This is a genomic window from Psychrobacter sp. 1Y11 (genome assembly GCF_052259045.1).
In the GTDB taxonomy this organism is placed as follows: Bacteria; Pseudomonadota; Gammaproteobacteria; order Pseudomonadales; family Moraxellaceae; genus Psychrobacter.
In genome coordinates this window covers 173014-254996 of record NZ_JBQQER010000004.1, presented here as the reverse complement: position 1 = coordinate 254996, position 81983 = coordinate 173014, and the positions used below count along the sequence as shown (strand labels likewise).

The window sequence follows — 81983 nt, the reverse complement described above, 5'->3', positions numbered from 1 at the left end:
GTTAATACTTCATTCCATAGGTAATCGGTGGCATAGCGGCTGCTATCGGCTGGCACGTCATTACCCGCACCGCCCTCACTGGTACCTTTGTTGAACGGCAAGAAGTAAGTGTTGTCACCCGCCAGCTTGGTGGTCATATAGACCTCATACTGACTAACGGCAAAGTGTACCAATGCGCCGCGCTTAAAGGTCAGCAGCGGCTCAGGCTTTTTGGTAGCAGGGTCTTTCGGTAGGCGGGTCTTCTTATACTGAGTAATGGCATTTTGTACTGCTTGCTTAAATTCTGACTTTAACTCCATCGTTGTCACGGGCAAGCCATTGACGAATAGCACGATGTCGATACGGTTACGCTTAGCGACCTTGCCATTAGCGTCAGCGCCGTTTTTAACACTGGTATGAGGGCTATACACTACCTCAGGGACGACACGGCAGATATTGGCCTCATAGCGTGCCATGGTCTCAGGGTTCAGGCTATGCTCAGGCTTGAACTGGCATAAGCTAAAACGCGCGTTACGAATCTTTAGACCATGACGTAGTACGCCAAGCATGCCATAAGTACGTGAGGCTCTATCGGTGGCTTGCGCGTCCGCCTTGTTGAGCTGCTTCACCAAGGCGGCAATAAAGTGGCGCTCAGAGTCGATAGGAAAAGTGCGACAAAACTTCTCCCACTCTTGCGGCTGAGTGGTCTGTACAAAATCCAGCACGTCTTGTTCATATAGCGCGGTCTCAGCCGTATAGTCGCTAGGACTACCTAATTGCCAGCCGTGCGCTTGCATTTGGTTGACGATATCGGCTTGGAAGATGGTTTCGTAGGTGACATTTTGCGCATTAATAGCAGTATTGGTATGTGTCATAGTTTGACGCTTATTATTAAGTTATGAGTTGGGCTTATGAGATCAGCCACACTTTATCAATTTCAACGATTTGTTGTTCTTGACCTTCAATGATTTCTTTTCTTAAAAGCTTAATAGGGTCAATGTATTGCAACATCTCTAAATCTCCTTCATCGGCCATGTCATAATGCACAAGCCTTCGATAAAGCTTCCATTCAAAACAATCTAAGTATTCAGCCGTGTTTGAATTATAGTGGATAGAACTTCGAATACCATTTTTTGGCTGTTTATCTATCGCTTCAAAGGTATCATCGTAGAAATCTTTCATCTCATCGATAGCACACACGATTTGTGAACGGCTGACGTAGTTTTCACGTAGCCATGTTTGCAAGTAATAAGGGGTTTGCAACGCTTCTAACGAGTCTTGCCATGATTGGTAGATTTTTTGCAGGTTTTTGATCAGTAGATACTCACAGTCACCTGTTGGCTCAGGATAGATACTATTAATCAAAGACAAGCGTGACCATGGCTGTACCAAGAATTCAACGTAATCTCGCTTGTCTTGGTTTAACAGATCGACATCAAGAATTTTATTAGCTTCGCCCCATCGTTCAATAGCACGCTTACGGCGGTTGATGCCTCTTATTTTGCGGTATCTTATTTTCTGCTTTTCCATACGTTTATACCTCTCTATCAAAATCTGTAGAGACTACAATAATATTTCTTGCCATATCTCCAGACTTTTTAATTAAGTCAAAACTGGTCAAGCTTTCAAAGTGATGAATCGCAATCATTTCAGCGAATAGCATGTACATATAAAATAGAGCAGATATGATAGAAAATAGAGAGTAATTAAATATCGCCCAACCAACTGCTATAACACTAAGTATGAAGTTTCCAGCAATCATGCAAGCACGAATGCTAAAAAATTTATTCTTCAAGATATACATTTTAGTAGGTATGATAATTTTGTCATTACGAATGACGACCAGCTTATCTTTATTTAGAAATCTTAATTCTGAAATGGTTAGTAAGCGCAAATCTTTCCTCAAAAGTACTTCAACCTGCTCCCACGTAAAGCCTTTTAGATACGTTATATTATTTATCTCCAAATCTTGCAGATACTTCTTACTGTTCTTAATATGCTCCTGTCTATCAAGAATACTCTTTGTCTTCTCTAAATCGCCTTTTTTTTCAGAAATTCTATCAGTTATTATCTTATAGCTAATACCAATAAATGCACAGAGTGCCATTATTATCTGAGTCCAAATACTAGCATCCATAGGTATATCTCCACACTAAAACCTCACTCGCCTTCAAAGGCGCGTCGTTCTTGCATGATTTAGATTAATTATTCATAGCAACCAAATACTAGCGTCGCTACCTGATAGTCGCTAGGACTGCCTAATTGCCAACCTTGCGCCTGCATTTGATTGACAATATCGGATTGGAAGACAGATTCGTAGGTGACGTTGTGCGCGTTAGTCATGTTAAGTCCGTTTCAATAATAATTGTGGCTTTAAGGTCTACTTTTAGATACAAGATTACTTTTTTTCTTTATGTGCCTTGATACACTCTGTCGTTAGAGGTAGCATTATTTTATAATCATAAAACACAACTTTAGCACGGAAATTCAATGCGTAACTTTAGTATTAATCATCATGACTGCAGAATCATATTTTTAGATCTAGAATTTTATGTTCCAGAGTCTAGCAGAAGAACTAAGGGGTTAAGCTATAACCCTTGGGACCCAGACTGCAAGTTACTAGGGGGTTCTTTCTTTGTCGCTAATCCCACAAAAGACTTTGAAAGCCCCTTAGATACTGATTCAGACCAAATTCAATCATTCTGGCTGTGGGATTATGACTCGGAAAAAGCGCTATTGATCGATATTTTCAATCTATTAAAACAAGTCAATCAAGACGCTAAAGAAGGTAATGATGGTAGAGTCTCTCCAACCTTATGCGGCATCGGCATCATATCTTCTGACATTCCTGTGATATTTGACCTATTAAAAAGGTACGAAATATTATCAAATGCAGAAGCTTTTTATTTTCAAACAGAGTTTCGTGTTATAGATGTCTCAAACTTAGCCATACCCACCTTCAATCATAGTTCGATGTTTGCATACCCAAAAACAAAAAAGGATCTCTTAACAAAGTACATATCAGGCAAAAAATTTGAGAGTGGCACAGCGGTTTGGAATCTATATGAAAAAGAGCAATATAACGAAATAGAATACCGAACTAATGACGAAATCAGCTGTACGCACAAGATATATGCAGAAATTCTAAATAACTATAAGCTTTTCAAACGTTTGGAAAAAGAAGATAAGCGCAATAGATATAAAGAGAATAACTAACTACTCAGGCGCAACCCAACCCCTCACATCAATCTTGCCCGTAACAGCAGCGGAAATTAAAGCGGTACGGCGTTCTTGCATAAGTTGAATGGCTTTTTTAGCATTTAGCTCGATATTATCAAAGCTTAATTTTAACTGTTCTATATGCTTATGGATTTGTATGATTTCCTCTAATGGAGGTACTAAGACAGGAATATTTTGAACCTGCTCAACTCTCAAATGAGTTACTGTACTTCCATGTGAGACGCTATTAATGTACCTATCAAGACAATCTGAAATTAAATAATCGAAAAGGTAGTTTGTATAGCTTTCATTGTGAGCAATGAAGTTCATCATTCTCTGACCCATACAAAACTTCAAATTTTCTGGCACCAGACAAACTTCACCTGTAGGCGCTTCACGAGTAAAAAGAATAGAACCAGCTGGAGGTACTCCTCTTTGTGTCCATATATCAAAATTCTTTTTATCCGTGTATAAAGCACCATTAAAGTTTAATTTTTGATGCCTTACGTTTGTTGTTCTAACTACAAAGTACTCGCCATTTTCAAAATATTCGGGAGTTTTATTACGACAGTCGATAATGTCACTTACAAACTTGAGCTTTGAAACCTCCCAACTCTCAGGCACGTCCCCCAACCATTCAACACCCGAATTCTTCATCGGTGCGTCAGGATTTAAGCCCTTAGTCACAGCATGACTGATCACCGCTTGGCGCTTTTCTTTTAACAGTTGAATCAGGATTTGCTGCTTTTCGATTAAGGTGTCGATTTGGGCAGTTTCGTAGTCGAGGAAGTTGGCGATTTGGGTTTGTTCTTCATAAGTAGGCAAAGCAAAAAGTAGATTACTAACTTGTTCTGCCGAAACTGCTTCAAACGTACTTCCGGTAGATATAGCGTCTAGTTGATATTTATAAGAAGGTAATACCCACCATAAAAACGATTGAGTCATTTGACTATTGCTAACCAAGCTACAAAGACCTCTACCAATCCCGTAAACTTTATCTGCAACATTCAAAGCGCCAACTGGTGCTCTTACTGAAAATAAAAGGTCATCTTCATTAGCCAACTTCCTAGGTATAGGACAATACTGTTTTGCTGTTGGTGATATCGTCCCAAACTCTGCATTTCCCTGTAGAAACGGATAGCCATTCCCATCCATATTACAATCTTCTGAATTTGGGGACTGACCCATATTAAGAGTTGTAGAGTATTTTATACGTGATATCTTCCAATCTTTAGGAATATCCCCCAACCACTCAACCCCAGAGTCCTTATACTCTTCATACTGCTGATACTTCGTTACCAATTCAGCCATTACGAATGCACCTCACCCAATAACTGCATAATCTCACGACTGACCGCATCCAAATCCGCATCAATCTCTTGGAGCGGACGCGGCGGCTCATACACGTAAAAATGACGGTTAAACGGTATCTCAAAGCCGACAATGCCGATCTCTTCATCGATGGCATCTACCTTATCAGGATTGATCCACGCATCAGGCACATGCGGCTGCACTTCACGCGCAAAGTAACTTTCTATCAGCTCAGTAGTTGTCAATTCAGGATTAAGCGGTACGTTTTCATAATCACGCAAATCGCTGTCCGTTTGGAACTCGACTATTTTGGCTGGCTTATCTGAATTAGTAGGCTTATAGCTAAATGCACCATACAGCGGATTTTCAACCTTGAGCACTTTCTTAATGACTGGCTCAGCGTCAGGATTTTTCCAAGTGATGGCATCCATCAGCTGCTTTTTCTCTTTCACATCAAGACTTATATCAGTGTCTTTTAACGCTTGTTTAAACACTTTTTCAAACTCGTTATAGTCATCAAATTGACTGCTACCAATAGCCGCTTGCAGGGCTTTGGCTTTATTCATAATCTCAAGCTGATCTTGCCATACTTTGCTAGCCAGCACGTCTTTGATCTGCTTTTCTTTTAGCTCAGAGAAGTCGGCTTTAATCATGGCACGCGCTTCTAAGGTGACCGCTGATAAGTCGCCATAGCTGTCAGTCGTCCACTTACTACCAAATGCCTCATACAGCGCTGGCATGACCATATCGAATGGTTTGGGCGTATAACGTAGGGTCTCTAACGCGCTATCTGTCAGCTGGGCAGACAGACGGAGCGGCCGCTCAATGGTGATACGGCGATAGCCAAACTCATGGGTGGCGAATATCTTACTGGCAAAGGTTTTGGCAGTCTCAGTCTTAGGATTAGCAGACTGGCGGCCACGGTTAGACTTCACCTCGTCAGGTTTATCAAGCACGCGCGCGTCCACTACCTCAAAGTCACCAAAGCTACGGATAATGGTCTTGATATCGTCATCGCTCATCTCGTTACGCTTTGAGCCAAGCGATTTACGCATTTTGCTATATAGGTTACTACCGTCGATCAGTTGCACTTGCCCTTTACGCGCGTCGGCTTTCTTATTGCTTAATACCCATACATAGGTAGCGATACCCGTGTTATAGAACATATCGGTAGGCAGAGCGATGATAGCTTCTAGTAAATCGGCTTCAAGGATATAACGGCGGATCTCACTCTCACCGCTCCCTGCGCCGCCTGTAAACAACGGCGAACCATTTAAAATGATACCGATACGGCTGCCCTGATTGCTATTTTGACCATTACTATCATCTTGCTCATTAGTAGTGATCGGACGCATCTTGCTAAGTAAGTGCATTAGGAATAATAGCGAGCCATCAGACACGCGCGGTAAGCCAGCCCCAAAGCGTCCGTCAAAGCCTTTTTGTTCGTGCTCGTCTTTGATCTCACCTGATATCTTTTTCCAGTCCACCCCAAACGGCGGATTAGACAGCATATAGTCAAACTGCTCACCTGCCAGCTGATCACTAGATAAGGTATTACCTAGCTTAATGTTATTGACCTCTTGCCCTTTGATCAGCATGTCAGCTTTACAGATGGCATAAGACTCAGGGTTTAGCTCTTGGCCATAAGTACGCATGACCGCGTCAGGGTTGAGCTCTAACACGTATTCCATACCCGAGGATAGGAAGCCGCCCGTCCCCGCTGTTGGGTCATATATGGTGCGAATAATGCCGTCTTTGGTCAGGGCGTCATCATCTTCCATAAATACCAGTGACGTGGTCAGACGGACGATATCACGCGGGGTAAAATGCTCCCCTGCGGTCTCGTTCGAGCTTTCAGCAAAGCGGCGGATCAGCTCTTCAAAGACAAAGCCCATTTCATGGTTAGATATCTTCTCAGGACTTAGATCAGTAGTGGCGAACATCCGAACCACTTTATACAGCAAGTTAGCATCAGCCAGCTGCCCGACAAACTCTTCAAATTTAAAGTGCTCGAATATCTCCCGCGCGTCTTTTGAGAAGGACTGCACGTAGGTATTAAGGTTATCCTTGATGTCGCTTTGACCCATCTTGCTAAGATCCATGGGCGAGGTATTGTAAAAAGGTCGCTTGCTGGCACGTATCAAGAACTTCTCTTGCGCCTCTTCTGGCAAACCCATTTCAGCGATACGCTGGTTTTCTGCGACAACAGCGGCTTTGGTCTCTTCTAATACACACTCTAGGCGGCGAAGTAGCGTGAATGGCAAGATGATGCGGCCGTATTGAGATTGCTTAAAGTCGCCGCGTAATAGATCAGCGACAGACCAGATGAAAGCCGCTGTTTGAGAGAAGTTTTTGGTCATGAGAGTATCTTTTGGTTGTTGGGCAGGGATATAAGGTGTAAATCGTATGTCAGCGATGAGGTGATACTCATCTTAAATAAAATGTGACCATCATAAGGGTATTCGACATTACTCGGCAAGTCTGAATGTGAGATTTGTTAGAAAAGCAGTGAGTTTCTTTGTACAAACAATCGATGTAAATCAATGGTATTGCTGATAAATCTCAAAGGCGGTATTTGATATTCTATTAATTACTAGGTAACTATCCTGCTCTTTTTCAGGGTGTCGCATTATCAGTGTTCATAGAATAGAGTGATATGCACCTAGTGCGATTTGGCACAAAAAAACCCTGCTAGGCTATAATAGTAAACGCTCAGCAGGTTTCGTCAGTTTTACGAAATTCTTAGGTGGCATGAGTGATATCGGGGTTTGCTTTCTCAAAAACCTGATGGCTATCATAAAGATAATGATGATACCGTTTCAAAAAATTTATTTACTAAATGCTCTTAGCCAATCATCCAATCCCTCGATATCAAATGCTTGTGCGCCGTAACCCATATCAAGCAATTCATCAGGTAGATATTCATCAAACTTTTCGATCATTTTGTTAGGAACAGTTGTGGCAAGCTCAGTGGCAGTCGGTAGCGGGCGCTGAGCGATTTTTTGTAAAAACGGATAGACTTGAGCAGAACTGGTTTTGAGTACGCAAATAACCCCAGCGTAACTCTCAACCGTAAATCCATGTTGTAACAGTAGCGCTACCAACGTATTAACCACGCTATCGCCGCGCCACATAAATATATAGCAACTACCGTCTTTATTGACGAGTGATTGATGGCTTAAATCATACCTTTCAAACGTTTTGATACTGTCTAAAAACAACTGCTTTGCGACTGTATCGGTAAAATCTATGTACTCGCTACCAACCTGAATTCGGTAGTCTTTTTTGTTCAATATACCAATCATCTCCTGGCGAACTTTGTCATGTATGGACATACTGCTATCACCAAATGTTGGTGGCTTGCCCCCGCCTTTGACTTTGATGACATCAACGATTTTTTTCTCAACATCAATGTCTTTGACCTGCCAGCGTATGCCACCAAAAATAATATATTGATCGGGCAATATCATGGTATCAATGGGCAATGTTCCCAGCGTCTTATTGCCAGCCACGATACGGTATTCTTCTGGGGTCTTAAACACGGCATAAAAAGTATAATGACTGACGATACGCTCTCCCATCACGCCTAGTACGAGTTGATTGTTGCCCAATTGGATAAGCAATTGCGCTGCTCCCATTTGAATGAGCAGCAACTTAAAGTGTGCAGGCTGTACCTTTTGAAAAGGACCTTGGTTACACAATAGCACGTATATTTGGTCAGCACGAATGCCGCCCCACTGTCCCACTAGGGCAAGCACTTGATGCAATAATGTTGAAAAATGATATAAAGACGTGTTGGCAGGCTCAAACCACTTGTCAGTAATGAGTAGCCTTATCATGGCAAGAGACTGAATCAACTCAAGCCGCAAGTCATCGATTAGGCTGCTATTCTTATTAATCTCATGCTCGGTGATCAGCATTCTAAGTACCGCTGAGCCGCCGCGTCTGCCTGAGCGTCCAAGCCGCTGGCGAAGGCTTGCAACTGAATGTGGGGCGGTGACTTGAATGACGGTGTCAACCTTACCAATATCAATACCAAGCTCTAAAGTCATGGTGCAAACGGCAGTGGTTGGCAGTGCCTCTTTTTGTAGGCGTGTCTCTAAGCTTTCTCTTAGCTCTTTTGAGAGCGAGCCATGATGCGGAAAGAACTCATTAGGCACGGTGTTGTACTCACACAGATCACTCAGTCCTGCGGCAATCAGCTCGGTACGCGCGCGACTGTTAGCAAATACCAGATGATTGCCACCGCGGCACAATCGATATAGATCAGCGCAGACTTTTGTCTCAGCAGTGTCAAGAACATCGATACCTTCAAAGACGTGATATTCAGAATCCGCCTGTTCTTGATTCGTGTTAAGTGTTAATTGGCTGGGCTGAACATAGCCCTTTACCTGAACTTTGGCACTAGCACGGGCATTACTGTCTTCTATGATGGTGCAAGGCAGCGACTGGTTGGGTCTGAGTGACCGCGGTACGCTTTGCAGCTCTCCTAAGGTGGCACTCAATGCCACTCGCGGGATGGGCGAGGTGATACGATCGGTCACATGTTCAAGCCTTGTCAATAACGACAATAAGTGCTGACCGCGCGCGCCTCCCAAAAAAGCATGAAACTCATCAATCACAATGTATTGTAAGTTGCTAAATGCTTGTTTGACCCAGCCCATATCACGCACAAGCAGCGACTCAAGTGATTCAGGCGTGATCAAAATAATGCCGGATGGTGATTTTTTTTGCTGTCTTTTTTGACCTAAAGGACTGTCACCATGCCAAGGCGTCACTTGCAAATCAAGCAGCTCAGCCAAGCTTTCAAGCCTGCGATACTGATCGTTAATCAATGCTTTGAGCGGGCTGATATATAAGATACCAACGCCATTATCACGTTTATCTGAGCGCATAAGCGCACTACAGGCAGGCAAGAAAAACGCTTCCGTTTTGCCCGCTGCCGTCGCTGCACTGATCAATACATCCGTATCACCTGATAAAATGGGCGCTATCGCTTGGGCTTGAACGTCACGCAACCCTTGCCAGCCCTGATTAAATATCCAGCGCTGTACCTGATAATCAAGCTGAAAATGCGCGTCTCTCAAAAGTTATTTCTCTTATTTTTATGAGTATTATCGAAAGCCTATAGTTTAAAATCAGCCAATTCATCCTCTGCATCCATCCCGCTCATATCGATATCCATATCAGACGGATGTTCTGGATCAATGGCGACCGCGCTTATGAGCTGATCCCAAGAGACGTCTGGATTTTGATCAATGACGGCAAGCATGTCCAAAAACGCCTTAATCGTATTGCGAGGTGTTCTGAAATAAGCGTCACCAATGGTTTGGCTACAATGCTGCAAAAAAGCTTGCAAGGACTCATCTGGTACTAAGTATTTGGTTTCATCGCCACCTGCATAAACGTGACGCAGATTTTTGAGTAAAATATATAACTCTTCTGGCGTAAGGCTCGCTAAATGCAGCGCAGGGGACGTGTAATCAATCACTCCTGCCCGCTTGGCAAAGCTATTGTCTGCAAGCCGTGTTTGTAGCGCATCATAGCTGTAGAGTCCTTTACGCGGATCAAGTAAAAATTCCGGCGTACCGCCTAACAAAAACCCCAAATGGGCGGCTGACCCTTGCAAGCAGTCGTTTAAAATACGTAGGATTTGCTCGTAATTGGCTTGACGAGCTTGGGTGCTATTGAGCTTATATAAATTGACCATCTCATCTAGATTGACCAATAAGCCTTGATAACCCGCTTGACGTACAAACAGACTCATAATCTTTAGCGCGTCATAAAATGAGGCGTCAGAGATGATCGTACGCACGCCCAGATCGCGTCTGGCATCGGTTTTGGTTGAGTACTCTGCCCGTAACCAACGAATGGCATTGGCTTTTAGCGCATCATCGCCTGATTCGTGACCTTGCCAATACGCTTCAATCACTTTAGCAAAATCATAACCGCCCACCAGTTCTGTCAGCTCAGCCAACTTATCTTGAATTACCTCACCAATGGTTTCATCCGTGCTATCAGCGCGTTTGCGAGCTTCGGTAATAAAGCGCTCGACAACGCTTGCAAGCGCATTGCCGTCTGATTTATTACGCGTCGATAGGTTACGCATGAGCTCAGAATATAAGTGTCTTGCTTGCCCGCTTGATGCTTGAATGCGTCTGTCAGGTGATAAGTCAGCGTTTACTGTGACAAGCTTACGCTCAAGCGCAATCGCTCTTACCACACTCAAAAAAAAGGTTTTGCCTGACCCATACTCACCAATAATCAACCGAAAGGCAGAACCACCATCCGCCACGCGATCAATATCATCGATCAGCGCTTTGAGCTCATGAATACGCCCCACTTGAATATGCTGAATACCGACCTTTGGGGTCACCCCAGCCTTCAGCGATTGAATGATGGCATCGCGCTCTTTGGTTCTGATTTTTTTGCTTGTCATGGCTTATCCTTACGCTGTCATTACATTGTTATTATCGTTATCGTCAGAATTATCGTGACTGTCTGTCAGACCAGTGTTTTTAATTCATCGACGATTTCAAAATCAATTACAAGGTTATCATCATCGTCTAACACAGGCGCATCAACATTATCAAAAGCCCAGTCATTAATAGTCTCAATAGCCCCATTAACCATAAGGTTTAGTGACTCACACAAGACTTCAGCCTCTTCACGCTGCCAAACCTCTTTGCTAATAAGCTGCTGATAAAGCTGACTGTGCGTGGTATCTAACCCTTTTACTAAAGTATTATGAGCGATGTCGTCATGAGTATCGTCATGGTCAGCTACGAGCGAATCTGACAATACATCACTGTCTTCATCTGCTATGTCCTCATCTGCAAATATGCTTGCCAGCATGGCTTTGGCATCCCCAGTATCGCTCTCATAAGCGGCTAATAATTCTTTATCAAAAACAAACGGCTGATGTGAGCTGTCTTTATCAGTTGTACTTATAGCGTCACCCATAATATCTGTTTTTTGATCTGACACAGTTGTGGTTTTTGATAGCTTTTTGGTGCTGGTGATGTGATGAATATCACTAATGACGGTTTGCTTATCAATACCTAACACCTGATATAGCTTTTCAATTTGCTTAACTTGGTTTGGTTTTACCTGACCATCTGCTAAGGCAACGCTAATAATAAAATGGCTGATAAAGCTGACGTAATCCTCACTTAAAGCGCTAAGTTTTGATTTTAATCCTGCCATATTGGATGGCGTGTTTAATCGCCACAGTAGATATGCCTTTAATGATGACTTTTCAATGCTTGACAGTGACTGGTCCTGCTCGGTAATTGTCAATAGCGTATCTACTTCTTGCTTATCAACATGACCATCTATAGTGGCAACCATTGCTCCTAATCTGAGCGCTAAGCTGATTTGATAAAAAGCGGCGCTTGGCTCAAAGTCATGACCGTGACCGCCGCGAAATATAACGACATACCCATCCGACTTTAGCTTAGCCTGATAATAACGCGGATCAGGTACGACACCAAAGCCTACCCGCTCGGCTAAATTAATAATACGCTCATGATGTTTTTTGGTTAATGACCGAGGCAACGCATGGGATGATGCAGGCGCGTTGGATGACCGCTCATGAATACAACGCCACAATGCATCAACTGTCGTCAGTCCTTCATTGTTTAAAACAATAGACACCGCCCATAGCTTAAAGTCTTTTATGGCAGGGTATTTGTTTTGATAATCTGGTCGCTCAGTCAATACCTCTGGCAATAGCAATATGGCATCTATGTCCATTTTGTCGTTATTATCATGACCCAAATAGCGACTATAAGCATCTAACGCCTCATTGCATTGCTCAGCAATAGCCGTCAATTTTTTAACCGGTGCTTTTAAAACACTGGCATCTTGCAAGTCATCAAGCGTTAGATCAACATAACCAATGGCACGACTGGCAGCATTATAGTTTAATTTTAATTTGGTTTTATTAGGGGCAACCATAAAGCCCTTGGGATAGGCTTTTTGATATAAAATATCAAACAAGTCTTTGAACTCTGATGCGCAGCGCCTTGCAGGCGTTTTAAAATGATACTCATTAGAAAAAACCAGCCACTCCCACGCCAATGTCGTAGGAATAGGCTGCCTTAAAGTTACGATTTTTGCCAATTGCATTTTAAAGATGAGATTATGGCTGTTGGCAGGTGGCGGTGACACTTGGTTGGCTTGTAATCGGTCTTCGAATAGTGGTGAGCGCACCAGCGTCATAAACTCTAAAAGACGGGCGGAATAATTATAAAAAGAGGACTTCTCGCCATAAATCGTATGCAAACGATACACTTCATTATAGAGGCTAATGAACTCATCGTCAGAAACATTATCTTCACTGATACTTTCAATCACGCGGCGCTCAAGCCCGTTAAAGTAAATAAACACGTAACCGATGGGTATATTAGGATGGGTACGATCTGACGCCAACCAGTCTAAATAAGTGCCGCGGCATGCGGGTGAAAGCTGCACATAAGCTGGCCAGTATCCAAGCGACTCATCACTATAAATGGTGGTCATGCTATGTATGAATTTCGGCGGACTGACTGATAAGCGCTCATCTATTAATGAGGGCTCAATACCATAGCCGACCAATGTATCAAGCTGCGCACCCACATAAATAAATCCCCGTTCAATTGTGCGACCATGAATCGTTATGGACTCGTACTGAGTGACCCAGCGTCCTTTTTTGAGGTTTTGATTTGAGGGTATAATTTGGTCATTTTGACGGCTTGTTAAGTCGTCTGATGAGAGGACAAACGTCGCTAGGTTATCGATATCATCTGAGTCACTGTTATCGTATTGGCTCGTACGACTTGACTGTTTTATATCAGGCGGCAAATCGATAAAAGTGGTCTTTGTATCATTGTCCTTGGCATCGTATTTTTCTTTAAACCGTGCCATGACGTTATCAATGAAGTTTTTCATTATCTATGAAGCCCATTATAAAAAACAAAGAATCAACTATAGTTTTAGTATTTTAAGAAACTCATGCTCTGTAATAATACTGATATCACTACCTTCTGCTATCAGCGCCTCAGACTTGCGCTGTTTACTGCTTTTGTCATGTCCATTTAGTACGGCTAAGTCGGGCGTTCCCACAACCAAGTAATCAAGCTTTTTGGACACACCTGCCTTAACATGAAATCCTTGCTTTGCAGCAATCTCAGTAATTTCAGCCCGCTTTATGGACAGCTCACCTGTAAAACAAATATTTAGTCCAAAAAACCGCCCCTCTTTATTGCCTGCTATCGCTCGATTTTGAGGGAATCGCGGCGGCGTGCGTTTGGTGTTTGCTTGAGATGAGGCGTCTTGTAACCACTCTGTAATGCAGGCGCTATTTTCTCTAAGAATCGTAGTTGTCACAAAACCGCATGCCTTAGCGTCTTCTAAGGCGTCATGATGGTTAAAATCATATCGCCACTCGCGGCACACATTGGCAAGGTTATATCCTGAATCCTTAAAGCGCTGACAAGTATCACGTACCATGCGTGAGGCGTCCACCCATTGCCAAGAAGGTAGCGGTAAATTATGATCATCTAAGCATTTGGTTATCGCTCTTTGATCAAAATCGGTGTAACTGACCACCATATTGTTCCCAACAAACTGAATGATATTGCCATAAATATCAAACATAGACGGCGCGTCTTTAACTTGTATGGTATCGATACCGTGAATGCCTGTATTTACTCGACTAAAGCTAGACGCTGGTCTGATAAAATGACAGTAAGTATCTACCAGCTTACCCTTGATATATTTCGCCATTCCTATTTGGCAAATAGAGCCGACATCTGAGTTAGCAGTTTCCACATCAATAGTCACGAAATTCATCATCTATCCTTGCACAAATGGTATGTAATATATCTGAATCGCTAATAACAGTAAACTAAAATTGACATCCCAACCTATCTGATTGATAAATATGAATAGAGCTCTATTGAAACTCTGACGATAGCCTTGCGACATCTTCTTGCTTCACAAGCGCTATACTTTAAAGGGTTAAAACTATATTTTAATATTTTCCGCATGATTCATGACACTAAAGATGAGTGCTAGAGCAATATAATTTGCTGTCAACTTATTACTTATATACACCATCATTCATATTTGAGTCTTTAAATGCTATAATAGCACTTAAACATCCAATTATGAGCGATTAACATAATATGCGATTTGATTTTTATACGCCAAGTGAGATAGCTGTCATTTTGGGTGAGCGCCTAAAAACGCAGCGATTGGTACTCAATCTAACCCAAGCTACTCTAGCAGAAAAAGCAGGTGTTGGTGTCAGTACAGTGGCTCGCATTGAGTCGGGACAAGGTGGCACGCTAGATAATGTAATCCGGCTTGCCATTGCACTTGGTATGATTAATCATTTTGCCGAATTGTTTGACATCAAACCTAGCAGTATTGAAGACATTATCGCTAAACAAAACCCACGCCTGCGAGCATCAAATAAAGCTAGCGAGTAACGCTATGTACCAACCAATATCTGTTATTAATGTCTATTATAAAGGCTTTGGATCTAAGCGTCTTATCGGTCAGCTCACAATGGACGGACGCCGCCCTGTATTTGGCTATGATGCGGCGTGGATTGCTGATGGTTTAGAGATATCGCCTATCGAGATGCCACTACGCAGTGCGCCTTATTATGGCAGTCATGCGTCCAGTCATTATCTTTGCGGTCTGTTGTCAGATAGCTTGCCTGATGGTTGGGGCATGCTGCTGATGGATAGGTTTTTTCGGAAGGTTATGGACAAACCTATACAGCAAATTAATGTTTTAGATCGCTTGGCTTATATTGGCGATTCAGCCATGGGCGCCCTGAGCTTTGAACCTGAGCATGACTTATCTGATGCTATTGATATGCCGGAGCTGACTTTAGCGAAGCTTGCGGCTGCCAATCAAACCATTCTATCGGGTCAAGACAGTGACATATTGGCTGAGCTTATCGTTATTGGCGGCTCCCCTCAGGGCGCTAGACCAAAAGCGTTGGTTTTATATGATGAGGCAAGTGATTTTATCACTACTGATTTAACCCGCGCAAACCCACCGGCAACACCTTGGCTTATCAAGTTCCCTGCTCAGTCTGAGCACAAAAGCGTCTGTCTATTAGAAGCGCTTTACGCTGATATGGCAAAACAAGCAGGTCTTAACATGCCAGCGCATCACTATTTTGATATTAATAACGACTATGCCGCGTTTGGGGTTGAGCGTTTTGACCGAATAGGCGATCAGCGCGTGCATACTCATACGCTGGCAGGCTTATTAGACATTGATTTTCGCATCCCATCGCTAGATTATCTGCAGTATTTGCGCTGTGTGCGTATGTTAACTGGGTCACAAGCCGCGGTAGAAGACGGTTTTAGGCATGCGGTATTTAATGTGATTTTTAATAATAAAGACGACCATAGCAAAAACTTCTCTTTTATGATGGACAAAGCTGGCAGGTGGTCATTAGCGCCCGTTTATGATCTTGCTTATAACTCAGGAATGAATGGTTATCATCAAATGGATGTGACAGGTGAAGCGAAGCACCCTACTCGATCTGACTTACTGAAACTGGCTAAAGCAGCTGATATTAAGAAAAATAAAGCTCAAGCAATGATTGATCAAGTAGCATCAGTCGCTGAAGCGTTTTTAACTATCATTGACAACTATGATATTGAAAAAGAGTTATCAAATAAGGTCGCTTGTGATATAAAAGATAACATTGAGCGGATGGCAAGTTGATGGCGTTATATAAGTTGTTAAATTTGTTGTTAAAAATAATACAAAAGCCTATAAAACCCTTATTTTAAAAGACTTTAATTGATATAGTCGTTGCGTGGTGGGCGCACCAACCATTGTATTTAGACATAACCTCGCATTACTTTAGACCCTTGAAAACCTTATCATACCTAAGCTTTAGTCTTTATTAAACACTTGTCATAAGCTATTTGATTCGGTCATCAATTAACATATCTAATCCTTTATCGGCTTTAAAAAGGTGATATTTTGTCAACTAGCGTCAATAATCGCGTTTAACAGCAGAGGCTATATAGATAAACGATTTATAAGCTCAGCACATTTTTCTCTTAAGGTATCCCGAAGCAATCTTACTGCAGGTGTTATCGACTGCCTGCTTGGGCAAATTAGCCAAAGCTCATTTTGCTTTGCTTGATAGTCAGTCATGATAGGAATCAGTCTACCTGCTAATATATCGTTAGATAGATCCAAACAAGACTTTACCGCAAGCCCTTTGCCTTCAATACACCAATGCTTAACCAGATCGCCATCATTAGACGCTCGGTTGCCATTCATTTTTACTTTATGTATTTGTTTATCTTTGGTGAACTCCCAAACATCATGAGTCTTATCGTACAGCTGATAAAACAGGGCATTGTGCGCTGGTAGCTCATGCGGGTGTTGAGGTATGCCATGCTCTTCTAAATACTCGGGCGATGCGCAAAGCAGGCCTTGCGTATCACATATCTTAAAGCCATAAAATCCAGCATCTTTGGGTGAGCCATAGCGTAATGCCATATCTACAGAGTCGCGATAAAAGTCGATCTGACTATCACTCAAGTTCACTCTCAAGCTTAAATTTGGATGCTTGTCTAATAACTCATCAAGCCATGGAGTGACAACGTTACGTCCTAGATCAGAAGGTAGGGTGATTCGCAGCTCACCATCAACGACGTCGAGGTCTTCTTTTATATTTTGCCGCGCTTGTTCAAGCAGTAACAGAGCTTTTTCACATTCCGGTATATAGCGCTCTCCTGCACTCGATAGCCGTAACTGCCGCGTCGTTCGGATAAATATTTCAGCACCTAACGCTTTTTCGACCCGTTTGAGTGCCGCACTAGCAGTGGCCGCGCGCATGTCCAGATGCGTTGCCGCAGCTGTGATACTGCGGTGTTCGGCGATTTTTAAAATAACTTCAAGATCGGATAACAACATATTTTCAATTCTTATTTGATAATGTATCAAATATTACCCTGTTTATTATGCAATAAGCCAGCGTTATGATAGTAGCTACTTAACTAATTGGTGTCATATTATGAAAGCATTTGTCGTCAAAAAAAGCGAAGATAAAAAATTCTCAAGCAGCATACAAGAGGTTCCTGTACCTCAATGCGGCGAAAATGAAGTGGTCATAAAGGCCACTTATTCTTCCCTAAATTATAAGGATGCCTTAAGTTCTATAGGTAATCCTGGCGTGACCAGAAAATTCCCACATATCACAGGTATCGATGTGGCAGGCGTGGTACATGAAACCACTTCTGATGCCTTTGCTATCGGCGAAAAAGTGCTAGTGACGGGTTATGATTTGGGCATGGATACCGATGGCGGTCATGCAGAGTTTGTCAAAGTTCCAGCCTCATGGGTTGCAAGAGTACCGATAGAAATGACTGACAAAGACATCATGACTTTTGGCACGGCAGGACTGACTGCAGCTTTGAGCGTTAATGAGCTGATAAATAATGGTGTCAAGCCTGAAGATGGCGAGGTTTTAGTAACTGGGGCGACAGGCGGCGTCGGTTCTATAGCGGTTTCAATACTGAGTAAAATAGGCTTTAATGTCGTTGCAGTGTCAGGAAAACAGACGCAAATAGAGTACTTAAAGCAAATTGGTGCCACAGAAGTTATTCTCAGACAAGCCTTTAATGAGGACGCCAAAAAGCCAATGATGGCTGAGAGATATGCTGGAGTAGTTGATACGGTTGGCGGTGATATCTTAGCCAATGCTTTAAAATATATAAAATATGATGGTGTCGCGACCTGTTGTGGTTTGACCGCTTCCCATGAATTAAATACTAACGTATTTCCATTTATTTTACGAGGTGTCAGATTAATCGGTATTGACTCTGTCGAGTGCAATCTGGACAAGAAGCAAGCGGCTTGGGATAAACTCGCTGATGAATGGAAGGTGGAGGCACTAGCGAGTATCACCAATGAGATTGCGCTTGAAGATATCAAAGCAACTTATCAGTTGATGCTAGAGGGACAGTCCGTTGGTCGCTATGTGGTCAAGATTTTATAAGCGTTTGTGATTATCAATATAGAGAATGAGTCGATCCAGTATAGTCAGGAGAGACTCACCTTTTAGGAACGGCTCTTTTAAGACGCTATTCTTCAACATTTTAATAAAATAACTTATAACGTTGATCTCATAATAATAGTGCGTTCACTAAGACTCAGAATAGGTAGTTGCTGTATATCAAATGCTAGTAATTCAGATTTATATTGTTTATCTGTATTACTGGCAACATCTAAATAACTGTCTTCACCACTCAAGTCATTATAGCTATTCCATTGCTTCTCATCATCAGAATTCACAGTAATTGAGCTAGGTTCAAATACTTGTGACATCATAGGTAATATGGCAAAAGTTGAGGTTACTGGTGCTATGAATAATGCTGAGCCTAAACAAAATAATCGTACTTTAGTGCTAAACATACTAAAATAATTTCTCATGATAATACTCCTTGTTGTAATATTCATAGTAGGTGCTGATTTGAATATTTAGTTTTAAAACTAAGAGCTATAACTCCCAGACCCTAATCTGCGACCCTCACCTGTTTTGAGCATTCGATTCATCTCAACTTTTTTCTTGACACTCTCGTATTTTGATCGATGATATTTCTGTTGATCACTATTTTTAGAATGGCTACTCTTATGCGTATCAGATGCCTCGTTACTTAGATTTATTGATTCAGATTCTTTGGTAGTTACTTGATGAGCCGCTACTGATGTAGGGTAATGTGTCATATCATTAGCAGCAGCATTTGCAGGGTTAATTATCGTAAAAATTGTAGATACCGCTAACATCACACCAAGAGCAAAATTTTTTAGAGTTGGCAATATTAAAACAACTGCAATATTCTCTACTAGCGATATAAAAAAGCTTACTGCTATACTCTTCATGATAACTCCTTTTACATTTAGAGCTGCTGTGAACAGTTATAACCTAACTGCCTGAATCGATAGGTGAAATATTGAAGCGATCCCATACCCCATCAAGAAAGTATATTCACTTTCTACGTTACGGAGATTTATGAAACTTTAAGAAAGGTAACGATTGCTGCTATATTCTATATTATTAGCTTTTATAAACATAAAAAACCAACCTAATAAGGCTGGTTCGTTATACAAAGTGTTTATCACTCATTCCTCTATGTTTTATAACGTCTATCTTTGATCGACTTTTTTCTGAGCAGTAAAGTGTTTAGGAGAGCCATTCTTAGCCTTGACATGTACGTTCTTATGCTGAGCGGAAGTAGATTTTTTGACAGGCTCAGGCTTTGAGTGCTGCTTAGTTATTTTATGCTTTGAGGCAGCGACTTGCTTAGCTTTTACTTGCTTAGCATTAGCTTTCTCTTTTTGATTCTGAACTTGAGAGGAGTGCGTTTCTGTTTTATGACTAGCTGCACTAGCCGGACTGAGCATCGCAAAACAGCTAGAAGTCGCTATAACTAAACTGATCATTAATTTTTTCATCATTATTTCTTTTTGGCTTTATATTCAATAATTCGACCTTGTCGTAGGTAACAATGTCGTAGTTACCAATGCTTTGATTACAAAGGAGAGTATAAATAATAATGGGGTTGCGTATATTTATGAAACTTTAAGAAAGGTGACATTTGTTACTTTACCAGTATTTAAAAAAAACTCTTCTTATAGCACTATTCCTCTAAATATAGGTCTGCACAATTTACTCTAACAAAGTCAAAAGTTTTACCTATCATTTTGCCACCATTGACCTTGTTTAAAGGTCAGACTTAAATGATGATTGTTTTTATCATTAAGCACATACTTAGAGCTTGACAGCTGATCAGATAAAAAGACAACGGTCATCTTATTGCCATGTAAATCTTTAAAAAACGTATTGCTCAGCTCAATAGATTCAATTGTTTTAGGAACTCCCTGAGCTTTGGCCATAAACTGGGTGCCATGACCCAATTGCACAATCGGATTGGTTATGGCAATGTGCTGATCATTGACAACAAGCGTCAGCGAATCCACAAAATGCTTGCGCGCTAAGTCTTCAAACTGCTCAGCTGTCTGATACGCCTCTTTTGAGTAAGTCTGATTAATTTGCGCCTCAACCCCTGTCAAGGCGCCGTTCAGCTGCACTAGGTACTCGCCGCTAGCCGATTTAGATAGGATAAGCGTCGCTGTGTTCGGATCATGGGCTGAGGAATTAAGACTCGTTAAACTAAGACCTAACGCTACTAGGTATGTAATAGCCTTTGGTGAAATTTTAATCTGCGGTAGGCTAGTTTTTAGTCTATTCGTTGGTAACCTAATGATTAATAGCATAGACACCCCGTAGTCCATTGATAAAGTTATTATTACCCGCTTTATCGACATGATAGTGATAGCCGCGCACGCTATCTTCGTGTCCACGCGCCGCATCAAGGTCAGTATATTCATTGCTTTCAGCACCAGCATTGGTATCTGTATTGGCATATAAACCATACCCATCAAGGGCGTAGCCGATCATTGGCGCGTGTCCATCATCCTGAGCAATAGCAGTAGTCATGCCTGTCGCGGCATGATAATGGTAACCTGCATTAGGGTTGATATGACCACCTGCATCATCAAAGGGAGCTATAGTATAGGCTGCTAATATATTACTCACAGGCGCTGGCGCGTCAAAGCGTACGCCATTAAAGGCTATTCCCCGTACTGATGGACCAGTTGCGTGCGGGCCTGGCCCGCCAAATTTAGTGATAGTAGCAGCGGGTTTTGGAGTGACTGGAATATAAAAAGTTTCGCTTAAGTCTGTGACATATTCAGGCAAACACTCAACGCAGTAGTTACGATATTCTGCGCCGACATTAGGATTGGCAGTAGCCACACATTCCTCAAGCGTTGAGGTTTTTATGATCTCACCTGTAGTTTTGTTATACATATTCCAGTTGCTATCACCATAAAATTCAGCCAAGTTTTGAATAAATTTGCCATCGACATCATAGACCTCTCCATTCTCTAACCAAATGCCGCCCTTTGAGGCATCATCGGCGATATTGCTCGGGCACCAAGGCCCCATGCCGACATCGCTTGGCGTATTCTTGGTGACGATTTTGTAGCAGTCACCCGTACTGCCATCTGATAATGAGCAAGATACCGTACTGATTGGCTCAACTAATCCTTTTTCTAAAAAGTAAGCGGGTTGCACGGATTGTGCTATGGCGTTTAGATCTATAATCGGAACACTAGTATTTGTATTGGTATTAGTCACCTCACTACTACAAGCTGATAAACCAATCGAGGCGATAGCTAGTGTTAAACAAGTTAAGCTGAGTGTAACGGCATGACGTTGCATTACCATATCCTTATGATGATAATTTATAGCATTGTTTAATTGGCGTTTGACTCACTCTCACCTGGGGTAAACCCACCAAAAGCATTGCGTAGCTTATGTGTAATCGTTGCAAGTTGAATCGCGTTTTCAGTTCCAATGGCAGCCTCTATCTCCTGATCCATCTGCCTCCATACCTGATAAATCTGCTTCAACAAACTGCTTCCATGTTCAGAGAGCTTAAGCACATTACTACGTAGCTCTTGCGCATCGACGCGCTTTTCTATCAGGCCTGCTGCCAACAGTCGAGTGGTCATGGTGCTCATACTGGCGGCAGATAAGCCAAATTCGTCAGCCAATTGTACTTGCGACGCTTGTCCCATCCTGCCCAGTGCATCTAATACTCGTGCCTGACGCGGCGTGATCTCTAAAGGCGCAAGCTTGATGCGCAAGCGCTCTTCAATAAGATGGCCACAGTGCAAAAAGAAATGGAACGGATAAGGTTGGTTTGGCATATGACTCATAATACAGTTAGTATATTAATTATTAGCATGCTAATAATTAATAGCTATTGTAAAGTAAATATTTAAAAGTTTTACTGTCAGATAATCATTGAAAAGCCCTACTATCGATATGATAGTAGGGTTATGTCAGACTTATAGATTTAACTTATCAAAAATGCATTTGTAAATAAACAATATTAAGCACCACTGCGGCTATGGCCTCTGTCGCCTCTACCTCTATTCTCACCTTGCTCACCGCGCTCTGCTCGCATCTGCTGCAATTGTGCGCGCTGATCCGCAGTCAATACTTTAGCGATCGCTTGTTGGCTTTGAACCCTATCGATAAAACGCTGCTTGGCCTGCTGGGCATGTTGATCTGCTAAGCGATTTAAGGCGACCGTATCGAGCGTATTGGCATTTGATAAGGCTTGTACTTGCTCGCGCATCTGCTCTCGCTGAGCTTGGTTTTGCGCGCGGTTGTTATCACGCTCCGCCTTTTTATTTTCTCTGATAGCTTCAATTTGAGCTTGCTGCGTAGCTGTCAGATTGAGCTGTGCTAATGGCCCTCTAGTTGCAGACATACTGCCTTTGTGATGTTGCATCTGGGATGCGCGCGGCGTTTGATTGTCTGGTGCGGCACTGGCAATGCCAGCCATTCCTAATAAAGTTGACGCTGATAATAGGGTGGCGATGGTTAAATTTTTCATTATGATTTCCTTTTGGAATGAATGTTAAAGTTATGAGGGCTTGCTCAATTTACAGTCTTGCGAATCATTGTCAGCTCCGTGATAAAACAAGGTTCTATCGACAAGACAAATCATAATACAAAGGCATGTTGCGTAGATTTATGAAACTTTAAGAAAGGTTACGATTGTCACTACTGATATCTTTAGTTAAGCGCCAAAAACTTCACCCAGTCCACCGAGCTACATTGGTTTTATTTACTTCCACTACTGCTGATATTACTTAGCATCACGAACTAATAGAACATAGTTCTTAGTCATGACCAAATCAGTAGCATTTTCAGAAGCCATATCATAATCAGCAGGATGACCAGATTTTGGATCACTACGCTGTGCGCCTGCGCCATGCCAGTCGTAATACGTTGTCGCACTTGAGTTCTTTTTGCTAAAGGCTTTACCAAAAGAGATATAATCCGCCGTGTACTTAAAGTCGCCTTGGGTCGTATTAGTCCATACCCACGTTGGGTCAGCCACAGTATTGTCAGCACTTAGCGTAAAAAACTGCGTATCAATAGCAGGAAACTCACCTACTTCTCCCCCATAGTCCACAATACTTTGCAGCTCTTTAGTATTTGGCAGCCGCCAGTCATCATAACCTGCCAGCTTGGCATTTTTGGCGACGATCAGAGCGTCTTGCCATGAGTATCTCATCTCATCATCTGCTTGCTGCCACATCAGTCCAGTGGCATTGTCAGTTACCGTGCCATCGTTATTGGTCACAAAATCGTTGACGCCATAGACGTTTTCTGGGGCCCGTACGCAGCGTACAAAGTTGCCTGGCGCTTGCACTGTTTTGTTGTCTGTACCAAAGACATAACCTGTCTCATACGCTTTGATATGACCATCCGCAAAGTTAAAGCCAAACGCGGCATCGACGTTTTCGCTATTATGCAGCGGCCCGCGCGTGTATTTGGTACTTGACCAGTACTGCCCGATATAAGCCATGCGTTGATCGTATTTAAAGTCAAAATAGTCGGTATCAATATAAGGGGTGTTCTTGCTATTGTCGCTTGGGTCAACCAGCTCACCGCGAAAATCAGCGAGCGAATACAGCTCTTTGATAGTAGGCAGTCGCCAGTCATCATAACCGCCTACCGCTAGATTGGCACAGTAGTTGACAGCATCATCGTGCTGATAGTGTTGATAATCGGGTGTTTTTTGCCACATCAAGTGCGTTACGTTATCTGTCACCGTGCCATCTTGATTATTAGTATAAGACGCTTTGACACCCTCAAATTGAGCATCTTGCCCATACAGTGCATCACTCAAATCAGGGCAAGTAATCGCCGTGCCTTCGTTATCAAAGCAAAGCTGCTGCTGAGTGTCGATAATTGGATAGCTAAAGTCTGTCTCGATTAAGGATTGCGAATTGGTATTCGCCTGATTACTATTGTCACTTAATGGCTGAGAGCTATGACTACACGCACTCAATAGCCCGATGACGCTAATGCTTAACAGTGTACCTACCCATTTTCTAGACTGTTGGAAGTTATGACACTTATCGTTTAAATTTTGGCTTATCATAGGTAGCTGTCCTTGTTAGCGTTTTATAGTTGCTTCTAAATAAAATTGTCATGTATTTTATTAACCAGCAAGGCCGACAAAAATTTTCTGGCGTGCTGTGCCTACGCAGTTTCGATGCTGCAAAAATTTCTATCAGCCTTGCTATAACATTTTTATAGTGAACCGACTATACTTTATTTAGGTTTTATAAAAAGTAAATGATTGAAGGATAAATGCCAAATAGTTATTCCTTTGGCGGCTTCATCGGATAAAGCATGCGTTTGAGTACAATGTCTTTACGAATAAAGTGATGATACAGCGCCGCGCCCGCGTGAACCGCGATTAATACCCATACAAAATAAGCACCGCCTTGTTTATGGATAAAATCCATAGGCGCTTCAAACTGCTCCCATGTCAGATTCATCCAACCTTGCACAACCGTTTGAAATATTTGCGTATCAGCAAATTTAGGGATTTCAAATAAAAAGAACAGCTGCGAGGGACCGCCTGTGCCAAGATAGCCCGTAAGCGGGATAACAATCATTACGATATATAATAATATATGAGCGCCATGTGCTGCTAAGTGCTCCATCTTAGTGCCTGGCACGTCTTTGGGCTGCTGGTTCATGAATTTCCAAATGATTCGCAGCACAACAAACACTAAGACAGAAACCCCAATCGCGGTATGAAACGAAAATAATGATTTTGCCAGGTCGGTTTTGGGCGTTACAAACCAGTGTTGATAATAAATGATGACATAATTACCAATAAAAGCGAGCGCGACAATCCAGTGGAATATGATGGCTATCAAACCATAGCTGTATTTTGTATTTTTTAAAGCAATAGTAGACATAACTTATACTCAGTTTGGTAGCGATGACGCTGCTAGTTTTGGAAATACTAAAAAAACTTGTTGTCTTTTCTGTTAATGTCTCGAATGATTAATTAAGTGCCATGTTCGATTTATAATTTTGCAGTTTATTGCTAATCTTTTGATAAATGTATCTCTATCGACAAAACAAATGATACTGCAAAGGCATGTTGCGTAGATTTATGAAACTTTAAGAAAGGTTACGATTGACGCCATTAGGCTCTTATCTCTTGTAAACTGACTTTATGCACTGAATGTGTGGAATGCTCTGATGGCTTTGTTGGATGTGGTTTCGTTGGATGTGATTTTATTAAATTTAGCTTCGTTGAATTTAGTAGTATGAGCGACGCACAAAAACAGTATGCTAATAAGCGATCTTTTATCAAAAACTTAGGACTAGCTGATGACCCATATTTTGCTTGGCGACGATGACGAAGAGCTGACTCAATTACTGCAAGAGTACTTGTCTAATTATGAGGTCAGCTGTGATTGTGTCTATGATGGCGAGCAAGTGCTAGAGCGCTTGCAAGATACCGCTTATGAGTATGATCTGCTCGTACTCGATATTATGATGCCCAAAATAGATGGGCTTAGCGTATTGCGTCAGCTGCCAGCCACTCGTCAAATCCCTGTGATTATGTTGACGGCAAAAGGCGATGAGATTGATCGTATTATTGGTCTTGAGCTTGGCGCTGATGATTATATTGCCAAACCTTTTAACCCTAGAGAATTGCTGGCACGTATCAACGCCGTTATTAAGCGCACCACCATGCCAACCATAAATGCCCCTACTCTCACTCATGAGCGCTTAACTCTAGATCAAGATCATCGTATCTGCACCATCGATGGTACTCCTCTACAAGTGACCGGTACTGAGTTTGATTTATTAGTGGCACTGCTACAGCACCAAGGTGAGGTTGTCAGCAAAGAGTGGCTATCGCAAACCGTACTACAGCGTGAGCTACAGCCCTTTGATCGTAGCCTTGATGTGCATGTCTCGCGCCTGCGCAAAAAACTTCAGCCCTTTCATGATGAGCCTATTAAGGCTATTCGTGGTAGAGGCTATCAGTTGGTGTTGTGATAAATAATTATGATAAATAATTTGGATCAAAAATCAGATAAAAAGCGCAAAGTTATTCCTTCACTACCCCTATTTTGGCGACTTTTTTTAAGTCTATTATTGCTGTTGCTATTAACGTCAGTGATATCGGTCGCCATAGAGAGAGGGATAAACGCGCAAGCACTAGAATCACGGATGGCGATGCAAGTGGCGCACCTAGTCACTGTGCGTCAAGAGGTAATACAGACACTCAAGGCAGGTGACTATGACGGGGTACGACAAATCTATCGCAATGAGCGTGGTCTTCGTGATCAGATTATTATCGTTGATGAACACGGCGCGCCCTTATACTCACGCTTTATACCGTCAATAAGGCGAAATAACAGGCCAACCGAGGCAGACAATAACCGCACCTTGCTACCCAACCCAATGATTCAAGAGGTGGTGCCAAGTACGGACAATTATCCTGAGCTGCAGGATATATCTGTCACCACACCTGATAGCTATACTTATACTGTGCAACTACAACCGCGCCTGCCGCTGCCCGATCTTATCGCCTTACAAAGAACTCATTTTCCGGTGCGCTTTGGTATTATTTTACTGTTTAGTCTATTGGCTTGTTACTGGTTTAGCCGTGCTTTATCTAAACGTATTCGTCAGGTTCAGTTTAGGGTGCATCGTATGAGCGCAGGTGATTATTTGGCGGGTGATGATTTATCTAATCTTGGGGATGATGAATTGGGTGCTTTGGCAAAAGATGTTGCAGACTTGTCTAATAGACTGGCTGATAGCGAGATGTCCCGTAAGCAAATGCTTAGCGACATCTCTCATGAGCTGCGCTCGCCACTAGCACGCCTTGAGGTGGCAACTGAGCTGACTCGTGATTATGCACCCAATGCGACGCATTATCTGGATCGTATCCAAAAAGAGTCCACTCGAATGAATGAGCTTATTGGGCAGATTATTCATATTCAGTCCCTACAAATGCAGCGTTATGTGGCACGCCCTGAGGACTGCGAGTCCATAGATATAGCGATGCTCCTTGATGGGATTGGTCAGGACGTGAGCTTTGAGTTTTATGATAAACACATTGAATGGCGATGCTTGAATAATAGTGTTGAGGCAAGTGATGATAAGCTTTCATACACTATCGTTGGTAATCGAGAACAATTACATAGCGCTTTTGAAAATGTGATTCGTAATGCTTTTATCTATTCAAACTCGCACTCTATCGTCGCAGCCAATATTGAAACTATTAAACTTACGAATCAAACGTCTGCACTGAAAATAAGTATTGTAGATCAAGGATCGGGCATAGATAACGATAATCTAGAGCGTATCTTTCAGCCCTTTGTACGCTTAGATGCGTCCAGACAACGCCCAACAAGTTCTGCTCTTAATAAAACCAGCAAACAAGAAGGTGGTTACGGTCTTGGACTGGCTATTGCTCAGGCGATTATTGCCGCGCACCAAGGACAGATTAGTGCTCGCAATCGTGAAGATGGTATTCAGGGACTTATCGTTGAAATAGTATTACCAGTATCTATCTGACAATATGCCTATAGTAGATCAGATCCTGTCTAATAGGGTAAAACTACAGCCATCTCTTTACCTCATCAATCACAGTCTGCATTCTATTAGGTAGTACATGGTCATGCTTGGTTGCTAAATAGAGCGTCTCACTAACTGGCGTTGGCAGATAATGGCTTTTGATAAGCTGAGGTTTTTGATAAGCGGCAACCGCATGGGCAGGTAACACCGTAAATCCAAGCCCTCGACCTACAGGCTCCAAAATTAGCGCTATCTGATTGGAAAAACCCTTTTGCTCAAAGTCATTACTGTGCTGAAAGTTTGGATAATTGGCGCTGAGCAACATGCTGGCATGATGTGCGCCGTCAGGATGATCAATAAATCCAAGTTGTATGAGAGTCTCCCAACTTGGCGTCTCAACACTAGCCGGCGTCACTAACATCAAAGCTTCTGTGGCAATAACTTGACAACTTATCGTCTCTGACGCTGAAATAGTTGTCATAAAACCTATGTCAATCTCATGATTAACAAGTGCCTGTTCGATATCTGGATTTGGAGCAAAACGATAATCAATGATGAGCTTAGGGTGCTGCTGTTGTAATGACAATAGTTTGGGATAGAGCTTCAGCCCAACACTACCAGGTGACATTAAGCGCGCCTTACCTTCAAATGCTGAGTCATGACTAAGCTGCTGCTCTAAATTAGATAGCTTTAACAAGATACCCGAAGCCTCTTTATAAAGCGTCTTGCCAGCATGAGTTAGCGAGAACTGCTTCCCTTGGCGTATGAGTAGTGCGATATCTAACTGTGATTCAAGTTTACTGATATGTTGGCTAACCCCAGATTGCGTCATGTGTAAGCGCTCAGCCGTACGAGTGAAATGGCCAACTTCTACCAAAGTACAAAAAGTACGTAACCAGGTGGTATTTATCATTACAAACCATACTTATATTTATAATAAATGATAATTTTACGTAATAAATATAACTTTGTATAGTAGCTCCAGGTTAAATAATAAACCTATCAAACAGGAGCAACAGTAATGAGTAATATTTATCCTAGAAGTTTTTCACACATCGGCCTATCCGTCCCAGACTTAGCAGCAGCGGTGAAGTTTTATACTGAAGTTATGGGCTGGTATACCATTATGGAGCCGACTGAAATCGTTGAAGATGACAGTGCAATTGGTGAGATGTGTACCGAAGTGTTTGGTGCTGGCTGGGGTAGCTTTCGTATTGCCCATTTATCGACGGGTGATCGCATCGGTGTTGAAATATTTGAGTTCAAAAATCAAGAAGATCCTGAAAATAACTTTGAATACTGGAAGACAGGTATCTTTCATTTCTGTGTTCAAGATCCAAATGTAGAGGGACTTGCTGAACGTATTGTTGCCGCTGGTGGTAAGCAGCGTATGGAAAAACCGCGTTACTACTATCCTGGCGAGAAGCCTTACCGTATGATTTATATGGAAGACCCGTTCGGCAACATTGTTGAGATATATAGCCACAGCTATGAGCTTATTTATAGCAAGGGCGCCTACTAAGTTATAACTATAGCAATAGGTTTTTCAAAGCGGTCTTTATAATACGTAAAGGTCGCTTTTGGCGTATCGCAACTCGGCTAAAAAGCGGTAATGTTAACAAGGGTTACAAATATTTGAGCAATCATTCAATTTATATTTGAGTGATTGCTCAAAATAATTTATAGTGCTATCAGTGAGCGCATTGAGTCAGATAACCAGACGTTACTTGCATTATCTGACTTAGTTTCTAGCTATCCATCAAACCCATCTTAATTTCACTAAAATATTTTGCTAAGGATTTTATATGACCGATTTTACATTACACAATATAGAGACTGCCCCAAAAGACAGCCATGCTTTACTAGATAACTCGCTTAGCGCCTTTGGTATGATTCCAAACTTACACGCCGTTATGGCTGAAGCGCCTGGTTTGCTTGAAGGGTATCAGCGCCTTCATCAACTGTTCTTAGACAGCAGCTTTGACGATGAAGAAACCACCGTTGTTTGGCAGGCTATTAACGTCGAGCATGAATGTCATTACTGTGTGCCTGCCCATACTGGTATTGCAAAAAGCATGAAAGTGGATGATGCGATAACCGAAGCATTACGTAATGAGACGCCACTACCGACGTCTAAGTTAGAAGCATTACGCGACTTCACGCTCTCTGTCGTCCGCAATCGTGGTAATGTCGATGATGAGGCAGTACAAGCATTTTTGGACGCAGGTTTTACTAAGCGCCAAGTATTAGAGGTGGTATTAGGGGCAGCGCAAAAAGTAATGAGTAATTACACCAATCATCTTGCCAATACCCCAGTAGATAAACCGTTTGAAAAATTTGAGTGGCACAAAGCGGACTAATATTGTAACTAATCTGAGAAATCGATAACTCTGATTTAACTATCAGAACCCAACTAAAAAAGAGCAACTTGAAATATCAAGTCGCTCTTTTTTTTATTAATTTATCACCAGCGCCGTAAAACCACATCCTTCTAGAGCGTGGATATCAGGCGTCAACCGTTGTCACCTAAGATTAAAAGCACCTTGATACCCAAACCCATTGAGATCATAATTATTCCATGAAAACGCTCAAACTACGCATCAAAGACAAACACGCCAAGCAGCTCAATATCTTAGCTGGTGCGGTCAACTTTGTCTGGAATTACGTCAATGAGCTTAGTTTTAAACATCTTAAGCGCACAGGCAAATTCTTTTCAGCCTATGACTTGGCCACTTACACCAAAGGCGCAGGTGAATACCTAAATCTGCACAGTCAGACCTTACAAGCTATTAGTGAGGTTCACGCTAAATCCCGTAAGCAATTTAAAAAAGCCAAACTCAACTGGCGCACCAATCACCCAAAGGCCAAACGTAGATCATTGGGCTGGATTCCTTTTAAAAAGACCGCCATTAAGCACTTAGCAACCCGTCAATCAGGCAAGAAAAGCCTTAAGTCCACTATCCAACTAAGCCTCGCTAAGGGTAAAAAGCTCACAATAGACCTATGGGACAGCTATAACCTAGCTCTGTACCGCATCAATACTCTGGAGCTAGTGCAAGACAATCGCGGCCACTGGTATGCCTGTATCACCGTTAAGGACTTTCCTAAGGTTAAAGGTGGTGATGGTAAGGTTGGTGTTGATTTAGGGTGTAAGGATGCTGCTACCAGCAGCCAAGGCGACAAGCTAACCATTAAGCAAACCCAGAAATGGGCTAAAAAACTTACCATTGCCCAAAGAGCAAACCATAAAAAGCGCGTAAAAGCCATTCACGCTAAGATAAAAAACACTCGTCAAGACTTAATTCACAAGTTTACCACCAGTCTGATTGAGGACAACGCCTTGATAGTGGTCGGTAAACTTCAATCAAGCTCATTTACTTCAAGCAAACTAGCTAAGTCTGTCTATGACGCAGGATGGTTTGAGATGAAGCGACAACTGGACTATAAATGCAAGTATGCAGGTTGTCACTATATCGAAGTTAATGAAAGTTACACCACCCAGACTTGTTCGTGTTGCGGCTCACGCCAAAACAGTCCGAAAGGTAGAGCAGATCTTGGAATCAGAGAATGGATATGCGAGTGCGGTGTCACTCATGACCGCGATATTAACGCGGCCAAAAACATTCTTGCGGTCGGGCTTGACCGTCTTGTAGAAGGAATCCCCTCCGTTTAGGGAGGGGAGGAAGTCAAAATAATTAAGGGCTAATAAAGCAGTTTAATTAGCAAGCGCATCATGTCGCAAGTTTTCTATGGAGGTCGCCATATCTTCTGCCAAGGCATGCACCGCTATACTATCTACATCACGCTGAGCAAAAGCACGCAAGCCCATCACCTCAGCCTGTACTCGGCGCCCAAGTCGATTTGCGTCAAGATCACTATCGAACTCCCCTATGCGCTGCGCTTCTACAAAACATTCTGTGAAGCGCGCCTCCATGCTAGCGAGTAGTTTTTCCACCTTCTCTAGCGCCACTTGTTCACGTGCCCCAAGCTCAAGCAAGCTTTTGACGAGCATACACGCGCGACTGGGCAGATCTTTATCACGAATACCGCCAAGCTGACGCATAAAAGCGGCCAGTCCCAACAGCGGCGACTGATGATTGGCTAGTATACGTTCAAGCTCAGTGAGTGAAGATTGCGCATAGTAATCCAGTGCTTCTTGGAACAGGCCATCTTTGTTACCAAAAGCGGCATAAATACTGCCCGGGCGCATGTCGAGAGCGTGTTCAATATCTTTTAAGGAAGTAGCGTGAAAGCCCTTTTGCCAAAACAGCGCGATAGCACGTTCTAACGCTTCATGGCGATTATATAAAGTAGTTCGCGACATAATATAGTCCAATCTAAAGAGCGGTGACCTCAAATGATGAGATAAGCACGGCAGCACAATTTGAATGATTACTCAATTTTATCTTGAATGATTGCTCAAGTCCAGTTAAAGTAAGATCAGCTATCGACCTCATATGTCTATGGTAGTTGTCGCTATTATTAGTATAGTCTTTGATTACCATATCTGCCATGACTGAAAACGGAGTTTCTATGTCCTCTATTCCATCGCCCTCGATTATCGTGTTCGACGTTAATGAAACCCTACTCGATATCGAGACGCTGACCCCGTTATTTACTCGCCTATTCGATGATGACAATATGTTAAGAGAATGGTTTGCCCAATTGGTGCTTTATTCACAAACCATGACCTTATCGAGACTTTATGCGCCCTTTGGTGAGCTTGGCGTTGGTGCCTTACAGATGACCGCCGATATTCATAAAGTCTCGCTAACAGATGATGATATCGACGAGCTAAAACAGCGCATGAGTGAGATGCCTGCTCACGCTGATGCCGTGCCTGCATTAACTAAACTATGTGATGCCGGATTCAGGCTAGTGACGTTGACCAATTCAGCGAGTAGCGCCTCCCCGACGCCGCTTGAGAAGGCGGGTTTGAGTACATTTTTTGAGCGCTCTTTTAGCGTTGAGAGCATCGAGAAATTTAAACCTGCACCTGAAACGTATCAGATGGTTGCAAGCGAGCTATCTGTTGAGATGTCAGAGCTGTGCCTTGTCGCTTGTCATCTTTGGGACACAATCGGCGCGCAAGCAGCGGGCGGCCACGGCGCGTTTCTGACTCGGCCTTATAACGCGGTTCTGCCTGCTGCGAGTGTACCAACGCCAGACTTTATGGCTTCAGATCTAGTCACGCTGAGCGATCAGATTATCGACTATCAACAGTAGGAGAGTTTCATACTGATCCCATATTAGCCAAGGCTTATACTCACCTCAATTATGATTAATGAACAATGAACAATGAACAAGCACATATAACAAACTAGTCGATTGAGACTGGTGATATTAAACACTTAAACGGATAAGGATAAACCATGCAATCAGATAACACGAAAAAACTTCGCGCCGGTAGTCAGTTTCCTGACATACAAGTACAAATGCTTGATGGCGAGATGACTTCATTAGGCACACCAAAGAATGGTCACGATTGGAAGTTAGTGGTGGTTTATCGCGGTAAACATTGCCCGATTTGTACCAAATACCTCAATCAATTAGAAAAAATTAAATCCTCATTTGCTGATGCAGGTGTGGATATCCTTGCTATATCAGGCGATAGTAAACCGCAGTTACAGGAGCATTTAGAAGAGCTAGTAGATATCAGTTTCCCGATAGCTTATGGCTTGACCGTTGAGCAGATGAATGAGCTTGGGCTGTACATCTCAGATCCACGCTCAGAAAAAGAGACCGATCATCCCTTTGCCGAGCCTGGCGTATTCGTTATTAATGCTAAAGGCAAGATTCAAATCATTGACCTCTCGAACGCTCCGTTTGCAAGACCTGAGCTTGAAGCGCTTGCTGAAGGTTTATCTTTTATTCGAGAAAATGACTACCCTATCCGCGGTACACACGGTTGAATGTCATTATCCATAAGGGCTAATCGTGTTTGCTAATCCTAAGTCGAGAACACCGCTGATTTGGGATTACCACATCACCATCTTTGCGGCGCCGATTTCCAGCTGCTGTGACACGCTTGACTTTGCCTTTTGTCGGTAGGCGACCCTGTGTGCTACAGAGGTGGACTATAGCCAATTTCATATAGTGGTATGCTTCTACTTATCGCAGATTAATTTTGATTCCCTACAATAACTTATACTAAGTGGCGAGTGACGTATCTAGTTATTAGCCTTAAACACTTGTTACTATCTATTAAAAATCCCCATAAGTATCAGCTTACGGGGATTATTTTGCACTTTATAATTAATGCTGTTCTGCTATGTCGCTGTCTTTTTATACCACTGCTTAGCTAGCGGCTTGTGCTTGCTGGTACTTACGTACATTACTGCCATCTTTACGGGTAATCGTAAATCCAGTAAAGCCAAACATTATCGTCAGCAGCAGCGATAAATAACAGAAGAATGCATAGGGCAGATAATCAAGCACTGGTACTTCGAGCGCTTGGCTGATAAACACCCCGCATACACTCCACGGCACCAATGGATTGATGACCGTACCCGCATCCTCAATGGTACGCGATAGGTTTTTGGGATGTAAGTTCAAGCGCTCAAACGTCGGACGAAAGGCAGTGCCTGATAACAGGATACTGAGGTACTGCTCACCGATGAGCACGTTGATGCTAAGAGCTGCCATAGCGGCGGCAAAAATGGCGCGACCTGAACTGGTCAGCATATCTCTAATACCCAATAATAACGCAGGCAAGATACCCAAAGCGCGCAGCAAACCGCCTAAACTCAATGCCAATATCACAATGGTTTGAGTAAAGAACATACTCTGCATACCGCCACGTGAAATCATACCGCCTACTTCGCCAAGCTCCAAGTTTTCGGCAGGCGCATAGCCACCGAACATATAGCCGCCTAATTGCCCAATGCTCGGCATACTATGTAAATAGGTAATAATTAAAGCGCTAGCAATGGTGTAGATGATAGTATAAATGGCGTTCACTCGGCAAAGCGCCAAAACGACTAATACGATAAATGGTATAACAGAATAACCATGGACTAAGCCGCTATCGACCAGCTGCGACTGCAATAGCGTCACTTGGTCTAAATTACCACTGCCGGCTTGCCCAGAGAAAAACCAAAACAATCCTGCGGTAATAAGCCACGCCGGCACTGTGGTATACATCATATTGCGTATGTGCTCGAATAAATCGATACCCACTACAGAAGATGCTAGTGTGCAAGTATCAGATAACGGCGACATCTTATCGGCAAAGAACGCACCTGAGACGATAGCCCCCGCAGCGATAGCGACATTGGCATCAAAGGCATTACTCATGCCAATAAATGCCACACCGATAGTAGCAGCGGTAGTCAAACTACTGCCCAAGGCAATGCCAATAATCGAGGTTAAGACGAAAGCGGAGATATAATAATACTGCGGCGAGATGAGCTCAAAACCATAATACATAATGGTGGGAATGGCCCCTGACATCATCAGCGCGGCGACTAGTAAACCAATAAAAAATAATAAATAGATCGCGCCGATACCACTGACGACGCCCGATGACATTTGCTCTTGCATTTTCTCAAAGCTTAACCCTTTAAACATACCTAGGGCGAGCAAAACCGCGATAGCAAGCATTAATGACAGGTGCGGCACCCAGCCAAAGCCGATCATGGTGACACCCATAATCGCGATGACGGCGCTGGCAATGATAAAGGCTAATTTAGGGGATAGCTGGGTAAGTACTTGTGGCGGCATAACACATCCTTATGTTGCCTGTTTTTGTTAAAGCTCTAAAATAGAGGCTTAAATGATTAAAAACAAACGGCTAAAAGTCTAATAGTAAATAACAAGGATTAAAGAACAGTAAATATTTTCAAAAAAAAGCGTTTCCAAAAAAATCACTACTAAAACAAAACTAGCGCCTTACTCATCCAGCAAAGCATCAGTCTTTGCCGCCATCACAAAATCGTTCTTGTGCAAACCCTTGATACTATGCGACCACCACGTGACCGTCACCTTGCCCCATTCAACAAGCATACCTGGGTGATGGCCTTCAGTTTCAGCAACCTCAGCCAATTGATTGGCAAACGCCATCGCCTGTGCAAAGTTTTTAAGTTTATATTGACGCTCTAATTGCTGAATACCATCGACATCAATCAATGACCACTCAGGAATTTGCTGTAGCAGCTCTTGAGCTTCTGACTCGCTAACTTTTGGCGCGCCGACACGGCAGACTTCACAGCTGGCTTGGGATAATGCGGACATAATAGTCTCCTTTTTTTAATTTTTCTCTATTGATAATTTTTTTGAGGGTTAATTGTTTTTAAGCCTACTTTATTTAATAGCTATTGATCTTTAGGATTAAAGCCTATAGCTGAATAATCAGCTAGCTACTGCTCAGCATAAGCGGGTGCAAACAGACCCATACTCATGGCTTTTTTTACCGCGCCCATAATATCGCTATTTACGATATCAAATAACGTATCCAAATCATCAATGACATAATAAATAGGCTGGATTTGGTCAATACGGTAAGGGGTACGCAGCACATCGATCAAATCAAACGCTCGGCATTCGGGTTCATCGCTCAATGCGTAGATAGTCTCAGACGGTGAGCTTAAAATGCCGCCCCCATAGATTCTGCGGCTCTCTTTGGTGGCACCCATCAGACCAAACTCTATAGTGAACCAATAAAGACGCGCCAAAAACCAGCGCTCCTCCTTACTGGCATCAAGCCCTAGCTTGCCATAAGTCTCATTAAAGGCGGCAAACGCAGGATGGGTCAGCAATGGGCAATGTCCGACAATTTCGTGGAATATGTCAGGCTCTTCGATATAATCCATGTCCTCGAAGCGGCGGATAAAAGTAGCTACGGGAAAGGACTTATTGGCCAAGAGTTTAAAAAACTTGCCAAAATTAATCAGCGCTGGTACTGCTGCGGTCTGCCAGCCAGTAGTAGCTTGTAGCACTTCATCGATAGCAGAGAGTTGAGGGATATGAGTAGTAGATAGTTGCAGCTTTTCTAAACCATCTAGATAAGCTGAACAAGCACGATTGGGAATTTGTGCGGCTTGCCGTTCAAGTAGCGTGTGCCACATCATATTTTCATCAGCACTATAATGAATATGCCCATGCTCATCTGGATGACGCCATACGTAAGGCTGCTTTGTATCCGCTTGCTGTTTGTGAGTAGAGACATTATGAGTAGAATCATGGCGAGTAGACGCTCTAGCAGTAGGCGCACTATTGGCGCTACCGGTTTGCTGCATCGTACTAGATAATCGGCGTTCCATGCCCATGCTCCTTTTATACTTATCACAAAAAATATTTTTTTAATCACTGTCATTGAACTTTAATCAGTTAGATAACAGCTTAATAAGGACAGAACAGACTCCTTTTGCCCTGCCCGTTTAGCGCCTTTATTATGGTGTTTCAGTTTCTGACTGACCAACCGCACCACGGCGAACTTGATCGCGCTCAATGGATTCAAACAAGGCTTTAAAGTTCCCTTCGCCAAAACCTTCTTCGTAGTCGCCCTTACGCTGGATAAACTCGAAGAACACAGGACTGCCTAAGATAGTTTCAGAGAAAATCTGTAACAGTAGACGCGGCGAGCCACTCTCCGTCGTACCATCCAATAAGATACCCCGCGTTTGTAGCTCAGAAACATTTTCACCATGACCCGGTAAACGCTCATCTAGCATCTTATAATAGGTATCATTAGGGGCAGTCATAAGCGGGATACCAGCGTCTTTTAGCTTATCGATACTGGCAAGCAGATCATCACAGGCTAAAGCAATGTGCTGTATGCCCTCACCATTGAAATGCATCAAATACTCTTCGATTTGACCGCCGCCCTGCTTTGACTCTTCATTTAGTGGAATACGGATTTTGCCGTCCGGTGCGGTCATTGCTTTACTGGTCAGACCTGTGTATTCGCCTTTGATATCGAAATAACGGATTTCGCGGAAGTTAAAGATACGCTCATAAAAGTTTGCCCAATAAGCCATACGGCCACGGTAAACGTTATGGGTTAAATGGTCGATAACTTTAAAACCATGACCGATAGGATTTCTATCGACATCAGCAAAGAACTCAAAATCGACATCATAGATAGACTCGCCATCTTTATAGCGGTCGATAAGATAAATCAATGAACCGCCGATGCCTTTGATAGCAGGCAATCTAAGCTCCATGACGCCAGTTGGGACGTCAACTGGCTGTGCGCCCATTTCGATTGCACGCTCATAAGCTTGTTTGGCATCTTTTACGCGAAAGCCCATGCTGCAAGCACCAGCGCCATGCTCTTCAACGAAATAGCTGGCTTGACTCTTTGGCTCGCGGTTTAAGATGAGATTGATATCACCTTGGCGATAAAGGGCCACGTCTTTTGAGCGGTGGTTGGCAATATGCGTAAAGCCTAGCTGTTTGAACAAGGCTTCAACGGCATCAGGCTGCGGTGAGGCGAATTCAACAAAATCAAATCCGTTTAAGCCCATTGGGTTGTCAAATAAATCTGCCATTGCAATCATCCTTAATTTCAATCGGTGGTTATAAAGCTAAAATTAGCAAAAATAATATAAAAAGATAGTTTCATCAGTACTGCTTATTGACGATGTATTTATAGTAGAGTAGCTTTATTTATAAGACTAATTGTTTTTTATGATTTATTTATCAGGTTTACTTATGAATATTAGCATTCGCCAACTAAACGCCTTTATCAAAGTCGCTGATAACGGCAGCTTTACCCGTGCCAGCGACCAGATGTATTTGACTCAATCTGCGGTCAGTGGCTTGATCAAAGAATTAGAATTGAGTCTCGGTGTGGTATTATTCGATCGCACCACGCGCCAGCTGTCTCTGTCAGTCGTGGGCCATCACTTGCTGCCACAAGCGCGACGTATCTTGAATGAGATGCAACTGTTTGAGAACGAGGCCAGCAGCTTGACAAGCTTGGCGCAAGGCAATGTACGCCTAGCAGTGTCGCAGTTTGCCGCCTCCTCTATGCCAGCGGTGATAGCGCAATTTTCCAAACACTATCCTGACATTAGCGTGTCGCTATTGGATTGCTCAGCTGAAAACCTACTCAAACATATTCAAGGTATTGAAGTGGACTTAGGAGTAGGTACTGAGCTTAAATTTATAGACAATGAGGACGACATCAAAGCCGATTTGTTATATCAGCTACCATTTTGTGTGGTCATGCCAGACGATCATCCCTTAGCAAAAAAAGCGGACATCACTTGGCAGGATCTATTACTTAGTCCGCTTATTACCCTACAAGGGCCTTTTTTGGAGCAAGTTACCGCTGAGCTCGCTGACGATGTAGCAAGCCATGTGCAGCAGGCACGCTATAAAGTCAACTTTATGTCCACCGCACTTGAGATGACCCGTCAAGGCTTTGGCATTACCTTATGTCTGCCCTACATGCCTGAGGTCATTAATTGGGTCAGCGCTAATGGTTTACAAATGCGGCCATTGGCAAAGCCGAGCAAGATGCGACAATTCTTTATTTATCAGCGCTCGTCACGTGCCTTATCGCCTGCAACTATCGCTTTTAAGGAGTTTTTGCAGCGCTATTTTTCTGATCACTTTGACGACTTGCAGCACAGTTCGTAGTGATTGATTTAATGATATACCATGCTCAGCCGTACTAAAAACAGAATAAACAAAGATAGTTTTAGCCAAGCGTCTCGTTAATTTTTTAAGGTAATGAAATCTCATATTGAGTTCATGGTCAATTTGCTCTATGATTTTTGCCGGCTCGATTTATATTTTGCTGTATAAAGAACACAAGGAAGCAACATGTTTGAACGTATCGATTATTATGCTGGCGACCCAATCTTAGGGTTGGTAGAAAAGTTTTTGGCAGATGAAAATCCTAATAAAGTTAATTTAGGTATTGGCATCTATTATGATGAAAATGGCGTCATGCCAGTGCTTGATTGCGTAAAAACGGCAGAAAAGCGTATCGCTGACTCGATTTCTGCGCGTCCGTACTTACCTATGGCAGGCTTGCCGGGGCATCGCAAAGGCTGTCAAGATCTGCTGTTCGGTAAAGATGCCCAAGTTCTGAAAGATGGCTTGGTTGCCACTATTGCCACTATCGGCGGCTCAGGCGCGCTAAAAGTTGGGGCCGAGTTTATCAATCAGTGGTTCCCGCAATCTAAATGCTACGTGAGTGACCCGACGTGGGGCAACCATATTGCTATCTTTGAAGGCTCTGATGTAGAAGTCGGTAAATATCCGTACTACGATACCGCAACTGGTGGCATCAGATTCGATGAGATGATTGCATTTTTTGAAACGTTAAATAAAGACGATGTGATCTTGCTTCATCCGTGCTGCCACAACCCAACGGGGCTAGATTTGACCCGTGAGCAATGGGATACGGTCTTAAATGTCGTTCAAGCACGTGAGCTGATTCCATTTATGGATATCGCTTATCAAGGCTTTGGCGAAGATATGGACAGCGATGCTTATGCTATTCGTAAAGCTGTGGATATGGGTTTGCCGTTATTTGTCAGTAACTCATTCTCCAAAAACTTATCGCTATATGGCGAGCGTGTCGGTGGCCTATCCGTAGTTTGCCCAACAGCAGATGAAGCTGAGCGTGTCTTCGGTCAGCTAAACTCTATGGTACGCCGTATCTACTCAAGCCCACCGTCACATGGTGGTCATGTGGTCGATATCGTTATGAACGATGCAGCGCTGCACGAGCAATGGATCGGTGAAGTCTATGCGATGCGTGACCGTATCAAAGCCATGCGCCTCAAGCTCAAATCAGTGTTAGAAGCCAAAATTCCGCAGCGCAACTTTGACTACATCACCCGTCAAAACGGTATGTTCAGCTTTACTGGTCTGACCCCTGAACAAGTCGAGCGCCTAAAGAGCGAGTATAGTATTTATATGATAGCTAACTCGCGTATGTGTGTCGCTGGTCTTAACACTAGTAATATCGATTACGTCGCCAATGCTATGGCGGACGTGTTAAAGGACTAAGCAAAGTACTAAACAACAACTAAGCCAATAACCATAAGCTTTAGCAAAATATAGATAAATTAAAAAGGTTGAGCCAGTCTCAGCCTTTTTTTGTGCCCTCTTTTTATAGCTGCTTTTGAAGCTGTTTTATGTATAGCATTTATAAAAAGGCTTGCAATCTGCAATTTGATAAATTACATTATACGTAAGTAATTACCTATATCGTAATTTAAAATATATTCAATTCATATCTAGCAAGGAGCACTTTATGTCAACGATTGACAAAAACCTCACCTCTTTTATCGATGTCGCTAAAGATTCTGATTTTTCAATCCATAATTTACCTTATGGTATTTTTAGTGAAACAGCTAATGAGCAACGCCGCGCAGGCGTAGCGATTGGCGAGCAGGTACTAGACTTGTCCATCCTTGAGTCAGAGGGCTTACTCAGCTTAGAGGGTGGTCCGTATTTTGACCAGCCAACGCTCAATGCCTTTATCGACTCTGGTCGTGATAATTGGACGACAGCACGCAAGACCATCCAAACGCTACTGTCTACTGATAACAAAGATTTGAGTGACAACCAAGACTTAATAGACAAGGCTTTGTTTAAGCAAGCAGACGTCACTATGCATCTGCCGGTACAAGTGCCGGGCTTTACCGATTTTTATTCTTCTAAAGAGCATGCTACCAACGTCGGTACTATGTTCCGTGACCCAAGCAACGCCCTACTACCGAACTGGACAGAAATGCCGGTCGGTTATAACGGCCGCGCCAGCACTGTCATTGTCAGTGGTGACGATGTCGTACGTCCATCAGGTCAGCTAAAGCCTAACGCTGATGAGCGCCCTATCTTCTCACCTTGTAAGCGCTTGGATTTTGAGCTTGAGACCGCTTTTGTGGTCGGTCGTGGCAATAATATCGGTCAGCCGATTGCGGTCGATGATGCTATCGAGCATATCTTTGGCATGGTGCTGCTAAATGATTGGTCAGCCCGTGATATTCAAAAATGGGAATACGTACCGCTTGGACCATTCAACGCCAAAACTTTTGCCTCTGAGGTGTCACCTTGGATTGTGACCATGGATGCTCTAGCTCCTTTTAAGACGCCATGCCCTACCCAAGAGCCAAAGCCGCTAGCGTATCTCAACGAAAAAGAGACCAATAACAGCTATGACATCAATCTATCAGTAGAGCTAATGCCTGAAAATAGCGATGAGACAACGGTTGTTTGTGAGACCAACTTTAAATACATGTACTGGTCGATGGCGCAGCAGTTGACTCATCACACCATCACAGGCTGTAAAGTAGAAGTCGGCGATATGATGGGTTCAGGGACGATTTCGGGGCCTACGCCTGACTCTTATGGCTCAATGCTTGAGATTGCATGGAATGCGACCAAACCTGTCAGCCTAAAAGGCGGTGAGACACGTAGCTTTATCGAAGATGGTGACACCGTCATTATGAAAGGCTATAGCGAAAAAGACGGCATTCGCGTGGGCTTTGGTGAAGTACGCGGCAAAGTGTTGCCTGCGCTGAATTTTAATTTTGATAAATAATGCTTATCTGTCGAGCTTTATACAAGCAACGCTTACCTATAAAAAGGTGTGCAAACAATACAATTAAGCTATCAATAGCCATTGATTTATATTCATAACTATTGATAGCTCATTGATAGGTATACATTGCATCACCTTATCAAAAGGAGTTTGATATGAGTTTTCAAATTGAAAAGATCCATCACGTGGCCTATCGCTGCAAAGATGCTAAAGAAACCGTCGAATGGTACCAAAAGCACTTAAACATGAATTTTATTTTAGCCTTTGCCGAAGATCATGTGCCCTCAACAAAAGCCTTTGACCCTTACATGCATGTATTTTTAGATGCAGGTAATGGCAACGTACTAGCATTTTTTGAAGTGCCTAATCAGCCTGAGATGGGCTTTGATCCTAATACCCCGAACTGGGTTCAACATTTGGCGCTGAAAGTGAAAGACCGCGATACTTTGATAGCGGCCAAGAAGCAATTAGAAGATGGCGGAGTTGATGTTATAGGGGTGACCAACCACGGCATTTTCCATTCTATTTATTTCTTCGATCCCAATGGTCATCGTCTAGAGCTGACTTATGATGACCCGACCTCAGAAGACAAAGTGTCTATGATTACCGAAGATATTAAACAAGACATGCTTGATGAGTGGTCACGTACCAAGCGTGCTCCCGCCCATACACAGTTCTTACACGCTGAGGAATTGGCAGAAGCAAGAGAGGTCGCGCCTGCCGGTGAATAAGGCTGCACTGATACTCACTTAGATAAGTCAGTAGCTGTTTATAAAGATTCATTGTTCATAAGATAAAGCAGTCGCTACGCAATTTGATAGCGCTGTGCGATGGCCATGATCTGCTCAACCACGTTATGCTTGGCGCTCATCGGTAGCTGCTCTGTAGTGCCAATAACGGTAATCGCATACTCTAACGGGGGATGTTCAGTAAACGAGCGACTATTGGTAGATTTATCGGTACTGTCCATATTATTCGTACGATCAGGCGCTGGTAAGAGTACAGGAATGGTAATAGCATTGATACCCATCAGCATATCACCTGTTACTGTTGCATACCCTTGCTGGCGAATTTGAGCTTGTAATTGCGTAAAATGCTGCCATTTTTTTGCTATTAGCGCGGCATCACTCGTTTGCCATTCGGCGATGACCAGCGATTTGATGATAGCGTCAGGCTGATAGCTGGCAAACAGCTGACCTGTAGCCGATGTTGTCAGCGGCATACGTGAGCCAATACGCGTGATGATACTGATGGGACTATCAGGTTCGACAGACTGAATGATAATAGGGCCTTCATTGAACCATTTAGCGATTTGTACCGCGCAATTTGTCATTTTTTGAATATCATTGGCAATATAAGTGAGCCGCTCTAAGATATTGTTAGAATTAAGCCCTGTATGTCCCATTGCGCTTAGAGCTGCCAATGAACTGACTCTATCGCCAAGACCATAGCGGCCATCATCGAGCTTACGCGCGTAGTCTGTGCGGATCAGGCTGACCAAATAACGATGGCACTTAGCAGGATGCATCTGTATCGCTTGCGCGATGTCCTTTAGCATCATAGGCTCGTTATAATCGATAAGCACATCTAATATCGATAGCCCCACTTCTAGTGATTGGACGCCGTTTTGGGTTTTATTTGCGCTCATAGGCTTATCTACAGGGTTTTTAGCTGCTGGCATGTTTGGCTCGATTGCATTTTTAAAAGTTTGAAAGTAGCGGTGGTAGAGGTGATTATAACCATATCACCTGCCTTATATACAACATAACATAATAAAAGGATTTTATAATGATGACACTTTATGGCTATTTTCGTAGTAGTACCGCGTATCGCACGCGTATAGCGCTAAACTTAAAAGGCTTAGATTATGATAATGTGTCGGTCAATCTAGCGAAGGATAAGCAGTTGGAGGCTGATTTTAAAGCGCTGAATCCACAAGGGTTAGTGCCTGTGCTGCAAACCGACGATTTACTCTTGTATCAAAGCCCTGCTATCTTGGAGTGGTTAGAAGAAGTCTATCCTACGCCTGCGTTGCTGCCTAAAGACGCCGCTGGGCGCATGCAGGTACGCGCTATCAGTGCTATGATCGGCTGTGATATGCACCCGATCAATAATCGGCGCATACTGCAATATCTACGTAATGAGCTATCAGTGGAAGAAGAGGACGTTATGGCGTGGTGTAATCGCTGGATGAGCGATGGTTTTGCCGCACTAGAGAAGCGCTTAGCCGCGGATGAGGCGCGTGGGGATTTCTGCCATGGCGATAGTCCTACTTTGGCAGACTGTTACCTGATTCCGCAGGTTTCTTCGGCTCGTCGTTTCAAAGTCGATCTAAATGCTTATCCTAATATTGTTGCTGTTGACACGCATTGTCGTACGCTAAAAGCCTTTGGTAACGCTGATCCTATGATGCAGCCTGATGCCCCTCAGTAACCATATAGGCTGCGTGACAATATAGAGACTATATAGTCATAGACAAAATATAGACGGCGTGACAAAAACATATTGGCGCTTGTATCGGCTGTATTATTATTCGTTACTAGCAGCCACCCGTACATGCGCCGCTGGGAAGATAGCACTAAAGGTTGAGCCCTGCCCTTCTACCGACTCAATTTGCAAAGTAGTATCATATTGATAAAGCACATGCTTTACAATCGCTAGTCCCAATCCAGTCCCACCTGTGGCTCGACTACGACCGCTATCGACTCGATAAAAGCGCTCGGTCAAACGGGCCACATGGTTTGGGGCAATACCAATCCCATTATCAGCAACCGCAAACCGGCAACCTCCTGACGTCTTGCACCAACTGATGACGATATCACCTTGTTTTGGTGTATATTTAATGGCATTGATAACTAAATTAGACAAAGCACTGTTTAAATACATCTCTGAACCATAGAGGCCATCGTAGGTGTCTATCTGCAAGTGCAGCGTATGGTCATACTCCTGATTATACGCCTGCGCATCATCATAAACCTGAGTGAGCAGCTTAGTCATATCGATATAATGCAGCTCATGGGTCTCTTCGATCTCAATCCGAGACAATAACAACAAATCGTTGACCACTCTATTCATGCGCGCAGTCTGCTGCGTCATCAGCTCAAAACCGCGTCGCCACTGCGCTGGTATATCAGGCTGATCAGAAAAATTCTCCAAATATCCCATCAGCACGGTTAACGGCGTTCGTAGCTCATGAGAAACATTGGCCACAAAGTCGCGGCGCATTTGCTCTAGGTGTTGTAAGCGGGTCACATCATAAATAATCAGCAACTTCTCATCGCCAAAAGGCGTGAGTTCACATTTGAGATAACGGTTAGGGTCACGCCACGATGCTATATTCACCCCATCATCAGATGTCTCTGTACTCTGATAATACTGGCGAAACTCAGGAACATCGATAAAATCAAAGATACTTTTGCCATGATCCGCTGACTGTAATAATAATAAATCTTCGGCGACCTGATTCCACCACTCCAAACCATCATCGTCATTTAACAAGATGACCGCATCTCGCAGGGCACGTAAGGCACTTCTGATTTTTTTAAGCTGATCGGTGGAATTTTGCAGGGCGAGCTGATTTTGGTTTTCTTGCTGTTCGTTATTCTTTGGTGCGTTATCCTGTGATGCGTTTTCTCTAAGCATTATGATACATACTCCTTATCTTTATTGAGCCAAACTAGAAAAACGATAACCGGTACCGCGAACCGTTTGAATCAAGGTACTACAATCATGAGGCTGGAGTAATTTGCGTAAACGCCGAATGTGCACATCAATCGTGCGATCCTCGATATAGACATTGCCGCCCCACACCTGATCGAGCAGTTGGGTGCGCGTATAAGCACGCTCCGGATGACTCATAAAAAATGCCAGCAGTCGATACTCTGTTGGACCAAGCTCGATAAGTGTATCGTTTGCACTCACCCGTTGGCTTTTAGGATCGAGACTCAGCTTGCCGATTTCAATTGGCTTATCGCCACTAAGCGCACGACTACGACGTAACACGGCTTTGATTCTTGAGATTAATTCACGCGTAGAGAAAGGTTTGGTCATATAGTCATCAGCGCCCGCATCAAGTCCATGCACCTTACTATCCTCTTCACTTTTGGCGGTCAGCATAATCACGGGTATCTCAGCCAACAGCTCATTGCTTTTGAGCATGCGGCAAAAATCAATACCGCTCTTATCACCCGGTAACATCCAATCTAGCAAAATAAGCGCCGGTCTGTGATCCACAACTTGTTGATGCGCCTCTGCAACATCAGTCGCTTCTAAACTCTCAAAGCCCGCCATCTCTAGCGTCATCACCACCATCTCACGAATTGCAGGTTCATCTTCGACAATCAAAATCTGCTCATTGCGCATGCCATCGCCTCATTATTGAAAGACAAAGTTAAAAAACGTAGAAATAATTAAAACAATAACTATCTGGCCATTAAACCGCCTAATTATGACAGTTTGATGACATTTACCCTCAAACCGTTGCTGACAAAAAACTCATCTCACATCATAACGACTTTTACTCTAGATATCAGCCGCTATTAGCCGTAGCTCTGCCCTTTATCACACCTCTATTTTAATTAAATGACTTTTCCAAAAAAATATCTTATTTCATCAAACTGTCATATTTGCTCGGCACAATGGGTTCATCGACCACCAAGCGTCTTTGTAGCAAAATATTTTTAGTAAAGCAGTATAAATAAAGCACCATTTATAAAAAACCGAAATCAATCTTATTATTTGTAAACGCCCAATACTTAAATCTGATTACCTTTTAGGAGAAATAATGCGTTATTCATTCATAGCTTTAGCAGTCGCAAGTACCTTGACCTTAGCTGCTTGTAACCAAACTCCCGATAACAATGAAAGCAATGAGCCAACTCCTTCGGCGCAATCAACCACCACTGCTACCGACAATTCTAATACTAAATCAGCTGAAAACGTGTCGATGAATATCACCGGTGCGGGTGCTTCTTTTCCGCAGCCTATCTATGCTAAATGGTCAGATGCCTATCATAAAGCAACAGGCGGTCAAGTGAACTATCAATCGATTGGTTCATCAGGTGGTATCAAACAAATCATCGCAAAAACCGTTGATTTTGGCGCATCCGATGCGCCGATGACGCCAAGCGAGTTAAACGAAGCGGGTCTGATTCAATTTCCGACCGTTATCGGCGGCGTGGTTCCTGTCGTCAATATCGATGGCATTGAGCCAGGTGAGTTAAAACTCGATGGAAAAATGCTCGCTGACATCTATCTTGGCAAAATCAACAACTGGAATGACCCTGCCATTGCAGCCATGAATCCCGATTTAAGCCTTCCTGACGCAGCTATTACGACAGTGTTCCGTTCAGACGGTTCGGGTACGACATTTAACTTTACAGATTATCTAGCCAAAGTTTCAAACGACTGGAAGGATAGCGTTGGCGTTGATAAAACGGTGAAATGGCCTACCTCAGCCACTGGTGCAGGCGGTAAAGGCAACGAGGGCGTCTCAAGCTATGTAACGCGTATGAATAACTCCATCGGCTACGTTGAATACGCCTATGCGAAGCAAAATGGCATGTCACACGTTGCCCTAAAAAATGCCGCTGGCAACGTTGTACAGCCTTCTGCGCAGACATTCGCCGCCGCTGGCGACATCGATTGGTCAAAGCAAGAAGGCTTTTATAAAGTCATCACCAACTCTGAGACCGAACAAGCATGGCCTATCGCTGCTGCTACCTTTATCTTAGTTCACAAACAGCCGCAAGATGCCAAACAAGTGGCAGGTGTTCTTAACTTTTTCGATTGGGCTTATGCTCAGGGCGATGATGATGCAATGAGCATTGATTACGTACCTTTTTCAGATACGGCCGTGGCTTTATTTAAAGCGAAATGGAACGAGGTGGTAGACGGCGAAGGTAAGCCTGTTTATACCGCAACTCAAAGCAATTAATACTACCCCTCATCAAGCAAGCTTATTAGATTATTGAGGCTTTTATGGCAGATCTAAAATCGCAACTGACAAAACAAAAACGCTTTGACGCAGTATTTGTCAACGCCACCAAAGCATTTGCAATTTTGGTGCTGTTGTCGCTTGGCGGCATCCTGCTGTCATTGATAATCGGTGCGTGGCCAAGTATCACTGAGTTTGGCTTGGGATTTTATACCAGCAACAATTGGGATACGGTTAACGATCAATACGGTGCGCTTGCCCCCATTTACGGAACGGTAGTCACTTCGCTCATCGCTCTCTGTATTGCCGTGCCAGTCAGCTTTGGGATTGCCATCTTTTTAACGGAACTTTGCCCCAATTTTTTGAAAAAGCCATTGGGTATTGCCATCGAGCTGCTGGCAGGTATCCCTTCCATCATCTACGGTATGTGGGGGTTGTTTGTTTTTGCGCCGTTTTTTGGTGATCACGTTCAGCCTTGGTTTATTGAAAATATTGGCCCCCTACCTATTATTGGTCAGGTTTTTACCGGAGCGCCGATGGGACTGGGACTATTTACCGCCTCGTTAATACTGGCAATTATGATTATTCCCTTTATCGCCGCTACTATGCGCGATGTTTTTTCTGTGGTGCCAGACCTGCTAAAAGAATCGGCGTACGGCATGGGTGCCACCACTTGGGAGGTAATGTTCAAAATTATCTTGCCTTATACCAAAACAGGTGTGGTTGGTGGCGTGATTTTGGGACTTGGTCGGGCGCTTGGCGAGACGATGGCTGTTACTTTCTTGATTGGTAATGCTTTTAATATCAGCCCCAGTCTATTCACCTCTGGAGTGACCATTACTTCAGCGCTAGCCAATGAGTTTGCTGAAGCGTCCAGTGAGTTGCACTTAGCGTCACTACTGCATTTAGGATTAATACTGTTTGTGATTACCTTTATCGTTTTATCAATATCTAAGCTCATGCTGATGCGTATTGACCAAAAAGCAGGCAATTGATACCGCTAATAATTTCAATATAACAAAGATACAGCAGCAATTATTTGACCTAAGAAGGACAAACACTTCATGACTTTCGCACCAGTCACCACGCAAACTACGCAGCCAAGCCAGCCTTCTGTACGCTTTGAAGATCGCTATAACAAGCGTCTTTATAACAAGCGCCGTTTTATCAATAGATTGGGGCTTGGTTTTGCCTTATCAGCGCTTATATTTGGCCTATTTTGGCTAGTTTGGATTTTATTTACGCTGTTTGTGGAAGGCTTGCAAGGGTTAATAGAGATGCCTGTCTTTAGCGCAGATACCCCGCCTCCAATGGCCGAAGGTGGTCTACGCAACGCCATTATTGGCTCAGCGCTATTGGCGGTGTCAGGATTAGCGATTGGCGCACCAGTGGGCATGATGGCTGGCATTTATTTAGCAGAGTTTTCAAATGGCAGTATGCTCGGTAAGGTTACTCGATTCTTAAATGATATTTTATTGTCCGCGCCATCTATCGTGATTGGTCTGTTTGTTTATGCGCTGATGGTTAAAGGACAGAGCTTTTCAGGTTGGGCCGGTGCGTTGGCACTAGCGCTAATTGTCATTCCTATTGTCGTGCGTACGACGGAAAACATGCTAAACCTAGTGCCCAATACTTTGCGCGAAGCGGCTTATGCACTGGGCACACCAAAATGGAAGCTGGTCAGTACCGTGACGCTTAAAGCCGCCAAAGCAGGTCTGACCACCGGTGTGCTGCTCGCTTTCGCGCGTATTACTGGTGAGACCGCGCCCTTGCTATTTACCGCGCTGAACAACCAATACTTCAGTACCGATATGAGTGGGCCAATGGCCAATTTACCCAATACGATTTATCAATTTGCCATGAGCCCTTATGACAATTGGCATGCATTAGCTTGGGCGGCGGCGCTGCTCATTACTGCGACGGTCTTGCTATTAAATATTGCCGCGCGCTTTATCGGCGGGCAAGACCATAGCAGATAGCTTAAGGCTAACCAGCTACAAGGCTAAGAGTAGAAACCATACCTGCATTTAATAAGCTTTCAAATTAATAAAGTTTTAAAAGAAGAGGATACTATTATGACTGATGTATTAGAAAGAAGAGCAACTAAACCGTTAACACATACAAGCCGCAAACGTTGTTTACTAGATGACGCTATGTTTGATAATAATCAGGATATTCAACCAGACATCGCCCATCTTATCAAACAAACTATGACAGATATGCCTGACAACATGCCGCCTGCCAAGATGACTATTAGCGATTTGGATTTTTATTATGGCGATTTTCAAGCGTTAAAAAATATCAATATTGATATTGCAGAAAAAAAGGTCACCGCTTTTATCGGCCCATCAGGCTGCGGAAAGTCAACGCTGCTACGTACCTTTAACCGTATGTACGACTTGTATCCGAGTATGCATGCTGAAGGTCAAATCACCCTCGATGGTCAAAACATTTTGGCAAAAGATACCGATGTTAATTTGCTGCGGGCACAAGTCGGCATGGTCTTTCAAAAGCCTACACCCTTCCCGATGTCCATTTATGACAACGTCGCATTTGGCGTTCGCCTCTATGAAAAGCTCAGCAAAGCAGAGCTAAATGAGCGTGTCGAGTGGGCGCTTAAAAAAGCGGCGTTATGGCCTGAGGTGAAGGACAAGCTTAAAGCATCAGGCTTGTCATTATCTGGCGGACAGCAGCAGCGACTTTGTATCGCCCGCGCAGTAGCAACGAAGCCTGAGGTTTTGCTATTAGATGAGCCAACATCAGCGCTTGACCCGCTCTCTACTGGTGCGATTGAAGATTTGATTAGCGATTTAAAAAACGACTATACCATTGCTATCGTAACGCACAATATGCAGCAGGCCGCGCGCGTCTCCGACTACACTGCTTATATGTATTTAGGCGACATGATAGAGATGGGTGATACCCATCAAATGTTTACCAATCCAGCACAAAAAGCGACTGAAGATTATATTACCGGTCGTTATGGCTAAGTGGCTGTTGCTTTAAACCCGGTTTAGCTGGTTGAGGCATTATCCGCCAAATCTGGCCGAGGACTCAAGGTATCGGGTTTAAGTAGTTGACTGTTGAACTCTTCAATTGAATCGGCACTATAGCCGTCTGCAATCTTGGCGTCGGCCTTGTCATCACGCTTGATATGAAAATCGGACTCGATGATTTGCGTAAGACGACGGGTAAGTTCATCAAGCGGCCATGGCCATAAGATGGGGCGACCATCCTCATGCAGATACCAGCTATTACAACCGCTCGTCCACACTGTCGTCCCGAGCGCCTCGTTCACTTCTTCATAAAAGGCGTCGGTGGCCTCTACAGTCGGCTCAATCTCGCTAATACCTTCACGGCGCATGCGATCCATCCAGTTTATGACATACTGGGCTTGCGCTTCGGCGATAGGCACCAATGAGGAGTTACCAATAGGACTGTTAGGTCCCATCAGTGTGAATAAATTAGGGAATCCTGGGATCATCGTAGTGTTATGGGCAATGGGTCCCTCGTTCCAAGCGGCATCTAAGGCGATACTATCACGCCCTGTCACTTGCATTGGACGCATATAAGACTGCGCATGAAAGCCCGTAGCGAAGACTAAAATATCAAACTCATGTAGTTGACCGTCTTTGGTCATCACGCCCTTTGGATCGATACGTTCGATATGGGTGGTGCAAACCTCAACATTGGGCTGCTGTACTGCTTTATAGAAGGTCGGGGAAGAAATCATGCGCTTACACATCGGTGCATAATCTGGCGTCAAGCGCGCGCGCAAACCATCGTTAGCCACTCGGGATAGACTGCCCTTAGCACCCTTACTAAAGAAAGACCGCTGCCACCCAGGTGTCAATGGCGCTTGAAATAAATTGGTAAATAGCTTACCTGAAGCATTATAAGCCAAGCGCTGAATGGCAGGTACTTTTGCCGCTAGCGTGCGTAGCGGTTTAGGAATCTCTGGGTTCGGCGCGCTAATGACCCACTGCGCGCTGCGCTGAAACAAAGTCACTTGCGCGCACTGCTCGGATAATGCACTGAGTATTTGCACGCCAGTTGAGCCATTACCGATGATACCAACACGCTTACCCTCTAAATCAACGCTATGATCCCAACGCGCGCTATGAAAGCTTGCGCCTGCAAAGGTTTCTATACCTTTGATATCTGGCATATTAGGATGATGCAGTACTCCTGTGGCACAAACTAGCACGTCAGCTTCGTCAGTCTCGCCAGCTTTAGTGCTGATCTGCCAGCGACCGTCTTCAAATTTGGCTGCGTCAATTTCAGTATTGAATTTAATGTGTTCGGTCAAGCCGCGTTTTTCGGTGACGTATTCAAAGTAATCGCGCAGCTCTTTACCGGGCGCAAATACATGGCTCCACTTTGGCGATAGCTCATCTTTATAACAATAAAAATGCGCAGGAACATCACAAGCAAGGCCCGGATAAGTATTATCCCGCCAAGTACCGCCCACAGCGTCCGCTTTTTCATACATCACAAAATTGGAGGTTCCGGCTTCTTTTAGCGCTTTGGCCATCGCAATACCTGACATGCCAGCGCCAATAATAGCGACTTTGGGTAGCGGCTCTTTTGGTTGATATCTTGGAAACTCAAGCGATTTATATTTAAGTGCCGACTTGGTAAATAGACGATCGATCACGCCCATCACCAAAATACCCGGATGCCAGACGCGTATCGGCTCATAGGCGACGGCATACAAAATCATGTCCGCGCCGGCTTCAACTGATAGCTTAGGATAAGCGTTCCAAGTATTTTGCGCAGGCGCGATCATCTCCGTTTGCGTGAGTGGCAGATGCACCGTCGTCCAGTTGATACCATCATTATAAGTCTCGGCAGATACGCTCTCAGCAAAGCCATCTAGCGCGTTCTTTGAGGCGATATAAGCGCCAAATCTTGGCGTCCCTGAGAGCTGCGTGCCCATCGTTGAGATATTGATGACATGGCCGCCAGTACCGCTGATGCGCATGCGATCGACTAAAGGAATGGTGAGGTTAATCGCGCCGAAGTAATTAATTTTCATGACGCGCTCATAGTCATGTAAGCGCTCGGCAGCGTCATAAATCGTGCGGCGGATAGAGCGACCGGCATTATTGATGATGGTATCGACACCGCCATGCTCTTTAATCACCTGCGCAATGAGGTTTTCACGGTCATTATCCTCACTGAGATCACAAGTATAGATAAAGGCCTTGCCATCAAAGCCAGCCGCGGCGTCAGCGACTTCTTGCAGTTTATCGCTACGGCGCGCGACGAGTAACACGTGTGCACCAGCTTCAAGCAAAGATAAAGCCGCACTACGACCCACTCCTGAAGACGCGCCAGTGACTAAGATACGCTTGCCTTGCACTTTTCGGCGCAGCTCGTCCGCGAAAGAGCGACCAGCAAGCAAACGTTTGATTCGACGGAATTGACGGGTAGGCTCAGCTTCTAATAACAGATCGGCAATACGATCGGCAGGCGTACGTTTGGGTTTTGCAGTCCGTTTAATATCCATATCAATCCCTCTCCATGATGAGCCAAAGCCTGAAGCTCTCTTAAGCATCCTGAGCCTACTAATAAAACAGCCCTCATTAATAAAGTTAATTTAACTATAGATAACAAAAAATGATAAATGAGGTAATCTTTTAGATTATTTATTATCTTACAATTATCTACTAATCGTAAGTTTTATAATGACTTACAAGTGTACACTAAGCCAAAAACCTCCTAATGCTTTAAGGCATGGTACTGATAATCCTCGCCTAAGATAAGGATATCTTATGAGCGCGTACAACTCTGGTCTCATCACCTTTTCAAAGGTGCTCGGTAGGCTTCCTAATCTTGCCTTTAATCCTGCTAAAACCAATGACGCGCTTTGGGTATATCTGTCTAATGATGACAATCTCACCCGAGTCGATGACAAAGAATACCAGCATAACTAATCTTTCTAAAGTAGAATAATATGTATTTACAGAATTCATAGTAATTAAGGTTACTATTAATTTCTTACCGACATCACATATAAATCAAAATAACTTATCTCTATTTAATAAAATTAATACTGATTCCGCAAGTATTTATTATATAGTGGTAATTATAATTATCGTTATAAACACCTCTAAAATTAAATAATTCAAAAGACAGTGTATAAAGGAAAATGAGCTATGAAAAATACTCGCTCAAAACCGCAGTCCAGTACTAGGCATAAAGCTAGCACTAAGACAGACGCAGCTAGTAAAAACAGTAAAATCAATAGTGAAAGCTCTAAAGTAGACGGTGAAACCAAACCTGTAGCGCTAGCGCCATTATCCGATATGCGCCCGGCTACTTTAGATAAAATAGAGAAAGCCGTGCGCCAGCTTTTTGCGGGTAGTGATGCTAGCGATATTACGATGATACAAATTGCCAAGGCTGCAAACGTATCGCTACAGACGCTCTATAAGTATTTTGGCGATAAGCAAACGGTGCTTTATACCATTATGGATTTAGTGTTAGGCAGGCTCGCGACAAGGATGATGGATCACTTGCAAGGCATTGATAGCGTAGAAGATCGTCTACGTAAAACGCTATGGGTTTGCTTGGATTTTGTCGATACTCATCCCGACGCAGTGATGGTGTTATCCAAAGTATCAATAGCGCGTTTTCATAACATCGCTATTTACAATAACAAAGAGCTTATTAATGCTTTTTTGAGTGTGCTTGAGGATGGTCAAAAGCGCGGAGTATTGGTTGATACGGTTCCATTGCACATTTTATTCGATGTGTTTATGGGGTTTATCAGTCGCCTTGGTATTATGCAAACTATTCGTCAAGCCAAAGAGCCATTGAACGCAAATTTTGATGCTTTATTTAGTATATTGTGGCGCTCTATGTCTAAGCCTGAGCTATCGGCACTATGAACAGATCATTAAACAAATCCACACAGTAAAAAGCTGAGTTTTTTAGCTCAGCTTATGTATACCTTATGACTGAAAACTATATTTCAGCGGTATTGGCTGATTTCCTAAGCTCATGACGTAGTATTTTACCGACAGTAGATTTGGGTAGCTCGGTTATAAACTCAATATGACGCGGACATTTGTAGCCGGCTAGATTTTCTTTACACAGCGCTTTTATATCTTCTTCATTCAAACTAGGATCGCCCTTTACGATATAAGCTTTAACCGATTGACCTTGGCGCTTATCAGCCATACCAACCACGGAGCACTCCGCCACCTTGGGATGGGTCTCGATGATATTTTCGACTTCATTGGGATACACATTAAAGCCGCTGACGATAATCATATCTTTTTTGCGATCATATATTTTGATAGCGCCTTGCTCATTCATAGAAGCGATGTCACCGGTTTTTAGGTAGCCGTCAGCAGTAAAAAACTTAGCATTGTCGATATTATGATAAGTTGTGATGACGTTATCGCCTTTGATGCACATCTCGCCCACCTCACCTAACTCTAAAATCTCTCCTTCATCATTTCGGATACTAATATCGACTCCAGGTAGCGGTAAGCCAACATTGCCACTGTACTCAGTACCGTCAAACGGATTGGCGGTTCCTACCCCTAAGGTCTCTGACATTCCCCAACCTTCGAGGATAGGTAATCCTGTGACTTCAAGCCAACGCTTAGCGGTTTCAGGAGTCGCTGCCATACCGCCAACCACCGTCAATTTGCATTCTGAGAAGTCTAGTTTCTTAAAGTTAGGATTATTGACAAAGGCTTGAAATAAAGTGTTCACCCCCGGCAGAAGATGAAAAGGGCGCTTACTTAATATTTTAATAAAGCTATCAATATCACGAGGGTTAGTGACTAACGTGAGATGCTGACCTACCGTCAAACCGACTATCGAGCAGATAAAAGCATAAATATGATAAAGCGGCAGGGCAATAATGGTGTTCATCTGAACGCCATCAGCAATGTCAGCATAAACCGGTTTGAACCATTCAACGTACTGATAAGTCGCCGTGACCACATTTTTATTATTGATCAAGATACCCTTGGCAACACCTGTCGTGCCGCCCGTATATTGCAACATTAATAAGTCATTTTGGCTAATATCTGGACGCGTATAAGGCAGATATTTCGCTTGTTTTAGCAGGCCTTTATAGCTAATGACACTATAGCTGGCATTGGATGCAAGCTGATAATTAGGGATGGCTTTTTTTAGATATTTTGCAGCGATATCTACAAGCCCGCCTTTTGCCGCTCCTAGCATATCGCCAATTTTACTAATAACGACGGTCTTGACTAAGGTTTCATCAACTATTTTCTCGAGCGTATTACAAAAGGGTTCTAAGATAAAAATTGCTGAGGCGTTGGAGTCAATCAGCTGATGTTTTAACTCGCGAGGGCTATACAATGGGTTGATTAAGGTGGTCACCATACCTGCACGTATAACGCCGATGACAATAGGTAAGTACTGATGGACGTTAGGCATCATAATCCCTATGACTGAGCCTTTGGCAAGTCTCAAACCTTGAATCCAAGCGGCAATCTTCAATGACATTTTATCAATTTGCGCATAAGAGTAGCTCACGCCCATATTACTAGTAAACTCAAGAGCAGCAAATTCTTGCAATTTATCATCGAATATATCTAGCACGGTACTATGTGGTCGATCTATATGTGCATTGACCCCCGCTGGATAACTCTGTGTCCAAAATTTATCCATAACTTACCTTCCTTGGTAATTGGTTTAAGAGAATTCATACTTCTCAAGCATTATCTGTGCGTGATTCCTTAATCATCTGCCACCCTAAGGTGCTGTGATGACTATCTTGATGGGCAAATAACGCATGTGCTTTGGCTTCTTCTAAACTAAGTACAGGCGTCACACAAACATCGGCTGACGCGAATACTTGCTGCCAATGACTTAAAGGCTGACTGGCAAACTTTTCAGCGACCGCTTTTGTCGCTTTTTGACTCTCAGGTAGGTTGGGCATAACCCCACGTTGCCAATGAGCGTCTTTGAGCTCAGGTAGCTCTAACACCTCGCATAACCCTTGCCAGAATTTTAGCTCGAGTGAGCCTACTGCCATATGACGGCCGTCTGCGGTTTTGTACAACCGATAGCAAGGCAACAGACCACCTAAGAAATCATGTTGCGGCTTTGGATTTTTGCCAGAAAAGCTCGCAACCAGTTTTCCAGTCGCTTTTGGCATGACCATATGGTTATATAAACTATGGGTCATACTGACAGCGACATGGCGTCCTTTGCCCGTACGCTGGGCGGCAAAGACTGCTGCTAGCAGGGCAATGACAGCGGTATCACTACCGCCCGCCAAATCGGCAAACTGGATGTTAGGCATAGCCTGCTCGCCATTTGCCGTCTTTAACTGATCGAGTACCCCGCTCATCGCCATAAAGTTGATATCGTGTCCTGCTTTATCCGCCCAGTCATGAGCTATTTGAGAATCGTCACTGCCATCAGATATTCCATCAGCTACGCCATAGCCCGTAATAGATACCATGACCAGCTTTGGATTAATGGCATGCAAGGTCTTAGCATCTAGCCCCATGCCCTCAAGCACCTCAGGGCGAAAGCTGTCGAGCATCACGTCGCTTTCTTTAAGATGCGTTTTGATGACTTCAATACCTGCTGGATCACGGAAATCAATTTTTTGGGTCTCTTTACCATGGTTCAATGCGCTAAACAGCTCACCAAAAGCGCGGGCTGGATCGCCGCCCTTTGGCTCAATTTTTATAATCTCAGCACCCAAATCTGCAAGCAGCCTAGTCGCAAAAGGCCCGGGCAGGTTGCGCGTCAAATCAACGACGCGCAGCCCTTGTAAGCAGTCTTTCATAGCATCCGCTTGATTAGCCATCTACAAACTCCTCGCCACTCGTAGCCATATCCACTAATATCTGCGCAGGCTCAAAACGTGCGCCATACTTCTGTGCCAGCTCACGACTACGCGCGACAAACTTATCGACGCCTACTGAGTTGATGAACTGCAACGTACCCCCTTGGTTTGGCGCAAAACCCCAACCGAAGATAGAGCCGATGTTGGCATCAGCCACTGTACGGACGACGTTTTCCTCAAAGCACTTTGCAGTCTCATTGGCTTGGACGTAAAGTAGGCGGTCTATCAAGTCTTGCTGAGACGGCTGCTCATCTTTTGTTAGATACAGTTCGGTGAGCTTGGGCCATAAGTGCTTGTCGCCTTTTTCAGGATACTCATAAAAGCCTTTGGCGACTTTTTTACCTTCGCGTCCTAGCTCGTTGACCATTTTTTCAACCACTGGCATGGCAGGATGCGGCGTAAAGGTTTTACCTTCCGCTTGCATGGCCTTTTTAGTCTGCCCCATCACGTGTAGTGACAGGCTTAACGAGACTTCATCTTGTAGCGCCAGCGGCGGCATCGGCATACCAGACTTCATACCTGCTACTTCGATGCTGCGAGGATGGATACCCTCACCTAACATCGCAATACCTTCTGACACATAAGTTCCAAAAACGCGCGAGGTGTAGAAGCCGCGACTATCATTGACCACGATTGGCGTCTTACCGATTTGACCGACATAGTCAAAGGCTTTTGCTAAGGTTGCATCATCGGTTTGTTCACCGACGATAATCTCAACCAAGGGCATCTTATCGACTGGCGAGAAGAAATGCAGACCGATGAACTGATCTGGACGCTTGCTGGCTTTAGCAAGCTCAGTGATAGGCAAGGTTGAGGTGTTAGAGGCATAAACGGCAGTGTCTGGAATAACGGCTTCCGATTTGCGCGTACATTCTGCTTTAATGTCCACATCTTCAAAGACCGCTTCAATAATTAAATCACAGCCTTCTAAATCTTCATAAGATACGGTGGTTTTGATCTTATCAAGCAACGCTTGTTTTTTGTCCTCTGTTGAGCGCCCGCGGCTGATAGCCTTGTCTAGCAGCTTAGTAGAATAGCTTTTGCCCTTTTCAGCGCCTTCGATAGCCGTATCGAGCAATACCACTTCCATACCTGCCTTAGCGGACACGTAAGCGATACCAGCCCCCATCATGCCAGCGCCCAAAATGCCCACTTTTTTGGTTTTATAACGCTCATATCCTTCTGGGCGTGACTGACCTTTTTTAATGCTATTAAGCTGCGTCCAGAGGGTATTGATCATATTTCTGGATTCGCTTGACAGCACGCAAGCAGCAAAATAGCGCGATTCGAGCTCAAGACCAGTATCGATATCTACTAGGCAGCCTTCAAAGACAGAGGACATGATATGGGTAATCGCTGGATAGTTACCATGCGACTTTTGATTGGCCATGGCAGGCGCGATAGAGAATACTTGCACCACTTTTGGATGCTTGCTATCACCGCCCGGGATTTTGAAGCCTTTTTTGTCCCACGGTTGCTGCGCATTTGGATTGGCTTTTATCCACGCTTTTGCTTGCGCTAACATATCATCCTTATCCGTCGCGGTGGCGTCGATAAGACCGATCTCTTTGGCAGCGGACGGACGCAACTCTACCCCTTGAGTCATCAGCTCAAGCGCTTTTTGGATACCAACCAGTCTTGGTAGACGCTGAGTACCACCGCCGCCCGGTAGCAAGCCAAGCTTGACTTCAGGCAGGCCCAGCTTGGTTTTTGGCGAGTCGATCGCAATGCGGTAGTGACAGGCTAAAGCAAGCTCCAAGCCGCCGCCCAATGCTGTGCCAGTCATGGCAGCGACCACAGGTTTACCCGAGGTTTCAAGTTTACGTAGGCTGCCTTTTAAGTCTTCAACCAGATCAAAGGCTTGCTCTGCGGTTTCTATGTTAGACAGCTGATCGATATCTGCACCGACGACAAAGCTATCTTTTGCTGAGGTCAAAATCAAACCTTTGGCAGACTCATCATTGATAAAGCTGTCCGTCATAACAGCGAAAGCTTCGGTAAAACCGTCGCCGATGACATTCATTTTGCGCGCGCTTTGATCGATACTGACCGTAACGATGTCATCATCACGTTGCGCTGAAAAATTAGCTAGATTGTTAATAGTATCAATGCTATCTGTATTTGTAGTCATTTTTTATCCTTTAAATGATCTCTTAGTTATCACTATCTATGTGATGATTAAATGTTTAAACGCGCTCGATGATAGTCGCAATACCCATACCACCACCAACGCACAACGTCAGCATGGCGGTTTTTAGGTCACGGCGTTCTAGCTCATCTAATACAGTGGTCATCAGCATTGCACCCGTCGCCCCTAGCGGATGACCCATGGCAATAGCACCACCATTGACGTTGACGATATCCAGCGAGATACCTAAGTCATGAGCGGTGTTCATAGGAACAGCGGCAAAGGCTTCGTTGATCTCCCAAAGATCGATATCGGAGGCTTGCATGCCCGCTTTGTCTAGCGCTTTTTGGCAGGCAGGCGTCGGACCGGTCAGCATGATGGCAGGCTCGGAGCCGATGACTGAGGCCATAGTAATCTTGGCGCGCGGCTTGAGACCCGCTTTTTTGCCAGCCGCAGCGCTACCGACTAGGCATATCGCTGCACCATCGACGATGCCAGATGAATTACCTGCGTGATGCACATGATTGACAGTTTCGATCGTGGTGTATTTGTCCAAGATGACGCTATCAAAGCCCATCTTGCCAGGCATAATAAAAGAAGGATTCAGCCCTGCTAATGTCTCAACCGTCGTGTTGGGACGGATGGTTTCGTCTTTAGCTAATAACAACATACCGTTAAGGTCTGTGACGGGTACCACCGACTTATCAAAATAACCCTGCTCCCAAGCATTGGCGGCTCTTTGATGTGACTGAGTGGCAAACTCGTCGACATCAGTACGACTAAAGCCTTTGAGCGTCGCTATGGTATCAGCACCAACGCCTTGTGGGACAAAGCTTGTGGCATCGTTAACACGCGGATCCATATACCATGAACCGCCGTCTGATCCCATCGGCACGCGGCTCATAGACTCAACACCGCCTGCGACGACTAAATCCTCCATACCAGACATGACTTTGGCCGCAGCAAGGTTGATAGACTCAAGGCCTGAGGCGCAAAATCTAGATAATGTCAATCCTGCAGCGCTCTGCGCCCAGCCCGCATCAAGAACCGCGGTACGCGCAATATCAGAGCCTTGTTCACCCACAGGGGTTACGCAGCCGAGCACCACGTCGTCAACCAAGCTCGTATCCAAGTGATGACGCTGCTCCATTTCTTTTAATAAGCCGCGAACGAGCCAAGTAGGTGAGGCTTGATATAAAGACCCGTCTTTTTTGCCTTTACCGCGTGGGGTACGAATACTGTCATAGATGTAAGCGGTCTCAGTCATAAAAATCCCTTTAGTATTTTTGATAAGTGATAAATAATAAGATAGTAAGAAGGACGTATCCTTCTCAATTAATGTTTAATATTACAAGTCTATAGCTCTGTCTCGATTATAGAAATTACATAAAGCGTGACGCCAGCTCTTTCATGATCTCATTGGTACCGCCGTAGATTTTTTGTACGCGAGCATCAGCATACATACGAGCGATTGGATATTCGGACATATAACCGTAACCACCAAATAACTGTAAGCATTCATCCATCGTTTTGCACTGTTTTTCAGTCACCCAGTACTTAATGAGCGAGGCTTGTGCAGCATCAAGTGTTCCCGCTATTTGCGCTTCCACTGCCGAATCGCATAAGGTTTTTACTGCTAAATAATCCGCTTGCACCTCAGCGAGCTTAAAACGCGTGTTTTGAAACTTCCAAATCGGCTTGCCAAAGGCTTCACGCTGTTTTACATAATCGAGTGTCAGCTCTAAAGCTAGCTTCATAGCGCCGCAGCCACTCAGGGCAATAATCAGGCGCTCTTGTGGCAGCTCTTGCATCATGTGCATAAAGCCTAGACCTTCCATACCGCCTAGTACGTTTTTTTGTGGCACACGAACATTATCAAAGAAGAGCTCTGAGGTATCTTGTCCAGCAAGGCCCGTCTTTTTGAGGTTACGGCCGCGCGAAAAACCTTGTAAACCATCCGTCTCAACCAGAATAAGAGAGACGCCTTGCGCGCCTTTATCGCGGTCTGTTTTACAGGCCAATAGTACAATATTGGCATGTTGACCGTTAGTGATAAAAGTTTTGGAACCATTAATGATATAGTCGTCGCCGTCCTTTGTCGCATAAGTCTTAATGGCTTGCAAATCAGAACCCGTACCCGGTTCCGTCATCGCAATAGCGCCGATGTACTCGCCCGTTGCCATCTTAGGCAACAAGGATTTTTTTTGCTCTTCGGTGCCAAGCTTATAGATATAGGGCGCTACAATACCTGAATGCACCATACCGCCATAACCTGCTTGGTTCGCTTGCGCTTGCGCCAATAGAATAGCGGCTTCATGACCAAAGTCGCCGCCGCCACCGCCGTATTCTTCTGGTATTGACGCACATAAAAAGCCCATCTCGCCAGCCTCTTCCCAAGCATCGCGGTCGATCATACCCTTATCACGCCATCCTTCGTCTCTATCTTCCCAGCTTTGGAACATTTTTAAGGCACTGTCGTATACCATTTCGTGCTCTTCAGTCATCCATTTTGCTGAAAATGTTCGAATACTCATATCATCTTTCCTTGACAGGTTTCTTAGTAATAATTAAATCAATAATGATAGTCTGAAAACGTTAATGATCAATTAATTATAAATAGTAATATTAATTACCATTGCAAAATATCAATTGTCATTTTTAAGTAGTAGACTATGCAATTTATACTAAAATAGTAAGTATTAGGTTGCAACCCATATTTTATTAATGGTAATTTTTATTACCTTTATATATATGATTGGATGATGTAGGTTGGTAACGCGATTGCTCATAGCCATTATGGAAAAATTGAAAAGCTTACGTTATCTTTAGATAAATACCAACGTAGGCTGTCTTGTACGGCCGCATAGATGGCTGCATCGATAGATAAAATGAGATAGAAGTTTAAGAATTCTAAATTAAAAGGTTTAGATAAAGAAACATAGAAGGGCCGTATCATCATTAAAATATCAAAGAATAGATAAGTAAAACAAGGTGCGAAAACAGGCCCTTTTGAATGAGAGATGGTTTATAGGTTTAGACGCGCTCTATCACCATAGCCAGTCCTTGCCCAATGCCAATACATAAACTAACTACCGCATATCGCCCACCTGTGCGCTGTAGCTCCCGTGCCGTACTCAACGCCAGCCTTGCGCCTGATGCGCCAAGCGGATGTCCGACGGCAATTGCCCCCCCATTAGGGTTAACTCGCTTATCCTCAAAATCAATATCCAAACCTTTTAGACAGCCCAGTACCTGCGCGGCAAAGGCCTCATTAATCTCAATGATAGACATATCATCAAGGGTTAAGTCAGCACGTTTTAACGCTAGCTTTATCGCCTCAACAGGGCCTACGCCCATGATATTTGGCTCAATGCCCATCGCGCCCGATGAGAGAATTTTAGCAATAGGCTTAAAGCCTAACTTTTCCTCTGCTTGCTTTGAGCCAATAATGAGCGCCGCTGCCCCATCATTGATACCTGAGGCATTGCCTGCTGTGACCACCCCATTGTCATTTAAAGGCTTAAGTTTTTGTAGCGCCTCCACAGTAGAGCTGGCACGCGGATGCTCATCTTCTACTATCGCTTTATCAGGTAGCTTTTTACCTTGTGATACCATGATGGGCGTGATCTCTTCATCAAAGAAGCCGGATTGTTTGGCCGTTTGATATTTCGCTTGCGAGGCCGCCGCGAACTTATCTGCCTCTTCTCGGCTGATGTCGTATTTGCGCGCAACATTATCACCCGTTTGCGGCATGCTATCGCTGCCAAACGCTTTGATCAAAATAGGATTGGGAAAGCGGCTACCAATTGTCGTATCAAATACTTTACATTCACGACTAAAAGGCGTTTCAGTCTTAGCAAAGACAAAAGGCGCGCGGGTCATTGACTCCACGCCACCTGCTAAAAATATCTCACCCTCGTTACAGGTAATACTACGGGCGGCATCGATGACAGTGGACAGCCCTGAGGCGCATAAGCGATTGACGGTTTGACCGGGCGTTGTGACATCTAATCCTGCTAGTAGAGCAGCATTACGGGCGATATTGCGTGAGTCTTCACCGGCTTGATTGGTGTTGCCGATCAGTACTTCATCGAAGACATCGCTAGGTAATTGGTGCTTTCCGACCAAGGCCTTTATCACTGCCGCAATCATATCATCAGGACGCACGGTGGCTAATGCGCCTCCATAGCGACCAAAAGGGCTTCTTAATCCATCATAAATATAGGCATCTAACATTACTGTTCCTTGTTATGTTTTAAGCGTTTGTATAAGTAAAATATAGCGTTTATAGAATTGAGCCACCGCTTAGCATCAGTATTGGTATTAGTAATTGCTCTGCTGAGTAAATAATGAAATGCCCAGTTTGGCGCGGCGCTGTAGCCAAGGGCTTGGGCGATAACGTGGGTCGCCTGTGAGCGCGTAAATACGCTGTAAGATAAGTAAAACCCGCGAAGCACCAAGCTCATCACCCCATGAGATAGGACCGTATGGATATCCCAGTCCAAGCTTGATCGCATTGTCGATATCCTTTGACGTGGCAATACCTTGCATCGCCATATCACAGCCTAAATTAATCACCATAGCAACGACTCGCTGTGCGACAAAGCCAGTACTTTCGGTAATGAGCGTAGCATCGACCGCAGTATCAGCGCCATCGGAGCTCTTACCAAACTTATTATTTCTACCAAACAAGGCATAAGCTTGCGCCACAAATTTATCTTTAGTAACGATACTTGGCATCAATGTACGATGCTTGGATAAGTCAGTCAGCATATCGATGGCGACCGCTTGCTCGGGATTAACCTGATAGCGCATAGCCGCATTGGTAGTATCTTCGCCGTAGATGGCCAGCAATATCAAACTGTCAGGATTTGGCTTATCGTTGTCGTCGATAGCGATGTCTTTAGTATTTAGATAATCGACCAGCTTTTGTTTATCTGCTGCTAAATCTGCGCCAATCCAAACTGATATGTTTGAGGTATCACAATCTGTCTTATAAGGTGATTGTTGATTCGTATTTGCTGTCGCTTTTTGAGCGTCTTGTTTTTTATTTTCTGTGTAATGATAAAAGCCCTCACCAACTTTACGACCCAACTTTTTTCCTATTAGCATTTGACGGGTCAAGGGATGCGGGCGATAGCGAGGCTCAAAATAATATTGGTTATAAATTGATTCCATAACTGGATGCGACACATCGATGCCAGTGAGATCCATGAGCTCAAACGGCCCCATGCGAAAGCCTGCGCCATCACGTAAAATACGATCGATATCCTCAAAACTAGCGATCCCCTCGCCTAGTATTTTTAGCGCTTCTGTACCAAAAGCTCTGCCGCCATGATTGACAATAAATCCTGGAGTGTCTTTTGCGAAGACGCCTAGATGCCCCATGCGTTTGGCTAAATCTGTCAGCGTTTCTACAATACGATGGTCAGTAGAGAGTCCCGGAATCACTTCCACTATTTTCATGAGTGGCACGGGGTTAAAAAAGTGAAATCCTGCCACCCGCTCTGGATGCTGGCAGACGGAGGCAATCGCGGTCACCGCTAGCGATGAGGTATTGGTGGCCAAAATGGTGTCTTTAGGAACAAGACCCTCTAACTGTTTAAATAACTGCTGTTTGATCTCTAAATTTTCGATAATCGCTTCAATAACGACATCTACCTCGGCAATTTTGGCTATATCTTCAATCACGGTTAGGTTTGATAAGGTCGCTTGCAGCTGCTTATCGGTAAACTTACCTTTAGCCGCCAGTTTTTCAAGGGTAGCTTTGAGCGATTGACGTCCTTCTTCAGCGGCGCCTGCTTTAGCGTCGAACAAGAGTACGTCAATGCCCGCTTGCGCGGCGATTTGGGCAATACCCATACCCATAACGCCAGTGCCAATAATGGCCAATGATTTAACAGTCATAATAATCCCTTATACAGTCTTGTTCTTATAGTCATTTCAATATATATAAAAGCAGGCTAGAGTAACTGGGATAAATTTTTCGACGCCTCTGCCAGCAACGCTGCAGCAAGCAAGGAAAATTTGTACCAGTTGCGCACTATAGCGCTAATTAGCCACACTTAAACAAACTACTGCCCTTTATATTCAGCAGTGCGTTTTTCCAAGAAAGCTTTTGCCCCTTCTTTTTGGTCTTCGGTATCGAACAAAATCTGGAAGGCTTTACGCTCTAAAGCTAACGCCGCTTGCAATGGCATATCGGCGCCTAGATTGGCAACTTCTTTGATTTGGCTTAAGGCAATGGGCGAGTAACCTGCCAGCTGTTCAGCGAACTCGATAGCACGATCAATAGTCGCCTCATCGTCAACCACTTCGGACACTAACCCCATCTGATCTGCTTCCTGAGCGCTTATCATATCGCCCGTCAATATCAGCTTCATAGCTTTGTGTTTGCCAAGCACGCGAAATAGCCGCTGCGTGCCCCCTGCTCCCGGCATCAAGCCTACTTTAATCTCAGGTTGCCCAAACTTAGCCGACTTGCCCGCGACAATAATGTCAGCGTGCATGGCAAGCTCACAGCCGCCACCCAGAGCATAGCCATTAACAGCGGCAATAATAGGCTTGCGACAATTGGTGATAGCATCCCAATATTGTTCGCTATGACGTAGATAGATATCGACTGTTTTTGCGGTTAAGAAGTCGTTGATATCGGCACCAGCAGCGAACACTTTATTACCGCCAGTAAGTACGATAGCTTTGGTCTTTGGATCATCGTTTAATTTGACGAAAATCTCTGCCATTTGCTCGCGCAATTCAGCATTCAAAGCATTGCGAACTTTGGGACGATTAAGGGTTATCACACTCACGCCACTATCTAGTGTCTCACAAGTAATAATTGATTCTTCCATGAAGCTATCCTTAATAGGTACTTATCGATATTAAAAAATACCGCACTGCGGTTTTCATAACCGAAATTGTTGTAATCTAAGTTAGTATAGATTATGCTATTTAGCTCATACAAGCTCTTTATGTAAAACAGTCATTGCACAATCAGATATTAGCGCCAAACTCATCGGCACTATTTTTAACATTCAGCTTTTAACATTCAGCCACATCAGACAAGGAAGTCCCATGATTAGAGATCAAGAAGTCCTCGACCATATCGTTAACACCGTTCGCCAGTTTGTCAATAATCAGTTGATACCTATGGAGGATTGGGTCGCAGAGAATGACCGATTGCCAGACGAGATTATCAATCAAATGCGCGAGCTGGGTCTGTTTGGGCTGACCATTCCAGAAGAATATGGTGGACTGGGCCTAACAATGGAAGAAGAAGTGATTGTCGCTTTTGAGATGGGGCGCACCTCCCCTGCTTTTCGCTCGCTTATTGGCACGAATAACGGCATTGGCTCCTCAGGACTCGTCATCGATGGCACCGAGGAGCAAAAACAAAAATATCTGCCCAAACTTGCTAGCGGTGAGATTATCGGCTCTTTTTGTCTGACTGAACCTGAAGCAGGCTCAGATGCCGCCTCCTTGCGCACCACAGCTATCAAAGACGGCGACACTTATGTCATCAATGGCACTAAGCGCTATATCACCAACGCTCCAGAAGCTGGTGTCTTTACCGTCATGGCGCGTACTGACCCTGAGAACAAACGCGCAGGCGGCATCTCTGCCTTTATCGTTGAGAGCGACACCCCTGGTATTACCTTAGGTAAATGGGATAAAAAAATGGGGCAAAAAGGCGCGCATACTTGCGATGTGATCTTTGATAATTGTGTCGTGCCAGCGAGTGCTTTGATAGGAGGCGTCGAAGGTATCGGTTTTAAAACAGCGATGAAAGTGTTGGATAAAGGTCGCCTGCATATCGCTGCTGCCAGTACCGCTGCCGCCTCTCGTATGTTAGATGACGCACTGCGTTACGCTGTCGATCGCAAACAGTTTGGTCAACCGATTGCCAGCTTTCAGCTCATTCAAGCGATGCTAGCGGACTCCAAGGCGGAGATTTATGCGGCCAAATCTATGGTACTTGACGCCTCGCGCCTACGTGATGACGGCAAAGATGTGGTGACCGAGTCCTCATGCGCCAAGATGTTCGCCACTGAGATGTGTGGCCGCGTGGCGGATCGTGCAGTGCAGATCCATGGCGGCGCAGGCTATATCGCTGATTATGGTATCGAGCGGTTTTATCGTGACGTGCGCTTATACCGTCTCTATGAAGGGACCACGCAGATTCAGCAGATCATTATCGCTCGCAATATGATTAAAGAAGTCAGCGAGTAAGTTTTATAATTTAATTGAGATCAAGATATTTTATGACTACCCCTATCTTTGATGACACTCATAGTGACGCTCATTTAGAGCTCTTAGAGCCTATCGCTGAGATGAGAGATAAAAATGATCGGCAGTTTGTCACCGCATTAGCACGCGGGCTCGAACTGCTGCGTTGTTTTAACCCGCAGCAGCCATTGCTAGGCAATCAAGAACTCAGCCAACTCACAGGCCTTCCTAAAGGCACTGTTACCCGTCTCACTTATACCTTAGTCAAACTTGGCTATCTGAAGCAAGCGACAAACAATGGCAAGTATCAGCTAGCGGCTGGCGTATTGGGCTTTGGCTATACCATGATAGCGAATATGGCTATCAATAATTTGGTCACTCCCTATATGGAGGAGCTGGCAGATTATGCCAATAGCGCCGTCGCTATGGCAACCCGCGATCGGCTAATGATGGTGTATCTCAATGTGGTGCAAGGTGCTGGAACGACAACGATGCGGCGTAACGTTGGCTCGTATTTACCTATTCACTTAAGTGCGATGGGGCGCGCTTGTTTAGCTAGTATGCCGCCAGCTGAGCAAGATTTCATTATACAGGCGATTCATACAAAATATCGTGAGGACTGGCCAGCCATTAAGCTTAGCCTAGAACAAGCCTTTAAAGATTATGATGACTTTGGCTATTGTTTTTCATTTGGCGATTGGCAAAATCAGGTCAATGCGGTGGCCACTGCTATCATGCACCCTACCGAGGGCTTGCTAACCTTTAACTGCGGCGCGCCTAGTTTTGTACTGAGCCGTACTAAGCTTGAAGAGGACATTGCCCCGCGTTTGCTGCATATGAAGCACAATATTAAAAGCAGCCTTTAGCTCAATTAAGGAGCATGTACGCTCAACTTAAAGCCAATTACTGCAAATAGCCGCCCTTAGACATAAGCTCAGGCGGTAGATCTGTCTCGCCCAAAGCTTCTAGCAGGTTAATCTCGATAGTACGCGAGATAGCAGTAAGAGCCAGGTTGTTAGCATCGACACCAAATGGATTGGTGATTTCCTCATTGAGTGCATCTAAGCCAAAAAAGGTATAAGCAATGACGCCGCAAATTAGAGGGGTAACCCAGCCAAGAGACGTCGCCAAGCCAAACGGTAGCATAAAGCAGTAAAGGTAAGTCGTACGGTGCACTAGTAAGGTATAAGCAAAGGGCAATGGCGTATTATGAATGCGCTCGCAAGCCGCCAAGACTATCGTCATAGAGGTGACCCGTTCATCCATATTTTGGATCATAAGATCGGATGTCAGCTGCTCACGTCGACTACGGCTCAGCTCTTTGCCTATCAATCGCAATAAATACTCAGGGAGGTTGCCGGCCTTACGCATACTGGCATGATGCTCTGGCGCTACAAAACGCTCAACATCTTCCCAAGGAGAAGTGCTGCGAAGCCTATGCCTGAGTGCATGAGTAAAAGCAATCGTTAGCTGCACCATAGCGCGCTGCGCGCGCTGTCCATTAACAGTCTCGTCATCTATAAAGGAGAGTACCTGCCGAGTAAAGCTGCGAGCATCGTATACCAACTGACCCCATAAGCAGCGGCCCTCCCACCAGCGCTGGTAGCTGGCATTATTGCGAAAGCCAAGAAACAAAGATAAGGCAATGCCAAGTAAGGTAAAAGGCGCAGCACCATAAGAGGGAAAAGAGCCGGGAATCCAGTGCTGAACGGCTGAAATGACTGCGCTAAGTAAAGTAATCAGTAAAACTTGTAGATAGATATGAGGAATTACAGAGCCGCGTAAGGTAAAAAGTATTCTAAAGGCATTCGGTTTTTGCCAAACGATCATGACAGCTTCCTATAAATCTAATATGAAGGTACGCGGGGTCAAATATTTGGGCGGATGCCTGAGTTGATAAGTCTATCCGGCTCATCCCAAATAAAAAAGTACGACTCTTGAGGCTACAAAAACTTATCCCAGCAGCAGGGTATTTTTTATATTAAATCGGCTAAACAACCAATCGCTAGCTATTGGGGCAATAATGACTGGCGATTTTAGCACGAAATTTTTTTATGCGGTGGCAGTGCTTAGGTAATAACTTGCATACCGTTATTAATAATTAGAATATTTGACTATTTATGACAAGAGTCATCAGCAAGCGCATGTAGTATCCCGCATGCTTCAGCGGGCGCCTGTGTGGTACACTTTTGTCGCAGCTCTAGTAGATGCCGCTTTAATTGCCTCAATTCTTGCATACGTGCCTCTACGGTCTCGATGTGCTCATCTAACAACTCATTGACCTCGCCGCAGTTTTTGTCCGGAGTATCCCAGTACTGTAGTAACACACGCACTTCATCCAAGCTCATATCGAGCGTACGGCAGTGCAAGATAAACTGCATGCGTTCAATGTGCTCTTCTCGGTATAACCGATAGTTGCCTTGGCTGCGAAAAGGCTTCGGCAGTAACTGCTCCTTTTCATAATAACGAATGGTCTCCACTGTCGCCCCTGTACGCTTGGCAAGCTCACCGATTTTGATCGGTGCTTTAAGTACTGCTTTGACTGCCATTACTATCTCCTTTTATCACTCTAAACCATAAAGTAGCTGCAAGGTTTGATTGTAAAAAATCAAACGAATTGCGGGCAATATCTTGACCCTAAAGCCACTTCAGAGTTCATAATACCTTTAATAAGAGGATAAATCACTATGCAATATCATATTGAAGGTATGGACTGCGCCAGCTGCGTGGGCAAGATTGAAACAGCGCTAACCCGTATGCCAGGCGTCTCTGACGTTCAGCTAAACTTTGCGACGCAAAAGTTAGCGCTAACCCTAGCGCCCGATGCCACGACTGAGTTCAAAGATATCGAAAAAACCATCAAGCGCCTTGGGTTCGGTATGTCAGAAATAACCGAACATCAAGATGACATCATTGGTCATGAGGCCATTGTAGACGATCAGCACTGGTGGCAAACGATGAAAGGCAAGCAGGTCATCGGCGTTGGCTTGCTGATGAGCGCAGCCTATGTGCTATCTTTAATTTTTCCTGCATACGGCGCTTGGGCTTTCATTATCGCTGTGGTTATTGGCGTACTCCCTTTTGCTCGCAAAGCCTTGGCACTGGCCACAACAGGCTCGCCTTTTTCGATTGAGATGCTGATGTCGGTCGCAGCGCTTGGCGCCCTTATTATTGGTGAGGCTGAAGAAGCGGCTGCGGTAGTTTTTTTATTCTCCGTGGGTGAACTATTAGAGAGTGTCGCCGCTGATCGGGCGCGCGCGGGTATTAGAGCTTTGTCCTCACTGGTGCCCAAGAGAGCCGTGTTAATCGATGAGCAAGGCGGCGCGGCGCGTGAGGTTTCTGCCGCATCACTACAAGTAGATGATCGAGTGCTCGTCCGTCCTGGTGACAAGGTTTCTGCTGACGGCATTATTATCCAAGGTTCCTCCAGCTTAGATGATTCGCCGGTGACAGGAGAGTCGATACCGGTTGTCAAAACCATCGGCGATGAAGTATTTGCAGGTTCCATCAACGTCGATGGCGCGCTACACGTACGCGTGCAAAAAACAGCGGCTGATAACACTATTGCGCGTATCATTGAGCTGGTAGAGCAAGCCCAAGCCTCCAAAGCCCCCACTGCTCGTTTTATTGAAAAATTTAGTCGTTACTACACCCCGATAGTAATGGCTGTTGCCGCCTTAGTGATCATCGTGCCGCCAATAGCGCTAGGAGGAGAATGGGGAACCTGGCTCTATCGTGGTTTGGCACTGTTACTGATTGCTTGTCCATGCGCTTTGGTACTATCTACCCCGGCTGCCGTCGCTTCAGGCTTAGCGGTTGGCGCGCGCCGCGGCTTATTGATCAAAGGCGGTAGCGCCTTGGAAATCATTGGCCGAGTCAATACCGTGGCCTTTGACAAAACCGGCACCTTAACCGAGGGCAAGCCACGCGTTACTGATGTTGTTGCCTTTACAGAGGCACGCCCTGATTTGCACAGGACAAATGAAGTATTGGCGCTGTTCGCTAGTGTTGAGTCCAGCTCTAACCATCCGCTTGCCAATGCTATCGTGGATCATGCTAAAGCAGCTGAGGTTGCCATTCCTAACGCTACCAATGCCTTTGCGACCGCTGGTAAAGCGGTACATGCTACTGTCAATGAGCGATCTTTAGTCATAGGCTCCCCAGTTTATGCCGCTGATGAGAGCTTACTACTACCCGAGCAGCAAGTACAAATTGAGTCGCTGCAAAATGAAGGCAAAACGGTTTCAGTGCTGTTCGATGAACACAGCGCTGAAGTGATTGGCTTAGTCGCACTACGAGATGAGTTACGAGACGATGCGCGGCAAGGTGTGGCTCAGCTCAATGCCATGAACGTGCGCTCTATTATGCTGACAGGCGATAACCATCTCACCGCGCAGGCGCTTGCCAGTCATTTAGACATAGAATGGAGAGCTGAGCTGTTACCCGAAGACAAGCTACGTTTACTCAGCGAGATGAAGAAGAATAACAAAATAGCGATGGTAGGAGACGGTATTAATGATGCGCCAGCCCTAGCTAGCGCAGATGTCGGCATCGCGATGGGCGGTGGTACCGATGTAGCCATCGAAACCGCTGACATTGCCCTATTAAAAAGCCGCGTCACCGACGTCGCTCATGTCATTGCTCTGTCACGCGCGACCTTAGCTAATATCCATCAGAACGTCATTTTTGCGCTCGGTCTCAAAGGTATCTTTCTTATGACTACCATACTCGGCATCACGGGGTTATGGATCGCCGTACTCGCCGATACTGGCGCGACGGTGCTCGTGACGCTGAACGCCTTGCGCTTGCTGCGCTTTAAAAAAACCCTATAAGTTATCTTGAACTTATAGGGTCTCTACAAAGCTATATTTATTAAGAATTAACGCTCTAAGTGTAAATACTGCAAGTGGCATTCGTACTGATGCAAGATATCGACGAGCACTTGCTCTTTGGTATAACCTACCAAATCATACTCTTGCGAGCCATCACTCAAGAACACCTCAGCACGGTAGTAGAACTCGGCATGCTTGGTTGAGGTATTCAGGGTGAAATTAGGACGTTCAGCTTTAATGAGATTGACTTCATAAACAAAGTCATCCTCATCGCCATGACCAACGCGCAGTTTGACACCATCTATATGATCGGTATTATGATCCATACTAGCATTGATAGTGTCACTAATATTTTCCACATTATGACTCTCTAAAACAGTATTAAGACCGCCTGCTTGCATCTCTTTTTCAAACTCGCTCATGGCTGGCATGACTACAGTTTGCAAGAATCTCTCCACCTGTGCATGACCTGGGAAGCTGACGATACGTTGCAGACGTGCTTTCCAGCTCTTACCGTTATCGAGGACGTTTGCGGTGCCAACGGTACTGGCTTTGCGCTTATTACCCTCTTCTTTGAGCGACTTCCACATCGACATCATGTAGAGCACCAAGATAAGCGAGAACGGCAAACCAGCAATCACAGATACCGATTGCAAGGAAGCAAACCCGCCTGCGAACAGTAAACCTAAAGTGATAAGACCGGTCGCTGCTGCCCAAAACAAACGCAGCCAAACCGGTGCGTCGGTGTCATTGGTCATACCTCTTGAGCTTAGGTTCGCCAGTACTAAGGCGCCGGAGTCCGCTGAGGTTACAAAGAACACTAAACCGATGACCACGCCTGCGAATGACAAAATATCACTGTAAGGAAAGTACTCAAACAAGGCAAACATGCCCATCGCCGCATCATTGACAGCGATTTCACCAAGCTCTGTCGCACCATTGGCCACTAGGTCTATCGCTGAATTACCAAAGATAGAGAACCAAGCAAAGATAAAGCCAAGCGGGATAAACATCACCCCAAATACAAACTCACGCAACGTGCGGCCACGGCTAATACGCGCGATAAATAAGCCGACAAACGGTGCCCAAGCGACCCACCACGCCCAGAAAAATATCGTCCAGCCTGATTTCCAGTCGGCACCAGCGCTGCCATCATAAGCATAAACATCAAAAGTCTTGTAAACGATGGTCTGGAAGTACTGACCGATACTTTGGGTAAAGGTATTGAGCAAGTATATCGTATTGCCCATCACCAGTATCGCAATCAATAGTAATATCGACGATAGCATGTTGAATTCAGATAAACGACGTACCCCTCGCTCTACACCAGTCATGGCAGAGATAGCCGCAGCAGCGACCACACCTAAGATAATAAGGCTCTGCACCATTTTGCTCGACTCGATACCAAAAACGTGGGTTAAGCCTGCATTGGCCTGCAACACACCGATGCCCAAGCTGGTCGCAATACCCATCAAGGTACAGACGACACCAAAGGTATCAATACCATCGCCGAGCCAGCCTTTGATTAAACGTTCGCCAAAGACCGGAGTCAATGGTGAGCGTAGCGCAAGCGGCATGTTTTTACGATAGGCAAAATAAGCCAAGGCCATACCGATGAGTGCATAAATCCCCCAGCCGTGCAGACCCCAATGTAAAAAGGTTTGCGACAGTGCTTCACGCATCGCCTCGGCACTGGCAGGCTCAAGCCCTGTGTGCGGCGTCAGATAATGCATCAACGGCTCAGAGGCACCAAAGAATAATAAATCGATACCGATACCGGCTGAAAACAGCATCGCTGCCCACGCCAAAAAGGGAAACTGAGCTTTTTCGTGATCTTGTCCCAGCTTGATATCGCCGTATTTAGAAAAGCCCACAAACAACGCAAAAATACTATAAGCAGCAACCACCAGCATGTAGTACCAGCCAAAGCTCTCTGATACCCATGCCATGCCATTACTTAATAATGTCTCGCTATAATCTGGAAACGCTATCGTCCAAATAATCAGTAAAATAGAAATAATAGCTGAACCTAAAAAAACAGTCTTATTTAGACTCAGGGGTTTCGTCGCATCTTCTGATGGCGAACTGTACATAAAAGACCTCAATAGGTAAATGAAACACAGTCTGATATTGCTTTGTCCGTCATAACATAATGAAAAATCACCACGTCATATATACATGAACACATGACGCACAAAGCAGTACCAATCAATAATAATTTGCTAAGCAATGAAATCCACCCTTAGCAAAACCTCAAAAACTAACAATACGAACTGAAATAACTGTCACGCTATAACCCGGTAAAGATAGAAAAGATATAGCGTGAACAGATTAGCGCTGATAAAAAAGACCTTTACTTTGAAAGGCCTTCTTATTGAAATTGTCTTATATTATTCATTGTCCAATAGTTTAAACAACAGAACCATAAGCGCGCATCGGCTCAGCTCGAAGCGGCGCGCCATTGGCGACATAATAGTCCGCTGTCGAGCGTGGTAATTGCTTGCCGCGCATCTTATCGACGATTTTTTCGGCCAGCATAATAGTGGTGGCGTTTAGGTTGCCGCTGATGATGTTCGGCATAATTGACGCATCAACGACGCGCAGACCATCGATACCGTGCACTAGCCCTTCACCATTGACCACCGAATCATTGCCCTCACCCATTGGACAAGTACATGACGGATGATAAGCGGTCTCACTGTGATTACGGACGTACTCATCCAACTGCGCATCAGTCACTAAATCATCGGTTGGGGCGATAGCACGGCCACGATAAGGATCAAGCGCTGGCTGATGCATAATCTCACGGGTGATACGCATCGCCGCGCGGAACTCTTGCCAGTCCTGCTCATGCGACATATAGTTAAATAAGATACTTGGATGCGCGCTTGGGTCTTTTGAGGTGAGCTTGACACGGCCACGACTTGGCGAGCGCAATGAACCGACGTGTGCTTGGAAGCTATGAGAGTTGACTGCACTGCGACCATCGTAACGCACAGCTAATGGCAAGAAATGATATTGGATATTAGGATGGGTAAATTTCTCATCGGTACGGATAAAGCCGCCACCCTCAAACTGATTGGACGCACCAAGACCAGTACCCATAAACAACCACTCAGCACCAATCGCAGGCTTATTCCACCATTTATTGGCAGGGGCAATCGACACCGGCAGTTTGCATTCATACTGCATATACAGCTCTAAATGGTCTTGTAGATTATTACCGACACCTGGCAACTCTAAAATTTCGTTAACGCCTACGTCTTTGAGCCACTGACCAGGGCCAATACCAGAGCGCTGTAGCAACTGCGGTGAAGCAATAGCGCCCGACGAGATAACTACTTCACGAGCGGCATAGAAGTTCTTGGTCTGACCTTGATGCTCGACTTTGACACCGACAGCACGCTTGCCATCGAATAAAATTACATCGGTCAAAGCACCGGTCAAAATGGTGATATTGCTACGCGGTTTGGCACGGTCAAGATACCCGCGAGCCGTTGATGCGCGGCGACCATTGGGTGTGACGAAGCGATCCATTGGCCCAAAGCCTTCTTGCTGATAGCCGTTTAGATCGTCGGTACGCGGATAGCCAGCTTGCACGCCTGCTTCTATCATCGCTTGAAATAGCGGATTGACTCCTGGCTTTGAGGTCGTCATCTCAACTGGACCACCGACGCCATGATAGTCGTTTTCGCCTGCATCACAGTTTTCTGACTTTTTAAAATACGGCAAGCAGTCGAGATACGTCCAATCTGCTAGGCCTTTTATTTTTGCCCAGTCATCAAAATCGAGCGCATTGCCACGGATATAGCACATACCGTTAATCAGTGATGAGCCGCCAAGCCCTTTACCGCGGCCACAGTCCATGACGCGGTTATTCATATAAGGCTCAGGATCGGTTTTATAACCCCAGTTATACGTGGTGCCTTGCAGCGGCATGGCGAGCGCCGCTGGCATCTGCGTGCGAAAGTCTAGACGGTGATCGGGACGACCCGCTTCTAACAGCAACACCTTAATGTTGGCATCTTCGGTCAAACGTGTGGCCAGCACATTGCCTGCTGAGCCTGCACCGACAATGATGTAGTCATATTCAGGTGTGGTTGATGTCATAAAACGCTCCATAATAGTAAGAAATAAATCATTTGATATCAGTAAGGTTGAGTAAAAAGGACAAATTAGCCCTCAGAATACTTGCTTACTTATTAAAGGTTCCATAAGTTCAAATGATTAAAATACCGACTCAAACTTGCCAAGCTCTACTTGGATAGATTTGGTCTGTGTATAGTGCTCAAGGGCTTCGATGCCGTTTTCGCGGCCGATACCTGAATGCTTATAACCGCCAACTGGCATTTGCGCAGGCGATTCACCCCACGTATTTAACCAGCAGATACCGGCTTCAATCTGCCTAATGACTCGATGCGCGCGAGTCAAATCAGCGGTCACCACCCCTGCGGCCAAGCCATACTCGGTATCGTTGGCACGGCGAATGACTTCTTCCTCGGTCTCGTACGTCAATATCGACATCACTGGGCCAAAGATTTCCTCACGCACAATGGTCATATCATCGCTGCAACCGGTAAACACCGTTGGCGCGACAAACGCACCATCAGCAAGCTCGCTGGTTGTCACTCGCTCACCGCCCGCCAATAAACGCGCGCCGCCCGCTTTACCTTGCTCGATATAACCCAGCACCCGCTCCATATGCGGGAAGCTCACCAGTGGCCCCATATTGATGTTTTCATCCATTGGATTGCCCAATTTGATACGTTCGACGCGCGTTAAGATGGCCTCTTCAAACTTGGCTTGTAGCGATTTAGGGATAAAGACGCGCGTGCCATTGGTACAGACCTGACCACTGCTATAGAAGTTCGCCATCATCGCAATGTCAGCAGCGGTATCGATATCGGCATCGTCAAAGATAATCAATGGCGACTTACCACCAAGCTCTAAGGTCACGTCTTTAAGCGACGATGATGCCGCGCTCGTCATGACTTTTTTGCCAGTTGGCACACCGCCCGTGAACGAAACTTTAGCGATATCAGGATGCTGAGTTAAGGCTTCGCCTACTTTATAATCACCTTGCACGACGTTAAAGACGCCATCTGGTAGCCCAGCTTCGGTAAAAATTTCTCCTAGCTTTAATGCGGTTAATGGCGTAACTTCTGATGGTTTAAAAATCATCGCGTTACCTGCAGCCAATGCGGGTGCTGCTTTCCACATGGCGATTTGAATCGGATAATTCCACGCGCCGATACCGGCGACCACGCCGAGTGGCTCACGGCGCGTATAGACAAAGCTGCTATCACGTAGTGGAATCTGACGACCCTCAATCATTGGCGCAAGACCGGCATAATATTCAACGACATCAGCACCAGTGACGATATCGACATACTTGGTCTCAGAGTAAGCTTTACCCGTGTCTTTGGTTTCGAGCAACGCCAGAACATCATTACGCTCGCGCAATATCTCAACGGCCTTTGATAAAATACGGCCACGCTCAACTGCGGTCATCAAAGCCCACACCTTTTGGCCTTGTTGCGCCGCTTTCACCGCTTCATCGATCTGCTCAGTCGTCGTTTGCTGAATGGTCGCCAGCACTTCACCTGTCGCTGGGTTGATATCGTCAAAGGTAGTTAGGGAATCATCGACCGCCAGATAGCGACCGTTGATATAAGCGGTCTGTGTTTGTGTTAAGTCGATGATGTCGTTTAAGTTATTTATGTTTGTCTTAGTAGTTGTCATAAGTTTTCCTTAAGTAAATCATGCCGTTATAGGTTAAGAGTAAAAATAAACGCTGTTTGTATGCACTTTTAAGCGTCAAAGTCGCGCTGCGTCATATTTATCAAGCGCGTACGTAGTGAAGATTTATCCGAGATGTCGATACCCGAAAAGTCCGAGAGCCAAATCCCATCGGCGACCAGACGCACCATACATAGCGTTTCGGTATTGTCGGTGTTGGCGTGTTTTTTTAGCTGCTCGTTTGACCACTCAGCCCAGCGTTCACGCAGCATCCGATCTCCTAGCATCAACACATACAAGGTCGCTTGGCTATTAAACTCTGCCTGCCCTTTTTCGCCCAAGCTGATGGTGGCATCGATATAAGCGCGGGTAAACGAGCCATAGCTAACAGGGTCCTTTGCCATGGCTTGATTAACTTCTGCCTCAAACTTGGCCATCGCATCATAAAACACCTCTAAGATTAGCGCATCTTTGGTAGCAAAATGATGCATCACACCGCCTTTGGTCACGCCGACGGCATCCGCCACCGCTTGAAAGGTCACTTTAGACAAGCCTTGCTCTAGCGTGATACGTGCCGCTTCATCGAGCAGCGCCCGCCGTACAAGCTCTGGTTGTTTCTTACGTTTATGCGCGTTTTGTATTTCCATTTTTATTTCCATGCTCATTTTCACCTAACTGGCTAGTGCACCACAGAATTAGACAATAAGTTCATCACCACCACACCGCCGACGATCATCGCAATGCCGACCATGGCAGCTGTATCGAGGCTTTGCTTAAAAAAGAACACACCGACCAGCGAAGTCAGCACGATACCCAGACCGCCCCACAGCGCATAAGCGATGCCAAGAGGTATGGTCTTGATAGTCTGAGTCAATAAATAAAACGAGATGGCATACAGCACGCCCATAATCAGGGTCGGTACCAAACGTGTGAACTGCTCTGACTTGACCAAAAACGTCGTGCCAACCACTTCACAAATGATAGCAATCGCAAGATAACTGTAAGCAATAGTGGTAGGACTCATAGTTAAATTACCTATTTTAAATCAAGCATACTCTCTCGATTAAGCGTAAAAGGATCAACAATAAATAGTATGAATATATACCAAAGAAACCACACGGTCGGTATTTTATAGAAATAAACTAGCAATGTGAAGGGCTAGTATGTCACTTTGTTGACCTAGCCAGTATTCGTTAATGTCTATTCCTGTCTATTTAGACAATTCTTAGCGACTAATTTTAGCACCATAAAAAAACCGATCTACTTATAGATCGGCTGTTGGCCCCGTAGATAAAACTATTTATTGGTATTATTTTGAACTCTGCCGTAGTACTTCACAGGGGACCAGCTTGGAATGACCGGAGACAGTTTAAGTTCGTACTTTTAATACTCCTTGGCCCCATAAACAGGTTTGCCATAGACAACGGTTAGCACAGATTCGATCCCTTTTATTTTTTCTTCGGGAACGGTAAAGTCACCATCAGACAACAGTACAAAATTTGCATACTTACCAGATTCTAGCGTCCCTTTAACTGTTTGTATATTTGAGAATCAAGTACTTTCTAATTAGGTTTATTTAACAAGTCTTTATAGAATTCATAAAAAATTTTGCTACAAAAAAACGCACTGAATAAACTCAGTGCGTGTTAATAAATAGGGCGTTTTGATAAAGAGTATCGATTTTATTTCGAACTGGCTATAGCTTGCGGCTGCCATTTTTTGTTGTCTTGTTTAAAGCACCAAGTCATGGTTATAGGCGCAAGAATGCTTAGCCAAATGCCATAAGTAATAGGTAAGCCTTGGGTGACTGCCAGATAGCTTAAGCCAATAATAATAGCGGCGAAGACAATCGCGATGAGATTGTGACTTGATTTTCGGCACATCAAAGATCGAAGTAAGGTTAGTGTCAGCAAAAATGCCAAGAGCATAATCATTAATAGCCCCATAGCGTAAGGCTGGGTAATGGTACGATCCATCGTATCCGCCCGGGCATTCGTCACTAAGTTAAGGGCGCTGCCAAGTGCGGCAAGGGTCGCAAAAACAAAAAAATGCCCATAACCAAATAAAAACAAGTCATAACGCCGGCGCACATTATCTAAGATAGTGCCAAAGGGAATAGTAAAGTACAGCCACCATAAGGCAAACACCAGTGCTACTAGGCTTGACCCTAATAAAATAATAACACTAGCTGCTGAGTCGGAATTGACTAAAAAGTACTGAATACTGTTACTGACGCCGAGCACGCCTTCGCCTAAAACAATAATGGTCAGCAGACCGTAGCGCTCAGCGATATGATGCGGGTGCCAGTTGAGGTTCTGCGCCGCCCGCGCCCATAATGGCATCACTAACTCAGCCACTATAAAGATAAATAGCGCAGGCATTTGCATTGTAGCTGGTAAAAACAACCAGAGTATCCAAAGGCTTTGTAGAGTGAGTAATCCTACAATACTACGACTGGCTACCCGCTGATGACCCTCTACTTGTCGGTAGACGCGCCACCACTGACTACAGCTGGCAAGGCGCATGATCGCATAGCCCGTCACCCCTATCCACGTCAGACCTTGCTCAAAAAACTGGTTGATATTAGCCGCGATCATCAGCGAGCCAAACATCTGTAGCATCACTGACAGCCGGTAGTACCAGTCATCAGGGTCATAGCCTGAGGCAAACCAAGTAAAGCTTGTCCAAGCATTCCATAAGATAAAAAAGGCGATAACAAAGGTTAAAA

Annotated in this window: 72 protein-coding genes (1 of these 72 running past the window's edge); 25 read left to right on the top strand and 47 right to left on the bottom strand. The window is 44.5% G+C overall.

Translation table 11 applies throughout. The features are described 5' to 3' along the window. The 4 genes from ACTXGJ_RS05590 to ACTXGJ_RS05575 form a co-directional block, all read right to left on the bottom strand. A partial coding sequence (locus ACTXGJ_RS05590) for a type I restriction endonuclease (RefSeq protein WP_443565308.1) occupies positions 1-854 on the bottom strand: 854 nt, incomplete at its 3' end. A gap of 34 nt (positions 855-888) precedes the next feature. Beyond that, on the bottom strand, positions 889-1509 hold the full coding sequence (locus ACTXGJ_RS05585) for a hypothetical protein (RefSeq protein ID WP_439244735.1): 621 nt from the start codon (positions 1507-1509) through the stop codon (positions 889-891). 4 nt (positions 1510-1513) lie between these two features. Further along, positions 1514-2116 (bottom strand): hypothetical protein, encoded by a 603-nt coding sequence (locus ACTXGJ_RS05580; RefSeq protein ID WP_439244736.1) that lies wholly within the window; start codon positions 2114-2116, stop codon positions 1514-1516. Between the two features lie 68 nt (positions 2117-2184). After that, complete coding sequence (locus ACTXGJ_RS05575) at positions 2185-2322, bottom strand: hypothetical protein (protein WP_439244738.1); 138 nt, start codon at positions 2320-2322, stop codon at positions 2185-2187. Positions 2323-2469: 147 nt separating this feature from the next. Between ACTXGJ_RS05575 and ACTXGJ_RS05570 the strand changes: the two genes are divergently transcribed. Further along, positions 2470-3195, top strand: a complete 726-nt coding sequence (locus ACTXGJ_RS05570; protein WP_439244739.1) for a hypothetical protein — start codon at positions 2470-2472, stop codon at positions 3193-3195. Here ACTXGJ_RS05570 and ACTXGJ_RS05565 read toward each other — a convergent pair whose 3' ends face one another. The 6 genes from ACTXGJ_RS05565 to ACTXGJ_RS05540 all read right to left on the bottom strand — a co-directional run bounded on the left by ACTXGJ_RS05565 (position 3196) and on the right by ACTXGJ_RS05540 (position 14346). Next, complete coding sequence (locus tag ACTXGJ_RS05565) at positions 3196-4509, bottom strand: restriction endonuclease subunit S (protein WP_439244741.1); 1314 nt, start codon at positions 4507-4509, stop codon at positions 3196-3198. After that, positions 4509-6869 (bottom strand): type I restriction-modification system subunit M, encoded by a 2361-nt coding sequence (locus tag ACTXGJ_RS05560; RefSeq protein WP_443565307.1) that lies wholly within the window; start codon positions 6867-6869, stop codon positions 4509-4511. Before ACTXGJ_RS05560 ends, ACTXGJ_RS05565 begins: the two co-directional genes overlap by 1 nt. Before the next feature lie 468 nt (positions 6870-7337). Beyond that, positions 7338-9596 carry a DEAD/DEAH box helicase gene (locus tag ACTXGJ_RS05555; protein ID WP_439244661.1) on the bottom strand — a complete coding sequence of 753 codons (2259 nt, stop codon included), beginning with the start codon at positions 9594-9596 and terminating at the stop codon, positions 7338-7340. Between the two features lie 38 nt (positions 9597-9634). Beyond that, complete coding sequence (locus tag ACTXGJ_RS05550; RefSeq protein ID WP_439244663.1) at positions 9635-10948, bottom strand: ATP-binding protein; 1314 nt, start codon at positions 10946-10948, stop codon at positions 9635-9637. Between the two features lie 65 nt (positions 10949-11013). Continuing rightward, entirely contained in the window at positions 11014-13440 is a 2427-nt protein-coding gene (locus ACTXGJ_RS05545) for a tellurite resistance TerB family protein (protein ID WP_439244665.1), read from the bottom strand. A 36-nt stretch (positions 13441-13476) separates the two neighbouring features. After that, positions 13477-14346, bottom strand: coding sequence for an exonuclease domain-containing protein (locus tag ACTXGJ_RS05540; protein WP_439257497.1), 870 nt, complete (start codon positions 14344-14346; stop codon positions 13477-13479). A gap of 332 nt (positions 14347-14678) precedes the next feature. Here ACTXGJ_RS05540 and ACTXGJ_RS05535 point away from each other — a divergent pair, with 332 nt between their 5' ends. Beyond that, on the top strand, positions 14679-14984 hold the full coding sequence (locus ACTXGJ_RS05535) for a helix-turn-helix domain-containing protein (RefSeq protein WP_192520902.1): 306 nt from the start codon (positions 14679-14681) through the stop codon (positions 14982-14984). Positions 14985-14988: 4 nt separating this feature from the next. Then, positions 14989-16245, top strand: a complete 1257-nt coding sequence (locus tag ACTXGJ_RS05530) for a type II toxin-antitoxin system HipA family toxin (RefSeq protein WP_198337077.1) — start codon at positions 14989-14991, stop codon at positions 16243-16245. Positions 16246-16548: 303 nt separating this feature from the next. On the opposite strand, the gene ACTXGJ_RS05525 is transcribed toward ACTXGJ_RS05530, so the two are convergent. After that, positions 16549-17454 carry a LysR family transcriptional regulator gene (locus tag ACTXGJ_RS05525; RefSeq protein ID WP_439244670.1) on the bottom strand — a complete coding sequence of 302 codons (906 nt, stop codon included), beginning with the start codon at positions 17452-17454 and terminating at the stop codon, positions 16549-16551. Positions 17455-17554: 100 nt separating this feature from the next. On the opposite strand from ACTXGJ_RS05525, the gene ACTXGJ_RS05520 reads away from it, so the two are divergent. After that, entirely contained in the window at positions 17555-18538 is a 984-nt protein-coding gene (locus ACTXGJ_RS05520) for a YhdH/YhfP family quinone oxidoreductase (RefSeq protein WP_439244672.1), read from the top strand. A gap of 113 nt (positions 18539-18651) precedes the next feature. On the opposite strand, the gene ACTXGJ_RS05515 is transcribed toward ACTXGJ_RS05520, so the two are convergent. The 9 genes from ACTXGJ_RS05515 to ACTXGJ_RS05475 all read right to left on the bottom strand — a co-directional run bounded on the left by ACTXGJ_RS05515 (position 18652) and on the right by ACTXGJ_RS05475 (position 25404). Further along, on the bottom strand, positions 18652-18972 hold the full coding sequence (locus ACTXGJ_RS05515; protein ID WP_439244674.1) for a hypothetical protein: 321 nt from the start codon (positions 18970-18972) through the stop codon (positions 18652-18654). A 60-nt stretch (positions 18973-19032) separates the two neighbouring features. Then, the gene (locus ACTXGJ_RS05510; RefSeq protein WP_439244676.1) at positions 19033-19422 is read right to left on the bottom strand and encodes a hypothetical protein; all 390 of its coding nucleotides are present in this window, start codon (positions 19420-19422) and stop codon (positions 19033-19035) included. Positions 19423-19686: 264 nt separating this feature from the next. Further along, a complete protein-coding gene (locus ACTXGJ_RS05505; protein ID WP_439257495.1) occupies positions 19687-19998 on the bottom strand; it encodes a hypothetical protein in 312 nt (103 codons plus the stop codon). A gap of 234 nt (positions 19999-20232) precedes the next feature. Further along, the gene (locus ACTXGJ_RS05500; RefSeq protein ID WP_439244680.1) at positions 20233-20823 is read right to left on the bottom strand and encodes a hypothetical protein; all 591 of its coding nucleotides are present in this window, start codon (positions 20821-20823) and stop codon (positions 20233-20235) included. Then, positions 20801-21826 (bottom strand): YHYH protein, encoded by a 1026-nt coding sequence (locus ACTXGJ_RS05495; protein WP_439244682.1) that lies wholly within the window; start codon positions 21824-21826, stop codon positions 20801-20803. The genes ACTXGJ_RS05500 and ACTXGJ_RS05495 overlap by 23 nt, the downstream gene beginning before the upstream one ends. A gap of 35 nt (positions 21827-21861) precedes the next feature. Beyond that, positions 21862-22317 carry a MarR family winged helix-turn-helix transcriptional regulator gene (locus ACTXGJ_RS05490; RefSeq protein WP_439244684.1) on the bottom strand — a complete coding sequence of 152 codons (456 nt, stop codon included), beginning with the start codon at positions 22315-22317 and terminating at the stop codon, positions 21862-21864. 185 nt (positions 22318-22502) lie between these two features. Further along, the gene (locus ACTXGJ_RS05485) at positions 22503-23012 is read right to left on the bottom strand and encodes a Spy/CpxP family protein refolding chaperone (protein ID WP_439244687.1); all 510 of its coding nucleotides are present in this window, start codon (positions 23010-23012) and stop codon (positions 22503-22505) included. Between the two features lie 255 nt (positions 23013-23267). Then, on the bottom strand, positions 23268-24572 hold the full coding sequence (locus ACTXGJ_RS05480; protein WP_439244690.1) for an Lcl C-terminal domain-containing protein: 1305 nt from the start codon (positions 24570-24572) through the stop codon (positions 23268-23270). 223 nt (positions 24573-24795) lie between these two features. After that, positions 24796-25404, bottom strand: a complete 609-nt coding sequence (locus tag ACTXGJ_RS05475) for a cytochrome b (protein ID WP_439244691.1) — start codon at positions 25402-25404, stop codon at positions 24796-24798. A 421-nt stretch (positions 25405-25825) separates the two neighbouring features. Here ACTXGJ_RS05475 and ACTXGJ_RS05470 point away from each other — a divergent pair, with 421 nt between their 5' ends. Both ACTXGJ_RS05470 and ACTXGJ_RS05465 read left to right on the top strand, forming a co-directional pair. After that, positions 25826-26503, top strand: a complete 678-nt coding sequence (locus ACTXGJ_RS05470; RefSeq protein ID WP_439244692.1) for a response regulator — start codon at positions 25826-25828, stop codon at positions 26501-26503. Positions 26504-26512: 9 nt separating this feature from the next. Beyond that, positions 26513-28033 carry a sensor histidine kinase gene (locus ACTXGJ_RS05465; protein ID WP_443565306.1) on the top strand — a complete coding sequence of 507 codons (1521 nt, stop codon included), beginning with the start codon at positions 26513-26515 and terminating at the stop codon, positions 28031-28033. 43 nt (positions 28034-28076) lie between these two features. Here the strand turns inward: ACTXGJ_RS05465 and ACTXGJ_RS05460 are convergent, their stop codons facing one another. Then, on the bottom strand, positions 28077-28946 hold the full coding sequence (locus ACTXGJ_RS05460) for a LysR family transcriptional regulator (protein WP_443565304.1): 870 nt from the start codon (positions 28944-28946) through the stop codon (positions 28077-28079). A 108-nt stretch (positions 28947-29054) separates the two neighbouring features. Between ACTXGJ_RS05460 and ACTXGJ_RS05455 the strand changes: the two genes are divergently transcribed. The 3 genes from ACTXGJ_RS05455 to ACTXGJ_RS05445 all read left to right on the top strand — a co-directional run bounded on the left by ACTXGJ_RS05455 (position 29055) and on the right by ACTXGJ_RS05445 (position 31706). Further along, on the top strand, positions 29055-29555 hold the full coding sequence (locus tag ACTXGJ_RS05455) for a lactoylglutathione lyase family protein (protein WP_439244289.1): 501 nt from the start codon (positions 29055-29057) through the stop codon (positions 29553-29555). Positions 29556-29838: 283 nt separating this feature from the next. After that, positions 29839-30393, top strand: coding sequence for a carboxymuconolactone decarboxylase family protein (locus tag ACTXGJ_RS05450; RefSeq protein ID WP_443565303.1), 555 nt, complete (start codon positions 29839-29841; stop codon positions 30391-30393). A gap of 218 nt (positions 30394-30611) precedes the next feature. Continuing rightward, positions 30612-31706 (top strand): RNA-guided endonuclease InsQ/TnpB family protein, encoded by a 1095-nt coding sequence (locus ACTXGJ_RS05445; protein WP_439244293.1) that lies wholly within the window; start codon positions 30612-30614, stop codon positions 31704-31706. A gap of 42 nt (positions 31707-31748) precedes the next feature. Here the strand turns inward: ACTXGJ_RS05445 and ACTXGJ_RS05440 are convergent, their stop codons facing one another. Further along, a complete protein-coding gene (locus tag ACTXGJ_RS05440) occupies positions 31749-32357 on the bottom strand; it encodes a TetR/AcrR family transcriptional regulator (RefSeq protein ID WP_439244295.1) in 609 nt (202 codons plus the stop codon). Positions 32358-32566: 209 nt separating this feature from the next. Between ACTXGJ_RS05440 and ACTXGJ_RS05435 the strand changes: the two genes are divergently transcribed. Together ACTXGJ_RS05435 and ACTXGJ_RS05430 are read left to right on the top strand one after the other, a co-directional pair. Beyond that, on the top strand, positions 32567-33259 hold the full coding sequence (locus tag ACTXGJ_RS05435) for a haloacid dehalogenase type II (protein WP_439244297.1): 693 nt from the start codon (positions 32567-32569) through the stop codon (positions 33257-33259). A gap of 146 nt (positions 33260-33405) precedes the next feature. Further along, positions 33406-33945, top strand: a complete 540-nt coding sequence (locus ACTXGJ_RS05430) for a peroxiredoxin-like family protein (RefSeq protein WP_439244300.1) — start codon at positions 33406-33408, stop codon at positions 33943-33945. Between the two features lie 385 nt (positions 33946-34330). Here ACTXGJ_RS05430 and ACTXGJ_RS05425 read toward each other — a convergent pair whose 3' ends face one another. The 4 genes from ACTXGJ_RS05425 to hppD all read right to left on the bottom strand — a co-directional run bounded on the left by ACTXGJ_RS05425 (position 34331) and on the right by hppD (position 38523). Then, positions 34331-35755 carry a Na+/H+ antiporter NhaC family protein gene (locus ACTXGJ_RS05425; protein ID WP_439244302.1) on the bottom strand — a complete coding sequence of 475 codons (1425 nt, stop codon included), beginning with the start codon at positions 35753-35755 and terminating at the stop codon, positions 34331-34333. A gap of 168 nt (positions 35756-35923) precedes the next feature. Further along, positions 35924-36265 carry a 4a-hydroxytetrahydrobiopterin dehydratase gene (locus ACTXGJ_RS05420; RefSeq protein WP_439244304.1) on the bottom strand — a complete coding sequence of 114 codons (342 nt, stop codon included), beginning with the start codon at positions 36263-36265 and terminating at the stop codon, positions 35924-35926. Positions 36266-36390: 125 nt separating this feature from the next. After that, entirely contained in the window at positions 36391-37293 is a 903-nt protein-coding gene (gene phhA, locus ACTXGJ_RS05415; RefSeq protein WP_439244306.1) for a phenylalanine 4-monooxygenase, read from the bottom strand. 129 nt (positions 37294-37422) lie between these two features. Next, positions 37423-38523: a 4-hydroxyphenylpyruvate dioxygenase gene (gene hppD, locus ACTXGJ_RS05410; protein WP_439244308.1), complete on the bottom strand. Its 1101-nt coding sequence runs from the start codon at positions 38521-38523 to the stop codon at positions 37423-37425. A 163-nt stretch (positions 38524-38686) separates the two neighbouring features. On the opposite strand from hppD, the gene ACTXGJ_RS05405 reads away from it, so the two are divergent. The 4 genes from ACTXGJ_RS05405 to ACTXGJ_RS05390 all read left to right on the top strand — a co-directional run bounded on the left by ACTXGJ_RS05405 (position 38687) and on the right by ACTXGJ_RS05390 (position 43270). Continuing rightward, complete coding sequence (locus ACTXGJ_RS05405) at positions 38687-39619, top strand: LysR family transcriptional regulator (RefSeq protein WP_439244310.1); 933 nt, start codon at positions 38687-38689, stop codon at positions 39617-39619. 186 nt (positions 39620-39805) lie between these two features. Then, positions 39806-41002 carry an amino acid aminotransferase gene (locus ACTXGJ_RS05400; RefSeq protein ID WP_439244312.1) on the top strand — a complete coding sequence of 399 codons (1197 nt, stop codon included), beginning with the start codon at positions 39806-39808 and terminating at the stop codon, positions 41000-41002. A 247-nt stretch (positions 41003-41249) separates the two neighbouring features. Continuing rightward, positions 41250-42539 carry a fumarylacetoacetase gene (fahA, locus tag ACTXGJ_RS05395; protein ID WP_439244314.1) on the top strand — a complete coding sequence of 430 codons (1290 nt, stop codon included), beginning with the start codon at positions 41250-41252 and terminating at the stop codon, positions 42537-42539. Between the two features lie 155 nt (positions 42540-42694). After that, complete coding sequence (locus ACTXGJ_RS05390; RefSeq protein WP_439244316.1) at positions 42695-43270, top strand: VOC family protein; 576 nt, start codon at positions 42695-42697, stop codon at positions 43268-43270. A 74-nt stretch (positions 43271-43344) separates the two neighbouring features. On the opposite strand, the gene ACTXGJ_RS05385 is transcribed toward ACTXGJ_RS05390, so the two are convergent. After that, complete coding sequence (locus tag ACTXGJ_RS05385) at positions 43345-44220, bottom strand: IclR family transcriptional regulator (RefSeq protein ID WP_439244319.1); 876 nt, start codon at positions 44218-44220, stop codon at positions 43345-43347. A gap of 110 nt (positions 44221-44330) precedes the next feature. Here ACTXGJ_RS05385 and maiA point away from each other — a divergent pair, with 110 nt between their 5' ends. After that, a complete protein-coding gene (gene maiA, locus ACTXGJ_RS05380) occupies positions 44331-44972 on the top strand; it encodes a maleylacetoacetate isomerase (RefSeq protein WP_439244376.1) in 642 nt (213 codons plus the stop codon). Positions 44973-45068: 96 nt separating this feature from the next. Here maiA and phoR read toward each other — a convergent pair whose 3' ends face one another. Both phoR and phoB read right to left on the bottom strand, forming a co-directional pair. Beyond that, a complete protein-coding gene (gene phoR / locus ACTXGJ_RS05375; RefSeq protein ID WP_439244321.1) occupies positions 45069-46181 on the bottom strand; it encodes a phosphate regulon sensor histidine kinase PhoR in 1113 nt (370 codons plus the stop codon). Between the two features lie 21 nt (positions 46182-46202). Next, positions 46203-46901: a phosphate regulon transcriptional regulator PhoB gene (gene phoB / locus ACTXGJ_RS05370; RefSeq protein WP_439244323.1), complete on the bottom strand. Its 699-nt coding sequence runs from the start codon at positions 46899-46901 to the stop codon at positions 46203-46205. A 421-nt stretch (positions 46902-47322) separates the two neighbouring features. Between phoB and pstS the strand changes: the two genes are divergently transcribed. The 4 genes from pstS (at position 47323) to pstB (ending at position 51464) form a co-directional block, all read left to right on the top strand. Further along, a complete protein-coding gene (pstS, locus tag ACTXGJ_RS05365; RefSeq protein ID WP_443565302.1) occupies positions 47323-48474 on the top strand; it encodes a phosphate ABC transporter substrate-binding protein PstS in 1152 nt (383 codons plus the stop codon). A gap of 44 nt (positions 48475-48518) precedes the next feature. Further along, a complete protein-coding gene (gene pstC, locus ACTXGJ_RS05360) occupies positions 48519-49469 on the top strand; it encodes a phosphate ABC transporter permease subunit PstC (RefSeq protein ID WP_439244327.1) in 951 nt (316 codons plus the stop codon). A gap of 69 nt (positions 49470-49538) precedes the next feature. Continuing rightward, positions 49539-50453 carry a phosphate ABC transporter permease PstA gene (gene pstA / locus ACTXGJ_RS05355; protein ID WP_439244329.1) on the top strand — a complete coding sequence of 305 codons (915 nt, stop codon included), beginning with the start codon at positions 49539-49541 and terminating at the stop codon, positions 50451-50453. Between the two features lie 231 nt (positions 50454-50684). Further along, on the top strand, positions 50685-51464 hold the full coding sequence (gene pstB / locus ACTXGJ_RS05350; protein ID WP_439244377.1) for a phosphate ABC transporter ATP-binding protein PstB: 780 nt from the start codon (positions 50685-50687) through the stop codon (positions 51462-51464). A gap of 23 nt (positions 51465-51487) precedes the next feature. On the opposite strand, the gene ACTXGJ_RS05345 is transcribed toward pstB, so the two are convergent. Continuing rightward, entirely contained in the window at positions 51488-53986 is a 2499-nt protein-coding gene (locus ACTXGJ_RS05345) for an SDR family NAD(P)-dependent oxidoreductase (protein WP_439244330.1), read from the bottom strand. A 265-nt stretch (positions 53987-54251) separates the two neighbouring features. Between ACTXGJ_RS05345 and ACTXGJ_RS05340 the strand changes: the two genes are divergently transcribed. Further along, positions 54252-54413, top strand: a complete 162-nt coding sequence (locus ACTXGJ_RS05340) for a hypothetical protein (RefSeq protein ID WP_439244331.1) — start codon at positions 54252-54254, stop codon at positions 54411-54413. Between the two features lie 222 nt (positions 54414-54635). Then, positions 54636-55370 (top strand): TetR/AcrR family transcriptional regulator, encoded by a 735-nt coding sequence (locus tag ACTXGJ_RS05335; protein ID WP_439244334.1) that lies wholly within the window; start codon positions 54636-54638, stop codon positions 55368-55370. 76 nt (positions 55371-55446) lie between these two features. On the opposite strand, the gene ACTXGJ_RS05330 is transcribed toward ACTXGJ_RS05335, so the two are convergent. From ACTXGJ_RS05330 to ACTXGJ_RS05295, 8 genes are all read right to left on the bottom strand, one after another. Beyond that, on the bottom strand, positions 55447-57138 hold the full coding sequence (locus ACTXGJ_RS05330; protein ID WP_439244336.1) for an AMP-binding protein: 1692 nt from the start codon (positions 57136-57138) through the stop codon (positions 55447-55449). A 43-nt stretch (positions 57139-57181) separates the two neighbouring features. Further along, positions 57182-58291 carry a CaiB/BaiF CoA transferase family protein gene (locus tag ACTXGJ_RS05325; protein ID WP_439244337.1) on the bottom strand — a complete coding sequence of 370 codons (1110 nt, stop codon included), beginning with the start codon at positions 58289-58291 and terminating at the stop codon, positions 57182-57184. Then, entirely contained in the window at positions 58284-60461 is a 2178-nt protein-coding gene (locus ACTXGJ_RS05320) for a 3-hydroxyacyl-CoA dehydrogenase NAD-binding domain-containing protein (RefSeq protein WP_443565301.1), read from the bottom strand. Before ACTXGJ_RS05320 ends, ACTXGJ_RS05325 begins: the two co-directional genes overlap by 8 nt. 55 nt (positions 60462-60516) lie before the next feature. Next, positions 60517-61725, bottom strand: coding sequence for an acetyl-CoA C-acetyltransferase (locus ACTXGJ_RS05315; RefSeq protein ID WP_439244339.1), 1209 nt, complete (start codon positions 61723-61725; stop codon positions 60517-60519). A 115-nt stretch (positions 61726-61840) separates the two neighbouring features. After that, the gene (locus ACTXGJ_RS05310; RefSeq protein WP_439244340.1) at positions 61841-62992 is read right to left on the bottom strand and encodes an acyl-CoA dehydrogenase family protein; all 1152 of its coding nucleotides are present in this window, start codon (positions 62990-62992) and stop codon (positions 61841-61843) included. A 499-nt stretch (positions 62993-63491) separates the two neighbouring features. After that, entirely contained in the window at positions 63492-64694 is a 1203-nt protein-coding gene (locus ACTXGJ_RS05305) for a 3-oxoadipyl-CoA thiolase (protein ID WP_439244342.1), read from the bottom strand. 87 nt (positions 64695-64781) lie between these two features. Then, complete coding sequence (locus ACTXGJ_RS05300; protein ID WP_439244378.1) at positions 64782-66371, bottom strand: 3-hydroxyacyl-CoA dehydrogenase; 1590 nt, start codon at positions 66369-66371, stop codon at positions 64782-64784. A 161-nt stretch (positions 66372-66532) separates the two neighbouring features. Continuing rightward, a complete protein-coding gene (locus tag ACTXGJ_RS05295) occupies positions 66533-67309 on the bottom strand; it encodes an enoyl-CoA hydratase (protein ID WP_439244345.1) in 777 nt (258 codons plus the stop codon). A 223-nt stretch (positions 67310-67532) separates the two neighbouring features. On the opposite strand from ACTXGJ_RS05295, the gene ACTXGJ_RS05290 reads away from it, so the two are divergent. Beyond that, entirely contained in the window at positions 67533-68687 is a 1155-nt protein-coding gene (locus tag ACTXGJ_RS05290; protein ID WP_439244347.1) for an acyl-CoA dehydrogenase family protein, read from the top strand. A 32-nt stretch (positions 68688-68719) separates the two neighbouring features. After that, positions 68720-69550 (top strand): IclR family transcriptional regulator, encoded by an 831-nt coding sequence (locus ACTXGJ_RS05285; RefSeq protein WP_439244348.1) that lies wholly within the window; start codon positions 68720-68722, stop codon positions 69548-69550. Positions 69551-69587: 37 nt separating this feature from the next. On the opposite strand, the gene ACTXGJ_RS05280 is transcribed toward ACTXGJ_RS05285, so the two are convergent. Together ACTXGJ_RS05280 and cadR are read right to left on the bottom strand one after the other, a co-directional pair. Further along, entirely contained in the window at positions 69588-70514 is a 927-nt protein-coding gene (locus ACTXGJ_RS05280) for a bestrophin family protein (RefSeq protein ID WP_439244351.1), read from the bottom strand. A gap of 284 nt (positions 70515-70798) precedes the next feature. Beyond that, a complete protein-coding gene (gene cadR / locus ACTXGJ_RS05275) occupies positions 70799-71233 on the bottom strand; it encodes a Cd(II)/Pb(II)-responsive transcriptional regulator (protein ID WP_439244352.1) in 435 nt (144 codons plus the stop codon). A 138-nt stretch (positions 71234-71371) separates the two neighbouring features. Here cadR and ACTXGJ_RS05270 point away from each other — a divergent pair, with 138 nt between their 5' ends. Further along, complete coding sequence (locus ACTXGJ_RS05270) at positions 71372-73516, top strand: heavy metal translocating P-type ATPase (protein WP_439244354.1); 2145 nt, start codon at positions 71372-71374, stop codon at positions 73514-73516. Positions 73517-73563: 47 nt separating this feature from the next. Here ACTXGJ_RS05270 and betT read toward each other — a convergent pair whose 3' ends face one another. From betT to ACTXGJ_RS05235, 7 genes are all read right to left on the bottom strand, one after another. Next, positions 73564-75609, bottom strand: coding sequence for a choline BCCT transporter BetT (gene betT / locus ACTXGJ_RS05265; RefSeq protein ID WP_439244355.1), 2046 nt, complete (start codon positions 75607-75609; stop codon positions 73564-73566). Between the two features lie 316 nt (positions 75610-75925). Next, the gene (gene betA / locus ACTXGJ_RS05260) at positions 75926-77626 is read right to left on the bottom strand and encodes a choline dehydrogenase (protein WP_439244357.1); all 1701 of its coding nucleotides are present in this window, start codon (positions 77624-77626) and stop codon (positions 75926-75928) included. Between the two features lie 117 nt (positions 77627-77743). Beyond that, positions 77744-79258 carry a betaine-aldehyde dehydrogenase gene (gene betB / locus ACTXGJ_RS05255; protein ID WP_439244359.1) on the bottom strand — a complete coding sequence of 505 codons (1515 nt, stop codon included), beginning with the start codon at positions 79256-79258 and terminating at the stop codon, positions 77744-77746. 68 nt (positions 79259-79326) lie between these two features. Continuing rightward, entirely contained in the window at positions 79327-79902 is a 576-nt protein-coding gene (locus ACTXGJ_RS05250; protein WP_439244361.1) for a TetR/AcrR family transcriptional regulator, read from the bottom strand. A gap of 32 nt (positions 79903-79934) precedes the next feature. After that, positions 79935-80279 (bottom strand): DMT family transporter, encoded by a 345-nt coding sequence (locus ACTXGJ_RS05245; RefSeq protein WP_439244362.1) that lies wholly within the window; start codon positions 80277-80279, stop codon positions 79935-79937. A gap of 359 nt (positions 80280-80638) precedes the next feature. After that, positions 80639-80797: an amidohydrolase family protein gene (locus ACTXGJ_RS05240; RefSeq protein ID WP_439244380.1), complete on the bottom strand. Its 159-nt coding sequence runs from the start codon at positions 80795-80797 to the stop codon at positions 80639-80641. Between the two features lie 140 nt (positions 80798-80937). Further along, on the bottom strand, positions 80938-81983 hold the 3' portion of the coding sequence (locus tag ACTXGJ_RS05235) for a low temperature requirement protein A (protein ID WP_439244363.1). 166 nt of this gene lie beyond the right edge of the window; 1046 of the gene's 1212 nt are visible here — the last part of the coding sequence; its start codon lies off the right edge, out of view; the stop codon is at positions 80938-80940.

Bases quoted from the DNA above. Each gene is read 5' to 3' on its own strand.
- ACTXGJ_RS05585 (WP_439244735.1), bottom strand. From the start codon at position 1,509: ATGGAAAAGCAGAAAATAAGATACCGCAAAATAAGAGGCATCAACCGC.
- ACTXGJ_RS05580 (WP_439244736.1), bottom strand. From the start codon at position 2,116: ATGGATGCTAGTATTTGGACTCAGATAATAATGGCACTCTGTGCATTT.
- ACTXGJ_RS05575 (WP_439244738.1), bottom strand. From the start codon at position 2,322: ATGACTAACGCGCACAACGTCACCTACGAATCTGTCTTCCAATCCGAT.
- ACTXGJ_RS05570 (WP_439244739.1), top strand. From the start codon at position 2,470: ATGCGTAACTTTAGTATTAATCATCATGACTGCAGAATCATATTTTTA.
- ACTXGJ_RS05565 (WP_439244741.1), bottom strand. From the start codon at position 4,509: ATGGCTGAATTGGTAACGAAGTATCAGCAGTATGAAGAGTATAAGGAC.
- ACTXGJ_RS05560 (WP_443565307.1), bottom strand. From the start codon at position 6,869: ATGACCAAAAACTTCTCTCAAACAGCGGCTTTCATCTGGTCTGTCGCT.
- ACTXGJ_RS05550 (WP_439244663.1), bottom strand. From the start codon at position 10,948: ATGACAAGCAAAAAAATCAGAACCAAAGAGCGCGATGCCATCATTCAA.
- ACTXGJ_RS05545 (WP_439244665.1), bottom strand. From the start codon at position 13,440: ATGAAAAACTTCATTGATAACGTCATGGCACGGTTTAAAGAAAAATAC.
- ACTXGJ_RS05540 (WP_439257497.1), bottom strand. From the start codon at position 14,346: ATGATGAATTTCGTGACTATTGATGTGGAAACTGCTAACTCAGATGTC.
- ACTXGJ_RS05535 (WP_192520902.1), top strand. From the start codon at position 14,679: ATGCGATTTGATTTTTATACGCCAAGTGAGATAGCTGTCATTTTGGGT.
- ACTXGJ_RS05530 (WP_198337077.1), top strand. From the start codon at position 14,989: ATGTACCAACCAATATCTGTTATTAATGTCTATTATAAAGGCTTTGGA.
- ACTXGJ_RS05525 (WP_439244670.1), bottom strand. From the start codon at position 17,454: ATGTTGTTATCCGATCTTGAAGTTATTTTAAAAATCGCCGAACACCGC.
- ACTXGJ_RS05520 (WP_439244672.1), top strand. From the start codon at position 17,555: ATGAAAGCATTTGTCGTCAAAAAAAGCGAAGATAAAAAATTCTCAAGC.
- ACTXGJ_RS05515 (WP_439244674.1), bottom strand. From the start codon at position 18,972: ATGAGAAATTATTTTAGTATGTTTAGCACTAAAGTACGATTATTTTGT.
- ACTXGJ_RS05510 (WP_439244676.1), bottom strand. From the start codon at position 19,422: ATGAAGAGTATAGCAGTAAGCTTTTTTATATCGCTAGTAGAGAATATT.
- ACTXGJ_RS05505 (WP_439257495.1), bottom strand. From the start codon at position 19,998: ATGATGAAAAAATTAATGATCAGTTTAGTTATAGCGACTTCTAGCTGT.
- ACTXGJ_RS05495 (WP_439244682.1), bottom strand. From the start codon at position 21,826: ATGCAACGTCATGCCGTTACACTCAGCTTAACTTGTTTAACACTAGCT.
- ACTXGJ_RS05490 (WP_439244684.1), bottom strand. From the start codon at position 22,317: ATGCCAAACCAACCTTATCCGTTCCATTTCTTTTTGCACTGTGGCCAT.
- ACTXGJ_RS05485 (WP_439244687.1), bottom strand. From the start codon at position 23,012: ATGAAAAATTTAACCATCGCCACCCTATTATCAGCGTCAACTTTATTA.
- ACTXGJ_RS05480 (WP_439244690.1), bottom strand. From the start codon at position 24,572: ATGATAAGCCAAAATTTAAACGATAAGTGTCATAACTTCCAACAGTCT.
- ACTXGJ_RS05475 (WP_439244691.1), bottom strand. From the start codon at position 25,404: ATGTCTACTATTGCTTTAAAAAATACAAAATACAGCTATGGTTTGATA.
- ACTXGJ_RS05470 (WP_439244692.1), top strand. From the start codon at position 25,826: ATGACCCATATTTTGCTTGGCGACGATGACGAAGAGCTGACTCAATTA.
- ACTXGJ_RS05465 (WP_443565306.1), top strand. From the start codon at position 26,513: ATGATAAATAATTTGGATCAAAAATCAGATAAAAAGCGCAAAGTTATT.
- ACTXGJ_RS05460 (WP_443565304.1), bottom strand. From the start codon at position 28,946: ATGATAAATACCACCTGGTTACGTACTTTTTGTACTTTGGTAGAAGTT.
- ACTXGJ_RS05455 (WP_439244289.1), top strand. From the start codon at position 29,055: ATGAGTAATATTTATCCTAGAAGTTTTTCACACATCGGCCTATCCGTC.
- ACTXGJ_RS05450 (WP_443565303.1), top strand. From the start codon at position 29,839: ATGACCGATTTTACATTACACAATATAGAGACTGCCCCAAAAGACAGC.
- ACTXGJ_RS05445 (WP_439244293.1), top strand. From the start codon at position 30,612: ATGAAAACGCTCAAACTACGCATCAAAGACAAACACGCCAAGCAGCTC.
- ACTXGJ_RS05440 (WP_439244295.1), bottom strand. From the start codon at position 32,357: ATGTCGCGAACTACTTTATATAATCGCCATGAAGCGTTAGAACGTGCT.
- ACTXGJ_RS05435 (WP_439244297.1), top strand. From the start codon at position 32,567: ATGTCCTCTATTCCATCGCCCTCGATTATCGTGTTCGACGTTAATGAA.
- ACTXGJ_RS05430 (WP_439244300.1), top strand. From the start codon at position 33,406: ATGCAATCAGATAACACGAAAAAACTTCGCGCCGGTAGTCAGTTTCCT.
- ACTXGJ_RS05425 (WP_439244302.1), bottom strand. From the start codon at position 35,755: ATGCCGCCACAAGTACTTACCCAGCTATCCCCTAAATTAGCCTTTATC.
- ACTXGJ_RS05420 (WP_439244304.1), bottom strand. From the start codon at position 36,265: ATGTCCGCATTATCCCAAGCCAGCTGTGAAGTCTGCCGTGTCGGCGCG.
- phhA (WP_439244306.1), bottom strand. From the start codon at position 37,293: ATGGAACGCCGATTATCTAGTACGATGCAGCAAACCGGTAGCGCCAAT.
- hppD (WP_439244308.1), bottom strand. From the start codon at position 38,523: ATGGCAGATTTATTTGACAACCCAATGGGCTTAAACGGATTTGATTTT.
- ACTXGJ_RS05405 (WP_439244310.1), top strand. From the start codon at position 38,687: ATGAATATTAGCATTCGCCAACTAAACGCCTTTATCAAAGTCGCTGAT.
- ACTXGJ_RS05400 (WP_439244312.1), top strand. From the start codon at position 39,806: ATGTTTGAACGTATCGATTATTATGCTGGCGACCCAATCTTAGGGTTG.
- fahA (WP_439244314.1), top strand. From the start codon at position 41,250: ATGTCAACGATTGACAAAAACCTCACCTCTTTTATCGATGTCGCTAAA.
- ACTXGJ_RS05390 (WP_439244316.1), top strand. From the start codon at position 42,695: ATGAGTTTTCAAATTGAAAAGATCCATCACGTGGCCTATCGCTGCAAA.
- ACTXGJ_RS05385 (WP_439244319.1), bottom strand. From the start codon at position 44,220: ATGCCAGCAGCTAAAAACCCTGTAGATAAGCCTATGAGCGCAAATAAA.
- maiA (WP_439244376.1), top strand. From the start codon at position 44,331: ATGACACTTTATGGCTATTTTCGTAGTAGTACCGCGTATCGCACGCGT.
- phoR (WP_439244321.1), bottom strand. From the start codon at position 46,181: ATGCTTAGAGAAAACGCATCACAGGATAACGCACCAAAGAATAACGAA.
- phoB (WP_439244323.1), bottom strand. From the start codon at position 46,901: ATGCGCAATGAGCAGATTTTGATTGTCGAAGATGAACCTGCAATTCGT.
- pstS (WP_443565302.1), top strand. From the start codon at position 47,323: ATGCGTTATTCATTCATAGCTTTAGCAGTCGCAAGTACCTTGACCTTA.
- pstC (WP_439244327.1), top strand. From the start codon at position 48,519: ATGGCAGATCTAAAATCGCAACTGACAAAACAAAAACGCTTTGACGCA.
- pstA (WP_439244329.1), top strand. From the start codon at position 49,539: ATGACTTTCGCACCAGTCACCACGCAAACTACGCAGCCAAGCCAGCCT.
- pstB (WP_439244377.1), top strand. From the start codon at position 50,685: ATGACAGATATGCCTGACAACATGCCGCCTGCCAAGATGACTATTAGC.
- ACTXGJ_RS05345 (WP_439244330.1), bottom strand. From the start codon at position 53,986: ATGGATATTAAACGGACTGCAAAACCCAAACGTACGCCTGCCGATCGT.
- ACTXGJ_RS05340 (WP_439244331.1), top strand. From the start codon at position 54,252: ATGAGCGCGTACAACTCTGGTCTCATCACCTTTTCAAAGGTGCTCGGT.
- ACTXGJ_RS05335 (WP_439244334.1), top strand. From the start codon at position 54,636: ATGAAAAATACTCGCTCAAAACCGCAGTCCAGTACTAGGCATAAAGCT.
- ACTXGJ_RS05330 (WP_439244336.1), bottom strand. From the start codon at position 57,138: ATGGATAAATTTTGGACACAGAGTTATCCAGCGGGGGTCAATGCACAT.
- ACTXGJ_RS05325 (WP_439244337.1), bottom strand. From the start codon at position 58,291: ATGGCTAATCAAGCGGATGCTATGAAAGACTGCTTACAAGGGCTGCGC.
- ACTXGJ_RS05320 (WP_443565301.1), bottom strand. From the start codon at position 60,461: ATGACTACAAATACAGATAGCATTGATACTATTAACAATCTAGCTAAT.
- ACTXGJ_RS05315 (WP_439244339.1), bottom strand. From the start codon at position 61,725: ATGACTGAGACCGCTTACATCTATGACAGTATTCGTACCCCACGCGGT.
- ACTXGJ_RS05310 (WP_439244340.1), bottom strand. From the start codon at position 62,992: ATGAGTATTCGAACATTTTCAGCAAAATGGATGACTGAAGAGCACGAA.
- ACTXGJ_RS05305 (WP_439244342.1), bottom strand. From the start codon at position 64,694: ATGTTAGATGCCTATATTTATGATGGATTAAGAAGCCCTTTTGGTCGC.
- ACTXGJ_RS05295 (WP_439244345.1), bottom strand. From the start codon at position 67,309: ATGGAAGAATCAATTATTACTTGTGAGACACTAGATAGTGGCGTGAGT.
- ACTXGJ_RS05290 (WP_439244347.1), top strand. From the start codon at position 67,533: ATGATTAGAGATCAAGAAGTCCTCGACCATATCGTTAACACCGTTCGC.
- ACTXGJ_RS05285 (WP_439244348.1), top strand. From the start codon at position 68,720: ATGACTACCCCTATCTTTGATGACACTCATAGTGACGCTCATTTAGAG.
- ACTXGJ_RS05280 (WP_439244351.1), bottom strand. From the start codon at position 70,514: ATGATCGTTTGGCAAAAACCGAATGCCTTTAGAATACTTTTTACCTTA.
- cadR (WP_439244352.1), bottom strand. From the start codon at position 71,233: ATGGCAGTCAAAGCAGTACTTAAAGCACCGATCAAAATCGGTGAGCTT.
- ACTXGJ_RS05270 (WP_439244354.1), top strand. From the start codon at position 71,372: ATGCAATATCATATTGAAGGTATGGACTGCGCCAGCTGCGTGGGCAAG.
- betT (WP_439244355.1), bottom strand. From the start codon at position 75,609: ATGTACAGTTCGCCATCAGAAGATGCGACGAAACCCCTGAGTCTAAAT.
- betA (WP_439244357.1), bottom strand. From the start codon at position 77,626: ATGACATCAACCACACCTGAATATGACTACATCATTGTCGGTGCAGGC.
- betB (WP_439244359.1), bottom strand. From the start codon at position 79,258: ATGACAACTACTAAGACAAACATAAATAACTTAAACGACATCATCGAC.
- ACTXGJ_RS05250 (WP_439244361.1), bottom strand. From the start codon at position 79,902: ATGGAAATACAAAACGCGCATAAACGTAAGAAACAACCAGAGCTTGTA.
- ACTXGJ_RS05245 (WP_439244362.1), bottom strand. From the start codon at position 80,279: ATGAGTCCTACCACTATTGCTTACAGTTATCTTGCGATTGCTATCATT.